Raw genomic sequence first — 114156 nt, 5'->3', positions numbered from 1 at the left:
GGTATTCGAGCGCCGACACCCGCGCGAGCGCGATGCGCACCTCGTCGTGCTCGCCCGTGTCGTCGGCACGCTGCACGATGAACTGCTTCACGCGCGCACTGTCCGGGCCGAGTGCCGCATGCAGCGAATCGAAGTTCAGCGTGCCGCTCACGACCGTCAGCGCGACCTGGCGGCGCTGCCGCACCGTGAAATAGCGCCGCTCCAGCGGCTTGATGCCGGCCAGGATGATCAGAATGATGATCGTCGCCGAAATCGACGCGACGTACAGCCCGCCGCCCACCGCAAGGCCGATCGCGGCGACCGACCACAGGCTCGCGGCAGTCGTCAGCCCGCGCACGATCTCGCCGCGCAGCAGGATCGAACCCGCGCCGAGGAAGCCGATGCCCGACACGACCTGCGCGGCGATCCGCGACGGATCGAGCATGATGTGGTCGCTGCTACCGAGCACGTCGGCGAAACCGAACGCCGACACGATCATGATCAGCGTCGAACCGACACAGACGAGCATGTGCGTGCGCAGGCCGGCGGCCCACGACAGGCGCTCGCGCTCGAAGCCGATGACGCTGCCGAGCGCCGCCGCGAGAACGAGCCGCATCACGAGTTCCAGGTTGCTCAGCATGCGATTTATCTCCTTTTTTGGTGCCGGCCGCGCGGAATGTTTTATCCTTGGCCCCGGCCGCGCCGATCCTCCGGGCCGCGCCGACACGTTTCGAACCCAGCGCTCAACCCCGTCATGTCCGTTTCCGACTCCGCTTCCGCCCAGGCCGCCCAGCTGCGCCACCATTTCGCGCACGTCGTCTTGCCGATCTGGCGGGGTTCAGGGTTCGACCAGACATTGCAGCTGCCGTTCGAAGCCGTCGATCCGGCCACCCACGCGCCGCTGCCCGTGACCCGTTATCGCGCAATGGCGTGCGCACGGCAACTGTTCGTGTTCGCGCAGGCCGGCGACACCGCGCACGCAGCCACGCTGTTCGACGCGCTGGGCCGGCGCTTTCGCGACACGCGCCACGGCGGCTGGATCTACAGCGTCGACGCGCAGGGCGCGCCGCTCGACACGACCAAGGATCTCTATACGCACGCATTCATCGTGTTCGCGTGCGCCGCCTGGTATGCGGCGTCGGGCGACGCCGCCGCGCGCACGACGGCCGAGGAGACCGCCGCGCTGATCCGCGACCGTTTCGCGCCGCACCCCGGCGACGCGCTGCTCGATGCGGCGCGCCACGCCGATTTCTCGTCATCCGGCAGCGGGGCGCTGCAGAATCCGCTGATGCACCTGACCGAAGCGTGGCTCGCGGCTGCCGATGCATTCGGCGACGCGGCGTTCGACGACGCGCTCGCGCACACCGCGCAGGCCGTCGAGCGCACGTTCGTCGACGCGGCGACCGGCTGCGTGGCCGAGCTGCCGCTCGGCGCGGCAGACAACCGTTTCGAGCCCGGTCATCAGTTCGAGTGGTTCTATCTGGTCGATGCGGCCGGCGCGCGGCTCGCGCAAACGGGGCTCCCCGCTGCGCTGTCGCGCGCGTTCGGCTTTGCGGAGCAATACGGTGTCGATCCGCAGACGGGCGGCGTCTGCGCGGCGCTCGATGCACAAGGCGCGTGCGTCGACGGCACGCAGCGGATCTGGGCGCAGACGGAGTACCTGCGCGCGCTCGCGACGCACGGCGGCACGCCGGCCTCCGCGCCGCTCGCGCGGCAGATCGAGCGCTTCGCCGCGCGCTTCCTGCATCCGCGCGGCTGGTTCGAGTGCAAGACGGCTGACGGGCAGGTGTCGCGCGCCGACATGCCGTCGACGACGCCCTACCACCTCGCGACCGCCTACGCGGCGCTGCCGGCCGGTTCGTAACCCGTCCCGGCGAACGCCGATGCCGCGCGTTCGTCGCGTGCGGCACGGCCATCGCCCAGTTCGAATACCGACACGGCCTGCATCAGGTGCGCGGTCTGGTCGTTCAGCGACGCGGCCGCCGCCGCGACTTCCTCGACCAGCGCCGCGTTCTGCTGCGTGAGCTGATCCATCTGCGTGACGGCCTGGTTCACCTGCTCGATCCCGACGCTCTGCTCGACCGACGCCGAGGTGATCTCGGACATCGTCTGCACGACGCGCGTGATCGACGTCGATACCGTCCGCATCGCTTCGCCGGCGCGCTCGACGAGCTCCGCGCCGCCGTTGATCTGCGCGACCGAATCCTCGATCAGCGCCTTGATCTCCTTCGCCGATTGCGCGCTGCGCTGCGCGAGCGAGCGCACTTCGCCCGCGACGACCGCGAAGCCGCGGCCCTGTTCGCCGGCCCGCGCGGCCTCGACGGCCGCGTTCAGCGCCAGGATGTTGGTCTGGAACGCGATGCCGTCGATCACCGAGATGATCTCCGCGATCCGCCCCGAGCTCTGCGCGATGCCGCGCATCCGGTCGATCACGCTGTCGACCACGCCGCCGCCGTGGCTCGTCGCCTCGAGCGCCGCGTCGGCCAGCGCGCTCGCCGCACGTGCGCTGTCGGTGTTCTGACGGACGGTTGCCGTCAGCTCCTCCATGCTCGCGGCCGTTTCCTCGAGCGATGCGGCCTGGGTGCCGGTGCGCGCCGACAGGTCGGCGTTGCCGCCCGCGATCTCGCCCGCGCCGAGGTGGATCGCATCGGACGCCTGGCGCACCGTGCGCACGGTGCCCGCGATGCTCGTCTGCATCGTCGTGAGGCCGCGCAGCATCCGGTCGATCTCGAACACGCCGCCTGCCCGCACGACTTCATCGAGCCGGCCCTGCGCGATCCGCTCGAAATGGCGGCCGGCTTCTTCCAGCGGCGCGACGACCGCGCGCCGCGCGGCCGCGTAGATCGCCGCGCTCGCCACGAGCATCGCCACCAGCAGCACGATGCCGACCGACTTGAACCACAGCATGCCGCCGTCGATCGTATCGAGCGCCGAGCGGCTCGATGTGCCGCCGTAGTCGGTGAAGCGGCGCAGCTCGGCGATATAGGCGTCCTGGATGCCCTGCGTCGGCTGGTCGAGGAATGCCTGGATGTTGTCGGCGTCGAGGAACTGCACGAGTTCGCCCAGCGCGCCGCGCAGCGCGCGATAGCGCTCGGTGAGCGCCGCGACGCGCGCGCGGTTGGTCTCGTCGACCGGCTGCACGGCCGTCAGCGCGGCGAACGCCTTGTCGGCTTCCGCGAGCGACGCGCCGGCATGGCGGATGATGTCGTCCGGCTTCGGGCCGCCGCGCACCATCCGCGTGCCGGCGCGCGACAGGTTGATGCGCGCGTCGAGCAGTTGCTGGGTGGCCTGGCTCGCCGCGCCGACCTGCGTGATCGCGACGTTCGACAGGTCGTCGACGCCGGTGCGCGTCGACGTGAGCGCCCAGAAGCCGAGCGCCTCGATCGCGAACAGGAAAAGGCAGAACACGGTCAACACGCCGAGCAGACCCGACGCGAGCTTGATTTTTCCGAACATGGGGGAGATTCCTGGAAAGCGGACGATGAGGCAATGCCCCGGCATTAGCGGCATTTCTTCGTCGGACTTTAGGACCGGGAGACGGCAAAGTTCACGTTGCTCCTGCATTCCCGCGGAATCGCCGGCAAACCGGGGGATCTTCGGTATTCGACGCAATAATCGCGTCGCATCGCGCCGGAATTTGCACGAAATGCGGACGAATTTCCTTGCTTATCCGCAGCCCCCTTCCTAGAGTTCAGCGCAAGCGGGCGCTCATTTCGAAGGAAGTTCGATGACCGACATCACGGATCACGCGCGCGGCGCATTGCGCGCGCAACCGTTCAGCATGCTGCTGGGCACGGAGCTGATGCATATCGGCGACAACGAAGTGTCGCTGTGCCTGCCCGTGCGCGAAGAACTGCGGCAGCAACACGGGTTCGTGCACGGCGGCGTCATCAGCTACCTGGCGGACAACGCGCTGACGTTCGCCGGCGCGCTCGTGCTGGGCCCGCGCGTGATTACGGCCGAATACAAGATCAACTATCTGCGGCCGGCCGTGAACGGCACGCTCGTCGCGCGCGCGAAGCTCGTGTACGCGGGCCGGCACCAGGCGACCTGCCAGTGTCACGTGTTCGTCATCGACGGCGATCACGAACGGCTCGTCGCGATCGCGCAAGGCACGATCAACCGCGTCGGCGACGGAAAGATGCCGGATGCGCCGGAAGAGACGGCCTGACGGGCGGCACCGGCCGGTTCGACGAGACAAGCCGCGAAACGCCGAAGCCACAGCGCGTGTCGCACGGCCTGGCCGAAGGAATGCGAGGATTTTCGAGCCGTTCGGCAAGTCTCGCCTCGAACCGATCGCGAACGGTGCGGTCGAGCTTCTTCCAGGCCTTCAACGCAGGTTCGAGCAACGCGAACTCAAAGGTCAACCAGCTTGACCTTGACGACTTTCCCGTTGGCTCGCGACTCGACGAGCGCGTTGTCTTCGATATCCTCGAGACGTTCGACCATCGCCTCCCATGTCTTCGCCGGGATGCAGTAGAACGCCGGTTCGTTGTGGCTCAGGATCGCGACCGGGAAGCCCTCGCCCGCCGCCACGGTTCCCGTCGGGTTCCGCTTCAGCTCCGAAACGCTCGCCGTCACGCTGGCCAGAATGGTGTGGGCATGTCCGCTCCTGATTCGATCGAAATTTCACCATACCTTGTTCGGTACCAACTTTAGCTCTATCCAGAATGCCCTCACGATAACGCCGGGTTTGCTCCCGAACCGCGAGCTTCGACGCGCTACTCGGCCCCATCCCCCGCCAGCGGCAAAAACCGCGGCGCCACCCGCGCCCGCACGTTGCCGTTCTCGTCCGTTCGATAGATCCCGCGTGCGACGTTATGCGGATGCGCGACCGCATCCGCCACGCTCAGCAGCGGCGCGAAGCACACGTCGGTGCCTTCGAGCAGCGCGCGCCAGTACGCGGACGGCTGCTGCGCGAACACGTCGGCGAAACGCGCCTTCAGCGCGGGCCAGCGTGCGCGGTCGTACTGCGATGCCGGATCGACGTCGGTCAGCCCGAGCCGTTCGACCAGCAGCGCGTAGAACGGGGGCTCGAGCGCGCCGATCGTCACGCACTCGCCGTCCGCGCAGCGATACACGTCGTAGAACGGCGCATCGTGGAACAGGCTCGGCTGCGCGCCGTCGAGCTGCCCGTTCGCGCGCGCCCACAGCGCGAGCGAACCGAGCATCGACACGATGTCGACGATCGCGCCGTCGACCACCCGCCCCGGCCCGCCGCCGCGCACGTCGAACAGCGCGCAGACGATCCCGAACGCGAGCCCGAGCGCGCCGCCCGCATCGCCGACGACGGTCGGCGGCAACCCCGGCCGGCCGTCGCGCGGCGCGGACAGCGACAGCAGCCCTGTCAGCGCGACGTAGTTCAGGTCGTGCCCGGCCGCGGCGGCAAGCGGGCCGTGCTGGCCCCAGCCGGTCATCCGGCCGTACACGAGCTTCGGATTGCGGCGCGCGCAATCTTCGGGCCCGAGGCCGAGCCGCTCCATCACGCCGGGCCGCAGGCCCTCGATCAGCGCATCGGCCTGCGGGATCAGGTCGAGCGCGGCCTCGCGGCCGGCCGGCGACTTCAGGTCGAGTTCGACGATCGTCTTGCCTTCGCGCAGCAGGTCGCCGTCGCGGGCCTTCAATGCGTCCGGCGCGCTCGTGCGGCCGGCCGGGCGCGCTATCAGCGTGATCCGCGCGCCCATCCCCGCGAGCATCCAGCCCGCGAGCGGGCCGGGGCCGAGACCTTCGAATTCGATGATGTGGATGCCGGAAAGCGGCGCGTTCAATGACATGAGAGCCTCGCTGAAATGCAGTCGGGACAAGAGCGGCGAAACCGCCCGATTCTATGCGAATGCCGGCGCTCGCCGGCCACGTCCGGCTAGCCCGCCGCCGCATCCGTACGCTGCGCGTCCAGCGCCTCCCGCATCGCCCGCACGATCGCGTCGCGACGCGCGTCGATCCGCTCGACGGGCCCGGCCACGCCCATGGCCAGCGGCAGGCCGTTCCAGCCGTCCGCGATCACCATCGAGATCATCGCGGCGCCCTGCGTGACCGTATGCGCCGAATAGGAATAACCGAGCCGGCGCGTCTGTTCGACCTTGTCGAGCACGACGTCCTCGTCGATCGTCCTGCCCGATTTCCCGATCCGGCGAATGCTGCGCGATACGAGCCGGCGGATCGTGCTGTCCGGCTGAAGGCTCAGCAGCGCCCAGCCGAGCCCCGACATGCAGATCTCGCGACGCGTGCCGATCGGCGCGTAGAACTGGATCGGAATCGTATGCGAGCCCTCGACCGCGTCGATGTACTGCACGTACAGGTCGCTCTGCACCGCGATCACGACCGCCTCGTGCGTGCGCAGCGCCAGCCGTTTCGCGACGGCATGCCAGTGCCGCCGGCTGCCGGCCGCCGAATCGACGAGCGCTTCGCCGAGATTGACGAGCCGTGCGGTCGGCGCATACGCGTGGGTTGCGTCGTCGTACGAAAGATAGCCGAGCGCCTTCATGCTGGTCAGCAGCGCCGCCGCGCTCGACCCCGGATACCCGCAACGCGTGGCGATCTCGCGCACGCTCAGCGGCCGCTGCAATGCGCTGAAGAGTTCCAGCACCTCGAACACGCGCGCCGCGCTCTTGACCACGTTTCCGCTCATCCCGCCCTCTCCGCTGCAACCGGGACGGGCCTTCCACATATGTGGAACGGAATTTCCCGCCGCCAACCGTCGTGACGATACTAGGCTTCGGCCCGCGGCGTGAAGCCCCGCGGCACAGAACACACGGAGACATCATGGCAGCCTTTCTGATCCGTGAACGGCAGGGCCCGATCCTGACCGTCACGATGAACCGTCCCGAAACCCGCAACGCCATTTCGGACACCGATGCGATCGACGCGCTGACCGAATGCTGCGACGACGCGAACCGCGACGAGTCGATCCGCGTGCTGGTCCTGACCGGCGCCGGCACGACGTTCTCGTCGGGCGGCAACGTGAAGGCGATGCGCGCATTCATGGAATCGGAGTCGCACGACCTTGCCGCGATCCGGTCCGGCTACCGCCACGGCATTCAGCGCCTTGCACGGGCGTTCCAGCAACTCGAGGTGCCGGCCATCGCAGCGGTCAACGGCCCGGCGATCGGCGCCGGCACCGACCTCGCGTGCATGTGCGACATCCGCATCGCCGCCGACGGCGCGCGCTTCGCCGAGAGCTTCATCGCCCTCGGCCTCGTGCCCGGCGACGGCGGCGCGTGGTTCCTGCCGCAGATCGTCGGCGCCGCCGTCGCCGCCGAAATGTCGTTCACGGGCGACGCACTGGACGCGCACGCCGCGCTGCGCTGCGGGCTCGTGTCGCGCGTCGTGCCCGACGGCGAGCTCCTCGCGCACGCCCATGAACTGGCCGGCCGCATCGCCCGCCACTCGGGCACCGCGTTGCGCCTGACCAAGCGCCTGCTGCGCGAAAGCCGCCATGCAAGCCTCGACACGGTGCTCGACCTGTCGGCGTCGTATCAGGCGTTCGCGCACGCGACCCCGGAACATCGCGCGGCGGTCGACGCACTCTTCGCCGCACGCGGCTGAACCCCGACGCATCACGGCCGTGCAGCCGGCGCGTGCCGGTCTGCCGGCGCATCGCATCCCCATCGAAGGAGACATCGTCATGACCAGCAGTAACGAAGGCGCGCTCGCGGGCGTGCGTGTGGTGGACCTGAGCCGCGTCTATGCGGGGCCGTTCTGCGCGCAGACGCTCGCCGACCACGGCGCGGACGTCATCAAGATCGAACCGCCGCAGGGCGACGAAACGCGCGACTGGGGGCCCGCGATGCCGAACGGCCTCTCCAGCTACTACTGGGGGCTCAACCGCAACAAGCTCAATCTCGCGCTCGACCTGTCGCATCCCGACGGACGCGACGTGCTGTTCCGCCTGCTCGAGAAAGCCGACGTGCTGGTCGACAACTTCAAGCAGGGCACGCTCGAACGTTGGGGCATCGGCTACGAAGACTGCCTGCGCGAGCGCTTTCCGCGCCTCGTCCACTGCTCGATCTCCGGATACGGCACCGACGGCCCGCTCGCGCGGTTTCCGGGCTACGACGCCGTCGCGCAGGGCCTCGCCGGCTTCATGTCGATCAACGGCGAGCCGGGCGGCATGCCGCTCAAGGTGCCGTTTCCGGTCGTCGACTTCGCGGCCGGCATGAGCGCCGTATCGAGCGTCCTGCTTGCGCTGGTCGAACGGACGCGCTCCGGCCTCGGCCAGCACGTCGACATCGACCTGTTCAGCACGGCGCTGTCGATGCTGCATCCGGTCAGCACGAGCTGGATGGCGACCGGCGAGGTTCCCGTCGCGACCGGCAACGTGTACGGCGCGATCGCGCCGTACGGCGTCTATCCGTGCAAGGACAAGCCGGTCGCGACCGGCGCCGGCAACAACCGCACGTTTGCGCGGCTCGTCGAAGCGCTCGGCGTGCCGGAGCTGGCGCGCGATCCACGCTTCGCGACCAACGCGCAGCGCGTCGCGCATCGCGATGCGCTCGACACGCTGCTCGGCCAGCTGACCGCCGAGCTGCGTGCCGACGAGGTCGTCGAGCGGCTGATGCACGCGGGCGTCGCGACGGGGCCGGTGAACACCGTCGCCGACGCGTTCGGCCATCCGCAAACCGCTCGCAACGCGATGTTCGTCGACACCGACACGTACATCGGCGCAGGCATCCCCGCCAAGCTTTCCCGTACGCCCGGATCGATACGCCGGCCGCCGCAGCCGTTCGCCGCCGACACCGACGCCGTGCTCGACGCGTTCGGCATCGACGCGGCGCGCCGGGACGCGTTGCGGCAGGCGGGCGTGCTCCACGACACGCGCGCGAATGCTGCCGGGAGCGCGTCATGACCACGCCGGGCGCATTTTCCTCGCTGACGGGCGACGACGCCCCGTCGATCCTGCGCAACGACGACGACGGCATCGCGTGGCTGACGATCCATCGCCCGCACGTCGCCAACGCGCTGTCCGCCGACGCGATCCGGCGCCTGTGCGACGAACTGGTCACGCTCGACGACAACCCGTCGATCCGCGTCATCGTGATCCGCGGCGCGGGCGAGCGCGCATTCAGCGCGGGCGTCGATCTCGGCGATCCCGAGATTCGCGGGATGCGGCCGATGCGCGGGCTTGCCCGCAACGTGCACGAGCTGATCCTGGAACTGCGCAAGCCGACCATCGCGGCCATCAACGGCTTCGCCGTCGGCGGCGGCTTTGAAATCGCGCTCGCGTGCGACCTGCGGATCGCCGCCGATCACGCGACCTTCGCGCTGCCCGAGGCGCGCGTCGGGATGGGCGCGAACTTCGCGAGCGTGCTGCTGCCGCGCCTGCTGCCGCGCGCGATCGCGATGGAGCTGCTGTTCACGGGCCGCCGCCTCGACGCGGACGAGGCGCAGCGCGTCGGCTTGCTGAACCGCGTCGTTCCCGCCGCCGCGCTCGACGACACCGTGCGCGAACTGGCGCGGACGATCTCCGAAAACGCGCCGCTCACGATCCGCCGCATCAAGGAAACCGCGACACGCAGCCAGGGGCTGCCGGCGGCCGCCGCGCTGCGGCTGGACGTCGGCCCCGACGTCTACGCGAGCGAGGACCGGATCGAGGGCGCCCGCGCCTTTCTCGAGAAACGCAAGCCGGTATTCAAGGGGCGCTGAACCGACGCGGACAGCAGCACCCCGCGCGCAACCGCTCCCAGAACGCGGGCGCGCCACAACAAGACATGGAACGGAGACACCTTCATGCAACGGAAAGCATTCCTGATCGGCGCGTGCGTGCTGAGCGCCACGTCGGCGCACGCATCGTCGGTCACGCTGTACGGGATCGTCGACAGCTACGTCGAATTCGACCGCATCGGCAGCCTGTCGAGCCTGCGGCAAAGCGGCGGCGGATCGTCGACGAGCCGCATCGGACTGACGGGCGTCGAGGATCTCGGCGGCGGCACGTCGACGAAGTTCGTGCTGGAAAGCGGCTTCTCGCCGGCCGACGGATCGTTCCAGGGCGGCACGCTGTTCTACCGGCAGGCCTACGTGTCGCTGCAGAACACGCGCTACGGCGACCTTCGGCTCGGCCGCCAATACACGCCCGCGTTCTACGTCGTGTACGACGGCGATCCGTTCGGGCTCAACGAACGGCTGTCGCCGCTCGCGCTGCTCGCGACGTCGACGGACACGATCACGAGCAACACGACGCCGCCGATTCCGCGCTTCAACCAGGCGGCGTCGTATCTGAGCCCCGACTGGAACGGCCTGCGCATGATGGCCACGTACGGCTTTCCGACGCCCAACGCGCTGTCCACGCAGGCCGGGCGCAACTACGGCGCCGGGCTCCAGTACCGGATCGGCGGGCTCTATCTCGGCGCCGGCTTCCAGGGCGACACGTCGGCCGGCAACCTGGCGCCCGTCGTCTCGCCGTCGACGACGCGCCACTACGTGTTTGCGGCCAATTACGCATTCGCGCGCGTCAAGCTGTACGCCGCGTTCCTGTACGGCGTCGGCACGGCGGCGCACCTGCCGGCGTTCTCGACCGCGAGCGCCGGCGCGTCGATCAACGTCGGCGCGCTCGATCGCGTGCTCGTCTCGGTCGTGCGTCGCGACGTGAAAGGCTCGGCGAACGACGCGACCGCGCTCGGCGTCGGCTACGACCATCCGCTGTCGAAGCGCACGTCGCTCTACGCCCGCTATCTGTACGTGAAGAACGGCGGCGGCGCCCGCAACACGGTCGTCGTCGGCCTGCAGCCGCAACCGGGCGGCACCGGGCAGGTGTTCGCGCTCGGCATCGCCCACCGCTTCTGACGGAGTGTCCATGACCCCGACCCTTTCCACGCATGCGACCGCCGCCGGCGATCGCGCGACGCAGGCGCTCTACCGGCGGATCTCGCGCCGGCTGCTGCCGTTCCTGATCCTCTGCTACACGCTGTCGTTCATCGACCGGATCAACATCGGTTTCGCGCACGCGCAGATGGCCGCCGAACTGCACTTCTCCGACGCCGTCTACGGGCTCGGCGCGGGCATCTTCTTCATCGGCTACATGGCGTTCGAGATTCCGAGCAACGCGCTGCTGGCGCGGATCGGCGCACGCAAGACGATTGCCCGGATCATGGTGCTGTGGGGGCTCGGCTCGGCCGCGACGATGTTCGTCACGACGCCCGCGCAGTTCTACGCGTGCCGCTTCCTGCTCGGCGTGTTCGAGGCCGGCTTCTTCCCCGGCATCCTGTTCTATCTCGGCGCGTGGTATCCGCCGCGGCAGCGCGCGAAGGCGTTCGCGCTGTTCATGACCGCGCTGTACCTCGCCGGGCTGATCGCCGGCCCCGTGTCGGGCGCCATCCTCTCGTTCTTCGACGGCGCCGCCGGCCTGAGCGGCTGGCAGTGGCTGTTCCTCGTCGAAGGGCTGCCGAGCAGCGTGCTCGGCCTCGTCGCGCTGCGCTTTCTCGACGACCGGCCGGACGACGCGCGCTGGCTGTCGGACGCCGACAAGGCCGCGCTGCGCGCCGCGCACGCGCACGCCGAAGCCGCCACGCCGGACGCGAACGCGGCACGGCCGCTGCTTGCCCACCGCGATTTCTGGCTGCTGTGCGCGGCCAATTTTGCGATCGCGGCCGCCGGCTATGCGCTCGTGTTCTGGATGCCCGTGATCCTGCATCGCGGCGGCCTGCATGGCGCGATGCGGATCGGGGTGCTGTCCGCGCTGCCCTACCTGTGCGGCATCGTCGGCATGCTCGCGATGGGCTGGCGCACCGAGCGGCGGCGCGAATGGCGCGGGCACGGCGCGGTCGCGATGCTCGCGTGCGCGGCCGCGCTCGCCGGGCTGGCGAGCACCACCGGCACATCGCACCTGATGATCGCGCTCTGCGTCGCGGTCGCCACGCACGCCGCGGCGCTGCCCGCGTTCTGGGTGCTGCCGGGGCTCGCGCTGCCGAAGCGCTCGATGGCGGTCGCGATCGCGGCGATCACGATGTCCGGCGCGATCGGCGGGTTCGCGAGCCCGTTCCTGATGGGCGTGCTCAACACGGCCACCGGGTCGATGCGCGGCGGCCTCTATTTCAACGCCGCGCTGCTCGCGGCCGGCGCCGTCGCCTTGCTCGGCACGCTGCGCACCCGCGCGGTGTCGCGCGCGAACGCCGGCTGACGGCATCGACCTCCCTTTACTCACCCTCATCGACTCCCATGAATTTCGACCTTGAACTCGAACACCGGATGATCCGCGACCTCGTCGCACGTTTCGTGCAGGACGAGCTGATCCCGCTCGAAGCGGCGGTCATGGCCCGCGAGGCCGACGGCCAGCGCTTCGGGCTGCTCGACGAAGAACGCGCCCACCTCGACGAGCGTTCCCGGCAGCTCGGCCTGTGGGGCCTCGACGCGCCGCTCGACGCCGGCGGCTCGGACCTGCCGGCCGTCGCGATGGTCGGCGTCAACGAAGCGATCGGCACGACCGTGACGCCGTACATCCTGCCGCCCGATTCGCCGAACCTGCGGATGCTGTGCGACGTGGCCGACGACGCGCAGCGCGCGCGTTATCTCGAACCGTACGCACGCGGCGTCACGCGTGCCGCGATGGCGATCTCCGAGCCGGGCGCCGGCTCTGACCCGGGCGCGCTGTCGACGACGGCCGTGCGCGACGGTGACAACTGGGTGCTGAACGGACGGAAGATCTGGATCAGCCATGCGCCCGAAGCCGACTGGACGATCGTGATGGCGCTCACCGATCGGAGCAAGGGCAAGCGCGGCGGCATGTCGGCGTTCATCGTCGACCGCGGCACGCCCGGTTTCATCATCGAACGGCGGATCCCGATGATCGGCGGGCTGTCGACCTACGAAATCGTGCTGGACGACTGCCGCATTCCGGCCGCGCAACTGCTGGGCCAGGAAGGTGCCGGCTTCGCGCCGATGCAGGCACGGCTCGCGAACCGGCGGCTGGAGATGGCCGCATGGTGCATCGGCCGCGCCGAGCGCGCGGTCGCGATGCTGTGCGACCATGCGAAACAGCGCAAGACCTTCGGCGTGCCGCTCGCGGAACGCCAGGCGGTCCAGTGGTGGGTCGCCGACGCGCTCACGCAGATCCACGCGTGCCGCCTCATGACCTACGAAGCGGCCGCGCGCGTGGATGCCGGCCAGGATGCACGCACGCAGATCTCGATGGTCAAGGTATTCGCCACCGAAATGGCGTCGAGCGTCATCGATCATGCGATGCAGGCGCTCGGCGCGATGGGCATGACGAAGGAAATGCCGTTGCAGCAGATGGCCAGCGAAGCGCGGCTGATGCGCATCTTCGAAGGCCCGACCGAGGTGCACCGCTGGGTCATCGCGCGCAGCGCGCTCTGACCGCGGTGCACCGCCCACCTTCACGATGGAGCCATGCGTTGGACACCCTGCATCTCGTCGACCCCGAAATCCGCCCGCTGCTCGAGACCTGGCCGACCGTCACGCTCGGCATCGACAACCTCGCGCAGTCGCGCGAACGCGTGCTGCCGCTGCCGCCGCCCGACCTGGCCGGCAGCACGCTCGAACACCGCACGGTGCCCGGCCCCGCCGGTGCGCCGGACGTCCCGGTCCTCGTCTACCTGCCCGACCATCACGTGCGGCCACTTCCGGCGATCGTCCACCTGCATGGCGGCGGCTTCGTGCGCGGCAAGGCGAAGGATCTCGAGGCGGTGCACCGGCCGCTCGTGACGCAGCTCGGCTGCGCGCTGATCTCGATCGACTACCGGCTCGCGCCTGAAACCGTGTTTCCCGGCGCGATCGAGGATTGCTACGCGGCGCTCGCATGGGTCTTCCGCCATGCCGATACGCTCGGCATCGATGCGTCGCGGATCGGCGTGGCGGGCGAGAGCGCGGGCGGCGGACTCGCCGCGTCGCTGGCGCTGCTGGCCCGCGACCGCGGCGAATACCGGCTCGCGTTCCAGCATCTGATCTACCCGATGCTCGACGATCGCACCTGCACGCGCACGCCGCACCCGCATGCCGGCGAGTTCGTCTGGCACGCGGCCAACAACCGGTTCGGCTGGACCTCGCTGCTCGGTCACGCGCCGGGCATCGACGGCGTGTCGCCCTACGCGGCCGCCGCGCGCGCCACGCGGCTCGACGGCCTGCCGCCCGCGTTCCTGTCGGTCGGCTCGCTCGACCTGTTCCTCGACGAAAACCTCGACTATGCGCGGCGCCTGCTCCGCGCGGGCGTGCCGACCGAACTGCACGTGCTGCCCGGCGGCGTGCACGGTTTCGACATCGTGCCCGGCGCGCGCATCGCCGAAACGGCGCGCCGCCTGAGCCACGACGCGCTGCGCCGCTTCCTGCACGGCTGACGAAAACGACGCGGGCGGCCGAAGCCGCCCGCATCCGCGCCGATACCGCCGGCAACGATCAGAACGCGTCGCCCGGCACCCGCACCCAGCCTTCCATCAGCACGCGCGCGCTGCGGCTCATGATCGCCTTGGTGACGGTCCACTCGCCGTTCTCCTGCTGCTGCGCTTCCGCGCCGACGCGCAGCGTGCCCGACGGATGCCCGAAGCGCACCGCGTTGCGTTCGCCGCCGCCCGCCGCCAGGTTGACGAGCGTGCCGGGGATCGCCGCGGCCGTGCCGATCGCGACCGCCGCCGTGCCCATCATCGCGTGGTGCAGCTTGCCCATCGACATCGCGCGCACCAGCAGGTCGACGTCGCCCGCGTTCACGCGCTTGCCGCTCGACGCGACGTAATCGGCCGGCTTCGCGACGAACGCGATCTTCGGCGTGTGCTGCCGCGTCGCGATTTCGTCGAGCGTGTCGATCAGGCCCATGCGCAGCGCGCCGTGCGCACGGATCGTCTCGAACTTCTCGAGCGCCTTCGCATCGCCGTTGATCGCGTCCTGCAGCTCGGTGCCCGTATAGCCGATCGCTTCCGCCTCGACGAAGATCGTCGGGATGCCCGCGTTGATCATCGTCGCCTTCAGCGTGCCGACGCCCGGCACCGCGAGATCGTCGACGAGGTTGCCGGTCGGGAACATCGACCCGCCCGCGCCTTCCTCCTCGGCGGCCGGGTCCATGAATTCGAGCTGCACTTCCGCGGCCGGGAACGTGACGCCGTCCAGCTCGAAGTCGCCCGTCTCCTGCACCGCGCCGTTCACGATCGGCACGTGCGCCACGATCGTCTTGCCGATGTTCGCCTGCCAGATCCGCACGGTCGCGATGCCGTCGCGCGGCACGCGCGACGGATCGACGAGCCCGCCGCCGATCGCGAACGGGCCAACGGCCGCCGACAGGTTGCCGCAGTTGCCGGTCCAGTCGACGAACGCCTTGTCGATCGCGACCTGCCCGAACAGGTAGTCGACGTCGTGGCCGGGCCGCGTGCTCTTCGACACGATCACCGTCTTGCTGGTGGACGACGTCGCGCCGCCCATCCCGTCGATCTGCTTGCCGTACGGATCGGGGCTGCCGATCACGCGCAGCAGCAGCGCGTCGCGCGCGGCGCCCGGCGCCTGCGCGGCATCCGGCAGGTCCTGCAGCCGGAAGAACACACCCTTGCTGGTGCCGCCGCGGATATAGGTCGCGGGAACCCTGATTTGAGGAATGTGAGCCATGTCCGTGTTCTCTCCGTGGGCCCGTCAGGCCGCCTGCGACGATTCGAGGAAGTCCTGCGCGAAGCGCTGCAGCACGCCGCCCGCCTCGTAGATCGACACTTCCTCGGCCGTATCGAGCCGGCACGTCATCGGCACCTCGACGCGCTCGCCGTTCTTGCGGTGAATCACGAGCGTCAGGTCGGCACGCGGCGTGCGCTCGCCGATCACGTCGAAGGTTTCGGTGCCGTCGATGCCGAGCGTCGTCCGGTTCGTGCCGGGCTTGAACTCGAGCGGCAGCACGCCCATCCCGATCAGGTTCGTGCGGTGGATCCGCTCGAAGCCTTCGGCGGCGATCGCCTCGACGCCCGCGAGCCGCACGCCCTTCGCGGCCCAGTCGCGCGACGAGCCCTGGCCGTAGTCGGCGCCGGCCACGACGATCAGCGGCTGCTTGCGATTCATGTACGTCTCGATCGCTTCCCACATCCGCATCACCTTGCCTTCCGGCTCGACGCGCGCGAGCGAGCCCTTCTTCACCGCGCCGTCGACCACCGCCATCTCGTTGATCAGCGTCGGGTTCGCGAAGGTCGCGCGCTGCGCGGTCAGGTGGTCTCCCCGGTGCGTCGCGTACGAGTTGAAGTCTTCTTCCGGCAGGCCCATCTTCGCGAGGTATTCGCCGGCCGCGCTGTCGAGCAGGATCGCGTTCGACGGCGACAGGTGGTCGGTCGTGATGTTGTCGCCGAGCACCGCGAGCGGGCGCATGCCCTGCAGCGTGCGTTCGCCGGCCAGCGCGCCTTCCCAGTACGGCGGACGGCGGATGTACGTGCTCTGCGGGCGCCAGTCGTACAGCGGCGCCGCGCGCTCGCCCGCATCGGCGCTGCGCGCGAACATCGGCTCGTAGACCTTGCGGAACTGCTCGGGCTTCACGCTCGACGCGACGATCGCATCGATCTCCTCGTCGGTCGGCCAGATGTCCTTCAGCGTGACGGGCTTGCCGTCCGGGTCGTGGCCGAGCGCGTCCTTCTCGATGTCGAAGCGGATCGTGCCGGCGATCGCATACGCGACGACGAGCGGCGGCGACGCGAGGAACGCCTGCTTCGCATACGGGTGGATGCGGCCGTCGAAGTTGCGGTTGCCGGACAGCACGGCCGTCGCGTACAGGTCGCGATCGACGATCTCCTGCTGGATCTTCGGGTCGAGCGCGCCCGACATCCCGTTGCAGGTCGTGCACGCGAACGCGACGATGCCGAAGCCGAGCTTCTCGAGTTCGGGCAGCAGGTTCGCTTCTTCCAGGTACAGCTCGACCGCCTTCGAGCCCGGCGCGAGCGAACTCTTGACCCACGGCTTGCGCGTGAGGCCGCGCGCATTCGCGTTGCGTGCAAGCAAGGCCGCTGCAATCACGTTGCGCGGGTTGCTGGTGTTCGTGCAGCTCGTGATCGCGGCGATGATCACCGCGCCGTCGGGCATCTCGCCCGCCTTCTCTTCCCACTGGCCGGCGATCCCGCGCGCGGCGAGGTCGGAGGTCGGCAGCCGCTTGTGCGGGTTCGACGGGCCGGCCATGTTGCGCACCACGCTCGACAGGTCGAACGTCAGCGTGCGCTCGTACTGCGCATGGTTCAGCGTATCGGCCCACAGGCCCGCCGCCTTCGCGTAGGTCTCGACGAGCTTCACCTGCTCGTCGCTGCGGCCGGTGAGGCGCAGGTAGTCGGTCGTCTGGCCGTCGATGAAGAACATCGCGGCCGTCGCGCCGTATTCGGGCGCCATGTTCGAGATCGTCGCGCGATCGCCGAGCGTGAGGCTCGCCGCGCCTTCGCCACGGAATTCCAGATACGCGCCGACCACCTTTTCCTTGCGCAGGAACTCGGTCAGCGCGAGCACGATGTCGGTCGCGGTGATGCCGGGCTGGCGCTTGCCGGTCAGCTCGACGCCGACGATGTCCGGCAGGCGCATCCACGACGCGCGGCCCAGCATCACGTTCTCCGCTTCGAGCCCGCCGACGCCGATCGCGATCACGCCGAGCGCGTCGACGTGCGGCGTGTGGCTGTCGGTGCCGACGCAGGTGTCCGGGTACGCGACGCCGTCCTGCGCCTGGATCACCGGCGACATCTTCTCGAGGTTGATCTGGTGCATGATGCCGTTGCCCGGCGGGATCACGTCGACGTTCTCGAACGCCTTCTTCGTCCACTCGATGAAGTGGAAGCGATCCTCGTTGCGGCGATCCTCGATCGCGCGGTTCTTCGCGAACGCGTCCGGATCGAAGCCGCCGCACTCGACGGCGAGCGAGTGGTCGACGATCAGCTGCACGGGCACGACCGGGTTCACCTTCGCCGGGTCGCCGCCGCCATCGGCGATCGCGTCGCGCAGGCCCGCGAGGTCGACGAGCGCCGTCTGCCCGAGGATGTCGTGGCACACGACCCGCGCCGGGAACCACGGGAAGTCGCGTTCGCGCTTGCGCTCGATGATCTGCTTCAGCGAATCGGCGAGGATCGCCGGATCGCAACGGCGCACGAGGTTTTCGGCGAGCACGCGCGACGTGTACGGCAGCGTGTCGTAGGCGCCGGGCGCGATCGCGTCGACCGCGGCGCGCGCGTCGAAATAGTCCAGCGACGTGCCGGGCAGGGGTTTGCGGTTGGCGGTATTCATGATGTGGGGCGGAATTCGGGGTAAGACGTTCCGCGCGCGCCGGCGGCCCGCATCACGGGCGCCGGCGCGCGCGGCGGGCGTTTCAGCGCTTCTCGATCGGCACGAACTGCAGGTCTTCCGGACCGGTGTAGTTCGCGCTCGGGCGGATGATCTTGTTGTCGATGCGCTGCTCGATGATGTGCGCGCTCCAGCCCGACGTGCGCGAGATCACGAACAGCGGCGTGAACATCGCGGTCGGCACGCCCATCATGTGATACGACACCGCGCTGAACCAGTCGAGGTTCGGGAACATCTTCTTCGCTTCCCACATCACCGATTCGAGGCGCTCGGCGATGTTGTACAGCTTCAGGTCGCCCGCTTCCTTCGACAGCTTGTGCGCGACGCCCTTGATCACCTTGTTGCGCGGATCGGAGATCGTATAGACCGGGTGGCCGAAGCCGATCACGACTTCCTTGTTCTCGACGCGGCGGCGGATATCGGCTTCGGCATCGTCCGGCGAGCTGTAGCGGCTCTGGATTTCATACGCGACTTCGTTCGCGCCGCCGTGCTTCGGCCCGCGCAGCGCGCCGATCGCGCCGGTGATCGCCGAGTAGATGTCCGAACCCGTGCCCGCGATCACGCGGCCGGTGAACGTCGATGCGTTGAATTCGTGCTCCGCGTACAGGATCAGCGACGTGTGCATCGCCTCGACCCACGACTTCGACGGCGTCTTGCCGTGCAGCAGGTGCAGGAAGTGGCCGCCGATCGAGTCGTCGTCGGTTTCCGTCTCGATGCGCTTGCCGTTGTGCGAGAAGTGATACCAGTACAGCAGCATCGAACCGAGCGAGGCCATCAGGCGGTCGGCGATGTCGCGCGCGCCCGGCAGGTTGTGGTCGTCCTTCTCCGGCAGCACGGTGCCGAGCACCGACACGCCCGTGCGCATCACGTCCATCGGGTGCGCGGATGCCGGGATCTGCTCGAGTGCGGCCTTCAGCGCGTTCGGCAGGCCGCGCAGCGCGCGCAGCTTCGCCTTGTACGCGGCCAGTTCGGTCAGGTTCGGCAGCGTGCCGTGAACGAGCAGGTGCGCGATTTCCTCGAATTCGCACGACTCGGCGACGTCGAGAATGTCGTAGCCGCGATAGTGCAGGTCGTTGCCGGTCTTGCCGACCGTGCACAGCGCCGTGTTGCCGGCCGTCACGCCCGACAGCGCCACCGATTTCTTCGGCTTGAATGCGCCTGCGGCGGCCGGTGCTGCTGCGTCTTTCGTCTCGCTCATCTTTCCGTTCTCCAATATGTATCGTGGGTGTCATGTCCGCCGGGCGCGGCACGGGTGCGCGCGGCCCGGTTTCATGCAAGGCTTGCCGGGAATCGTGCCCGGCGCGCGGGCCGCGCTACTTCTTGCCCTGCGCGAACAGCTCGTCGAGCTTGCGCTCGTATTCGTGATAGCCGAGGAAGTCGTACAGCTCGGCGCGCGTCTGCATCGTCGGCACGGCCGCCTTCTGCGTGCCGTCGCGGCGCAGCGTCTCGTAGAAGTTCAGCGCGGCCTTGTTCATCGCGCGATACGCGCCGCAGCAGTACAGCGCGATGTCGACGTTCGCCTCGCGCAGCTCGTCGAGCGTGAACAGCGGCGTCGAGCCGAACTCGGTCAGGTTCGCGAGGATCGGCACCTTCACGGCCGCCTTGAAGCGGCGGTAGTCGTCGAGCGTCTTCATCGCTTCCGGGAAGATCATGTCCGCGCCGGCCTCGACATAGGCCACCGCGCGCTCGATCGCCGAATCGATCCCTTCGGCGGCGGCGGCGTCGGTGCGCGCCATGATCACGAATTGATCGTCGGTGCGCGCATCGACCGCGGCCTTGATGCGATCGACCATTTCGTCGGCCGGCACGACTTCCTTGCCCGGACGGTGGCCGCAGCGCTTCTGGCCGACCTGGTCTTCCAGGTGCACGGCCGCGACGCCGGCCTTGATGAACGAGCGCACCGTGCGCGCGATGTTGAACGCGCCGCCCCAGCCCGTATCGATGTCGACCAGCAGCGGCAGGTCGGTCGCGTTGGTGATCCGGTTCGCGTCGATCAGCACGTCTTCCATCGTGCTGATGCCGAGGTCGGGGATTCCGAGCGAGTTCGCGGCGACGCCGCCGCCCGACAGGTACACGGCCTTGAAGCCGACGGCCTGCGCCATCTTGGCCGCGTACGCGGTGATCGCGCCGACCACCTGCAGCGGCTGCTCGGCCGCGACTGCCGCGCGGAATTTCGCGCCGGCGCTCTGAAGATGCGTGTTGCTCATGAACGGCCTCCTGATGGAATGCCCGATAACAGCAAGGACCGGGCCAGCTCGCGGAATGTCGCTAACCCTCTGATTCTTAAGCAACCGGCACGGGCGATGCCGCACCCGGCGATTTCAATTAAGCAATTTCATGTTTCAAAAATGAAATCTCGCGCGCATAATCGACCGTCATGGACCTCTCCTCGACCAAGCCCGTCGGCCCGGCGGATCGCGCGGCGCGCCCGCGCATCTGGGCGATGGGCATCAGCCGCCTGCGCGAACTCTTTCGCGAGATCGCCGGCGAATTCGACGAACGCGCCGACGTGCGCATCGTGACGCGCGCCTATGAGGATGCGCTCAGCGCGATCGCCGAGGCCGGCACCGCGCGGCCCGACGTTATCGTCGCGGCCGGCTCGAACGGCGGCTTCCTGAAGACGCGTGCGCAGGTGCCGGTGGTGGTCGTGTCGCCGACCGGCTTCGACGTGATGCAGGCGCTCGCGCGCGCCCGGCGCGACGCGTCGCGGATCGCGCTCGTCAGCGCCGGCGAAACGCCGCCCGAAGTGCGCCGCTTCGTCGCCGCATACGGCCTCGACGTGCAGTTTGCGTCATATCAGTCCGCGCAGGAAGCGGAAGCCTGCGTGCACGAGCTGCGCAACCGCGGCATCGAGACGATCGTCGGCCCCGGCCTCGTCACCGACCTCGCGGCCAGCGCCGGCATGGGCGCGGTGTTCCTGTATTCGCACGCGTCGGTGCGCAAGGCCGTCGAGACGGCGCTCGAAGTCGCGTACGCGACGCATGCCGAGGCGTTCCGCCGCCAGCGGCTCGACAACCTGCTCCAGCACCTGCGCGACGGCGTGGTCGCGCTCGACGCGCGCGGCCGCGTGGAGGCGATCAACGAGCGGCTCGCGTCGGCGCTCGGGGTCGAACCCGCGGCGGCCGTCGGCCGCGCGCTCGTCGACCTGCGGCCCGAGCTGCGCACGCTGCGCGGCGAGGACGGCGACGCGCTCGCGACCGTGCGCGGCGTGCGCTACGTCGTGCATCGCGGGCCGCTGGTCGATCGCGGCGTCACGTCGGGCAGCGTGCTGACTTTCCAGGAATCGCGCGCGGTCGAACGGCTCGACCGCGCACTGCGTTCGCAGCCCACCACGCAGCAGTTCGCGGCGCGCTACGCGCTCGACGACGTGGTCGGCGCATCGGCGCCGATGGCGCGCGTGCGCGATCTCGTGCGCCGCTACGCGAAATCCGACGCGACCGTGCTCGTGCTCGGCGAAAGCGGCACCGGCAAGGAAATGATCGCGCAGAGCCTGCACGCGCTGTCCGCGCGGCGCAGCTACCCGTTCGTCGCGGTCAATTGCGGCGCGTTTCCGGAAGCCCTGCTCGAAAGCGAGCTGTTCGGCTATGAGGAAGGCGCGTTCACCGGTGCGCGGCGCGGCGGCAAGACCGGCCTGTTCGAAGCCGCACACCGCGGCACGTTGTTTCTCGACGAGATCGGCGAGATGCCGCCGTCGCTGCAGAGCCGGCTGCTGCGCGTGCTGCAGGAGCGCGAGGTGATCCGCCTCGGCTCGACCGAGCCGATCCGCATCGACGTGCGCGTGATCGCCGCGACGCACCGTCCGCTGCTCGCCGCCGTCGAGGCCGGCACGTTCCGCGCGGATCTCTATTACCGGCTCAACATCCTGAACGTCGGCCTGCCGCCGCTGCGCGAGCGTGCAGCCGACATCCCGGCGCTCGCGGCCACGCTGCTCGTGCAGGCCGCACGACGCGAACCGCGGCTCGCCGAGCGCCTGCGCGACGCCGACGATGCCGCGCGCGTGCTCGGCGCGACGCAGGCCGGGCTCACGCGCTACCGGTGGCCCGGCAACGTGCGCGAACTGCAGAACGTGATCGAGCGGATCGCGGTGGAGCTGGCCGAGGAAGCCGACGAAAACGATCCGGCCGCCGCCTGCGGCACGCTCGATCCCGACGCGCTGCAGGCGATCGCGCCCGAGCTGTTCGCGGCGCCCCCCGACGCGGCCGACGCCGACGATGCGCAGACGCTGCACGCACGCCGCCGTCGCGCGGAAGCCGACGAGATCCGCGCGGTACTCGACGCGTGCGGCGGCGACCGCGATCGCGCATGCGCGATGCTCGGCATCAGCAAGACGACGCTGTGGCGGAAGTTGTCGGTGAAATAGGCAGGCCGGATGCGGTGCGCCGGCGCGCGCCGGCGTAACGAGAAACGTCAGTCGACCTTGTGATAGTGGCGGTACGCCTTCGCGCGATTGCCGCACGACGACATCGAACACCAGCGGCGGCTGCCGTTCTTGCTGTCGTCGATGAACAGCCACTGGCAGGCGTCGTTCGCGCAACGCTTGACCTTCGCGAGCCGCGCACCGCCAAGCAGGTCGATCGCCGACCACAGCACCGGGCTCAGCAGCGCCGCGAGCGCGCCGCCTGCGCCGCCGATCCGCCACGCATAGGCGCCGTCGATGCGCGCCAGCGCAACGCGCGGCGCCGCTTCCGCCAGAAAGCCGCCAAGCAGCGCCAGGTCGTCGGCATGCGGCTCGCGCTGCTCGGCCTGCGCATGAAACAGCCGATACAGCGCCTCGCGCAGTGCGAGCGCGCGCGCGAGCATCGCCGGCTCGTCATCCTTGTCCCTCACTCGACACGCGTCGGCCAAACCGGCCGGTACGCACGCCTGCTCGCGGCACCACGTCAACAGGTCGTCCAGCGTTCCGAAGGTCTCCGTCGGCGTGTCGGCGCCGCGCCAGTACAGCGTGTTCGCGAAATCGATGCTCAGCGTTTCCGGCGGCGCCGGAATCAGGCAGTCCGTCGTGACGGAAGGTTGCGTTTTGCTCATGACGCGATCGTATCTAACCAGCATGCCGGTTGACAAGCATCCGGACGCTTTCTAACATAACCGGCATGGTGGTTAAAAACCGGTTGGCTGCACTGCGCCCTTTCAGCTCAAGGAGACACAGATGATCGATCGCCTTTTCTTCAGCGTTATCCACAACGACCGCAGCCGGGTGTTCGACGACAGCACACTCGGCGCGCTCCGCTACAAGCGGCTGGCATGGTGCTTGTAGGCAGGTTTGCCGTACTGACGTCCCCTCTTCAGTTCAAGGAGCCCACAGATGATCGATCACCTTTCCTTCGGCGTCGCCCACATCGGCCGCAGCCGCACGTTCTACGACAGCACGCTCGGCGCGCTCGGCTACAAGCGGCTGTATAGCGACGACGGCTCGATCGGGTACGGCGAGACCGAGCCGGTGCTGTGGCTGCAGCATGCGGCTCGCCCCATCGCCGCCGATCCCGACTCCGGGCTGCACCTGTCGTTCAAGGCCGCGTCGCCCGTCGAGGTCGACGCGTTCTACCGCGCCGCACTCGAGCACGGCGGCCAGGACAACGGTGGGCCCGGCAAGCGCGAGCACTACGGCCCCGGCTATTACGCGGCGTTCGTCGTCGATCCCGACGGATATCGGCTCGAAGCCCATTGCGAGCTGGACAACGTCGTCTGATCCGGTTCGCACCGACGCGGGTGAACGACAAGGGCCCGATTCCGCATCGCGCGGAATCGGGCCCTTGTCCTTGTTTTTGCTGCATCGAGGTTCGGTCGCGACGCTCGCCGCAGGCAGGCACGCCGATGCCGGGCGGCGCGGCCGGCTCGCGGCCGATTGCCCCGCGATCCGCCCGCGCCGGGGACGTGTTTACTGCGCGTTGCGCGTGCTCTGCAACTGCTCGCCGAGCCCGTCGATCCCGAGGCGCACCGTCTGGCCGGCCTTCAGGAACACCGGCGACGGCTTGATGCCCATCCCGACGCCCGGCGGCGTGCCCGTCGTGATCACGTCGCCCGGCTGCAGCGTCATGCAGTTCGACAGATAGGCGATCAGCTGCGCGACGGTGAACACCATCGTGCGCGTGTTGCCGTTCTGATAGCGGTGGCCGTCGACCTCGAGCCACAGGTCGAGACGCTGCGGATCGGGCACCTCGTCACGCGTGACGAGCCACGGACCGATCGGGCCGAACGTGTCGAAACCCTTGCCCTTGTCCCACTGGCCGCCGCGCTCGATCTGCCATTCGCGCTCCGACACGTCGTTGACGACGCAGTAGCCCGCGACGTAATCGAGCGCGCGCGCTTCGTCGACGTCCTTGCAGGTCGCGCCGATCACGACGCCCAGCTCGACTTCCCAGTCCGTCTTGACCGAACCCTTCGGGATGTCGATGCCGTCGTTCGGGCCGCAGATCGAGCTCGTCCACTTGCCGAACACGACGGGCTCCTTCGGCACCGGCATGCCGGCTTCGGCCGCGTGATCGGCGTAGTTCAGGCCGATGCCGATGAACTTGCCGACGTGGCCGACGCACGCGCCGATGCGCGGCTCGCCCGACACGAGCGGCAGCGTGGCCGGATCGATTGCACGCAGACGCGCGAGACCCGCGTCGGACAGCACATCGCCGGACAGATCCGGCACATGCGCCGACAGGTCGCGAATCCGGCCGTCCGCGTCGAGAATACCGGGCTTTTCCTGGCCGGACGGGCCATAACGAAGCAGTTTCATCGTGCTCAACCTCTGTTGTCGAATAGGACAGGATACCGGCCGACGCCGCTCTTCGCGGCCGCGTGCCGGACTGATTGTCGATCGTCGATTGCGCGCGTCGGCGCCGCATCCGGCATGCCGTTCGACGCGCGAGGGTCGCGCGGGCGCAGCGATCGTGGCGCCACACGGAAGTATGGCGCGCATCGAACGGGCGGCCGCCGGTCTGCGCATCGGCGACGACGGCCCGGCACCCGCGACATGGCCCGGCCCGTACCGGCCGGCGTCACGCGCGGCCGCACCGTCGCTGGCCCGCCAGTCTTTGTACCATCGGCCGCGCACGATGAAATGACACGCGACGGATACCGACTATTGGTGCGCCCGCGGGCGCTGCGGCGCAGCATCGCGAATACCTTGAACCGGTGCCACCTGTCATGAATACCGGGTATTCGGAGCTTCCCTGTCATCCTGAAAACAAATTGATCCGTTCTTGTTAGGTAACGATCGGTAAAAAGACGCTGCATTGCACACTAAATGTTTGTTGTTAAGCTCGGACGGATGGCGTGCGTCGCCACACGCGAGCCCGACACAGGCGAAGTGCAGAATCGGTCAGCGTGCGTCGCCAATCGATCGACAGTAATCCCCCAACCTCACATCGACAATGCAAACAACCAACGACCTGCTTCCCGGCTGCGACGCACGGGAATCGATGGGCGCAATCGACCGTTATCGCGCACCCGCGCTCGACAAGGGTCTCGACATCCTCGAACTCCTGTCGGAGCAGAAAGAAGGCCTCACCCGCACCGAAATCACGAAGGAACTCGGCCGCAACGCGAGCGAGATCTACCGGATGCTCGAACGCCTCGTCGCGCGCCGCTACGTGATGCGCTCGACCGGCGGCGACCGCTATACGCTCAGCCTCAAGCTGTTCTCGCTCGCCCACCGGCATCCGCCGATGAGCCGGCTGATCGCCGAGGCGCTGCCGCCGATGCAGCGCTTCGCCGATTCCTCGGAACAATCGTGCCACCTGTCCGTCTACGATCGCGGCAACCTGCTCGTGATCGCGCAAGTCGACGGGCCCGGCCCGTGGGGTGTGTCGGTCCGGCTCGGCTCGCGCATCGGGCTCGCCGATACGGCATCGGGGCGGGTGATGCTGTCGTTCCAGGGCGCCGAGCAGCGCGCGCACATGCTCGCGGAGCACCGCAAGGTCAAGGGCGAAGCGCCGCTGAACGAGCAGGAACTCGCGTACGCGTGCCAGTCCATCCGGCAGGCCGGCTACCTGCGCCAGGACAGCCGCCAGGCGTACGGCGTGACCGACCTGACCGCGCCGATCCTCGGGCCGTCCGGCCATGCGATCGCGGTGCTGACCTGCCCGTACATGCGCCGGATCGATGCGCACATGGCGCCGTCGGTCGACGCGGTCGTCGATGGGTTGCGCGAAACGGCCGCCCATCTGTCGATGTGCCGCACCGAAACCTGCTGACACAGCTGAGCCTGCCGACACGCAGGCTCGTCGGAACGCACCGGGTACGGCGCGATTGCGCCGATCCCGGTCGCCCGCGATCACGCCGGTGCGAGGCGCGACGCACGGTGCCATATCGTGCGCCCACGGCGCTACGCTAAAATAGCGGCCCTCTCAAAAACTACGGCGGCCGGTTGTCGCGGCCGTCGTGTCCGATGGATGTCATGGCCAAACTTCTGAACGATCAAGAATTCCAGCGTTTCTCCGAACTTCAGCAGAAGCAGGCAAGCTTCACGATCACGCCCGAGGAGGCGGACGAACTGCGCGATATCGTCGCGCGCGCGCAGAAGAAGCGCGACGATCGTGCCGCCGCGATGCAGGCGATCGAGAACTACATCGAGCAGTTCGACATCACGCCCGACGAGCTCTTCTCGCCCGAGCAGATCGGCGACGCAGCCCGCACCTACGGGCTCATCACGGCGACCAAGAAGGAACGCACGCTGCCGCCGTCGATCACGTTCAACGGCAAGCCGTACCAGTGGACCAAGACGCTTCCGGACGACGTGCGCGGCGCGCTGTTCGAAGCATTCACGTCCGGCGAATCGGTCAAGCGCTTCATCGCGATGCCGAAGGACATCGCACGCTGCGCACTGACGATCGCCCGCCTCGAGCGCGAAACCGGCGCCGTCTATGCCGATTCGCACCTCGAGGAACTCGCGATTTCGCGCGACCAGGTGAACGACGCGGCGGCGAAACTCGCTGCCTGAATGTAAGCGCGGGCACGGTTCATGCGTGCCCGCCCCCTGCTCAACGCCGACCTTGGCCGGCGTTGCGCTTGCGCAAACCGTGCGTCCGGGCACTCCCGAAAAGTCTCACCTTGGCGTCCCGCAAGCGCTCACCCACACCTCCCGAAAAAGCTCACCAAGGCTCCCGGAAACCCTCACCGAAGCCTCCCGGATGTGCTCACCGACACGTCCCGCAGCCCCTCACCGATGCGCCCCGGAAAGGCTCACCGACGCCTCCCGCAGGTACTCACCGGCAACTCCCGGGAAGGCTCACCGAATGCTCCCGTATCGGCTCACCTCGACCATCCTGGAGAAGCTCACCGGCGGCTCCTGAAAAATCTCACCTTTTGGGCAGGCTCGAATTTTCGAGGCGGAAATACGGCGGCAAATACGTGTGAACATCGCGCGGAAAACTACGACGCGCGACGGATATCGCGGCAAACGAAACGCGTCTCGCGATGCCTGCCGTATGCGTGTCGTTGTTTCCATCGCGAACAGGCAGCGACACGTTCGCCGTTGTTTCGCTCGCGAGACCGGTTCGAATGCCCGGCATTCGTGACCGGAAACATCCGCAACGTGCCGGGAAGCCGGGGACATCGACGGCATATGGCGTCCGTACGCGCCGAGCCGCCGATGGACGCTACGGCTGCAGCTTCATCCTGAAGCCGACGACACCGGGCTCCTCCGTCGTCGACACGGCGAAACCGCACGACTTCGCAAGCGCGATCATCGCCGAGTTCTCGCGCAGCGCCTCGCCGATCATCCATGCGGTTCCGCGCGAACGCGCGTAGTCGATGATCCGGTTCATCATCAGCCGGCCAAGCCCCTTGCCCTTCTGGTCGGGTCGTACCGCGATCGCGAACTCCGCCGTCTCGTTGTCGGGATCGGCCACCGCGCGCGCCACCGCGAGCGTGTGGTCGCGCCCGGACACATCGGTGAACGACACGATGAAGGCCATCTCACGGTCGTAATCGATCTGCGTCATGCGCGCCACCTGTGAATGATCGAAGCTGCGCACCGCACCGAAGAATCGCATCCGCAGATCGTCCGGTGTCATCGCGCCAAGCAGTTCGTTGTGCGCGGCCTCGTCTTCCGGACGGATCGGGCGGATCGTCACCGTCTCGCCGCGCCACTCGAGCGTCTGTTCGAGGTGGCGCGGATACGGCATGATCGCGAGCCGGCTGCGGCCCGTGGCCAGCGTGATACGCGGCGCAATCACTTGCGCACGGTCGGACAGCACGCGCAGCGTGACCGACATCGCAACGACTTCACGCACGTCGCAGACGACCTGCGACAGCGCCGTCAATGCGTCGAGCGTCGGCTCGACGGGTGTGCGGCGTGCATACGGCGAGCGTTCCATCACCGCGCGGGCGAGCACGGTGTTCAGCGGCGGCAGGCCATAGACGACGAACGGCGCCGATACGCCGTCCGCGGGCGGCACGGCATAGCGAAACACCGGGCCGAAGTTCGCATCGTCGTACATGTCGACCGTGACATCGACGACTTTCGTGCCGGCCGGCTCGGCGGCCTGCTCGCCCTGCAGGCCGAAACGGGACAGCCAGCCCAGCGCGGCTTCGCCGGTCAGCTCATGCTCGCCGGCTTCGACCATCCGGCGCGCGTCGGCCTGCGCGGATGCAACGCACTCGGCCGGCTGCAGCGGCGTGCCCTCGGGCGTTTGCATCAGCAGTTGCCGCCCGAGGTTGTAGTCGACGAGACGCGCATACGCGCGTGCGAGCCGCTGCGGCGTGGTGTGCACGGGAATGCCGTTCGCATGCAATGCATCGCGCGTCGCCGCGTCGACTGCGCCGAAGAAACACGCGAGGATGCCGCGATGCGCGTACTGCCGCGCTTCGACCAGCGTGTGCGCGACCGCATCGGCCGGCGCGCTGTGGGAAGTCGAATGGACGACGAACAGCGTGCCCGTTTGCGGGAACGGCGCGAGCGCCTTGACCGCTGCGGCAAAATGCTCGGGCCGCGCATCGTCGCCCAGCGTCAGCGGATTGCCGGGCGACGCGAGATGCGGCAGCGCGGCCGAGACGGCCGACGTGGCGGCGGGCGGCCAGTCGGCCAGTACGTCGCGCACGTCGGACACCGCGTCGACCGCGAGTTTCGCGACCCCGGCATCGCTCGTCACGAGCGTGGCCGCGCCGCGCGCCGTGACGCGGCCGACGCCGAGCGTCTCGATCTCGTCGAGCAGGTCGTCGAGCGCATCGACCCGCACCATCCCCGCGCGCTGGAACGCCGCCGTATAGAGCGCGTCGCCGGGATCGGCGCGCCCGGTGCGCAAGGCGAGCACCGGCTTGTTGCGCGCGGCCGCGCGGGCGGCGGACATGAACTTGCGCGCCGCGCGCACGGTATCGAGTTCGAGCAGGATCGCGCGCGTGCCGGGGTCGCTCGCGAGATAGTCGAGCACGTCGCCCGCATCGACGTCGGACTCGCTGCCAAGCGCGACGACATGCGAAAAACCGAGGCCCCGTGCGTCGGCCCAGCCGAGCACCGCGTTCGTCAGCGCATTCGATTGCGACACCCACGCGACACCGCCCGATCGCGCCGTATAGGCCGGCGCGCCGAAATGGGCATGCCGTCCGGGCGACAGCACGCCGAGGCTGCCCGGCCCGACGATACGGAGCACGAACGGCTTCGCCGCCTTCAGTGTGCGATCGAGCGCGGCGCGATCGGCATCCGTGCGCGCCTCGCCGACGATCACCGCCACGCGCGTGCCGAGCTCGCCGAGCTTGCGCACGATGCCGGCCCAGGTCGCGGGCGGCGTGCAGATCACGGCAACCGACGGCGGTGCGGGCAACCGGTCGACATCGGCAACGACCGCATGCCCGTGCAGGTCGCGATACTTCGGATTGACGGGCCACACGGGCCCCTGGAACGCGCCGTCGAGCACGCGCGACCACACCATCGCGCCGATACTGCCCGCGCGCGACGACGCGCCGACGACCGCAACGGACTTGGGCTGGAACAACGCATCGAGATGGCGAACGGTCACATCGGCTCCCTGCGGTAACGAAAGACGACCCGATCGGCATGCGGCACGGACAGGCCGTACACCGATCGACGCGAACCCCAAGCATAGGCGAAGCGCATGCGGCTGCCTATATGCCGGACGGCCGACTATTCGACAGACGTCAACGCACGCACCATGGGTCTGCAACGCGAGCACGAAAGCCGTCGCCGCACGCCGGGCGTCCACATTCGCTCGACGCAGCCGGCGTTCGCATTCGGCGCGGTGCCGCGTCCGCTTCGTCAAAGGTGAGGATTTACAGGAGCTATGGTGAGTAAATTCGGGAATTGCACGGCGCGACGCGCAAACACGCGAAAGGTGATCGGAATTCGCGGCGCGCGTGCACCGCGAGAATGGCGCGAGCCAATGCGGATGTGCCGTGAAATTGCGGCGCTGTTTACCGAAAATCGCCGCGATATGCAGCCGAATCGCAGCGAATTCGCAAAACGGGATCCGTTAATTGCGCGGCATCGCAGTTCAATACGCCGTCGGAAATCGCGCCGGGAATGCACAAAAACAAAACGGTGCGACGGCGGCATGGCCGTTCGCACCGTCGGTCGGCACGCGAAAGGTGAGAATTTTCGGGAGTCAGTCCTTGATCAGGAAACGCGCGCGATTCTTGCCGAGCCACGTCGGCGACCGTCCACGGCCACTCCACGTTTCACCCGTCTTCGGGTTCAGGTACTTCGGCGGCGACGTACGCTTCGGCTTCGCGGCGGCAGCGGCCGCCCCTGCCGCACGGAACCCGAGCTCTTCCGGCGTAATGTCGTATTCCTCGATTTTCGCGCGGATATCGGCAATCGCATCGGCAATCGCCTTTTCGCGTTCCTTGTCGATCTTTTGCTGAAGCCGTTCGAGCTGCGCGGTCAGTTGCCTGTAGGTCGCCATATGGATGGGACTCCGTGAGTGTTATTCGTGAAAAATAGGTGACTCTCAGCAAACAGAAAAGCGCTTCGCCCGATCGTGATCTCCCCAGCCGGTTATCTCGAGGTCAATAACCGCTCTTCTTCTTGCACGCGAAGAGAAGATTTCGCGTGGCGTCATCGCTCGATTGCTGAAGCACTTCGAAATCCCCGTTACAGATCGCCCGGGCATTGTCCGTGCAATTGCTCCAGTCGCTGCCGGTGCATTGCACCTGGGTAGTCGGACGCCCGTCCGAAGTGAACAGCGGCGCGCTGCCGCCACACCCGCCGAGCCCGGCAACCAGACCCAGCACAACGGCCGCCCGAGGCCACCGGCAGACCGACGCAAGCATGTGTTTCATTGTTCTTCCCGTCAACCTTTTTTTGAATGTCGCGAGTATGCCATGCGCGGCCCTTTCTCCGTCAGTTCGGCGTGCGGCCGGGTTGCCCGCGCGCCTTGTACGGCAAGCGCTTGCGCGGATCGTCGGTGATGCGAACGAACACCTGCTCGACGTCCGGAATCGCCTCGAGCTCACGCTGCAATGCCTGCCGGTCGAACGCCGTATCGGCACATCCTTCGACGTAAATGAAACGCCGCTGCACCGTGATCCACAGGCTCGTGCCGTGCAGTCGATCGGAGCCGGCGAAGTGTGCCTTCACGGCGTCGGCGATCGATGCGTCATACATGTAGGAGTTCGGCTTCGTGCAGCGGTGCGCGAGCCAGCACGTGGTGCCGCGTTCGGCACGGTAATGCGCGTCGTCCGTCATCTCGGCCCGGGTCATCCACGGGCCGAGCGGCAACGGGCATTCGGCCACGTCCCGCGACAGCGCGATGAACGGATCGTTGTACCAGTTGCGCCGCGCCTCGGGGGCGTCGGCATCGCCGGACTGCGCGAGCGCGGCGCTCGCCAGCAACAGCGTCAGCCATCCTGCGATGCCGATCCGTTTCATCGTGCTCTCCTGTTCGATGCCGCACGTCCGGCCGCATCGGCGTTGCCGGTCGGCCTACCGGTCGATGCCCAGCGCCGCCAGCTTCTTGTACAGCGTCGCGCGGCCGATCCCGATGCGCGCGGCCGCTTCTACCACCTTGCCGTCGCAAGCCGCGAGCGCATCGGTCAGGAACTGGCGCTCCCACGCCGCCAATGCATCGGCATACGACGCTGCCGGTGCAGCCCGCATTTCGCCCGTGCGCCGCTCGACCGTCGACACGGCCGCCGGCTGCGCCGGTACTGCACCGTCCGTCGATACGCGCACCGGCCCAAGGAACGGCGCGAGCGCACGCGCATCGATCACCGACCGGTCCGACAGCATCAGCGCGCGCTCGAGCGTATTGCGCAACTCGCGCACGTTGCCCGGCCACGGATACGCACACAGCATCCGCAGCGCATCGTCGGTCAGTTCGCAATGGGCCGCGCGCCCGTGTTGCGCGGCCAGTTCCTCGAGGGTTGCGTAGACGAGCGCCGCAATGTCGGAGGCGCGCTCGCGCAGCGGCGGCGCGTGGATCGTCAGCACGTTCAGACGGTAATAGAGATCCGCGCGAAAACGCCCGGCTGCGACCAGCGCCGGCAGGTCGGCGCTCGTGGCCGCGATGATCCGGACGTCCGCGCGCACGATCCGGTTCGAGCCGACCGGCTCGAACTCCTTGTCCTGCAGCACGCGCAGCAGCTTGCCCTGCAGCGGCAGCGGCATGTCGCCGATCTCGTCGAGAAACAGCGTCCCGCGATCGGCCAGCTCGAACTTGCCGACGCGCCCCTTGCGGTCGGCGCCCGTATACGCACCGGGCGCCGCGCCGAAGAATTCGGTTTCGAGCAGCGTGTCGGGAATCGCGGCAACGTTGACCGTCACGAGCGGCTGGAGTGCACGCGCCGACGCCGCGTGGATCGCATGCGCGAGCAGTTCCTTGCCGGTGCCCGTCTCGCCGAGCAGCAGCACCGGCGAGTCGACCTGCGCGGCGCGGCGCGCCTGGCGCTTGGTTTCGAGACTCGCCGCACTCGTGCCGACGAAACTCGCGAACGTGTATTTCGCGCGGCGCGCCTGCGCGAGCGAACGTTGTGTCGCGATCAGTTGCTGCTGAAGCTGGGCGTAGCGGGAAAAGATCGGCGTGAGCGTCTTCAACTGGTCGAACAGCGCAAAGCCGATCGCGCCGACCGTCTCACCGGCCTCGTTCTTCAGCGGCAGGCGCGTGACGACGAGCGGCTCGCGGCCCGTCTCCATGATGTCGAGCAGGATCGGCTGCCCGGTCGACACGACCTCGCGCATCAGGCTGTTCGGGATCACGGCCTCGCAGTCGAGGCCGACAGCCTGTTGCGGATCGGCGAAACCGAAGCGCGCCGCATACCGCTCGTTCATCCACACGACGCGTGCATCGCGATCGACGACCACCGTGCCCGCGCTCGAATCCTCGAAGGTCCGGAACAGCGACTCGGCGGCGCGCCGCAGCACGTCGCCGTAGTTGACGGGCAGGCGGGCCCAGTCGTTCATCATCGTGTCTTCGTCTCCGTGTATTGTCGACCGGCTGTCTCCGGAACGAGACGGATTATCTCACTCCGGAGACACGCCGCAACACGTTGCCCGGGAACGCCCCGCCCGATTACACGGGCTGGCCGGACGGCCATTTCGTCTCCGGATGGAGACGTTTTATGTAGAATCGTCAGACAACGACCGGCGCGGGCCCGCCGGTCCCCGGCGGACCCATGTCCGGCGGCGCTATCCGGCCGATGGCACGAAACCTGCACGAACCTGAGCCGGTCCGCGGCGCATCGCGCGATCGAACAACAACCAAAGCCATTAGGAGACTCCCTTGTCTTTCGTGATCGTCCTCGCCGCGCTGGCGTTCCTGATGTTCGCCGCGTATCGCGGCTACAGCGTGATCCTGTTCGCGCCGATCGCCGCGCTCGGCGCGGTGCTCCTGACCGAACCCGCCGCCGTCGCACCGGTCTTCTCCGGCATCTTCATGGAGAAGATGGTCGGATTCGTCAAACTGTATTTCCCGGTGTTCATGCTCGGCGCGGTATTCGGCAAGGTGATCGAACTCTCCGGGTTCTCCGAGTCGATCGTCCACGCGGCGATCCGCTACATCGGCCGCTCACGCGCGAATGCGGTGATCGTCGCGGTGTGCGCGCTGCTCACCTATGGCGGTGTGTCGCTGTTCGTCGTGGTGTTCGCGGTCTATCCGTTCGCGGCCGAACTCTATCGCCAGAGCAACATCCCGAAACGGCTGATGCCCGGCGCGATCGCGCTCGGCGCGTTCTCGTTCACGATGGATTCGCTGCCGGGCACGCCGCAGATCCAGAACATCATCCCGACCACGTTCTTCAAGACGACCGCCTGGGCCGCGCCCGCGCTCGGCACGATCGGCTCGCTGTTCATCATCGTCGTCGGCCTCACGTATCTCGAATGGCGCCGCCGTTCGGCGATGGCAAAGGGTGAAGGCTACGGCACGTCGCTCGTCAACGAACCGGAGCGCGTCGAGGCGAAGTCGCTGCCGAATCCCGCGCTCGCGATCCTGCCGCTGATCCTCGTCGGCGTGTCGAACTTCGCATTCACGAAGCTGATTCCGCAGTGGTACGGCGCCGCGTCTTACACGGTCGCGCCGGAAGTGCTGCCCGGCGTGCACGCGCCGGTCACGACGTCGATCAAGACCGTCGTCGCGATCTGGTCGGTCGAGGCGGCGCTGCTGCTCGGCATCGTCCTGGTCGTGCTGACCGCGTTCAAACGCGTCAGCGGGCGCTTCGCAGCCGGCTCGAAGGCCGCCGTCGCCGGTGCGCTGCTCGCCGCGATGAACACCGCGTCGGAATACGGCTTCGGCGGCGTGATCGCGGCGCTGCCGGGCTTCCTCGTCGTCAGCGATGCCCTGAAGAGCATCCCGAACCCGCTCGTCAACGCGGCCGTGTCGGTCAGCTCGCTCGCCGGCATCACGGGCTCGGCGTCGGGCGGCATGAGCATCGCGCTCGCCGCGATGTCGGACCTGTTCATCAAGGGCGCGCAGGCCGCCAATATCCCGCTGGACGTGCTGCACCGGGTCGTCGCAATGGCGAGCGGCGGCATGGACACGCTGCCGCACAACGGCGCGGTGATCACGCTGCTCGCGGTCACGGGCCTCACGCACCGCGAGTCGTATCGCGACATCTTCGCGGTCACGATCATCAAGACGCTCGCGGTGTTCTTCGTGATCGCCGTGTACTACATGACGGGGCTCGTGTAATACCCCCGCGCGCGGCGGCCCGACTCCGGGTCGCTGCCCGCCAGCCGCCGGCCACGTCGCTGCGGCCGGCTTCTCCCCCGCTCCTCCCCTTTTTGCCGGGCACCGTCCAGGTGCGCGCGCCGGCCGTTCATTGTTGTCTTCCGGAGAACACTACGTTGGGCGCAGCGGCATTTTTCGCGCGTCAGGCGAGGCCTACACTGCTTTCGACGGTCACCGTACGTGATCGGCGCCGTCGAAAACCTGGAGGTATCCGCTCATGAACCCGCTGCTCCGTACACTCGCCCTCGCGGCCGCATTCGCCGCTCCCGTCGCCGCGCAGGCGCAAGCCACCTCGCCGCTCACGCGCGCCGAAGTTCATTCCGAGGTGGTTGCACTGAGAAAAGCCGGCTTCCAGCCGAGCGACTGGTTCTACCCTGCCAGCATCCAGGCCGCCGAAGCTAAGATCGCCCGGCAGCAAGGTGCGTCGCGGGCCGCGGGCGCCGGCTACGGCAATCGCGGCGTGTCCGCCACGGGCCAATAGTCCGGTTTCAACCCAGCGGGCTGCGCTCGCGTCAGCGCCACGTCCCCGGCGCGCGCAGCGCTCACCGCGCTGCACGGTCAGCGCGGCTCGATGACCGCTTTCGCGTAGGACTCGCGCTCCAGTTCCAGTATTTCCGCGGACAGTTGCAGGTGCATGCCGGGCGGCGCGACGACGTGCCGCTTCAGTTCCGCCAGCACCCGCTCCGAGAATTCCCGCTTGACGTCAGTCGGCCGGCCGCTCAGCACCGCGAGCTTCGCGTGGACGAACGCGCGCGGCGCCGGCGACGTGCCGACTGCAAATGTATCGAGCCGCAGCGCGCGGCTCTTGATATCGCGCTCGTCGAAATGGCCGGACGCGGCAAGCGCGGCATTGAGCGCGCGCAGTGTCGCGCCGGCGTCGAACCCGTCGAGGTTCGCAGAATATTCGAGCGTCAGGTGGGGCATGGGGTCGGTGGCCTCGTCGGTATCGGGAAATGCGCCGGCCGGCATCCCGAAAGCCCACGCAGTGCCACCGGATCTATGCCTTGACTGGCTGGATCAGGCGCTCGCAGGCGCTTGCCTGCGGATCGCCGGCGGGCAGTTTCCCACAGATGCCGTCGAACTGCTTCGCGATCGACCTGACCGATGCGTCGTGCGCGCCGCTGCCGCGCCAGCGGTTCAACTGCGTGACGACCTTGGTCAACGCGCGCAGGTTAGCGCCGTAGAACGCGTCCCGCGTCTTGTCGGCCTGCGCGAGCACACTCGAGGCGATCCCTTCGATGCGCGCCGAATCGTCCGGCGCCAGTTCGACCGCATTCGCGAAATAGGTCGCGCCCCAGCGCAGCTTCGTCGCCGGCCCGCTCGCCGCATCGTATGCCTTGCGGTACCAGTCGAGCGCCGCGGCCTTGTCGCCGCGCGCCTTCGCATTCGCGGCCAGCCCGGACATGAAGTAGTACGGCGTGGACGAGCGCGGCAACTCGGCCTTCAGCAACGCATCCGACTCGTCGTACAGCCCCGCGTCGGTCAGCGTGTCCGCGCCTTCGCTGACGAGTGCCTGCCGTTCGTATGCGTTCGCGGCGCCCTGCACCGACGCCAGAATCTGTTTGCGCGCCGTATCGGCCAGCGCCGGCACGGCGAGCGGTGCGCCCTTGCGTGCATCGCCGCGCGCGAGCAGCACGCGGCCGTGCAGCGCCATCAGCCGGTCGATCGACGACAGCGTGGTGTCGGTCGACAGGCGCGCAAGCGCCGTGTCGTACGCGCCGCGCAATTTCGCGCGCTGCGCGTCGCCGCCACCGAGATACGCGACCACACGCGCGGGCGCGGCGACCAGCACGTCCGAATCGGCCCGCGACAAGGCGGGATCCTGCAGCACCGTGCGCAGCGAATCGGCCAGCGCCGTCTTGTCCAGCGCGCCGGCCTGCGCCGGATCGTCGGACGCGGCGACCACGGCCGACTTCAGCGCGAAGCGCGCCGATTCGGCCTTCGCGCCGGCCGCCCGCGCGCGTTGCGCGAGCGACTGCAGCGTCTCGGCCACGCGATCGGCCGGCACCGGCAGCGCGCCGTCGGTATCCCATGAATAGTCGGCCAGCAGGCGCCATTCGTCCGGCGTCAGCGACGCACCGTTCTTCAGCGCGGTCGCGAGCGTCTGCCGCACCGGATGCGCGGCCGTCATCCCGAGCGACAGCGCCTGCATGTAGCGGTCGAGATCGGCTTCGCCCGGCAGCCGCGTCACTTCGGTGCCGTCGGGACGGAACAGGATCATCGTCGGGTAGCCGTGCACCTTGAAGCGCTCGCCGAGCTTCTGCGCGCTTTCGGTATCGCCGTCGAGATACACGGGCACGAAGAACGACGAGCGGGTCTTGAATGCCTGCTGGCTGAAGATCGTCGATTTCACCTGGTTGCACGACGGGCACCACACCGCGCCCCAGTAGAGCAGCAGCGGCTTGCCGGTGCGCTTCGCCAACGCGAAAGCGGCGTCGACGTCGCCGTGCTGCCACGCGATGCCGGGCGGCAGGTGCGCGCCGTCGGGCGATGCGCTCGCGACCGGGGTGCCCGTGGGCGCGGCGGCGGCAAACGCCGCACCCGCGGCGGCAGCGAGCAGGCAGGCGGCAGTCAGATTCCGGAGAGCGGTTTTCATCGAAGCGGGTCCGTTGAAAGAGAAGGTTGCGGGAAGGAGTGGCGCGCCAGGCGACGACGGGAAGCGACGACCTGAAGCGACGCCCATGCAGCGAGATTCATGAAGCGATGAAGCGCACCGGCGTGCGGCGTGGCGTAAGCCGGCGTGCGTCGACGCAAGCCGCACGCATCGATGCGGAGACCGCCAACGCCGCCCGAAGCGGCCGGCGCAAATCCTTCAACGATACGATCCGCGCAGCCGGCGGGAAACGAACGAATTCTTGAATGAATATGACGCGCGGCATCGTCGCCGCGCGTTCACTCTCGGCCCTTGATCCGCGCCATGTGATACACGGACATGTGCACGCCGTCGCGCAATGCATAACCCGGCGATTCGCCCTCGATCCGGAAGCCGTGCTTCTCGTAGAGCGCGATCGCCGCGCGGTTGTCGGTGAACACGGTCAGCTCGAGGCGCGTGAGGTTCAGCCAGCCTTCCGCGAGATCGATCGCGGCCGCGAGCAACCGGCTGCCGATGCCGCGCCCGTGCCGGGTCGCGTCGACCATCATGCCGAGCCCTGCCGCATGGCGCCGACGCGGATTCGGTTCGAACTCGAGGCCGAGATGGCCGACCACCTCGCCGTCGATTTCGGCGACGAGGCTCGCGCCGCGCTCGTGCGCGTTGGCGAGCCGTTTCTGCCATTTTTCGAACGATGGGAACGGATACTGCAGCGTATTCATGTACACCGCGGGGTGCGCGGCGATCTGCCGGATCGCGTCGACGTCGTGCGTCTCGCTGTGCCGGATCTTGATGTCGGTCATGGGTGGGCCGGTTCCGAAAAGTCGCGCCCGCGGCGCGGGCTGCGCACATGCGCAGCAACGGATCGAGCTTATCCGATTTCACGCATTTGAAACATCGGCGTCATGCGATGCCGTTGCCCCCGCAACGACCAGCGCTCAAGCCACGCCTCCACGAGCAGGGAAAATCTGACCGGCCCGGCGGCCGGAAACCGGTAATTCCTTACCCGCTTCCGGCACGCATCGCTTCCCGATGCCTCCCGATCGATCGTTGCGCACGCAACGTCACGCGCGCGACATGCGATGTCATGCCTTCATCACGTCGGCGTCACGTCGACTCCCTAGACTGGGCGCCGCCCAATCCGGCACGTACCCGGCCGGTGCGTGCCGACGTCCTGGCCCGCGCATCGCGAGCGCGCGTCGCGCAGGATCGCGGCAACGGCCCAGGCATCCGCGCGGCACCACGGATCGCGCGCGATGCGCGCACTTCCGCCACGCGCGGCCGCCGCACTCGACCGCCCATGCCGCGCGCATCGCCCCGGCGGGCGACGCACGGGCACCGCCGGACGAAGTCACGAACGCTCCCATCATCACAGGACCCGAACGCCATGACGTCACGCCGCAGATTCCTCCAGCAGACCGCCACTTCCGGCCTCGCCGCCGCACTCGCCGCGTTTCCGCCGAGCATCCGCCGCGCGCTCGCGATTCCCGCGTTTCACGAAACGGGGACCATCCAGGACGTCAAGCACGTCGTGCTGCTGATGATGGAGAACCGCGCATTCGACAGCTACTTCGGCACGTTCAAGGGCGTGCGCGGCTACGGCGACCGCTTTGCGGTGCCGTCGCCGAACGGCCGCAACGTGTTCTACCAGACGTACACGAAGCCGACGCCCGCCGCCACCGTCACGCCGTATCACCTCGACGCGAGCCAGGGCAACGCACAGCGCGCGGGCGGCACGCCGCACACGTGGGCCGATGCGCAGGCCGCCTGGGACCATGGCCGGATGAACCGCTGGCCCGACGCGAAGACGCCGCTGTCGATGGGCTACTACGACGCGGCGGAAGTCCCGTTCCAGCGCGCGCTCGCCGATGCGTTCACGCTGTGCGACCACTATCACTGCGGGATGCACACGGGCACGATCGCGAACCGCCTGTTCTACTGGAGCGGCACCAACGGCCCGAACGGCATCAGCCCGGCCGACGGCAGCCGCGTGAAGATCGCCGCGCTGAACAACCAGTTCAACGGCGGCAACGACATCGGCCCGTCGAGCCAGGGCTGGACCTGGACCACCTACGCCGACCGGCTGCAGCAGGCCGGCGTGAACTGGAAGGTCTACCAGAGCCTGATCGACAACTTCGGCTGCAACGAGATGATGAGCTTCCGCCACTGGCGCGCGGCGATCGAGCAGATGCCGCCCGCGCGCCGGCCCGCCTACGTCGCGTCGACGGACATCACGCAGCCCGTGACGGCGGCCGGCGCGTTCTACGATCCGGCGATCGACGATCCGCTGAGCCCGCTCGCGAAGGGATTCGGCAACACGATGCCGTACGGCTTCCTCGAATCGTTCCGCGACGACATCCGCAACGGCAAGCTGCCCGAGGTGTCGTGGATCATCCCGCCGTCCGTGTACAGCGAACACCCGGGGCCGTCGAGCCCCGCGCAGGGCGGCTGGTACGTGCAGGCGGTGCTCGATGCGCTGACGGCGAACCCGGAGGTGTGGAGCAAGACGGTGCTGCTGGTCAACTACGACGAGAACGACGGCTTCTTCGACCACATGCCGTCGCCGGCCGTGCCGTCGCGCAACGCCGACGGCACGCTCGCGGGCGGCCATACGCTGCGGGACGCCGACGTCGCCGTCGAGTACCACGACTTCACGCCGGCCACGTCGAGCCAGCCGGCGATCGACGGCCGCCCGTACGGCCCCGGCCCGCGCGTGCCGATGTGGGTCGTGTCGCCGTGGAGCCGCGGCGGCTGGGTCAACTCGCAGGTGTTCGACCATACGTCGACGTTGCTCTTCCTCGAAAAGCGCTTCGGCGTCGCCGAGCCGCAGGTCAGCGCGTACCGCCGCGCGGTGTGCGGCGACCTGACGAGCGCGTTCAACTTCCGCTCGCCGAACAACGAACCGCTGCCGACGCTCGCGGGCCGTACGACGAAAAGCCAGGTCGACGCGCTGAGCGCCGCGCAGCAGGCCGCACCGAAGATCGTGCCGCCGGCCGCGCCGTCGCTGCCGGCGCAGGCCACCGGCGTGCGCCCGTCGCGCGCGCTGCCTTACGAGCTGCACGCGAGCGCGCGTGCCGATGCCGGCAACGGCACGCTCACGCTGAAGTTCGCGAATACAGGCCGCGCCGCCGCCGTGTTCCACGTCTATGACAAGCTGCACCTCGACCGCCTGCCGCGGCGCTACGTCGTCGAACCGGGCAAGACGCTGCACGGCGACTGGGCGGCGCGCGCCGACGACGGCGGTAAATACGACCTGTGGGTGCTGGGCCCGAACGGCTATCACCGCCGCTTCACCGGCGACCTGAGCCGCCTGGCCGGTGCGCGCGCGCCTCATCCGGAAGTTCGCGTCGGCTATGCGGGCGCGAGCGGCAACCTCCACCTGCGGCTGCGCAACCACGGCGGCGGCACGGTGCGCTTCACCGTGAAGTCGAACCAGGTCTACGGGCCGCTCCCGGGCCGCGGCGCACACGACGGTCGCGGTCACGGCCATGACCATGGCATCGAGGACGGCAACGGCCAGGGTCGCGGTACCGGTACCACGTGGACGGTCACTGTGCGCGCCGGCGACCAGGCCGAACTGGACTGGAAGCTCGACTCGACCGGCCACTGGTACGACTTCATCGTCACCGCGGACAGCGACCCGGGTTTCTCGCGCCGGGTCGCCGGCCGCGTGGAAACCGGCCGCCACTCGGTCAGCGACCCGGCGATGGGGCTCGCCGACCGCTTCTGATGCCGCCGCGGCGACACGCGTTGCGCCACGTTGTACGCGTGTCGCCGCCCGCGCCGGCCCGGCCGGGAACGACGCTCGGGCGCCGGCCGCGGCCGGCCCCGATCCGGCGCAAACGCCCGCCCCGCGCGGCTCAAACATCAGAAGGATCGATGGTTCAGCCCTCATTTCAGCTTGCGAAAATGCTCCGACTTGCGGCCCGTTCGCGTTAAACTGCGTCGAGCTGTATTCAACAAAGACATCTTCGCCACTACGGCATCCACGATACGAGGATAGGTTCGATGCGCACTACCGGCTCATCCGGGGCAATGACCCTGCTCACCGAACACGACCCGGCCGACGGCCGCGAACTGCGCTCGCTCCGGCTCGAGGCAACCGGCGACGGCAAAAGCGTGCTGCTGATCGAGATCGACGAACGCAAGCCCGGCATCCATCGCGAAGTCCGCTACGAGATCACGCCGGCCGAACTGATCGCGGCGATCCGCTCGCACGGCGCCGAGCTGCCCGGCGAAAACCACGGCGCCGCGTCGCTCGCCCGCACCTCCTCCTGATTTCGAACGGTGAGCCGCTCGCAGCGCGCCGGCTCACCGCGCCCCTGCCGCCGTCAGGCGCTTTCCGTCATTCCCGCCGTTGTCTTGAAAAAGGCCGATAATCGGCCCATCTGCGTTTCCTGCCCACGCATGTCCTTTTCGGCCAGCCGTCATGCTCCGTGACCTCGTCGCCCAATACGGGCCGCTTCTCGTCTTCGCCAACGTGCTCGCGGCGGCCATCGGCCTGCCGGTGCCCGCGATGCCGACGCTCGTGCTGTTCGGCGCGATGTCCGCGATGCATCCCGAGATGATCGGCTCGCAACTGGTGACGGTGGTGGCGCTGTCGGTGCTCGGCGCATTGATCGGCGACACCGTGTGGTACGTCGCCGGGCGCCGTTACGGCGGCACGACGCTGAAGACGATCTGCCGGCTGTCGCTGTCGCGCGATACCTGCGTGAGGAAGACCGAACGCTTCTTCGGCCGCTACGGCGTGCGCGTGCTCGCGGTCGCGCGCTTCATTCCCGGGTTGTCGCTGGTATCGGTGCCGATGGCCGGTGCGCTCGGCACGCGCTACCGCACGTTCGCCGGCTACGATGCCCTCGGCGCCGCACTGTGGACGATCGTCGGCCTGGTGGCCGGGCTGGTGTTCTACCGGCAGATCGACTGGCTGTTCGCCGGCGCGAGCCGCCTCGGCCGCGCGGTGCTGCTGGTGATCGTCGCGCTGCTCGCCGTGTATGCGGCCATCCGCTGGATGCGCCGCCGTGCGCTGATCCGCCAGCTGGCCAATGCGCGGATCAGCGTCGACGAACTCGACCAGCTGCTGCGCGACACCACCGCGCCCGTCGTGCTCGACGTGCGCTCGCCCGAGCACCGCAAGCTCGACCCGTTCACGATTCCCGGCGCGCAATTCGCCGACGATCGCCAGATCGGCGACATCGTCGCGCGCTATCCGCTCTCGCAGAAGTTCGTCGTGTACTGCTCGTGCCCGAACGAAGTGACGGCGGCCCTGATGGCGAAGCGCCTGCTCGACGCAGGCTTCACCGATGCGCTCGCGCTGCGCGGCGGCCTCGACGCCTGGCGCGATACGGGCCGCCAGCTCACGTCGCTCGTGGAAGACATGCCGGCCGCGAACGATCCGGTCGCGGGGCTGCACAAGCCGGCCTGATCGTTTCGATCGAAAGCCGGCCGTGCGAAGCGGGGGCGCATGCCCCCTTCGATCAGAACGCGTGCAGCGGCAGGTTCACGACCAGGCGGTACTCGGTGTTCGTCGCGTCCGAGTAGTGCGCCGAACCGGCGTGCCACATCGCGATGAACGTGACCTTCGTGTCCTTCAGCTTGCCGCTCTGGAACGTGTACGACGGGATGAAGCCGAACTCGTGGTGACGGCCCTGCACCGGCGCGCCGTTGCTCCAGTAGATGCTCGACTTGCTCGGGTCGAGCGCCGCGCTCGCGCTGCCGTCCGCACCCCAGCCCGTCACGCCCCAGACCATCGCCTTGAAGCCCGGCAGGCCCGCTTCCTTGCCGTAGAACGTGTAACGCAGCTGCAGCGACTTTTCGTGCGGCGCGTTGTAGTCGACGTCCATCGAGTTGGTCAGGAAGATGCCGTTCGTTTCGTTCAGGTAGTCGAAGAACTGGTCGCCGAGCACCTGCTGGAAGCCGAGCAGCAGCTCGTGCGGGCCGTGCTGCGCGGCCAGCGACAGGCTGTACGCGTTGTTGTTGATCTTGCCTTGCAGCGCATCGCCCGTGTCGTGCGTCGAGTAGACGTTGCCGAAGCCCGTCCACTTGATCGTCTGCGGGCTGCCGATGCTGTGCTTCACCGACGCGTAGTACTGGTGCCACACGTCGTCGGCCTGGTTCGCGTACAGCGCGATTTCGCCGTTCGGCGAGTAATCCCACGTGCCGCCGACGTACGACAGGCGATTGATGCGCGTGCCGCCGTATTGCGTCGTCAGGTTGGTGAGCGTCGTGTGACCGCGCGCGTCGGTCTTCGTGAAGCTGCCGGCCTCGAGCATCACGTTCTTGAATTCATTGCTGACGAGTGTCGCGCCGAGGAACGTCGGCGGCAGCGCACGGTTGTCGTGCTGCTCCATGAACGGGTTGTCGACGGCCTGCAGACCGTACTTGACCACCGTGTTCGAGATGCGCGCCTTCACGTCGTAGATGCCGGGATAAGCCCATGCGAGCTGGTTGCCACCACCGCCGCCCTTCGCGATGTGCACCATGCTGCCGGCGCCCTGGCCGCCGTCGAGCTTCAGCGCCGCATACAGCGACGCATCGAAGCCGATACCGATCAGGCCCGTCGTATAGCCCGACTCGAAGTTCGCCATCGCGCCCTGGACCCACGCGTGGCGATGCGGCCCGCCCTTGGCGTCGAGCACGTCCGCATAGTTGCGGAACAGGAAGTTGAGGTGGCTGTCGGCAATGAAACCCTTCGACTGCGACTGGGCCGACGGCTCGTCGGGCGGCGTGACGGCCTGGGTCGCTTCGGCGTTGATAACGGCGTTCGGGGTCGTTGCCTGCGCAACGGTCGCGCCCGGTGCGGCCTGGGCGACCGTCAGCGGTGCGGGGGCCGCGTCGTCGGCGTGCGCGACGCCCGTCAGCGAGACACCGGCGAGTGCCGGCAGCCCCCATGCGAGCAGCATTTTCGATGCCGTCCCGATCGTCTTCTGTTTCTTCATCGTAATTCTCGTCTTGTGTTGATATCGTCCACGCCGGCTGCGATCCGCTCCCGGCCCCCCGGCGCGCCCGGTTAAGGACGCGCCTGTACCCGCGGCGCGAAGATCGTTCGCGCCGCACCTACCCCTGTTGACCTGCCTTGGTTATGTTTGCTGCGTCACTTCAGCTCACGCCACACCCGCGCGGATGCACGCGACACGCGCTGCCGACCCCTGCCGAACTTCCGGCAGCGGCACGTCCTGCGCGCACGCATCGATCGCGACCGGGCAGCGCGTGCGGAACGCGCAGCCGGACGGCGGGTTGAGCGGCGAGGGCATCTCGCCCGCCAGCAGCATCGGGCGGCGAGCACGCTCGCGCGCCGGCTCCGGCGTCGGCGCCGCATCGAGCAGCGCCTTCGTGTACGGGTGTTGAGGGACGCCGTACACGTCATGCCGCGTGCCGAACTCCATCACGCGGCCGAGATACATCACGAGCACACGCTGGCTGATCGCCTTCACCACGGCGAGATCGTGTGCAACGAACAGATAGGACAACGACAGTTCGCGTTGAAGATCGCGCAGCAGGTTCACGATCTGCGCCTGGATCGACACGTCGAGCGCCGATACGGGTTCGTCGCAGATCACGAGCTTCGGCTCGCTGATCAGCGCGCGCGCGATGCCGACGCGCTGGCACTGCCCGCCGGAAAATTCATGCGGATAACGCAGCAGGTGATGCGCGTTCAGGCCGACGCGTTCGAGCATCGTGACCACGCGGCGGCGCACCTCGGTGCGGCCGAGGCCGGCCTGATGCGTGACGAGCGGCTCCGCGACGACCTGTTCGATCGTCATGCGCGGATCGAGCGACGCGAGCGGATCCTGGAAGATCATCTGCACTTCGCGCCGCATCGCGGTGCCGCGCAGGTGATCGGGCGCGACGGCTTCGCCGCGCCATTTCACGGCGCCGGCCGTCATCGGCACGAGCCCGATCAGCGCACGCGCGAGCGTCGACTTCCCGCAGCCCGATTCGCCGACGAGCCCGACGGTCTCGCCGCGCTTCACGTCGAACGACACGCCGTCGACGGCGCGCAGCGTGCCCTTCGGTGACCACGGATAGCCGCCGAGCGGCACGCGGAAATGCACTTTCAGCCCATCGACGGACAGCAGCGTGTCGTCCGTCGCGCCGGTATTGCGGCGTTCATCGACGCTCATCGCAGACCTCCCGTCATATCGGCCACGGGCCGGTGGCACGCGCGCACCGCGCCCACGGCGCCATAGGTTTCGAGCGCGGGGCGCGCCGCGCCGCAACGTTCTTCCGCGTACGTGCAGCGCTTCGCGAACGCGCAGCCGGCCGGCGCCGTGCCGGGCATCGGCGGATTGCCGGGAATCGCGACGAGCGGCGCATCGTCCGCGTCGGTCAGGCGCGGCAGCGCGTTGAGCAGGCCGATCGTGTACGGATGCGACGGCGCCGCGAAAATCGATTCGGCCGGCGCGTATTCGACGGTGCGGCCCGCATACATGACCATCACGTCGTCCGCGAGGCCCGCGACCACGCCCATGTCGTGCGTGATCAGCACGATCGCCGTGCCGCGCTCGCGGTTCAGCTCGCGCAGCAGGTCGATGATCTGCGCCTGCACGGTCACGTCGAGCGCGGTGGTCGGCTCGTCGGCGATCAGGATCTCCGGCTCGGACAGCAGCGCCATCGCGATCATCACGCGCTGGCGCATCCCGCCCGAGAACTCGTGCGGATACATGCGGATGCGGCGCGCCGCGTCCGGGATACGCACCGATTCGAGCGCCTCGATCGCGCGCTTCGTGGCTTCCCTGCGCGACAGCTTGCGATGCAGCTGCAGCGTCTCGGTCATCTGCCGCTCGATCGTCAGGAACGGATTGAGCGACGTCATCGGGTCCTGGAAAATCATCGCGATCCGGTCGCCGCGCACCTTGTTCAGCGCGCGCGCATCCATCTCGAGCAGGTTGTCGCCGCGATAGCGCGCGGCGCCGGTCGTCGTGCCGTTGCCGGCCAGCAGGCCGAGCAGCGCCATCACGGTCTGGCTCTTGCCCGAGCCCGATTCGCCGACGATGCCGAGCGTCTTGCCGGCTTCGAGCGAGAACGACACGCCGCTCACGGCGTCGACCGGCGGCGCGTCCTTGCGCGTGAAGCGCACGCCGAGGTTGTCTACTTCCAGCAGTGCACCCATTTCAGCGATCCTTCGGGTCGAGCGCGTCACGCAGGCCATCGCCGACGAAGTTCACGCAGTAGAGCGTCACGCACAGCATGACGGCCGGGGCCAGCAGCAGCCACGGCATCGATTCCAGTTTCTGCGCGCCGTCCTGGATCAGCACGCCCCAGCTCGTCATCGGTTCCTGCACGCCGAGGCCGAGGAACGACAGCACCGATTCGGTCAGCACGATGCCCGGCACCGAGACCGTCGCGTACACGACGACCACGCCGAGCAGGTTCGGCACCACGTGGCGCCGCACGATCGTGGCCGGCGACACGCCGATCGCGCGCGCCGCATCGACGAACTCGCGGCTGCGCAGCGACAGCGTCTGGCCGCGCACGACACGCGCCATGTCGATCCACGAGAACGCGCTGATGGTCAGCACGACCAGCATGAACGAGCGGCCGAACAGGGTCATCATCAGGATCGCGATCAGCAGGTACGGGATCGCGTACATCATGTCGACGACGCGCATCATCACGGCATCGGTGCGGCCGCCCGCGAAGCCCGCGGTCGCGCCCCACGCGACGCCGAACAGGCCCGACACGAGCGTGCCGAGCAAGCCGACCTCGATCGACACGCGTCCGCCGATCAGCGTGCGCACGAGCAGGTCGCGGCCGAGCTCGTCAGTACCGAACCAGTGCTGGTTGGCCCAGGTCGGCGGCAGGCTGATCGCGCCCCAGTCGCTCGCGGCCGGGTCGGCGGTCAGCAGCCACGGGCCGACGAAACACGCGATCGTGATCAGCGCGAGCAGCACGAGGCTGAACACGGCCGCACGGTTGTGAAGGAAGCGCGCCATGGCAAGCGCGAGCGGCGAGCGCGAACGCGGCGGCGTGTCGGTCTGCACGGGCAGGCCGACGACGGGAGTAGTCGGAGTCATCGCGGTGCCTCGCTCAATAACGGATGCGCGGATCGAGCCACGCGTACGCGAGGTCGACCAGCAGGTTGAACAGCACGGCGCAGACGGTGGTCAGCACGACGAGGCCGAGCACGAGCGTGTAGTCGCGGTTGATCGCACCGTTCACGACGAGCTGGCCGAGGCCCGGCAGCGCGAACACCGATTCGGTGACGACGGCCGCGGTGATCGACGAGATGCAGACCGTGCCGACCAGCGACACGACCGGCATCAGCGCGGGCTTCAGCGCGTGGCGCAGCACGATCGTCGAGCCCGGCAGGCCCTTCGCGCGCGCGGTGCGGATGTAGTTGCTCGACAGCGTCTCGATCATCGAGCCGCGCATCACGCGCGCGAGCAGCGACATGTTGATGAAGGTCAGCAGCACGATCGGCAGCAGCCGGTACTGCCAGCCGCCGTCGCCCCAGCCGCCCGCCGGCAGCCAGCCGTTACCGGCCGACGTCTTCAGCAGGATCGCGAAGATCCACACGAGCACGGGGCCGAGCACGAACGGCGGCACGACGTTGCCGACGTTGCCGATCAGCATCACGATGCGGTCGATGAAGCTGTCGCGGCGCACGGCCGCGACGGTGCCGAGCAGCACGCCGAGCCCGATCGAGATCGGGATCGACAGGCCGCCCACGCCGAGGCTCACCGGCAGCGCCTTGCGCACCAGGTCGTTCACGGACCAGTCGACGTAACGGAACGACGGACCGAGATCGCCGTGCAGCAGCGCGTTCAGGTACATCAGGTACTGCTTCCACAGCGGCTGGTCGAGGTGATACTTCGCGTTCAGGTTCGCGAGCGTCGCCGCGGACAGCTGCTTTTCCGTATCGAACGGGCCACCGGGCGTCAGGTGCAGCAGCAGGTAGCAGACGGTGACGACCGCGAGGATCGTCGGCACCGCCCACAACGTACGCCTCAATGCGTAGGCCAGCATGATCGCTCCGCTCAGTGCTTGATCACGTACATGTCCTGCGACGCACGCATGTCGATCACGTTCTTCAGCGAGTAGCCACCGACGTACGGCTTCACGAGACGGTCGGCCGAATACTGGAACAGCGGCACCATCGGCGTGTCGTTCAGCGCGAGATCGTGTGCCTGCGTGAGCAGCGTGGCACGCGCCTTGTCGTCGAGCTTCTGGTTGCCTTCGTCGACGAGTGCGTCTACCTGCTTGTTGCAATAGCCGACGGTGTTCTGCGCGCTGCCGCAACGCAGCAGGTCGAAGAACGTCATCGCATCGTTGTAGTCGGCGAACCAGCCGTCGCGCGCGATCTGCACCTTGCCGTCATGGCGCTGCTTCATCAGCACCTTGAACTCGACGTTCTCGAGCTTCGTGTTGATGCCGAGCTTGGTACGCCATTCGGACGCCGCGAACAGCGCGACCTTCTTGTGCAGGTCGTTGGTGTTGTAGGTCAGCGTGAACGACAGCGGCTTCGCGTCCGAATAGCCGGCCTGCTTCAGCAGGTCCTTCGCGGTCGAGACACGCTTCGCCATCGGCCACGATGCCCAGTCCGGCGTGAACGGCTGCACGCCCTTCGTGCCGTTCGGCATCAGGCCGTACATCGGCTTCTCGCCGGCCTGCGTGAGCTTCTGGGTCAGCACGTCGCGATCGAGCACCATCGATAGCGCCTGGCGCACGCGCTTGTCCTTCAGTGCCGGATCGCTGTTGTTCAGGTAGTAGTAGTACGTCGCGAGCTGCAGGCCCTGGCGCAGTTCGCCGCCGAACTGCTTGCTGACCTGCTGGAAGATCCCCGACGGGATCGAATAGCTGTAGTCGATCTGGCCGGCCTGGTACATGCGCATCGCCGTCTCGTCGCTCTCGATCGGCAGGTACGTGACCTTGTTGATCACGACCTTCGGCGCATTCCAGTATTTCGCATCCTTCGAGATCACGATGCGGTTGTTCGGCTGCCAGTCGACGAGCTGGTAGGCGCCGTTGCTGACGATGTTGCCCGGGCGCGTCCATGCGTCGCCGAGCTTCGTCACCGTGTCCTTGTTCACCGGTGCGAGCGGCACCATCGCGGTGAGCTCGGGGAAGAACGCGACCGGCACGTCGGTCGTCACTTCCAGCGTGTACGGGTCGACGGCGCGCACGCCGAGCGTCGACGGCGCGGCCTTGCCCGCGATGATGTCCTTCGAGTTCTTCACGAACTCGACGAGGATCGTGTACTTCGAGCCCGTCTTCGGATCGACGAGGCGCTGCCATGCATAGACGAAATCGGCGGCCGTCACCGGCTGGCCGTTGCTCCACTTCGCGTCGCGGCGAAGCTTGAAGATCCACGTCGTCGGCGTCTTGCGTTCCCACGACAGCGCGACACCCGGCACGACCTGGCCGGCTGCGTCGATGCGCGCCAGCCCTTCGAACAGGTCGAGGCCGATCGTGTTGCCGGTCCACGATTCGATGTGCGCCGGGTCGAGCGACTCGACTTCGGCGGGCACCTGGCGCGTCAGGTCCTGTTGAGGAGCGAGCGCGACGTTCGACGGAACGGAAACGGCGTGGGCGACAGGCGTCAGGGCGAGCGCGGCCAGCACGGCCGACATGGCATGCAAGGATTTCATCGTGGCAGTCTTGAGAAGGGTTGTTCGGTGAGCGTCGCGCGGCGGATGCCGCGGCTTACGCGTGAGACGCTGACGGGCGCAGCGATTGAGGAGGCCCGTGATTCTCGTATTGCATTTTAGTATTCCTTACGTTTCTTTCGACAGGTATTCCGTCTTCGAAACGAAGGAATACCTGTGCGTTAGAACAGCCTCGGCGTACCGACCCAGACCACCACCGACTCGATCTTCGCGGTGTTGACCCAGCTGTGCGGGACCGTCGACTGATAGTGCGAACTGTCACCGGCCTGCAGGACGAACGTCTTGCCTTCCAGCGTCAGCGACACTTCCCCTTCAATCACATACAGGAACTCCTCTCCTGCATGTGTCGTCACCTCAGACCGCTTCTGCCCCGGCGGCATCCTCACGAGGATCGCCTCCAGCTGGCGCCCTTCGGACACGTTCGTCAGCCTCGCGAACAGGTTCGCCGAATCGGCAAACCCGAAGAAGCGCAGCTGCTCGCCTCGGCAGACCGAGCGTTCCTCGCTCGGCGTATCCACGAAGTACTGCACCGTCACACCGAGCGCGTGCGCGATACCGGCCAACGATGTCAGCGACGGCGACGCGAGCCCGCGTTCGACTTGAGACAGAAACGGCTTCGAAATCCCCGCGGCGGTAGCGGTGTCGTCGAGCGTGCGCTTGAGTCGTTGGCGCAACGCGCGAATCTTGCTGCCCAGAGCGGCGGCAGCATCTGCGGACCGCGAGTTTTCAGTGGGGGGAACCATAGCAGGCCGAAAAGTGATCGTCAAAAAATGTTTGATGGAAAATAACTAAGTTAGAACGATATAGCTTAGTCTTCGGGTTCGCACCCGTCTTCGGTGTTGAGCCCGGTGCACTAAACGGGACACGAAGCGAGCGAAACGACGCGCTATCTTGCCAGACTCGCCGGCTTCACAGGCAAGCTGCAAGCGGCTCTCCGGGAATATTCGGAGAGCCGGCATGAAAGCTTACAAGTAAATGATGAGACGAATGTTCCTGAAAGCTACTGCCACATTAGGAGTTTCCCTAAGTGGCGGATACCAGACGCACCGGACCGGCTGCCGTTACCATGCGCGCGCCGGTCGGGGCCCCTCCCCGCCACACCAGGCGGAGTCAGGCCCCGGCCCGGGCTAACCGCCCGACTGTTCCATCGCCAGCGCAAAGCTTACCCGGCCCATTGTGCATCGGCGCCAGTTCGACCCCAAGACGACGCGCGATCCGTGCCGTCCGTTTCAAACGAGATTGATGATGCAACCACCTGTTTCACAAACCCGATCGTTCACGACGGTCTTCCTCATCGAAATGTGGGAGCGTTTCGGCTACTACGGCATGGCCGCGCTCCTGGTCCTCTTCATGGTCGACCGGCTCGGTTTCACCGACAGCCATGCGAACCTGACCTGGGGTGCGTTTACCGCACTCGTCTATGCCGCGCCGTCGATCGGCGGCTGGATCGGCGACAAGGTGCTCGGCGCCCGCCGCACGATGATCATCGGCGCGTCCGTGCTCTGCGCCGGCTACCTGATGCTGTCGGTACCGAACGACCAGCTGACGTACATGTACGCGTCGCTCGGCGTGATCGTCGTCGGCAACGGCCTGTTCAAGGCCAACGCGGCGAACCTCGTGCGCCGCATCTATGAAGGCGACGACGCGCGCATCGACAGCGCGTTCACGATCTACTACATGGCGGTCAACATCGGCTCGACGGTGTCGATGCTCGCGACGCCGTGGATCAAGGATCACTGGGGCTGGCACACCGCGTTCGCGGTCTGCTGCGGCGGCATGCTGCTCGCGATCCTCAACTTCATGCTGATGCATCGCACGCTCGCACACGTCGGCTCGCTGCCCGACGACCAGCCGATCCGCTGGAAGCGCCTCGGCGCGGTCGCCCTGGGCGGTGTCGGGCTCGCGCTGGTCACGCTGTACGTGCTGCAGCACAAGCAGCTCGCCGTCGCCAGCGTGTGGACGGCCGCGTTCGCGATCCTCGCGATCTTCGCGTACATGATCGCGAAATCGGAGCGCTCGGAGCGCGCCGGCCTGATCGCGGCGCTCGTGCTGATCGGCCAGGTGATCCTGTTCTTCATCTTCTACGTGCAGATGTCGACGTCGCTGACGCTGTTCGCGCTGCGCAACGTCGATCCGCGCTTCATGCTGTTCGGCACGACGCTGTTCACGTGGAGCGCCGCGCAGTTCCAGGCGCTGAACCCGATCTGGATCATGCTGCTCAGCCCGGTGCTCGTGTGGGTCTACAACGCCGTCGCGAAGGGCGGCCGTGACCTGCCGGTCGCCGCGAAGTACGCGCTCGGCTTCGGCGCAGTGGCCGCGGGCTACCTGGTGTTCACGATCAGCGGCCGCTTTGCGGTGGACGGCCGCGTGTCGTCGTGGTTCATGGTGTGGGGCTACGGCCTCTACTCGCTCGGCGAACTGCTGGTGAGCGGCCTCGGCCTCGCGATGATCGCCCGCTACGTGCCGGCGCGCATGAGCGGCTTCATGATGGGTGCGTACTTCGTCGCGACGGGCGTGTCGCAGTATCTGGGCAGCGTCGTCGCGAACTTCGCGCAGATGCCGTCGCACGAACTGCCGGCCACCGAATCGCTGCCGCTCTACCTGTCGCTGTTCGAGAAGCTCGGCTGGCTCGCCGCGATCGGCATGCTGCTCGCGCTGCTGCTGCTGCCGCTGATGAACCGCCTGTCGCGCCAGCACCAACGTTGTGCGGAAGAGCGCCGCGAGGAATCGCTGCAGGCGCAGGGTGCCGCCACGGCCCAGTAAGGGCTATCCCTCGGCGTGCGGCCTGCACGCCACATTCTCCCGCCGGTTGCGCGATTGCGTCCTACACTGGTTGCAAAGCAGTGCATCCGCCGCGATGCGCGCTGGCGGGAGAAGACCATGAAAAGCAAGACCACGAGGCTCCTCCGGATCCTCTCGGACATCCGGTACGCGCAGCGATGCACTGCACTGCGCGCCGCCCGGGCAGCAGCCGAAGCCGACGCGGTACTCGCGGAACGCGACGATCCGGCGCCCGACGAGCGCGACGACGCCGAATCCGACGACCCCACCGCCGTTCCCCGCTCCCGTATCGGCTCACCTCACTGACGCCGCGCCGCACGTTCCGTGCCGCCCGCGCCGCTCACGCGGCCGCACCGCGCCACCGCGCGATCCACGTTCCCGAACCGGCCACGGCCATCATCAGCCCGAGCGCGCACGCGTCGGCCACGAGGCCCACGCCGACGTGCCGCAGGTCGGCACTGCCCACGACCGGATGCAGGAGCGAATCGATGACGAGCGAGATCGCCGCGCCCGCGACGAAGCAGATCAGCCCGCGCTGGCCCACCGCCACGACCGGCCGCACGCCCTGCGCGATCCGCGCGATCCAGCCGAAGCGCACGCAATCGGCCATCAGCCACGCGATGGCCGCGAAGCTCACGACGCGCGGCAGCGCGAGATCGCGCTTGAACACGCCTTCCGGCAGCGGCAGCCCCGAAAACAGCTTGTAGCTCGCGCAGCCGAGCACGACCGCGCAGGCCAGCCCGGTCGCCGCGGCACTCCAGCGGCCGAGCGCGATGCGCCGGTAGAACGGCTGGCAGCGCGCGAGCACGCCGGCGACGAACATCAGTTGCCACGCGAACGGATTGAAACTCCAGCGGAATCCGTCGGTATCCAGCAGCTCGGGGCCGAGCCAGCCCGCCGCGATCCACGACGCAATGCCGAGCGCGACGAGCAGCCATGGATGCCGGCGCGCGAACGGCACGAGCACCGGCGACGCGAGCGCGAACAGCACGTACATCGGCAGCACCGACGCGAGATAAGGCTGGCGCTGGAACGTCAGCAGTTCGGCCAGGCCCGTGAGCGGCGAGGCGAGCATCACGCTGACGTCGTCGAGCGCGAGGTTCGGCGCATCGATCCCGTAATGGTCGAGCACGGCCGACACGACGAGCATCAGCGTCGAGGTCGCGAGAAACGCGCGGTAGATCTGCATCGCACGGCGCACGAACCGCCGTTGCGCGGCGCGCGCGCCGTGCCGTTCGGCGATCGCGCCATAGGCGCTCGCGGTCGCGAAACCGCCGAGAAAGACGAAGACCTCGGCCGCGTCGCACAGCGCGAACGCGTGCAGCGTGACGCGCGACAGCACGCTCGCGCCGATGTGATCGACGACGATCATCAACAGCACGATGCCGCGGAAGAAATCGACTTCGATCAGGCGGCCGCCGCGCGGCGGCCGAGCGGTGGCGGGCGACACGCTCAACGACATGAGCGCACCCGCACGACGGCGGTGCGGCACGCACCGGGGAATGGATCGGGAAGAAGAAGGCGCGCGGGATCAGCCGCGATACGCGTATGCCCGCATCGCGCCAACCCGGCCGGCCAGGCACGGAGAGGACCGTTCATTAAAAGGCTGCATACGAAGGGAAGTCGGTGAGGCCAGTCTAGTAGCCGAGCAGGAGAGACCCTAAGTAACAAAGTGCAACCGAATCTTCTGTTCGATTACACGCGCGAGCCTTGTGACGCGAAGCAGGCAGCGTCGCCAGATTCACGCCAGCGCGACGCCAGTTTGCGGTCAGCATCGACGGGTTCGACCGCCGGGCGATGACGATGCCGATGCGATATGCGCCACGTTCCACGCCGCCGCCGCGTCGCGATCGACGCCTATCCGCGTGCCTATCCGCGCGCGGGCAGGCGCCGCATCAGCATGGCGCTGTGCCACGCGGTCAGCGCAACGGCGACCCAGATCGGCCCGTACGTCGCGAGCTTCGCGACGCTCAGCGTTTCGCCGAGCAGCAACAGCGACACCGCGACGAGCAGCACGGGCTCGACGTAGCCGAGAATCCCGAACAGGGCCATCGGCAGCATCCGGCTGGCCTTCAGGTAACTCGCGAGCGCGAGCGTGCTCAGCACGCCGAGCCCCGGCAGCAGCGCGGCCCACAGCACGGGATGGCCGGCCACGCGCGTCGCGCTCGTCGCGACCATCGCGAACGCGACCGGGCACAGCAGCGCGATCTCGACCGCGAACGCGGCGAGCGAATCGGCGTTGATCCGCCGGCGCAGCACGAAATACGGCGGATAACCGAGCGCGACGACGAGCGTCGGCCACGCGAACGCGCGCGTTGCCCACACTTCGTGCGCGACGCCGAGCGCGGCGCACGCGACCGCCGTCCATTGCAGCGGATCGAGCCGTTCGTGATAGTAGAAGCGGCCGACGAGCACCATCGTCAGCGGCAACAGGAAATAACCGAGCGACACTTCGAGCATGCGCCCGTGCAGCGGCGCCCACAGGAACAGCCACAACTGCAATCCGAGCAGCGCGGCGCTCACGGGCACCGCGATCAGCAGGCGCCAGTCGCGCACGCTGCGCCGAAGGAGGTCGACGAGCGCCGGCCAGCGGCCGCGCAGCGCGATCAGCGCGAGCGCGCCCGGTGCGGTCCACAACACGCGCCACGCGAAGATGTCGAGCCCCGTGAGCGGCGCGAGCAGTTTCGCGTAGGCGGACATCAGCGCGAACAGCGTCGATGCCGTCACCGACAGCATGAGGCCGCGCCCGGCCTCCGGATACCCCGTCATGATCGTTCCGTGCCGCTTACTGCTGCTGGAAGCGCTCGAAGCGCTTCTCGGTCCGGCGTTCCTCGAACGTCACCTCGGTCACGCGCGCGGCCGGCGGCCCGTGACGCAGCCACGCGAGCATCCGGTCGATCTGCGCGCCGGGGCCCTGGATCATCGCTTCGACGGTGCCGTCCTCGAGATTCGCGACCCAGCCGCGCAGCTTCAACGCATGCGCCTCGCGCACCGTCGCATGCCGGAAGCCGACGCCCTGCACGACGCCGCGCACCCGTACGTAGTAGGTCTCGATCCGTTCGTCCAGTTCATTGCGGCTCATCGCGTCGTCCTCCCGTTGCATTCAAGCCCGGCATTGTAGTCGCGTCGGCCGCTTCGTACATGCCCGCACCCGACGCGGCCTTGCGTCGCCGCGCGCGCCGACCACGTACAATCTCGCCGACGCTCAACCGCCGCGCCGCCCGCGCGCGGCCCTGAAGGAAACGCATGACTGATACCTCCCGCGATCTCGTTCTCGTCACCGGCGCGTCCGGTTTCGTCGGCTCGGCCGTCGCGCGCATCGCGCAGCAGAAAGGCTATGCGGTGCGCGTGCTCGTGCGCCCGACCAGCCCGCGCACGAACGTGGCGGATCTCGACGCCGAGATCGTCACCGGCGACATGCGCGACGAGGCGTCGATGCGCGCCGCGCTGCGCGGCGTGCGCTACCTGCTGCATGTCGCGGCCGACTACCGGCTGTGGGCGCCCGATCCCGACGAGATCGAGCGCGCGAACCTCGAGGGGGCGGTCGCGACGATGCGCGCGGCACGCGCGGAAGGCGTCGAGCGGATCGTCTACACGAGCAGCGTCGCGACGCTGAAGGTGACGAGTGCCGGCGATCCGTCCGACGAAAACCGGCCGCTCACGGCGGAACAGGCGATCGGCGTCTACAAGCGCAGCAAGGTGCTCGCGGAACGCGCGGTCGAACGGATGATCGCCGACGAAGGGCTGCCGGCCGTGATCGTCAATCCGTCGACGCCGATCGGCCCGCGCGACGTGAAGCCGACGCCGACCGGCCGCATCATCGTCGAGGCCGCGCTCGGCAAGATTCCCGCGTTCGTCGACACGGGGCTGAACCTCGTGCACGTCGACGACGTCGCGCACGGCCACTTCCTCGCGCTCGAGCGCGGCCGGATCGGCGAGCGCTACATCCTCGGCGGCGAGAACCTGCCGCTGCAGCAGATGCTCGCCGACATCGCGCAGATGACGGGCCGCAAGGCGCCGACGATCGCGCTGCCGCGCTGGCCGCTCTATCCGCTCGCAGTCGGCGCGGAAGCGGTCGCGAAGTTCACGAAGAAGGAGCCGTTCGTCACCGTGGACGGGCTGCGGATGTCGAAGAACAAGATGTATTTCACGTCGGCGAAGGCCGAGCGCGAGCTCGGCTACCGTGCGCGCCCGTACCGCGAAGGGCTGCGCGATGCGCTCGACTGGTTCGGCTCCGCGGGCTACCTGAAGTAGCACAAAGCGGCGTACTTCACGCCGCTTTGCGCACTTTGTTACACGTCGCGCACGGCCCGGCACCGGCGCAGCGGTTAAAATCGCGGGTCTTACGCAGAGAAGACACGCATGAACCTGAACGATCAGATCGCTTCGCTCACCGTGGGCGTCGATCAGCTCCTCCACGATCACCACGCCGCGCAGCAGGCGGCCCGCAGCGCGGAAGCCTTCGCGCGCGCCGCAGCAGCGGAAGCCCGGGCCGCGGCAGAGCGTCACGCCGCCGCGGAAACCGAAGCGCAGGCCGCCGCGCAACGCCACACGGCCGCCGCCGCCGAAGCCGAGGCCGCGCAGCAGCGCCACGCCAGCGCGACCGCCGCCGCCGAAGCCGCCGCCCAGCGTCATACCGATGCCACCGCGCAAGCCGAAGCCGCCGTGCAACGCCATGCGGAAGCCACCGCGCTGACCGAAGCACTCGCGCAGCGTCACGCGGATGCCGAAGCGGCGTCGCAGCGCCACGCGGCCGCGATCGCCGAAGCCGAGGCCGCCGCGCAGCGTCATCACGCCGCAGCCACCGAAGCCGAAGCGGCCGCCCAGCGCCATGCGGCCGCGACCGTCGAAGCCGAGGCCGCCGCGAAGCGTCACGCGGAAGCGACCGCCGAAGCCGAAGCGGCCACGCAGCGCCACGCGGCCGCCATAGCGGAAGCCGAAGCCGCCGCCCAGCGCCACACGGCCGCGATCGCCGAAGCCGAAGCGCTCGCGCAGCAGCACGCGCAGGCGATCGCGGAAGCGCAGGCCGCCGCGCAGCGTCACGCCGACGCCACCGCCGAGGCCGAAGCCGTCACGCAACGCCATACCGAAGCGATCGCGCAGGCCGAGGCGGCCGCGCAACGCCATGCCGATGCCGCCGCGCAGGCCGAGGCCGTCACGCAACGCCATACCGAAGCGATCGCACAAGCCGAAGCGGCTGCGCAGCACCACGCGAAGGCCATCGCCGACGCAGAGGCGCTGGTCGAGGCCGTCGTCAAGGAAGCCGCGACGAGCGCGGTGGCCGCCACGGCCGTTGCGGCGGAAGTCGTCGAACCCGCGCCGGCCGACACGCCGGCGGCGGAACCGGCCGTGAACGCGCCCGCGCCGGCCGTGGCCGAAGCGGTGGAGGCAACGGCCGACACCGGGACGGCCATCGTCGCGACGGCGCAAGCCGACACGCCGGTTGAAGGTGAAGTCGAAGTCGAAGCCGCCACCACGCCGGCGCCGTCCGACAAATCGACGCTGCACGTGTCGCGTCCGACGCAGAACGAACTCACGCTGACCATCAACGGCGAATCGATCACGCTGCATCCGGAGCAACTGGGCCAGTTGATCGAGGAACTCGCGCATGCGCGCGCGTCGATGCAGCCGGAGCCGCCGCCCGGCATCCCGGCCGGCTGGCGCTTCGTGACGACGAAGAACCCGATGATGGCCGTGCAGAAGCAGTCGAACGGCGACCGCCTGCTGGTCGCCCGTCACACGGGCTACGGCTGGGTGCCGTTCACGTTCTCGCCGGACGTCGTGATCCAGATGTACATGATGCTGACCCAGCGCTAGGCACCGGCAGGCAGCCCCCGCCGAAAACGAAACAGCCCGACCGTTTCCACGATCGGGCTGTTTGCTTTCCGGCTGCCGGGAGGCACGCCTCCCGGGATCCGCTCAGCGCTCCACCGGCGCCTGCACGCGCGCCTTCCACTGGCCGCCCTTGCCGCGCCAGTAGCGCCACGCGGACGCGAACGTCGCGCCGACGTAGAACAGCGCGACGAGCGGCAGCGCGGGCGCCCACAGCGGCGAGCGCCGGTAGTAGCGCAGCATCGGCGCATACGCGGCGCACATCGACGCCCACGCGAGCCACGCCGGCCACGCGCGCGCGCCGTACGCGAGCGCCGCGGCGGGCGGCACGAGATAGATGATCGTCATCCCGAGCAGCGTGCCGGCCAGCAGCAGCGGCGAATAGTGCAGCTGCGTGAACGCCGTGCGCGCGATCATGTTCCAGATGTCGCGCCAGCTGTCGTACGGACGCAGCGACACGCTGCGGTCGGCCAGGTCGAGCCGGATCGGGTGGCGGCCGCTGCCGCGGTGCTTGATCTGCGCGGCCAGGCTGCAGTCGTCGATCAGCGCGCCGCGGATCGACTCGATGCCGCCCGCTTCCTCGAGCGCCGTGCGCTTCACCAGCATGCAGCCGCCCGCGGCACCGGCCGTCCGGTTGCGCGGGTTGTTGATCCACGAGAACGGGTAGAGCTTCGCGAAGAAGAACACGAACGCCGGGATCAGCGCCTTTTCCCAGAACGAATCGCAGCGCAGCCGCACCATCAGCGACACGAGATCGCGGTTCTCGGCCTGCGCGCGCGTGACGAGCTGTGCGACGGCGTCCGGCGGATGGCCGATGTCGGCGTCCGTCAGCAGCAGGTAGTCGGCCGGCAGGCCGAGCGCCTGCACCGCGGCGATCCCCTGCGACTGCGCCCACACCTTGCCCGACCAGCCGGCCGGCAGCGGCTTCGCGGCCAGCACCGTCAGCCGGTCGGCGCGGTTGATCGCGAGCGCGGCCGCGCGGGCCGCGTCGGCGGTGCCGTCGTCGCTGTGGTCGTCGACAATGATCAGATGAAATTCGCCCGGATAATCCTGCTCGAGCAGCGAAGTCGCCGCCCGGGCGATCACGTCGGCCTCGTTGCGCGCCGGCACGACCGCGACGACGGCCGGCCAGCCGGCCTCGGCCGCGGCGCCGCGCGCCTCGGGCGGCAGCGGCCGCGCGGGCACCGCGCGCCAGAAACCGCCACGCGCGACGAGCAGCACGATCCAGATGATCAGCGACAGCCCGGACACCAGAAAAGCGAGAACCAGCATCATCGGCGCGCCTCCTGCCGGGCGCCGGGTTCGGCAAAATCAATGGGGGTCAGGAACAAAGCGCCCGAAACGGCACGGGCGGCCGGGTAATACGCGTAAGAATCGACGGTCATCGAATGGCCTTGGAATGAGCGCGGCGCCGGGCAGCCGGAGCGGCTGCCCGCGAAACCGCATAGTTTACTGGGTTCCGCACGCGCCAGCGCCGACGCGGCTCTCCCGCAAATGCAACACGGCAGACACAGCACCAAAGCAAGGACGGCCCGATAGAGTTAAAATGCGCGATTAATTCGGGGTTCCGGGGCCTGGCCGGCCGGTTCGTTCCTGCCTTCATAACATCAAGCCGGGGCGAGCGAGCGAGTGCCAGCTCCTCGAACCCCGGCGTCTGTCGTCGGAGTTCGCTCACTTATGCGAGTCATCCTTGCCCAGCCCCGCGGCTTTTGTGCGGGAGTTGTCCGTGCGATCGAGATCGTCGACCGCGCGCTGCAACAGCACGGTGCGCCGGTCTATGTGCGTCATGAGATCGTGCATAACCGGCATGTCGTCGAAAACCTGCGTAATAAAGGGGCGCGATTCGTTGAGGAGCTCGACGAGGTGCCCCACGGCGCTGTCGCGATCTTCAGCGCGCACGGTGTCGCCCAGACGGTCGAGCGCGATGCGGAAACGCGCGGGCTCGACGTGCTCGACGCCACCTGCCCGCTCGTCACGAAAGTGCACGTGCAAGGCCGCCAGTACGTCGCGGCGGGCCGCCGGCTGATCCTGATCGGCCATGCGGGCCACCCGGAAGTCGAGGGTACGATCGGCCAGATTCCGGCCGAGGTGATCCTCGTGCAAAGCGAAGCGGAAGTCGATACGCTGACGCTGCCCGTCGACACGCCGGTCGCGTACATCACGCAGACCACGCTGTCGGTCGACGATACGCGCGGCATCATCGAAGCGCTGCAGCGCCGGTTCACCGACATCGTCGGCCCGGACACGCGCGACATCTGCTACGCCACGCAGAATCGCCAGGCTGCCGTGCGCGAACTGAGCGAACAGGTCGACGTACTGCTCGTGGTCGGTGCGACGAACAGCTCGAACTCGAACCGCCTGCGCGAGATCGGCACCGAAAGCGGTGTGCCGAGCTACCTCGTCGCCGACGGTTCGGAAGTCAAGGCCGAATGGTTCGCGAATGCGACGACCGTCGGCCTGACCGCCGGGGCGTCCGCGCCCGAGGAAATGGTCGAAGATGTAATCGGCGCGTTGCGCGCGCTGGGCCCCGTTGACGTCACGACGATGGCGGGCCGTGAAGAAAAAGTCGAATTCAAGTTGCCGGCGAAGCTCACGCAAGCTGTCGCCCGCGAAGTTTAAGGAGGACATCTCTTGTCTATTCCGCTGCTCCAGCAAGTCCGCGTCGGCGCGTACATCACGCGCCAACACCTGTCCGGCAACAAACGCTATCCGCTCGCGCTGATGCTCGAGCCGCTGTTCCGCTGCAACCTCGCTTGCAACGGCTGCGGCAAGATCGATTACCCGGATCCCATCCTGAACCAGCGCCTGTCCGTCCAGGAATGCCTGGAAGCGGTCGACGAGTGCGGCGCACCCATCGTGTCGATCGCCGGCGGCGAGCCGCTGCTGCACAAGGAAATGCCGGAAATCGTCCGCGGCATCATGAAGCGCAAGAAGTTCGTCTACCTCTGCACGAACGCGCTGCTGATGGAAAAGAAGATGGACGACTACCAGCCGAGCCCGTACTTCGTCTGGTCGGTCCACCTCGACGGCGACGCGCAGATGCACGACCACTCGGTGTCGCAGGAAGGCGTGTACGACAAGGCGGTCGCGGCGATCAAGGAAGCGAAGCGCCGCGGCTTCCGCGTGAACATCAACTGCACGCTGTTCAACGATGCGATCCCCGAGCGCGTCGCGAAGTTCTTCGATACGCTCAAGCCGATCGGCGTCGACGGCATCACCGTGTCGCCGGGCTACGCGTATGAGCGCGCACCGGATCAGCAGCACTTCCTGAACCGCGACAAGACGAAGAACCTGTTCCGCGAGATCCTGAAGCGCGGCGAAGGCGGCAAACGCTGGTCGTTCAGCCAGTCGTCGCTGTTCCTCGACTTCCTGGCCGGCAACCAGACGTACAAGTGCACGCCGTGGGGCAACCCGGCGCGTACGGTGTTCGGCTGGCAGAAGCCGTGCTACCTGGTCGGCGAAGGTTACGTGAAGACCTTCAAGGAACTGATGGAAGACACGAACTGGGACAACTACGGCGTCGGCAACTACGAGAAGTGCGCGGACTGCATGGTCCACTGCGGCTTCGAGGCGACCGCCGTGATGGACACGATGGCGCATCCGCTGAAGGCGTTTGCCGTGAGCCGCAAGGGCATCAAGACCGACGGCCCGTTCGCACCGGACATTCCGATCGACAAGCAGCGTCCGGCCGAGTACGTGTTCTCGCGCCACGTCGAGATCAAGCTCGAGGAAATCCAGCGCGCCGGCAAGGGCAAGCTGCAGAAGCCGGCGAAGCCGGCAGCCGCCGCTTAAGCGCGTTTCGCCACGCGGGGGGCTTGCCCTCCGCGCCGGCGGGAAAAAAGAAGCGCCACGGAGCCTGCTCCGTGGCGCTTTTGTTTTGGGCCGATGTGTCGAGTCGCGTTCCGCCGTCACCGTATGGCCACGACAGGCCGCGACAGGCTGCGACAGCCGTGCAATCGCTGCTTCGGCGATTGACGGCGGCCGCGCCGGTGCGGCCGGCCCTGTCTCCTCCAGACTCCCGGCGAAACCGGTGCGACGCTACGCGGCCAGCGATTCGGCCGCGTGCATGCGCATCTTCTCCGCCGCGCCCGCGACGAGCGCCGGCTGGCCGCTCGACGCGAACGCGCAGACGTGCTCCCACAGCTCGGCCAGCCGACGCCGCGTGAGCGTCGTGACGCACGTGTCGTTCGCCGCGAGCACATGCTCGAGCACCGCGCATTCGTCGTCGTGCAGCGTCCATGCGCCGCCTTGCGCCGCGCGTGCCACGCCCGCGTCGAGCGCACGCTCCGCGTCGACGCACAGGTCGATGTCGGCATCCGCGCACACCGCATCGTCGAGCGCCAGGAACACCAGGTAGACGCTCGTGCGCAACCGCATCAGCAGCGCCTCGTTGCCATGCCCGCCGCGCAGCGCGACGAGCGCCATGTGGCATTTCAGCGAGATGTCGCGTGCATGCACCGGCGGCAGCGGCAACAACCACTCGCGGGTCAGCGGCACGTGGCGGCGATGCTTCCGGGAGCCCTTCATGACGGGCTCCCGCTTGCGGGCACATCGCTCGCCGCGACGGCCGGCCATGCGGTACGGCACGCAACGGCATCACGGTGCGCAAGGCGGCGGTGTTTCGCACGACGTCGCGCGCCGCGCGCATCGTCCCGCCGCTGCGACGCTCGCGCGGCCGGCAGCCGGCGCAGCGCCGGTGCGCGCACGACGCAGGCAAATCGGATCGGGCAAGCCATGCTCGTCTCCTGCATCAAAACGTGTTCTCGCCCTTCAGGTAGTACGCGGTCTTCACGAAGAACGCCTTGACCGGATGGCCGCCCTGCGCGTCGCGTGCGGCGCGCGCCTCCATCTCGGCCCGCTCTTCGCGCGACCGGTCCGGCACCGGATTGCGGACACGTTCGAGCGCACGCTGCATCGCGAGCGGATAGTTCTGGTTGCCGGCCGACGTCGCGCGATAACCTGCGCGCGTCATCTGCATCAGTTGCGCGTTGGTTTCGGCACGCGCCGCCGACCAGCTCGACAGCGAGGCATTCGATGCCCCGTCGGAAACGGCCGACTGCGCAAAGCTGACGGCGGGCAGCGCAACGAGTGCGCAGGAAAGTACGGCAACGGGAACGAGGGATCGCATAGTGGCCTCCAGATGGTTGTCCCCGCATCGATCGTGTTCGACGATGCGTTGAAAGCATCGTATGTCGCGCTGCATGCCGCTTGAATAGCCGATTCCGCAATTGATATTTTCGGCTTCGGAATTCGGTGCGCGAACCACGTCATGCGCGAATCCCTCTCAATCGGAATTTCTTTATTTCATTCAATGCCCTGATCGCATTTGTTCAGACGATCCGAAGCCGTGCACACAGCGCTTTTTCAATTTCCGAAATGACGTGTTGCCGATGCGATCGCAGCGGGCGCACCTTCCGGCAAGGCTTCCGGCGTGATATCGCGCGTGCGGATACCCGCGGATATCTCGAACCGCGGCCTTGCCGGATCGAACGGTTCTCGTGATTCAGGACAAGCATCGCATCCGGATTGCCGGATAGCGACACGACGTGCGCAGCAAGGACGCGCGATAATCACGCATCGGCCGTTTCGCACGGCACCTCATGCATTCCCATTTTTATCGAGTCCCTCCATGGCTGCCCTCGACACCACCGCCATCCACAGTTGGCATGCGCACGTCTATTTCGATGCGGCCAGCCGCGACGCCGCGTGGGCGTTTCGCCAGGTCGTCGACGAACGGTTCGGCGCGGTCATCGAACTCGGCCGCTTTCACGAACGCCTCGTCGGCCCGCACCCGGCGTGGTCGTACCAGATCGCGTTCGACACCACGCGCTTCGACGAAATCGTGCCGTGGCTCGTGCTGAACCACGGCGCGCTGGATATCTTCCTGCATCCGAATACGGGCGACGAACTGCGCGACCATCGCGATTGCGCAGTGTGGATCGGGAAGTCGTACGGGCTGAATCTCGACGCGCTGGCCGGATAACGGCCGAAAAACGGCCGAAAAGCGCCGCCTTCGCCGCGGCGGCATCCACGTTTCGGGTCGACGTGAAACGTCCCGCGACGGCGCGCTCATACAGTGGGTTCCGTTATCGACACTTCCGGAACCCGCCATGACACACCCCGATGCCGATGCCCGGCACATTTACGAAGGCTGGCACGCGGCCGTCGTCGCACGCGACGTCGATGCGCTGATGGCGCTATATACCGACGACGCGGTGCTCGAAACGCCGCTGATCGTCGTCACGCTGCCCGATCACGGCTCAGGCGTGCTGCACGGCAAGGCCGCGATCGGCGCGTTCTTCGCGGCCGGCCTGCGCAATCCGGGCAACCGGCTCGGGCGCTGGTACCGCACCGGGCTGTTCTTCTCGAACGGCCGCCAGCTCACGTGGGAATATCCGCGCGCGACGCCGGAAGGCGACCAGGTGGATCTCGTCGAAGTGATGGACCTGCGCGACGGGCTGATCGCGCATCATCGCGTGTACTGGGGATGGGTCGGCTTTCTCGCGCTGCGGGCCGCCGCGCCGGCGCCCGACCACGCATGACGGCCGCCGCGCCGAACCGGGCCGCGGCCCGCCGCGTGCTCGCCGCGACCTGCGTGAGCTACACGCTCGTGCTGCTCGACGCATCCATCGTCAACGTCGCGCTCACCGATATCGCCCACACGTTCGGCAGCCGCATAGCCGGCCTGCAGTGGATCGTGAATGCGTACACGCTCGCGTTCGCGAGCCTGCTGATGACGGGCGGCACGCTCGGCGACCGGCTGGGCGATCACACCGTCTATGTCGCGGGGCTCGCGATCTTCGTCGCCGCATCCGCGCTATGCGGCATCGCGCCGAGCCTCCCGGCGCTCGCGATCGCCCGGGCGCTGCAAGGTGTCGGCAGCGCGATGCTGGTGCCCTGCTCGCTCGCGCTGCTCAACCGCGCGTTCCCCGAGCCGGCCGCGCGCGCATCGGCAATCAGCCTGTGGATGGGCTGCGGCGGCATCGCGATGGCGTCGGGCCCGCTGATCGGCGGCCTGCTGATCCACCTGTCCGGGTGGCGCAGCCTCTTCTTCGTGAACCTGCCGCTCGGGCTTGCCGGCATCTGGCTCGCCCGCACGGTCACGCGCGCCGCCGGCGACGCGTCGCGACATTTCGACTGGGGCGGCCAGGCCGCGGCCATCGTCGCGATCGCCACGCTGATCGGCACGTTGATCGAAGGCCCGTCGCTCGGCTGGCGCTCGGCGCCGATCGTCGGCGGCGCGGCGACGAGCGCCGTCGCGTGGATCGCGTTCATCGCGATCGAAGCGCGGCGCCGCGAACCGATGCTGCCGCTCGCGTTCTTCCGCAACCGGCTGTTCGCCGGATCGACGTTCGTGTCGATGGCATCGGCGTTCGTGTTCTACGGCTTGCTGTTCGTCCTCAGCCTGTTCTATCGGCAGATCCGCGGCGCGAGCCCGCTCGACACCGGGCTCGCGTTCCTGCCGATGACGGCGATGGTCGCGCTCGGCGGACTGTGCTCGGGCAGGCTCGTGGCACGCTTCGGTGCGCGCGGTTCGATGTGCGCCGCGTTCGCGCTCTACGCGGCCGGCGCGCTCGGCATGACGGGCATCGGTGCGGCGACACCGGCATGGCTCGCCGTCGCACCGATGCTCGCGATCGGCTTTGCATCGGGATTCATCTCGCCCGCCGCGACGTCGCCGGCGCTCGGGACGGTCAACCGCCGCCGCGCGGGCGTGGCGGCGGCCGCGCTGAACGCGGCGCGGCAGAGCGGGTCGGCGCTCGGTGTGGCGATCTTCGGCGCATGCATCGCGACCGTGCAGCCGTTTCCGGTGGCGATGCGGGTGGCGTTGCTGGCGGCTGTGGCGATATCCGCGTCTGCGATGCCGATGTGGTGGATTGCGACGAGGACAGGCAAAGCGCCGAAAGTCGGCGCTCACACGGCCGGGATTCGTGTCGCGGAAGGCGAGTAGTTCACTCGCCCGACACGACAGCGTGTCACGACGAACAGCGCCGCGCGCCGGCGGATCTTCCTGGGCGCGCCCCCGGATTCATCGCGATACGTCGACTTCCGCGTTGCGAACACGACGACCTCGAGTGCCGGTGCGATCGCCGATCAGCGAGCGGTCGACTCGGCGCCGGCGGCGGCTGACGCCGCCTTCCGCTCACGCAACGTACATCGCGACACTGACGAACTGGCACAGGCTGCCGGCCAGCACGAACAGATGCCAGATGCCGTGCCCGTGGCGGATGCGTTCGTCGTTGATGAAGAAGTAGATACCCGCGCTGTAGATCAGGCCGCCGGCCACGAGCCACGCGGTGCCGACCGGCGGCAGCGCGTGAATCAGCGGACGTACCGCGACGAGCGCGAGCCAGCCCATCGCCACGTACAGGATCATCGACAGCATGCGCGTGCGCCGCCCGAGCGTCAGTTCCTGCACGATCCCGAACACGGCCAGCCCCCAGCTCACGCCGAACAGCGACCAGCCCCACGGGCCGCGCAGCGTGACCAGCGTGAACGGCGTATAGCTGCCGGCGATCAGCAGGTAGATCGCCGAGTGGTCGCACTTCTGCAGGATGGCTTTCAGGCGCGGGCTACGCACGCTGTGGTACAGCGTCGAGATCGCGTAAAGCACGCAGAGCATCGCGCCGTACACGCTGAAGCTCACCACCTTGTAGGCGTCGCCTTCGAGCGCGCCCATCGTCACCAGTGTTACCAGCCCTGCCACCGATAGCACCGCGCCGACGAGATGGGTAATGCTGTTGAAACGCTCACCGGCATGCACGACGGGCTCCTCCTGTGCGGGTTCATCGGGGTGAATGGTTCACATGATACCGGCCGGGAAACGAAGCCGGGTTGCAGGCAGATCAAACCCGGCACACGGACGGCTCCGCGGCGCAGCGCGCCCGGTGCGTCACGCTCGCCGCCGCTCGGCGAACCGGCGCGCCCCGCCGGGCGGCTCATCCACCATCCACCCTCACCAGCCGTCAACCGTCGCTGTCTGCCGGCGGCGCCCACTCGGCCACGAGCTTCAGCAGGCCGGGAAAGCGCAGATCGAGATCTTCCGTACGCACGCGGCTGCGCCGCTCGAGCCCGTATTGACGCTGGCGCAGCACGCCCGCGTCGCGCAACGCCTTGAAGTGATGGGTGAGCGACGATTTCGGGCGATCGAAGCCGAACCAGCCGCAAGGATGGTCGTAAGCCTCGGATTCCAGCATCAGTTTCCGCACGATCGTCAGTCGCAACGGATCGGCCAGCGCGCCAAGAATGGTTTCGAGCCGCAGCTCGGCGACGTCCGGCTCCGGCAGCGGATCGGGCAAATCCGCAGGCGCCGGCGCGAGGCCGGCCGCCCGTTCAGGGTGGGTTCGTTTCATGTCGGCAAGCATATCACCCTGTACGAGTTTTTTCGAACTAAGCTATAGTTCGAAAAAACTCGTACAAGGAATGCGTTCATGTCCGACACCGCCGTCCCCCAATCGCGACCCGCGGGCTCGCGTTCCGCGCCCCGCATGGCACACGCCGCCTGGATGGTCACCGCCGTGTTCATGCTGTCCAACTCGCCGACGCCGCTGTACGTGTCCTGGCAGCGCGCACTCGGTTTCTCATCCGGCACGCTGACCGTCATCTTCGCGCTCTACATCGCCGGCCTGCTGGGTACGCTGCTCGTCGCCGGCCAGCTTTCGGACCGTTACGGGCGCAAGCCGGTCCTGCTGCCCGGCCTCGCCGCGGCGCTGATCGCGTGCGCGTTGTTCGCGACCGCGTCGTCCGTCGCCATGCTCGCGGTCGCCCGCTTGCTGACGGGCATCGCGGTCGGCGTGATCGTGTCGGCGGGCATGGCGTCGGTGATCGATCTCGCGGGCACCGAGCGGCGCAAGGCCGCGCTGCTCGCGTCGGTCGCCATGGTGCTCGGCGCGGGGCTCGGGCCGTTGCTCGCCGGGATTGCCGCGCAAGCCGCCGCGCGCCCGGTCGCCCTCGTCTTCGGCGTCGAGTTCGTGATCCTGCTGAGCGCGTTGGCCGTCGCCCTGCGGCTGCCGCGCAACCGGCCCGCGCAGGCGCCAGGCGACGCGCCGCCGCTACGTCTGCCGTCCGTGCCGGTTCACAACCGGCGCCATGTCGCCAGCGGTGTCGCCGTGTTCGGGCCGGGCATCACCGCGACCTCCTTCGTGCTTGCGTTGGGTCCGTCGTTGCTGGCACGCCTGCTTCACGTGCGCAGCCCGCTGCTCGCGGGCGGAATGGCCTGCGCGATGTTCATCGCCGCTACCGGTGTCCAGTTCGTCGCACGGCGCGGATCGATCCGTACGACGTTCGTTGCCGGCACGGTCGCCACCATGCTGTCGATGGTGATGCTGTGCATCGCCGTGCATGCGTCGTCGGCCGCCGTCCTCGTCGCGGCGGCGCTCTTCGCGGGCGCGGGACAAGGCCTCGGACAGCTCGGCGGCCTGACGCTGATCGGCCTGCACGTACCGGACGCGCGGCGCGCCGAGGCGAACGCCGTCATGAACATCGGCGGCTACCTTCCGGCGGGACTGATGCCCGTGATGACCGGGTATGCGATCGACCGCGTCGGCTTCACGGCAGGCGCGACCGGTTTCGCCGTCGCCTTGACGCTGATCGCGCTCGCCGCGGGGGCCGCCGCGGTGCTTGCGCTCCGTCACGACAACGACTGACGGCCGCACGCGACGGCATGCGTTGCACGAGCCGGTCGCCTTGCGTCGGCATGAAAAAAAGGCGTCATGGCTCTCACGCCATGACGCCTTTTCGTTCTTCCCTGCCGTTTCAACCGCTCAGCAGCACTTTCCCGCCCCCGACCCGTACCGCGCATTCTGACGCTCGCGGAAGAATTCCTCGTACGTCATCGGCTCGCGGTCCGGGTGGGTCTCGCGCATGTGCGCGACGTAGGTGTCGTAGTCGGGCAGGCCGACCATCAGCCGCAACGCCTGCCCGAGGTAACGCCCCGCGCTGCGCAGGTCGCTGCCAAGATCGCTGAACATCGCGGCCTCCCCCTTAACGTCCGCTGCCGAGCGCCTGCGCGGCCGGCATCGCTTCGTACGGCGTCTCGCGCACGGTCGGCTTCGACTCGCGGCGCGCGCGCAGCACGGCGATCACGCCGTACACCGCGATCGCCACGACGACGAAGATGAACAGCCCGGCCAGCGCCGCGTCGATGTAGTCGTTGAAGATGATCCGCTTCATCTGCGCGATCGACTTCGCCGGCGCGAGCACCTTGCCTTCGTCCACCGCGGCCTGCAGCTTCGCGGCGTGCGCGAGGAAGCTGACCTTCGGGTTCGCGTCGAAAATCTTCTGCCAGCCGGCGGTCAGCGTGCAGATCAGCAGCCACGCGGTCGGCACGATCGTCACCCACGCATAACGCTCGCGCTTCATCTTGAACAGCACGACGGTGCCGAGCACCAGCGCGATCGCGGCCAGCATCTGGTTCGAGATGCCGAACAGCGGCCACAGCGTGTTGATGCCGCCGAGCGGATCGACCACGCCCTGGTACAGGAAGTAACCCCACGCGGCCACGCACAGCGCGGTGGCGACCAGGTTCGCGGGCAGCGACTCGGTGCGCTTGAGCGCCGGGTGGAACGTGCCGAGCAGGTCCTGCAGCATGAAGCGGCCCGCGCGCGTGCCGGCGTCGACGGCCGTCAGGATGAACAGCGCCTCGAACAGGATCGCGAAGTGATACCAGAACGCCATCATCGCTTCGCCGCCGATCACCTGGTGCAGGATGTGCGCCATGCCGACGGCCAGCGTCGGCGCGCCGCCCGCGCGCGCGATGATCGTCGTTTCGCCGACGGCCTTCGCGGTCTGCGTCAGCATGTCCGGCGTCAGCACGAAGCCCCACTGCGTGACCGTGTTGGCCACCGCTTCCGGCGTCGAGCCGAGCACGGCGGCCGGTGCGTTCATCGCGAAGTAGATGCCCGGCTCGATCACGCACGCGGCAACCAGCGCCATGATCGCGACGAACGATTCCATCAGCATCGCGCCGTAACCGATGAAGCGCGCGTTGGTTTCGTTGTCGATCAGCTTCGGCGTCGTACCCGACGAGATCAGCGCATGGAAGCCCGACACGGCGCCGCACGCGATCGTGATGAACAGGAACGGGAACAGGTTGCCCGACCACACCGGGCCCGTGCCGTCGACGAACTTCGTCAGCGCGGGCATCTTCAGTTCCGGCGCGACGACGAGGATGCCGATCGCGAGGCCGAGGATCGTGCCGATCTTCAGGAACGTCGACAGGTAGTCGCGCGGCGCGAGCAGCAGCCACACCGGCAGCACCGATGCGACGAAGCCGTAGCCGATCAGGATCCACGTGAGCTGCGTGCCGGTGAACGTGAACCACGCGGCGAGCGTCGGCGAATCGTGCACGTGCTGGCCGAACGCGATCGACGCCATCAACAGCACGAAGCCGATGATCGACACTTCGCCGATGCGGCCCGGACGGATGTAGCGCGTGTAGACACCCATGAACAGCGCGATCGGAATCGTCGCGGCGACGGTGAACGTGCCCCACGGCGAATTGGTCAGCGCCTTCACGACGATCAGCGCGAGCACCGCGAGGATGATCACCATGATCAGGAATGCGCCGAACAGCGCGATCACGCCGGGCACCGTGCCGAGCTCCATCTTGACGAGGTCGCCGAGCGAACGGCCGTCGCGTCGCGTCGAGATGAACAGCACGATGAAGTCCTGCACCGCGCCGGCGAACACCACGCCGGCCAGGATCCACAGCATGCCGGGCGTGTAGCCCATCTGCGCGGCGAGCACGGGCCCGACGAGCGGGCCGGCGCCGGCGATCGCGGCGAAGTGATGGCCGAACAGCACGTACTTGTTGGTCGGCACGTAGTCGAGGCCGTCGTTGTACTTGACGGCCGGCGTCATCCGCAGCCCGTCGAGCTGCATGACCTTGCTGGCGATGAAACGGCTGTAGAAGCGATACGCGATCAGATACACGCAGACTGCGGCGATCACGATCCAGAGGGCACTGACGCGCTCGCCGTGTGCGAGTGCGATCGTGCCGAACGCGAACGCGCCGAGCAGCGCGACCGCAATCCAGAGCAGGGTACTGGAAGCCCGATTCATGGCGTCTCCTGGTCTCCAATGTGTTTTTGAGTGGATGCGGCAAGGCGCCGAACCCGCGTGACGTCGATGCGTCGTGCCGCGGTCTCGCAAAGGCCGCGGCGATGGGCCGTAGTATTCCGTGTGACCGGGGAGGCTTACAAGCGGTTAACTACGTACGCGGAGCTACGTAGAATTACGTAGAACTGCGTTCCGGCCGAACCTTGCGTGGGACTGCGGCAGGTCGTGCACGACGGGGCCCTGGCGTATTCGCGGAATTGCGGCCCGCGCTGCGGCAGGCATTGATCGCTGCGCCCGGTTTGCTGCCCAGGAGCGAGGAAACCGGCACCTCGCCGTGCGCAACGGGGCCGCGAGCAGGCGCACCACCGGCCGATGCCGGAATTCCGGCCATCGCGCGCGCGGCGACCAGACGGGTGCTTCGCCGCCCGTCCGGCGCGCGCCCTCGATCATTTGACCTTGCACTGCGCATGCATGTTGGCCACCCCGAATTCGCGCCACGGGCCCCATTCGCCGCCCTGGCCGGGCACGTCGCCCAGCACCCACCAGCCGTTCATCCAGCGCTTGCCGGCGTAAGCGACCTTCTGGCAAGGGGCGGCGTAGGTCCGCTTCGGGTCCCATGACTCGACCGCCTCGCCGGCATCGGCGTGGACCGTCACACGGTGCGTGGCCACGGACTGGCGGTTCAGCCCATCGGTCACCGTCACGCGGAAGTCATATCCGCGCTCGCTCCCTGCCTTCGGCGCGACGAAGCTCGCCGTCGCCCCCTGCTGGCTGAGCTGCACGCCAGGCGGGCTCGTCCACGCGTACGACAGGCCCTTCCCGGTCGATTGCGCGCTCGACAACGTGACGCGTTCGCCGCCCACGGCCCGTGTCGGGCCGGCGATCGACGCGCCCGGCGGCGCAATCGCCTCCTGCGCCTTCACCTTGAGCACGTGCGTCGTGCCGGCCGCATAGCCGTTGCCGTTGATCACGGTCAGCCCGAACGCGTACTCGCGATCCCGGTCGGCCGGCGGGACGACCACGCTCGCACGGCTGCCGTTCTGCTCCAGCGCAACGCCGGCCGGCGCGCTCCATCGGTATCGCAGGCGATCGCCGACCGATGCGTCGCCGGACAACGTGACCGTTGTGTTCGCATCGGCTTGCGCGGGCCCCGTGATGGCGGGCTCCGGCAGCAGCACGCCGTCGTTCTTCACGGTGACCACGGCGCCGTCCGGCCCGACCGAGTTCACCGTGACGATCTTGCCGGACAGCGTGTCGTGCAGCGCGTGACCCAGCATCAGCGGAGCATCCTTCATGCCGCCGGCGCTGCCGGGCGTCGTATCCACGAGCGTATTCTTCAGCGAGCTGCCCTGATACCGGACGGTCCTCACGATCACGCCGTTGACGAACGGATCGTCCGCCTTCCAGTCGTCGAAACCGCGCAGCGGCTGCCGGAATTCGAGCCACAGCTGCGTGCCGTCGCTGCGCGCGATGCGATAGCCTTTCGCACCCGCCTGGTCGCCGAACAGCGGCATCAGCCTGTAGGTGCCGGACTCGCGAATTTCCGGCACCTGGGCTTGATCGAGCCAGCCGGAGAACAGCTGGTAGCTGCCGGGATAAAGGCGACGGCCGCCGCCGCCGACGGTGTCGGACGGATCGTCGACCTTGCCCGTGCGGCACGCGGCACCCACCTGCACCGTGCCGCCGACGGTCGGGCAGTCGATCAGAGAATCGGGGTGGGACGCGCCGAGCGAATGACCGAATTCGTGTGTCCACATCCAGTATCCGTGGCCATTGCCGTTCGACAGGATCCAGTTGCCCGGCTGCGCCGCCAGCCCCGCCCAGCCGCAGCTGCCGAGCTTCGAGAAATCGACGAGCAGGTAGTCGAATCGCGCCGGATCGGTGCCCTGCGCCAGCGCGGCCTTGCGGGCCGAGTCAAGCAACGCACCCGAGCTGCAGGTCGCCGGGCGGGCGCCCAGGTCGACGTCGCCGAGCACGGTCCCGCCCAGCGTCGCCTTGCCGTGGGACGCCACTTCGATATAGCGGCGCAGCGACGAATAGTCGTCGCCGTCGCCGAACACGGCCTTGCGGATGATCCCGGGATCGTTCGCCGCGGCGTTGCTGAAGTGCGCGGTCAATACCAGCGCCGTCCTGTTGCCCATCAGCGGGCGCTGCGGCGGCGCAAACGTCGCCGCCGACACCCACGACGCCGATGCCTCGCCGCGGGCGAACTGCATCGCGACGCCCTGGGTCCCGGCCCGGATCGCGAGCACTTCGTCCCGCCCCGTCGAGATCCGGTGCGCGTTCAGCATGCCAAGACGGCCGGCCGGCCCCGTCTCGAAGCGCCACTGGGACATCTTCGCGTCGCCGCCGGCGCACGCGTCGATCGACACGCCGCCCATGCCGGTATTGCCGGCCCGGGTGCGCAGGCACATGTCCTGGCCGCGCGCCTGCGTGGCCCCGGCATTGCGGATCTGGTAATACCCCGCGCCCGGCACGAACGCCCAGTCCTGCGCGGCGGCGCCGTCGCAGGCCGCGACGACGGGATCGACGCTGCCCGGCTGCCACGCGAGGCATTGCTCGACACCGTCCTGGTAGTGCTTGATCGGCGCGTACGCGGGAGCGGCGGATGCGCCGGACGGTACCAGGATGGCCGCGACGGCCGCGGACAGCGCGGTCAGTGCGAAGGCATGGCTGAGGTTCTTCACGATCATGGAATGGCAAGGCGCAAACGGCGCGAATGGAAAGGAATCCGCATTGTTGCGACACCCCGCTCCCCGCTCAAACATCCTCAACCCATTCTCAACGCGCCGCCCGGCGCCGCCGGTTTCGTTCCGGAGCGATTTCGCCCCGCCGCCTGCTCCCGAACGGCGCAAACAACGCTAGACTCTCCCGACGGGAAAACCCGCATGGCGCGAACCGGCAAGCATCGTTTGCCCGGGGCGCCCGGCGCTGCAGCATCCCGGTCGACATCCAACAACATCTTGTTCGAGGAAACGCCGCCCTATGCTCGACAGGCTCCGCCAGGTTCCGGGAATCGCAGCGTCGGCACGCCCGTCCACATGGCTGCTGCTGACCAGCGTCGCCGCGCTTGCGGCACTGAGCTGCACCGCCGCCGTCGAGACGCTGCTCTCGCCCGTGGATCGACTCTACTGGCACGCCGTTTCATCCGGCATCGATCGCGGGCCGCGCGACAAGGTCGCGGTGATCATGGTCGACAAGAAGACGCTCGCCGAACTGGGCGGCAGCGGGAGCTACACGCGCACGGCCTATGCGGGGGTGCTGGATCGCGTCGCCGGCGCGTCGAGCGTCGTCCTCGACATGACGATGATCTCGCCGGCTCAGGACGACGGGGTGCTGGCGGCCGCGATCGCGAGGCACGGCCGCGTGGTCTTGCCCGCCCAGATGTCGCCGGTTCACGACAGGGCCGATACCGTGATCCTGCCGGCGCGGTCGCTGCGGGAGGCGGCCGCAGCGATCGGCCAGCGCAGCATCGTGCTGGGCAGCGACCATCTGGTGCAGGGCATCGTGCCCTACGTCAAAAGCAGCAGCGGCGACGAAATCCCCCATGTCGGCCTGCAGGCGATCCGCGTCGCCAACGTGCCGCTGCCGGACAGCGACGTGCGTCGCCACGTGCAGCCGCATGTCACCCGGACGGGAAGAGTCGAAGACGGCACGATCCTGCTGGGCCTTCCGTTGCGCTTCGACCTCGCGAGCTACTCGTTCGTCGACGTGCTGAAGGGCCGCGTGCCCGCGTCGGCATGGCGCGACCGCATCGTGTTCATCGGCGACGGGATGTCCGAGATGACGGGCGTGTTCTATCTGTCGACGAGAAGCGGCGGAAGGGTGAAGCGTGTCGAGGTCGATGCGCTCGCCACCGAAGCGTTGCTCGACGGGCACCTGATGCGGCGCGTGCCGGCCGGGATCCAGCTGGTCGTCAGCATGGCGGTCGCGATCGGCATGCTGCTGATCTGCTTGCTCGTGCCGGGCCGACGCATGTACGGATTCGCGCTGGCGTGGCTGGCTGCCTACGTCGCCGGCGAAACGGCGCTGCTCGTGTACGGCGCATACTGGACACCGGTCGGGCCGTCGCTTGCCGTGTGCGTGACGATCTTCGCCGTCTGCGGCTGGCGGCGCGCAGGCAGCCTGCGCGCCGCGCTGATGAAGGAATACCGCGGGTTGCGCGGGCTGGCCGGCCGGCACACGTTCGCGGGCCTTGCGCAGACGGGCGACGCCGACGATGCGGCGCCGACGGACGACGACGTCGCGCAGGCGATGTCGCGCATCCGCGAATGGCAGTCGACCTACGTCGACGTGATCCATACGCTGCCTTATCCCATCTTCGTCGAACAGGACGGCAGCCTGCTGATGTGCAACGAACGCGGCAACGCGATGCTGAAATCGATCGACGTCGACAGCGATGCGGCCGCCCGGCAGGTGATCGGCATCGCCTACGACAACATCCTCGCCGCGAAGAAAACCGGGCGGATCCACTCGGCCGAACTCACGCTGAACGCGCGCACGCACATGATGATGGTGACGCCGTTCGGCGACGGCGATCGTCATCGCTCCACGGCCAGCATGATCTGCCTCGTCGACATCCACAACATCACGGCGGCAGTCGAAAGCGACCGCATGACACTGCGCCACATGGCGCACGATCTTCGCAATCCGCTCTCGACCGTGCTGTCGCTGCTCGAGCAGCACAGCGCCGCCGACGGTTCGACCGATCCCGATTTCCTCGCGGACCTGCACAAGCTCGTCGACTACAGCCTGCGCGTCGCGCAGGATTTCACCCAGCTCTCGCGCGCGGAGCATCTCGACCAGGGCGCCTACATACCGGTGTCCGCGAGCGACCTGGCGATGGAAGCGGTCGATCAGGTCTGGCACAGTGCGGGCGCGAAGCGGATTCGCGTCGACGGTCCGCATGAAGACGGCGACGAAGCGTTCGTGCTCGGCAATCGCGACATGCTGCTCCGCGCGCTGACCAACCTGCTCGACAACGCCATCAAGTATTCGGAAGAAGGCACGGTCGTCGACGTATGGATCACCTCCGACGAGCGCCACGTCTCCATCGCCGTGGCGGACAACGGCATCGGCATCCCGGCCGAGGCGATGCCGCGGCTGTTCGAGCCGTTCTTCCAGGTGGATGGCACGTATCGCGATGCAAGCGGCGGCGTCGGGCTCGGGCTGCCGTTCGTCAGGACGGTCGTCGAGCGCCACGGCGGATCGATCGACGTGACGTCCGCGCCACGGCAAGGCAGCCGCTTCACCGTGCACTTGCCGATGACCCGCGCGGGCACGGACGACGCCGCATAGCGGCCCGGGGGCGCCAGAAACAAAAAACCCCCGCACGCGGCGAGGGCCGGGCCGGCATCGGTCGATGCCGGTTCGAGGATACGGGTTCGACGCCGGCCCGGGCATGCAGCGCGGGCCGGCGTAACCGGGGAGCGGGCGTCAGTCCTTGTGTTCCTCCCAGGCCTGATCCCACGCGGTGCCCTTGCCAGGCTCGTAGGCCCAGGCAGCCATCGAGCACCAGTTGGTGTACGGGAACGGCTTGCATCGGTACAGCTTGCCGTTGTTCGACACGATGTCGCCGGCGCCGTACTTGGTGCCTTCCTTGTACTGCGGATGGTTGCCGCCGCTTTCGCCGCCGCCGTTGCCGCCATTGCCGCCATTGCCGCCGTTACCGCCGTTACCGCCACCTTCACCGCCGCCTTCACCGTTGCCGAAGATCGTCCACGCATCGCTCCACGCGAAGCCCTTGCCCGGTTCGTAGGCCGCCGGCGCACCCGAGCACCAGCCGCTGTACGGGAACGGCTTGCACTGGTACAGCTTGCCCAGGTTCGACACGACGTCGCCGGCCTTGTACTGCGTCCCGGCCTTGTAGGCCGGGTACTGGCCGCCTTCGCCACCGCCGCCGCCGTTGCCGCCGCCACCATTGCCGCCGCCCGTCTCCGTCGCCTTCACGAGCACCGTGTGCTGAGCGGTGGACGACAGCTTGCCGTCGCCGACCTTGACCGAGAACGTGAACGACTGGTCCTTCGCAAGCTTCGGCGCGGTGAAGCGCAGCGTCGCGCCGGAAGGCTGCACGTCGATGCCGGACGGAGCCGTCCACTGGAACGTCAGTTTGTCGCCGTCCGGATCGGTCGATTTCTCGGCCGACAGGGCCACGGCCTGACCGCCTTCCGCCTGCGCCGGGCCGCTGAGTCGCGCGACCGGCGGACGGTTTTCGGCCGGCGGCGGCTCGACCGACGCTTCGGCCTGCGCGGTCACGACGACCTGCGCGGCACTCTTCAGCCCGGCCGGGTCGGTCACCGTCACGCGGAACGTGTAGCGGGTGTCCTGCTTGACCGCCGGCACGTCGACCGTCGCCTTCGCACTGTCCGGACTGCCGATCTTCAGCGGATCGCCGCCGATCTGTTCCCACTTGAAGGTCAGCTTGTCGCCGTCGGGGTCGCGCGACTTCGACGCGTCGAGCGTCACCGTCTGCGGCCCGGTGACCGTCATGGCCGTCCCCGCGTTCGCGATCGGCGGACGATTCTCCACGCCGCTTCCGCCGTCGCCGTGGCCGAGACCTTCATGCATCGCGTTCAGGATGTCGCCGTTGTCCGCGTCGATTTCCCACGAGAACATGCCGCCGAGCTGCTGCTTGCGCACGTAGTCGCCCTTGGCGTTCACCGAGCGCGGATCGTCGAACGTGAGGAGTTCGCCGGTGCTCTTGTTGAACACGTACGGCGCCTCGGCCGACTGGTCGTAGTGGTACTCGTAGCCGTTGATGCCCGCGTTGTTCGCGCCGATCATCTCCGCCTTGAGCTTCTTGTAGTCGAGAATGCCGGCTTCCCACTGCCCCTTGTGCGGCCCCTTCGCGGTGCCGGTGAACGGATTGCCGTCGGTGTAGCCCGATACGCCGGTCCAGCCGCGGGCGTATGCCGCCGCGCCGACGACGAGCTTCTTCGGATCGACGCCCTGCGCAAGCAGCGCCTTGATCGAGTTGTCGGTCGTGTACTTGGTGTCCGGTCGCCACGCGGGCGCGTGCAGTGCCGTCTGGTGACCCAGCTCCGTCAGGCTGAACGCACCGTAGTAGTCGTACGTCATGTCGAAGATGTAGTCCATGTACTTCGTGGCTTCCTTGTAGTTCACCACGTCGATCTTGTCCTTGCCCGCGCCGATCGCCGACGTCAGCTCGTAGGTCTTGCCGGTGTCCGCCGACACGCGGTCGAGCATCTGCCGCAGTTCCTTCATCAGCGTCACATACAGCGCGCCGTCCGTCTGCGGATTGCCGATCGCGCCGTTCGCGCCCTTGCCGCCCGGGAATTCCCAGTCGATGTCGACGCCGTCGAAGAACTTCCAGGTGCGCAGCAACTGCTCGGTCGAATCGACGAACACCTTCCGCTTGGCCGGGTCGTGCAGCTGGAAGAACGGATCGGACAGCGTCCAGCCGCCGATCGACGGCAGGATCTTGAGGTCCGGATTGCGTTTCTTCGCGGCCATCATCTGGCCAAGCACGCCCTTGAGCTTCGAGTTCGCGGTCTGGCCGGGCAGCGTCATGCCCATCTCGCCCCACGTATCGTGGATCGCGACGCTGAAGTCGGGCAGCCCCGCGCACGTCTGCTGCAGTGCGCGGAACGAATTCGGCACGTCGCGCGCGAGCGACGCGTTGATGTTCGCTCCGCCGCAGATCGGCACGAAGCCATACAGCATGTGCGTGAGGTTCTCGACCGGCACGTTGTCGACGTTGAACTTGCGGTCGTAGACCGACCACGTCGCGAAGTAGGTGCCGACCACCGAGCCGGACGTGTTCTTGAAACGCTTATGCGCCTTGCTCGCGTTGTCGGGCAGCGTATCGGCCAGTTCCGGAATCGTGTCGAACACGACCACGTCGATCGGCGCGCTGTCCGTCGACGCGCCGTTCGCGTCGATCACCCGGACCTGCATCTTCTTCACGCCCGGCGTCTTGACGTTGGCGATGACGGTGCCGCTCTGGGTGCCGCCGGGCGTCAGCTTGAGTTCCGACGCAGCATCGACCGCGCCGTCGACCACCGCGACCGCCTTCACGGCCGTTCCGTTGCTCCAGATGTCGAACGGCAGCGGCACGTCGACCTTCTTGTTGAGCTTGACGAGGTCCTTGTAGGGCGCGCTGCCCGCTCTCTGCAGATCGATCTCGACGAAACCGTGCGGCTTCGACGTAATTTCGTATTGCTTGAGACTGGGCTTGCCGGGGGCGGCGAACGCGGCGTTCGCGAAACACAGCGCGCTGGCCGTGGCGATCGTCGCGAATGCAAGCGTCTGGGTGCGGCCGGATGCAACGCCGATACGCGACGGATTGAGGTTGAGTTTATTCAGGCGCAATTTGATCGTCATCCTTGAGAAATTGAAAGAGTGTCTGAATCGACCGTCGCATTGTTTTTTCCCCGCCGCCCCGCGCCAATCAATCTCAAGGATGTCTCAAGAAATGCCGGTTTTTCGGAAACCGGAAGCCGGATTCTTGATGAATCGTTCAGGAAGATTCCCGCCCCCGCCGCGCTCGCGGAAACTGCAACCCGTGTCGCATCCCACCCGATGCACGACGCGCAAACGCCGGGCACCGTGCCGGCTTCGATCAACCGCTCTTTCGAAAGCAGTACCGACAGATACGACCCATCTCCTACACACCATGAATAAACACACCGCGAGCCGAACGCTCTTCAAACTTTCGCCGCTGGTCGCATGCGCATCCATGTTCTTCGCGCAACATGCGTTCGCGCACGGCTACCTCTCCGATCCGCCGTCGCGCAACCTGATGTGCAGCTCGAAGCAGGGCCCGGCGCAAAACTTCAACTGCGGCTCGGTCACATGGGAGCCGCAAAGCGTCGAAGGCAAACAGGGCTTCCCTCAGGCCGGTGCGCCCGACGGACAGATCGCAAGCGGCGGCGTCGTGCAGTTCAGCGAACTGAACGAGCAATCCGTCGACCGCTGGAAAACCAACGACATCAAGCCGGGCGCGCAGCAGTTCAAGTGGACGTTCACCGCGCCGCACGTGACGAAGAACTTCAAGTACTACCTGACGAAGCAGGGCTGGAACCCGAACCTGCCGCTGACGCGCGACCAGTTCGACCTGACGCCGTTCTGCACGGTCGACGGCGGCATGCAGAAGGCCGACGCGATCGGGCCGCACAACTGCACGATTCCGTCGGACCGCACCGGCCATCACGTGATGCTGAGCACGTGGCACGTCGGCGACACGGCCGGCATGTTCTACAACGTGGCCGACCTCAACATCAAGGCGGACGGCGGCCCGACCGACCCGGGCAAGCCGAGCTGGTCGTCCGTCGGCACCATCGCGCCGACCGTCGACCTGAAGGCCGGCGACAAGGTCATGAACCGCGTGTTCAAGTCGGGCGGCGAAGTACCGTCGATGAAGACGACCGTCACGATCGGCACGGCCGAACAGGGCGAACGCAACATGTGGCCGATGCTGCTCGCGAAGGAAATCAACCGCGTGCAGTCGGCCAGCCTGCTGGCAGGCATCGAGCGCGACGGGCGCATCGAGCCGGGGCTGGGCGCGAACAACGTGTTCGCCAAGAGCGGCAGCGGCATCGTGCGCACGGAGACGACGGTCGAGAAGAAGCCGGAATCGGGCATCGACGAAGGTTTCAGCGTCACGAGCAACCCGGAATTCAAGATCGAGAACGGCAAGGCCACCGCGAAGTTCTTCCTGAAGTTCAATCACGCGAAGGACACCAGCGTCACGATGAAGGTGTACGACGCGGCCAATTCGCTGGTCGGCTCGAAGTCGGCAACGATGCGGATGCAGGGCGACCTGAGCGTCGACATCGCGAATGCGAAGGCCGGCGCGCACACGGCCGTGGCGACGTCGCAGATCGAAGGCGGCACGCTGAAGCAGGAAACCGTCACGTTCAAGCTGACCGGCGGCACGGGCGGCGGCGAAGGCGCGCAGTGCCAGGCCGCGTGGAAGCAGGGCACGGCCTATACGGGCGGCGCGAAGGTGCAGCACAACGGCCGCACCTACGAGGCGCGCTGGTGGACCCAGAACGACGTGCCGGGCTCGCCCGCGACGACCGGCGCCGATCACACCGGCAAGGTCTGGAAGGATCTCGGCGCATGCAGCAAGTAAGGATTCCCGCATGAATCCCGCGAGCCGCGCGCCAACGGCGTGCGGCTCGCCCGTCCTCGACGGGTGCATGCGCGGCGTGTTTCGAAGTTTGTTGAGACATCCTTCATGAAAATTGCGGCGCCTGCATCGCGTTTGCAAAATGACGTTATCAAACGGCGCTCGGGCCCGAACAAGCCCCCTTCCCCACAGCGCGCCATTCATCAGTCGTCCGCAATACGACGACACTCCGACCCGCGAATCGCGTCGGAACTTAAACCGAGGGCATACAACGTGAAATCGAACTATCCGAAATGGACGAAGAAGCGAGGCCAGCGTGGCTTCACCTTGCTCGAATTGCTGGTGGTGCTGCTGATCATCGCGCTGCTGGCAGGTTATGTCGGCCCGAAACTCTTTTCGCAGGTCGACAAGGCGAAGGTCCGCTCGACCGAATCGCAGATGAAGACGCTCGGCGACGCGGTCACGCAGTTCAGGCTCGACACGGGCCGCTATCCGAGCGCCGACGAAGGGCTCGATGCGCTGGTCAAGCAGCCGCAGAACACCGACGGGTGGAACGGCCCCTATCTCGCGAAGGCCGTGCCGAAGGACGGCTGGGGCCGGGCCTATCAGTGGAACGTGCCGGGCCGCGACGGCGAGGCGGAGATCGTGTCGCTCGGTCGGGACGGTCGTGTCGGAGGGAGCGGCAACGATGCGGACCTCGTCTACGGCATGTAAGGGCCTGCGTCGCTGGACCGTCGCGGCGGCGATCGCCGTCTGCGCGTCCGGCGCCGCAGCCAAGGATTGCTTTACCCAGGCAGGCGAGCGGCACGGCATCGATCCGCTCCTGCTCGTCGCGATCGCGAAAGTGGAATCGTCGCTGAATCCTCGCGCGATCAATTACAACCGCAACGGCACCTACGACATCGGGCTGATGCAGATCAACAGCTCGCACCTGCCGCGATTGATCAAGACAGGCGTCACGCACGGGCGCCTGATCAACGAGCCCTGTACGTCGATCGACACCGGCGCGTCGATTCTCGCCGGCTTCATCGAACGGCACGGCTACACATGGAATGCCGTCGGCGCCTACAACGCCGGATCGTCGGCGAAGCGCGAACCGGTGCGCAAATCGTATGCGACCAAGGTCTGGCGCGAGTACCAGACGCTGACCAGCAACCGCGTCGCCAGCTCGGCGTTGCTCGACGAATGGCGGAGGTAGCCATGCAATCGTTTCAGGTTCGGGTGCTTGCCGACGGCAAGGTCGCCCTGCAGACGATCGAAGCAGCGGGTGAAGCGGACGTGCGGGCCCGGATCGCGGCGCAAGGCGGTGTCGCGCTCGACATTCGCCGCGCACGCCTGGCCAGACGCAAGCGCGCACCGAAATTTGCGCTCGCGCTGTTCCTCCAGGAACTGTCGACGCTGCTCGATGCGGGCCTCGTGCTGATCGAAGCGCTCGAGGCGCTGCGCGACAAGAACGATGCCGGCAAGGCGTCGAAGCAGGTGATCGACCGGATCCTGTCGGTGATGTACCAAGGGCAGCCGTTATCCGCGGCGCTTGCGCGACAGCCCGACGTCTTTCCGGGGCTGCTCGTCGCGACGATCGCGTCGTCGGAAGACAGCGGCCAGTTGCCCGCCGTACTGAAGCGCTACCAGCAATACGAAGTGCGGATCGAGCAGATCCGCAAGCGGGTCACCGGCGCGCTGATTTATCCGGCGGTCGTGATCGGCGTCGGCGTCGCGATCCTGCTGTTCATGGCCTTTTTCGTGATTCCGCGTTTCGCGGTGGTGTTCGAGTCGCTGACCACGCTGCCGCCGACCGCGCAGGCGATGCTCTGGTGGGCGACCCTGTTGCGCGAGAACGGCGCGGCAGTCGGCATGGCGGCCGCCGCGGCGGCCGTCGGCGCGGGGCTGGCGGTGCGCTCGGCCGCCGCGAAGCGCGCGGTGCAGCGGCTGATGTGGCGGGCGCCGAAGGTGCGCGACGTTTGTGCGCTGTTCGCCCTGACCCGGTTCTATCGAACCGTCGGACTCCTGATCGCGGGCGGCACGCCCGTGATCGACGCGCTGGAATTGTCCGGCAAGGTGCTGCCCGCGCATTTCGGGGCGCGCCTCGCGACCGCGCTGACCGAGTTGCGTGCCGGACGATCGGTATCGACCGTCTTCGCGGCCCATGCACTGACGACCTCCGTCGCCGAGCGGCTGCTGCGCGTCGGCGAACAGAGCGGCGACCTGGGCGGAATGTGCGAGCACATCGCGCAGTTCCACGACGGCGCGCTCGACCGGTCGATCGAAATGATCAGCAAGGTTTTCGAACCGGTGCTGATGCTCGCGGTCGGCGCAACGGTCGGCGCGGTGGTTCTGCTGCTGTACATGCCGATCTTCGAATTGGCCGGCAGCGTCGGATAGCGGCCCCGGCCGGCCAGATGCCCGCCTTCCCGCTTCCCAACTGGAGAATTCAAGATGACTACGCAACACCTGATTCAACGCTGGCACGCGGAAAGCGAGGCGTCCGGCATCGGTTTCGCCGAGTATGTCAACGACCTGATGCGCGCCGACGCGACGCGTCTCGCCGAAGTGGCGGCCTGCCTCGGCATCGATCCGATCGACGCCGACACGCTGCGCGCCGCGCCGACGCATTTCGACCTGTTGCCGCTGCACGACGCGCTGGCGCTGCGCGCACTGCCGATCAAGCGCAACGGTGCACCGTGCATCGTCGTCGCCGATCCGGTCGCGCGCAGCGTGCGCGACGAACTGCTCTCGCGCGTCGGCGCGCGGCCGGTCAGTCTCGCGATGAGCACCCCCGGCGAAGTCGAGCGCCTGCTCGGCGATCTCGAATCGAACGAACGCGCGATGGACGACGTGACGATCGACGCATCGGGCGACACGCTCGCGCGCGTGACCGAATCGATTTCGCTCGCCAGCATCGCCCGGGACGAAAGCCCGATCATCCGGCTGGTCAACTCGACGCTGTACGACGCGCTGCAGAGCCGCGCGAGCGACATTCACCTCGAATCGGCGGCGGACGGCCTGTCGATCCGCTACCGGATCGACGGCGTCCTGCAGTCGATCCGCCACATTCCCGGCATCGAAGTCGCCACGCAGACGATGTCGCGGCTCAAGGTGCTCGCGGCCCTCGACATCGCGGAAAAACGCGTGCCGCAGGACGGCCGCTTCAAGATCGTGATGCAGGGGCGAGAAATCGATTTCCGCGTCTCCATCATCCCCGGCACCTACGGCGAGAACGCGGTGATGCGCGTGCTCGACAAGTCGCAACGCGGCGACAGCGTGAGCCTCGACGTGCTCGGCTTCGACGCGTCGACCGCCCGCCGCGTGCGTGCGCTCGCCCATCGCCCCTACGGGCTCATGCTCGTGACGGGGCCGACCGGAAGCGGCAAGTCGACGACGCTTTATGCCGTGCTGTCGGAGGTGAACACGGGCGACGACAAGATCATCACGATCGAGGATCCGGTCGAATACGAGCTGAAGGGCGTGCTGCAGATTCCGGTCAACGAGCGCAAGGGCCTCACCTTCGCGCGCGGGCTGCGTTCGATCCTGCGGCACGATCCGGACACGGTGATGGTCGGCGAGATCCGCGACGAGGAAACCGCGTCGATCGCGGTGCAGTCGGCACTCACCGGCCACCGCGTGCTGTCGACCGTGCACGCGAACGACGGCTTCAGCGTGATCGACCGCTTCATCTACATGGGCGTGGAACCGTCGACCTTTCTCGAGGCGCTCAACGGCGTCGTATCGCAGCGACTGGTGCGGCGAATCTGCGCGACCTGCGGCGCTCCGGCGACGAGCGGCGCGGATCTGGCCGACGCGCCGCCCGACGTGCTTCGGCGCGAGGTGGCAGCCGGCGCCGGCTGCGACACGTGCCGCGGCACGGGCTACCACGGCCGGATCGGGCTTGCCGAAGTGCTTGCGCTGGATGCGCCGCTGAAGGCGGCCCTGCTCGAGCGCTCGATCGAGAAGCGCGCGCGCGCACTCGCGGAGCACCCCGACTACCAGTCGATGCGCGACGCGGGGCTGGCGGCGGTGCGCGCACGAATGACGACATTCCAGGAGGTGCAGCGTGCAATCGCTCTGGAATGACGTCACCGTGCTGATCGACGCCGATACGCTGCACGTCCGGGCGCATGAAAGCCGGCGCGCACGGCGCACCGGTGCGCCGCTCGCCGTCGTCGCCCACGAGGGCCGGCCGGCCGACGCGCTCGCGCAGGTGCTCGCCGGCCTGCCGAAAGCGCGCCTGCCGATGCGCAACCGCCTCCACGTCGTCGTCGGGCATCCGTGGTCGCACGGTGTGGTGCTGCCCTGGCAGGAAGGCCTGGTGTCGGACGCCGCGTGGGATGCGTATGCCCGCATGCTGTTCGCCGCGCGCGCGCAGCGCGGCGCGTTGCGCATCCTCATCGAGGACGAACGGCGCGGCCGCGCGCGCCTTGCGGTCGCGGCCTGCGACGAACTCCTCGCGGCGCTCGTCGACGCGAGCCGCGCGGCCGGCTGGCGGCTCGCCAGCTTCCGCGACGCGCTGTCGGCGTCGCTCGCCTCGCACACCGCCCGGCTGGTCGGCGACGATTTCCGCTTCGCGCTTCGCCAGCCGCACGTCGTGACGTGCATTTTCCGGCGTTCGGGCGAATGGGCCGACATCGTCACGTTGCCGCGCGCCGGCGACCGCCCCGACGACTGGTTCGCCGCGGCGGCGCTGATCGCCGGGCAGCCGGCCGGCGGCGACGCGCATGCATGCCGGTTCGACGGTTCGATATTCGCCGATGGCGACGCGGCGTGCGCGCCGGCGGATGGCCGCACGGCCGAACCGATGGATGTCGCGGCGGAGGATCCGGCATGAAGCGCCTGTCGGAACTGAACTTCGCCGCGCCGCGCACGCGCCTGACGCCGTGGGCCGGCATCGCGCTGTGCTGCGCGCTGGCTGCCGGGCTCTTCGCCGGCAGCGAATGGAACCGCGTCGAAGCACTGCGTGACGATGTCGAGCAGGTCGAGAAGCGCATCGAGCAGCGTCAGCGCGTCATCGAGCGCGAACAGCGGCGGGAGAAGGCCAAGACGCCCGAGCAGCGGCGCATCGAGCGCGTGCTGGCCGAACAGACGATGACCGACAAGGGCTCCGGCCTGTCGGTGATCGACTGGATCGAGCACGCCTGGACCCCACAGATCGCGCTGAAGTCGCTGACGGTGGACAAGGCGGGCCGCGAGGCGCGCATCGAAGGCGGTGCCGCGGAGCTGTCGCACGTCTACCTGTTCGTCGACCGCCTGCACGACCGCCATCCGGACCGCATGATCGGCCTGCTCCAGCATCGGATGAAGACCGAGGACGGCAAGGCCATTTTTCACTTCAGCCTGAGCATCGAACATCCATGACCCACCTGAATGCAATCGACAAAACGGCGCTTGCTGCGCGGTTGCGCTGGGGGCGCTATGTCGCGACCCGCAAGCTCGGCGTGCCCGGGCTGCTGGCGGCCGGCGCGGTCGTCGCCCTGCTCGGCCTGCACGCGCTTTATATCCAACCGGGCGGCGCGCGACTCGACGCGACGCGCGGCGCGCTCGCCAAGGATCTGGCCGCGCTGCCCAAGCCCGGCCCGAAGGCCGGCGACGGCGACGGCGGCATGACACTGCACGACGTCCAGCAGCTGCGCAGCCGCGAGCAGGCGTATTCGCTGTTCGAGATCCTGTCGCAGAACGGCCTGGAACGGAAGCACGCGACCTACCGGCGCGAGGCCGAGGTGAAGGGCAAGCTGCGACGGCTCACGATCAGCATCGCGCTGAGCGGCAGCTACGCCGGATTGCGCGAAGCGATGCGGAAAATCGCCGACCAGCCGATGGTGCGTATCGAGAGCGTCACGATCGAGCGCGAAAAGATCGACAGCCCCGTCGTCAACGTCGATCTGCGGGTCAGCCTGCTGGGGCCCGACGCATGATGCGCCGCACCTTCATACGCGTCGCGGCGGCGCTGGCCGTTGCCGCCTCAGGCGGCAGCCTGGCGCACGAGTCCGTCGGCCAGCCGAGCATCGTCGACGTGTTCCCGGCCCAAAGCTGGGTGTCGCTCGGCGCGGAAGACGCGCCCCCCGCCACGCCCGACCCTGTCGAACCGCCCGCGGCGGAGCCGCCGGCGCTGAGCGATCCGATCGACGCCGCCGCCGCGCCGCCGATGCCGTTCGAGATTGCCGGCGAATGGCGCACGCAAGGGCAGCGCATCGTCGTGCTGGAAGGCGACGGCAAGACATTCCTGCTGTGCGGACGCCGCTGCGGCGTCCGCGATGCCGTATTGCCGGGCGGCGAGATCGCCGACGGCTACCGGCTGAAAACGCTGGGCGAAACAGGTCCGGTCGTCATGACCCGAAACGGCTCGGACATCGAGCTGTCGCCGCCGTCGCCGACCCATTGAATTGCGAATCGAACTTCTATCGAACACCATGATGAAACGAACCATCAGTCTATTGCTCCTGACCTCGGCGCTGGCGCTGGCGGGATGCTCGAGCCTCCCGGCCGGCAGCCCGTCCGCCGCCGGGACATCCGCCGAACGCCTCGGCACGCTCCAGCAGCAGAAGGAAGCCGCACCGGAAGACATCCGGATCGCCACTTCCCTCGAACTCACGCGGCAGGAATACGTGCGCGCCGAGCTGAAGGCCGCCGACCGGCAAAACGCGCAGGGCAACCACAGCGCGGCGATCGATCACCTGAACAACGTGCTGGCCGAGGACGCCGGCAATCTGCGCGCCCGTCAGGAACTCGAGCAGGTCAAGCGCCGCCAGCAAATGGCGGTCGAACTGTCGCGCGCACAGCGCATCCGCGGCGAGCAACCGCAGGAAGCCCTCGAGATCGCGCGGCGCATCCTTGCCGAACAGCCGAACCACGCGGAAGCCAAGCGGCTGCGCGATGCGCTGCTGCGCGCGTCGCAGGCGAGCCGTCCCGTGCGCCCGCAACTGTCCGACGCGCTGCGCAAGCCGGTTTCGCTCAATTTCAAGCAGCAGCCGATGTCGAACATCTTCGACGTGATCTCGCGCGTGTCCGGCGTGAACTTCGTGTTCGACCGCGACGTCGATACGAACCAGCCCGCCACGCTGTTCGCCGAGCGCACCACCGCCGAGGATGCGATCAACCTGCTGCTGCGCACGAACCAGCTCGAGAAGAAGGTGCTCGACAAGCACACGCTGCTCGTCTACCCGTCGCAGCCGGAGAAAAGCCGCACCTATACCGAGTTCGCGCTGCGCACCTTCTTCCTGTCGCACGCGGACGCGAAATCGGTGATGGCGGCACTGCGCCAGATGATCAAGCCGAAGGACATCTACGTGGACGAGCGCGTCAACGCGGTCGTCCTGCGCGACACGCCCGAAACGATCCAGGTGGCCGAGCGCGTCGTGATGGGGCTGGACATCCCCCAGTCCGAAGTCACGCTCGACGTGCAGGTGCTGGAGGTCAACATGAACGACAGCCTCGATCTCGGCATCCAGTACCCGGGCCGCGTGCAGTTCGGCGCGCTCGGCGGCGCGGAGGGCGCGGCGCTGACGCTCGGCGACCTGCTGCGCCTGAACCGCGACCGGATCGGCGTATCCAGCGAATCCGGCGCGCTGTCGCTCGCGATCGACATGCTGCAGAAGCAGGGCAAGACCAAGACGCTCGCGAATCCGAAGATCCGCGTACGCAACATGGAAAAGGCCAACATCAAGATCGGCGAACGCGTGCCGATCGTCACGACCACGAACGCCAACGGCGTCGTCACGGAATCCGTCAGCTACCAGGACGTCGGCCTGATGCTGAAGGTGGAGCCGCGCATCAGCCTCGACGACGAGGTCAGCGTGAAGGTCAACATGGAAGTCAGCAGCATCCTGTCGAAGGAAACGACCAAGACCGGCCTCGTCGCCTATTCGCTCGGGACGCGCAATGCGGAAACCCTGATGACCGCGCGAAACGGCGAAACGCAGATCCTCGCCGGCCTCGTCAAGCGCAACGAGATCGAGAACGTCTCGGGTCTGCCCGGCGTGTCGGGCCTGCCCGTCGTCGGCCGCCTGTTCGGCTCGAACGGCCGCAGCAACGAGCGCTCGGAAATCGTACTGCTGATTACCCCGCACATCGAGCGCAACCTCGACCTGCCGACGTCGGCCGTCACCACGTTCCTGTCGGGGACCGAGACGCGCGTGACGACCGAGGCGCTGACGCTCGAATCCGCATCGGCCGCGCCGGCCCCGAGGGCTTCGTCGGCTTCGTCGAACGGCCCGGATCTCGATGCGCCGATCGAACCGGCGGCACCCGTCGCGGACGCCGCGCCTGCCGCGCAACCGGGCCCGGACGAGGCCGTCGATACCGCGCAGGGCGCTGAAGCCTCCCCGGCCGAAGAATCGGGCGACGCCGGGGCCGTATCGGGCAGGCCCACGATGAAAGGCGGCAGCATGATGCGTGTGCGTGCGGAAGCGGCCGCGTTGCCGCTGCCTCGCGCGCATGCGATCGAGCCCGCCTCGGCCACGCGCGCCGTGCCGCCGCCGAAGGCCGAGGCCGCCGTCGTCGCGGCGGCGGACCTGCCGGCCGACGCGGCGGCGTCCGCGACCGAAAAGCGCGGGCTGCTGGCCATGGTGCGCTCGCTGATCGGCTCGCTGGTGTCGTTCATGGCGTCCGTCAACGGCGGCGCCGTGCCCGGATCGACCCTGCACGCCGACGCGTCCGGACGGCTGCCCAGCCCCTGGAGCGTCGCATGAGCGCCGCACGGCGCCGCCGCGCGCGCGGCTTCACGCTGATCGAGATGATGGTCGCGCTGACGCTGCTTGCGCTGCTCGCCACCGTCGCCTTGCCGCTGACCGATCTCGCCAGGCGCCGCGCCGACGAAACCGAGCTGCGCCGCGCGCTGGTCGTCATCCGGTCGGCGCTCGATGCCTACAAGGCGGCGGCCGGCGAAGGACGGATCGAGCACAGCGCCGACGCGAGCGGCTATCCGCCGGATCTGCGCACGCTGGTCGAGGGCGTCGAGGACAAGACGTCCCCGAACGGCGCGCGGCTGTATTTCCTGCGCAAGATTCCCGCCGATCCGATGTGCGAATGCGACGGCAAGGCGCCCGACGAGATGTGGGAAACGCGCAGTTACGCAAGCGATCCGGCATCCTTTTCGTCGGGCGAGGACGTGTTCGACATCCGTTCCACCAACCGCAAGGAGGGCATCAATGGCGTCCCTTACAACCAATGGTAGACGTGCGCGTCGCACCGCCGGCTTCACGCTCGTCGAACTGCTCGTCGTCATGGCGATCATCGCGGCGCTGACCGCGTTCGTCGCGCCCGGCTATCTGAAGCAGGGCGACCGCGCGAAGGAAACCGTGCTGCGCCACAACCTGAATACGCTGCGCCAGTCGATCGACGATTATCGCGCCGACCACGGCCGCGACCCGGCCTCGCTCGAGGCGCTCGTCGAAAATCGCTACCTGCGTGAAGTGCCGCTCGACCCGGTGACGGGCAAGCGCAATTCGTGGCGCCCTCTGGCCGGCGACAGCGGCGGCGTGGCCGACATCAAGAGCGGCGCAAAGGGAAACGCGCTCGACGGAAGCAGCTATGAGACGTGGTAACCTGCGGCAACGCCCGCGCACCCAACGCGGCATCGCGTATCTCGGCGTGCTGATGCTCGTCGCGGCGCTCGGCCTCGGGATGACCGAGGCGACGCGCATCTGGAGCACCGTTCAGCAACGCGACCGCGAAGCCGAGCTGCTGTTCGTCGGCGACCAGTATCGCGCGGCGATCGAACGCTACTACGGCGCAGCGGGGCAAAACCGCTATCCCGAGTCGCTCGACGCGTTGCTGGAGGATCGCCGGACCTTGCCGACCCAGCGCCATTTGCGACGCCTGTATGCCGACCCGCTGACCGGGTCGACCCGATGGGGGCTCGTGAAGGCGCCGGACGGCGGCATCATGGGCGTGTTCAGCGAAGCGGCCGGCCGGCCGCTGAAACGCCAGGGGTTCCCGGTCCGCTACGAGTCGTTCGGCGACCGCGACACGTATGGCGAATGGACTTTCGTTTACCTGCCGCCGGCGCCCGGCGACGGTGCTGCAAACGCGGCCGGCACGTCGGCAACCGGAGCCGCACACTGAAAGCGGAAACAACATGATCGTTGCAATCCTGGAAGACATCGTGACGCAGGCGGGTGTCGTGGCCCGCTGGCTGGAGAAGGCCGGCTACGAAACCGAGGTCCGTCACGACGGCGAGAGCTTCGTCGAACTGGTACGCTCGACGCGCGTCGACGTGCTGCTGCTCGACTGGGACGTACCCGGCATGTCGGGCATCGACGTGATGCGCTGGGCGCGCGATTCGTTCGCCGACGCGCTGCCGATCATCATGATGACGCAGCACGACGGCGAGGACGACATCGTGTTCGGCCTCAACAATGGCGCCGACGATTATCTCGTCAAGCCGCTGCGCGAACGCGAACTGATCGCGCGCGTGAGCGCCCAGGCGCGGAAGTACTATCCGGAAACGCAGCGGGCGAAGATCGTCGAGGTCGGGAAATTCGCGCTCGACACCGGTACACACGTCGCCACCGTGGACGGCGCGCCCGTCGAACTGGCCCGGCGCGAGTTCGATCTCGCGCTGATGCTGTTCGAGAGTGTCGGCCGGATCGTGTCGAAGGACATGATGATCAAGCACGTATGGGGCGTCGTCGACCGGAAATACGACGCGACGCTGGCGACCTACGTGAGCAAGCTGCGCAGGAGTCTCGGGCTGCGGCCGAAGAACGGGCTCGTCATCACGACGATCTACAACTACGGGTATCGGCTCGAGCGGACCTGAGCCGTTCGCAGCCGAACGCGGCCCGCGCGGCCGTGACGGGCAGGCGCCGCACGCGTTGAGAAATCCTTCATGAACTTTTACGTCGCGCGGCACGGTCAAGATAATTCTCATCTTTAAATCATGTCGATCCACCGATCGACACCCGATCAAGGATGTTGAATCATGTCTTCCGTTTCCCTGCCGCACGTGCGGCACCGATCACCCCAGGTCCGCCGATACGATCGGCTCTCCCGCGCGATGCACTGGATCTTCGCGGCCATCATTCTCTACACGATGGTTGCCGGCATCTCGCTTCACTTCATCACGCAACCGGCGATCTGGGGCTTCGTGTCGACGCTCAACATGTCGCTCGCGACCTGCCTGATCGCGCTGTTTCCGCTGCGGTATCTCTGGTCGTTCTTCCGCAAGGCGCCGCCGGATCTTCAGTCGATTCCGGAAAAGCAGCGTGCGGTCGCGCATCTGGTGCATTCGCTGATCTATGCGCTCATCGCCGTGGTCCTCGTAAGCGGCTACCTGATGGTGCCCGAAGGGTACTGGCTGTTCTGGACGGTATTCGTGAAGACGCCGTTCTCGGCAGGGCCGGTGACGGAGCACTGGTTCGCCCTCCACAAGATCGCCTGCTACACGCTGGCGGCCCTGGTGGCGGCGCATGCCGGTGCCGCGCTCAAGCATCATTTCGTGTCGAAGAACGATGTGTTGAAGCGCATGCTGTGATCTCGCATTGTCGACATACCCGCATCTCGCAGGGCGCGGCCGGCGAATCGAGCTGCCATCACGGAAACGTGAACGTCAACTCGGCGGCGCCGCTACGGATGTATTGCGCGCGCAGCGGAATCGTCGCCATGTTGCCCACGCGCTTCATCGGGTACTGCCCGGCACTCACCGGATCGCCACCGGCAATCCACTCGCCGGTCGACGCGTCGGTCATCACGAGGTTGAAACCCTGCGCCACCGCGCGGGCTACCGGCGCGCTCAACTACAACAGCGTCTTGTCCGCGTTCGGTTGTGCGGCCTTGTCGCGCAAGCCGGTGGTCGGCTTCGCGGAGGCCGCGCAATTGCCGAGCGAGATGCCGTTCGACAACACGTCGCCTTTGTCCGGAACGGTGACCGATCCGCCGCCGCCGATGCCGAGATTGCCTGCTCCCGTATAGCTGATCGGCAGCTTGCACGGGATTCGGCGGCGTGGCGGTGGCCAGCACGTCGTCCGGATGAAATCACCGAATCCCCTGGAATAGAGGCGGTTTTAACGAAAAAGCCATCGTGTGAATGGACGCTCGAGGTCCTGACGTCGTCCCTCGATGCGGCGATCGCCGGCCCCCTCCATGCGGCCCGACAGGAACGCAAAGGAAGGAAACCCCGCAGCCGCCCTATCGACGCAGCCGCGACAAGAACAAATTCATGCAAACCGCCAGTCCGGCATGCGATTGATCGGGAACGGCGAGTCACGTACAGTGTTCGCCTGTCTCCCTGCCGGAACCGCCATGCCGATCGGATTTCAGAAGATGAACGCAAACGGCGACGACTTCGTCATCGTCGACCTGCGCGGTCAGGATCAGGAACACGCGCCGCGTATCGACCGCGACCTCGTGCGGCGCATGGGCGACCGGCACAGAGGCATCGGCTTCAACCAGCTTGCCGTCGTGTCGGACTGCGACGACGCAGCGGCCCGCGTCGCGTTCTGGAACGCCGACGGCTCGCCGCTCGACACCTGCGGCAGCGCGACGCGCGGCGTCGCGCGGCAACTGATGCGGGAAACCGGCATGGCGTCGCTCGTGCTGCGGACCCGCCGCGGTTATCTCGTGTGTTCGCGGGAGACGAACGGCCTGATCACCGTCGAGATGGGCACGCCGCTCACCGGCTGGCGGGACGTGCCGGTCGCCGACGCACTCGACACCCTCGCGCTGCCGCTGCCCGGCGCGCCGGCCGCCTGCAACATGGGCAACCCGCATTGCACGTTCTTCGTCGACGATCTCCACACGATCGACGTCGCGGCGCTCGGCCCCGCCATCGAAACGCATCCGCTGTTTCCGCAGAAAACCAACGTGCATTTCGTTCAGGTCATCGATCGCACGCATATTCGCCTGCGCATCTGGGAGCGCGGCGGCGGCGTGCCGCTCGGTTCGGGATCGTGTTCGTGCGGTGCGGTCGTCAACGGCATCCGGCGCGGGCTGCTCGACGATACGGTGCGGGTGACCTGCGACGGCGGCGACGTCACCGTTCGATGGGACGGCGCCGGCAGCGTGCTCCTGAGCGGGCCGGTTTCGTTCGGGTTCGACGGGGTGTGGGTGGACGAAGAGAAGCCGGCGATCTGATCGCCGGCATGCGCGGCATTCACGGCGTGTGGCGGCGCACCGCGCCGATTCGCGCGCGATGCGCCGCCGCATCGGCATCGATCGTCGGGGCAATTCGCCCGGAGCCATGATGCGAGGCCGAGCCCCCGCCGACTCGCGCCGACTCGCATGGCCATCGACGAACGGCGGTCGCCGGACCCGGCGCGGTGCGCGCCGGGCTGCGATGCATCGAATCGACGATCAGTGCTTTTCGTCGACCTTCTTCGGCTTCGGCGGCGACGGCACCTTCGCGTACTGGAATGCCGGCGTCGCCTTCAGCGCTTCCTTCGTCGCGCCCGGCAGGTAGATGTTGCCCTTGCGCACGTCGAGCGACGCGATCGGCACCGCGACGTCGTGCGCGGCCACGCCGAGGAAGCCGCCGGCCGACACGATCGCCGCGGACACCGAGCCGTCCGGCGCGACGATCAGGTCGCGCACGGTGCCGACCTTCTGGTTGTCGTCGTTGTAGACGGCCTTGCCGAGCACGCTCTTCTTCACGCTCCAGCCTTCGAGCAGCGCCTGCGATTGCTCGACGGTGACGCTGATCGGCTGCGCACCCGCGATCTGCGCGTGCGCGCTGACGCTCGATGCGAGGACGGTTGCTGCGATGAGGGTTTTGTAGAACTTCATGTGTATTGCACTCCGGTTCGGTTGTTGTTGATTCCGGGGGCGAAGCGAGGCAGGCGCAACGGCCGATCGGTGAGCACCCCGCGCTTCGTCGGTGGCGTGGCGGCCGGCCGCACCGCCACTGCGTGCGTGCATGACGGACCGGCATGGCCGGGCCGCAGCGTGCAACACGACGTTCATGGTAGCCGCATTCGACGGATCATGCGTTCGGGGTGCAACGTGGCAGGTGGGGCGATCCGGACCGAGATCAACGAACGCGCGGATATTCGATGCCGCGCGTCGGCGGCCTGTCGATCAAACCGTCCGGCTTTCCTCGATCAGCTTGCGGGATGCGAAAAGTTCGGCATCACTACGAATGCCGAGCTTGCGAAACGCCGATTGCTTCTGCGCGCTGATCGTCTTGGGGCTGCGGGAGAACTTCGACGCGATGTCGGATACGGACATGCCGGCGAGAAAGCAGCGCAGCACCTCGTGCTCGCGCGGGCTGAGGCGCAGCTCGGCAGACGATGCCGATTCGGGCGGCAGCGTGCCGTCGCCCGCCGCCTTCGTGTCGGCCATGCGCGGGTCGGGCGTCGCGCTCGATTCCATCCGGGCGGCCAGTTCGGCGCTGATGTACGAACGGCCGCCCGCGACGACACGGATGGCATGCGCAAGCTCGCCGAGATCCTCGCTCTTGCCGAAGAAGCCGAGCGCCCCCGCGCGCATCGTCATGTTGACGGTCGCCGGCGTATCGCTGCTCGACGTCATCAGGATCCGGCATTTCGGGAAGCGCGTATTGACGAGCTTGACGAGATTGAGGCCGTCGATCTCGCCGGGGCCGAGCGTATAGTCGAGCAGCACGACATCCGCGTGATTCGCTTCGAGCCAGCGAATCAGGTCGCGCGACTTCGCAAAACTCGCCGCCACTTCGATGCCGGTTTTCTCCGTCAGGTAACTGGCGATCCCGTGCTGGACGACGGCGTGGTCGTCCAGGATCACGACCCGGATCGGCTGGTGCTTTGGCCTCATTGCTAACCCTTTCTTTATTTCGGTACGACCGTAGCCGGCTGTGCGTTACTGCTTGTCGTCGCAAGCGGCCATCGATGTCATCGGTTATTGGAGTTAGCTTACCGGCTTTCCGGCTAATTTTTAACCCTGTCGGCTAAACGGGGCCGAGGCTTTTCGGCCTGGTCCCCCGCCGCAGGGCGGCGTTGCGCTTCCCTGGCGCGCGACCTATGATGGCGAGCCCGTTTTTCGGCGGTTCCCGGGTTCGTCGGGGCGACCGATGCGGACCCGGCCGCCGCGCGCCGCGATGGACGGGAACCACGACGCCGGAGCGGGCCGGCGCCGCCGCGGCCACTCCGGTATCGCGGCCGGTTCGGTTGCAACCCGAACGATAACGCAAGCGAGGAAAGGACGTGAGCATGGTGAGTTTGAAGGGTTGCGCCGTCCTGATCGGCATGATGATCGGGTTGCTGCCGGCGCCCGGAGACGCGGCCGACGCGCCGCGGTTTACGGCGGAGGAAAAGGCCTGGATCGCCGCGCATCCGGTGGTGCGCACCCGCGTCGATTCGAGGTGGCGTCCGTTCGAATTTCGCGAAAACGGCAAGGTCGTCGGCGTGGTGCCGTCGTTTCTCGACGCCATCGCGCGGATCAGCGGGTTGCGCTTCGAGTATGTCGACGACGTCACTTGGCGCGACTCGATGGACGCATTGCGCTCCGGCCGGATCGACGTCGTTCCCGACGTGACCTGGCGCGGCGCGTCCGATGCACTTCAAATGCCTGGCCCCGGCACCGCCTCCGGTGCGACGGCGGGCGGCGGCGCCACATTGCTCCGCAGCGACCTCATCGTCAGCCGCCCCTATTTCGTCGGCACCGTTTTCGTCATTGCGTCCGAACGCCAGAACCTGTTCGTCGACTCCCGCAATCTCGCCGGCCGGCGTGTCGCGATCAAGGGCGGGGGCGCACTGGAAATCGCGATCCGCCATGGCGACATCCCCGTGACCCTGCTGACCTACGACGACGAACGCGACGCGCTCGAGGCCGTCTCCCATGGTGACGCGGACGTCGCCATCGGCCCCGACATGTCCATCCTGCCGCTGCTGCAGCGGCAATACCGCGACAAGCTGTTCGTAACGGGCGGCCTGCCGGACAGCCCGTATGCGCTCGCGATCGCCACGCGCCCCGACATGCCGGTGCTCGCCTCGATTCTCGACAAGTCGCTCGCGGCAATCCCGGCGCGCGACGCCGAGCACATCGCACGTCAATGGATCGAATCGGCCGACTATGGCAAGCCGTCGCTGCACTCGATCCTTTACTACCGGCGCTGGCAGGTCACCGCGGCCGGGGCCGGCCTGCTCGCGCTGGCCGCAATCGCATTCGTTTCCTGGCGCTCGCGCGTCGCGGCGGTGCGCAGCGAGCGCGACAAGGCAATGTTCTTCGCCTTCATCAGCCACGAGATCCGCACGCCGATGCATACGATCCTGTCGTCGCTGGAATTGCTGCAACGCTCGGCGCTGCCGCCGAAGCAGGCCGGTCGCGCGGACGCGGCGATGGCCGCATCGGAATCGCTGCTGACGCTGCTCGACGACATCCTCGAATACTCGCGCCTCGAATCGCACAACGTGACGCTCGCGCCCGAGCCCACGCATGTCGAGCCCTGGGTGCGGCGCAGCGCCGACATGGTGCGCTGGCGAATCGACGAGAAGAAGCTGAGCCTGGCGCTCGAACTCGCGTGCCCGCCCGGGCTGTGCGTGCTGATCGACCCGGTGCGCACGCGGCAGATCGTGCTGAATCTGCTCGTCAATGCGATCAAGTTCACGTCGGCCGGTTCGGTTGCGCTGCGCGTCGACTATCTCGACGGCAAGCCGGACCATGCCGGCTCGCTCGTGATCGAGGTCCGCGATACCGGCATCGGCATTCCGCCCGAACGCCAGCGCCGCATCTTCGAGCCCTACCAGCGTGTCGAGCATTCGGGTAACCGTCGCGTCGGCGGCAGCGGATTGGGACTGTCGATCTGTCGCGAACTGGTCGACCTGATGAAAGGCGTGATTACCGTCAGCAGCAGCCCCGACAAGGGCACCATCTTCACGGTGATCGTGCCGGCACGGCGCATCGCTCACATTCAGGCGTCCGACACGACCGGGGCACAGAAGACGACGTCCGACCCGTCGCTGCCGGCGCACGGACTGGCGCCTGTTGAAGCCGACACGCGGCAGCCGGCCGGGAGCGGCCCGATGATTCTCGTCGTCGACGATCACGAAGCGGTTCAACATGCGATCGCGCATCAACTCGACGCGCTCGCATGCCGCTCGGCGGTTGCCTGCACCGGCGAGCAGGCCCTCGCGCAGTTCGAGCGCACGGCATTCGACATGGTGCTGCTCGATTGCGACCTGCCCGACATCGACGGCTATACGGTCGTGCGACGCATGCGCGACAGCGAACGCCTGCTAGAACGGGCGCGCACGCCCATCATCGCGATCTCGGCGTCGACCGGCGACGCGCATCGCGAGCGGTGCTTCGACAGCGGCATGGACGGCGTGCTGGGCAAGCCGCTGCGGCTCGATGCGCTGCGCCAGATGATCGACCTGTGGTGTCCGGCCGGCACGGCGGACGAAATCGCGCCACCGGCGCAGGACACGCGGTCGGCACAAGCCGATTTCCGGACGATCTATCGGCAAAGCGTCGATGCGGATCTGGCGGTGCTCGGCGATGCGTTGTCGAATGACGATGCCGATCGCGCGCGTCATGCGTCGCACCGCATCAAGGGTGCCGCGGCCGTTGCCGGCCATGCGGCGACGAGCGAACTGGCAGCCGAACTCGAGCGCCGGCTGCAGTTCGCATCCGGCCCCATGCCGCCAGGCATCCGGGCGCTCGGCGACGAACTGTTGCGCCTGCATCGCGCCGACATGGCCGGATCGGACGCCCGCCGGCACGATTCGGGCAACGCCGAAACATAGATGGCCCGCGTGGCCGGAAACCCGGACCCCGGCTGCCGGCACGCGTCGCGGCCCTATGGCGCGGTCGACGCAACCGGTGCGCCATCCGTATCGGCCGGACACCAGGTCGCGATCGCCTGCCGGAGCGTTTCGAGCCGCAGCGGCTTGCCCAGCACGCCGTCCATGCCGCTTTCCAGGCAACGCGCCTTGTGCGCATCGCCGGACTCCGCCGAAATCGCAATGATCGGAACATGCGTGGCCTTTCGCGCGGTTTCCTCCTGACGAATCATTCGCGCGAGTGCATAACCGTCGATGTCGGGCAGATTGCAATCGAGCAGCACCATGTCGATCCGGCCCTGCGCGAGATGCCGCAACGCATCGTCGCCCGCGCCGGCGACGATGCCGACACAGCCGAGCGCGTCGCATTGATCCTGCAGCGCGGCCCGCACGGCTTCGTGATCGTCGACGATCAGGACACGCGGTGCACCGCGATGCACCGGCGCTGCCGCTGCGTCGGCCAGTGTCGGCGGCGCCGCGACGGCCGGTGTCGACGGCACGCCGTCCACTGCCGTCGCCGGCAATTGCACCGTGAATACCGTTTCGACGTGCGGCGTGCTTTCGACCGCGATCGAGCCGTGCATCAACTCGACGAGTTCCCGGCAGATCGCGAGCCCGAGCCCGCTGCCGCCGATGCCCTGCTGCGGCGCACGATCGGCCTGCCAGTAGGTGTCGAAGACCCGCCCGAACCGTTCGGGCGCGATACCGATGCCGGTGTCGCGCACTTCGAGGTGCAACACGCCGTTGCGCCCGTGGCGGGCCGCCAGATAGCGGACGCGCAGCGTAACGGCGCCGGCCGCCGTGAAATTGATCGCATTGACGAGCAGATTCAGCGCAATCTGGCGCACGCGAACCGGATCGATCAGGACGTGCAACGACGGCGCCCCCGAAATCTCGAGCCTCAGCGCCAGCGCCTTTCGCTCCGCACGCCAGCGCACCATGTCGACGGTTTGATGAGCCCACGCCTCGAGCTCGGTCGTTTGCGGAGCCAGCGTCACCTTGCGCGATTCGAGGCGCGAATATTCGAGGATGTCGTCGAGCAGCGTCAGCAGCGTTTCGGACGCCGATGCGGCCGCCTCCACGCGGCCGGCCTGCAGCACGGGAAGCCGCGAGCGCTGCAGGAATTCGAGCGACGACAGGACCGTCTGCATCGGCGTGCGGATTTCGTGACTGACGAAAGCCAGGAACATCGCCTTGTCGCGCTTGCTGCGGATGGCCGCCGCACGGGATTTCCACATCAGGTAGGCGAGCACCGCGAACGTCAGCAACGTCAAGGCGATGGCCAGCACCACCGGCGCACGATAATGCACGATCGAGCGGATCGTCGGCTTGCCGTAGTCGCCCAGCTCGATCGAGTCCCGCGTGATCTCGGCCGTCTCGCTGACCGGAATGGCCGCGAGCGACTTGTCGATGATCGACGCGAGCACCGGCAGGTCGGCGCGCGAGAGCATCGCGAGCGACACCGGGCGGTCGGCCAGCATGCCGGACATGTAAAGCTGCCCGGTGAATTGCCGCCGCACGATCGGCAGGATCGTGACGTCGATGCCGAGCGCGGCATCGGCTTCGCCGTTGGCGACCGCGCCAAGCGCCAGTTCCTCGGTGTCGAACGTGAGCACATGGAGCGGCACGCCACTGTGGCGGACGAAGTACTCGACCGCACCGTGCCCCTTGATCGCGATGCGCCGCCCCTTCAGCCGTTGCAGACCAAAGATCATCGCGGAATCGTTGCGCGTCACGACGGTAAGCCGGCCGACCAGGTAGGGCGCGCTGACCAGCGCACCGGCGCCGATGCGGTCCGGAACCAGCTCGCGCCAGACACCCGGCAGCAAATCGACCTTGCCTGACGCGAGCGCCTTGTACGCGTGTCCCCATTCGGTGCCCGGCACGGTCTGGAACGCGAGTCCGGTCATCTTCGAGATTGCGCTCAGATAGCCTGCGACAAGACCTGCGTGTCTGCCGTTGCGCATGTACTCGATCGGGTGCCAGTTCGCCTCGACCGCGATATGGACGACCGGGTGGTCGCCGATCCAGCGCAGCTCCTCTTCAGTAAAGATCGGCTTCCAGCAGGCGGTCGCGGCGCCCGTGCCGACCGAGAAGGTCAGCAGCATCGTCGTCAATACGTGGCGAAGCATGCGCCACACCGGGCGATGCGCGGAGAACCTTGCTTCCATGATCGATTCGTTTGGGGTAAAGGCGCTCGGCGCCGCTTCACGGGCGCCGAACGCGCTAGAGACTGGCTGACGACGGCGTAAACGTGATCGTCAGCTTGTTGGTGTACTTGCCCGGACGCTTCCAGGCCGACTGGAATTCCGGTGTCTCGAGTGTCAGTGGCGTCGGCGTGCAGACGACCGGCACCGAAATGCCCGGCAGCGATACCGAGCGACCGGCGCTGTTGTTCACGCCCTGGAGCCGCACCGTCTCGTTGTTCGGCAGCACGATGTTCTTGCCTGCGTACGTCAGGCTCACGTTGTAGTCGATACGCGATTCGTACGCGCCGCTCTTGTCCGACGCGAGCAGCACGGAATACTGGCCCTTGTCGCGACGGTCGACCGTCAAACCGTCGCTCGCCGACACGTCGAACCACGTGCTCTGCGAGTTGTAGCCGTCGTACAGGCACATATCGACGTTCGACGTGCCCGACATTCGGCTGCCGTTCGGCAGCTTGCGCAGCTTGAGGTCGACCGTGGGCGTCGCGCTCGTGAACTCCGGCAGATAAACCTGGATGTTGTTCTTGTCGGTGACGTCCAGCTTGATTGACGCCACGAAAGTGGCGATCTTCGGGTTGATTCCGCCGACGTCCCATTGCCTCAGGTTCAGCTTCAGGTTCGCCTTCCAGGTTCCGCCCGACGGGAGCTTCTTCAGCTCCGCGACGGGGATCTTGACGAAAATATTTCGCCCATCCCAGCCTATGGCTGGGCAATTTGCCACGGTAGCGGATTGCGCCATCTCGATTGGCGTTCGCCCGGCCGACAAGCCTTCCGATATGGCGTTGCCGTTGCAATCGTGGTGGCGACTGTATGCACTTTCTCCTTGAAGCTCCAGCACGGCCGTGGCGCCCGTCTTTTCCTCCTTGAACGTAAGCCGGATCGTGGTCGAACTGCCCGCCGCGATCCAGACCGGTTCTTTCGGACACGCACCTGTCGCCGTGGCGGTGTCCGATTCGCACGTCCACGAATTCCGCCCCCATCGCTTGAAATCCGTCGTGTCATAGCCGCCCGACGCGTAGTTGAATACCACGACGTCCCCCGTCGGCGCGCCACGATCCAGCGTGGCTTCCACAGTATCGTTGCGGTTGGCCGGCTGCTGGGAGGCCGCCGATGCATCGAACGCGATCGCGCTCGACGCGACCGCCAGGACGATTGCCCGACAGCGAATTCGACTGATCTGAATCATTTGAATGACTGCTTCCTTGTGTACTCGAAATCGCGGGTCGCGCCGCGCGGCATCCGTGTGTGCGCGTCATTGCGCCGCGTTGATTACATCCAATGCCTGCGCCCGCATCGACATCACGTAGCGATGCTCCAGCAGCTTGCGCACGCGAGCCTGCTTGCGCAGCGACGCCGGCAGCGCATCGGGTCCGGCCACTTCGCAGCGCACCTTGCCCACCATCATCAGCACGTCCTGCTGCTGCTTCACGTGCAGCGGGCAACGCATCAGCGTCGGACCATCCACAACGAACAGCTCGTTTTCCTTATGATCAAGCTCGGCAATAAAGCCGCCTTCGTTGTCGATCAGCGGCATCGCGCCATTGAGGATCACACTGTCCGACAGCGGCATGCCGCCCTTCGAGAATGCCTGGCCGACATAGGTGTACGTCACCTTCGCTTCGACTTTGCGCAACGCGAGCTGCCCCGGCACCATGAACAGCGTGCGCTTGCCGAGCCCCTCGGTCACGCTCGTCGCGCCCGCGGACGCCTGCGCGCCCGCGTCGTTCACTTCGGTCGTCACGGGCGTGAAGGCAGACACCGGCAGCAGCGCGCGCTGCCCGAACCCCACCTTGATCCGCGCGCTCGAATCGCTGCGCACCTCGGCCGCCATGCCGCTCGCATCGTCGCGCTTGCCGACCCGCACGGCGAACCCCGCGAGCGGATCCGACTGCGACGCGGATGCGCCGAGGAACACGCCCTGCCGCGCCACCGCGAACGACGACGAATAGCTCGCCGTCACCGATGGATTGTTGCCGCCGCTGTCGCGGCTGTAGCTGTTCGCGACCGACGCGGCGACGTCGCCGTAGCGCCCCTTCCAGCGGCCCTGGACCGTACCGGTCAGGCTCTCGGTGCCATAGCCCGACACGCCGATCGCGACTTCCCGGTAGGTGTCGCCCTGCCAGTTCCAGTTGCGGTCGAGCGTGTAGTTCGTCGTCGTGCTGTTGCGATCCGTTCGAACGTCGACGCCCGCCGACGTGTAAGCGGACGCGCGCCCGAGCTGCCTCGCGGGTTCGGCCATCGACAGCGTCACGCCGACGTAACCGCCATACTCGCTGCGGGCACCTGTGCTGCGATTCGCGTACGCGCCGACGCGCAGGTTCGTGCTGACCTTGCGCCATGTGAAGGATCGCGATAGCGATGCCTGAAGCGCACGCGACACCTGGTCGCCCTGGCGAAAGACGGGTGTCGCCCACGGACGATCCGGCGTGTCCGGCTGCCAGTCCTGCGACCGCCCGACGCTCTTGTTGTACGTGTAGCCAAGCATCGCCGACCAGTTTCCCATCGGAAACGACACGGTCGCGTTCAGCATGTCGTAGCAACCGATGTCGCGATACGACACGGCCGGGCCGTTGCACGCCGCGCCGCGCATCTGGTAGCGGTACACACTCCACGACACGCCGTCGGCGAACGAAATCTGCTGGGTGTTGCCGCGCGAGCCGTCGTTCCCGAAGAAGAACGAACCGCCGGCGGAGAGCACGCCCAGCGGAAATGCATGGCGCCACTCCAGCGCCGTCTCGTTGTACACGTGCCGGCCGACGCTCGCGACGCCGCTTGTCAGCGCCATTTCGCGCGACAGCGGAATCCGCACGCCGGCTGCCGCTGCCATGCCGTCCGGCGCGTCCCGGTCGGACGGGCGGCCGGCCTGCGCGAACCATTGTCGTGTGCGCGAATCGACACCGCCGCCCGTCTTCGTGAACGGCGTTGTCTGCGTGCGCACCTGCACGCCGTTCTCGAACACGCGCAGCGTCAGCGGATACGTGCCTTCCGGAAAGCGAGACGTATCGAGCGCATTGACGCCGGCCTTCATGTAAGACGTGCCCAGCAGCTCCTTCCCGCGGTACGCGTCGATACGCGAATCACGCGGCAACAGCAGCGTGACCGGCGTGCCCTGCTGCGCAACTTCCGGGTTCACGTAGGCCAGCGTCGTGCCGACACGCATGCCGTCGAGCGTGCCGACCGGCAGCATCGTGAACCCGAAGTTGCCGCCGAGCGCACTCGCGAGGTTGCGGTTGTCCATCCGGCCGGCCTGCGCGTAATGCTCGGTGCCGAGATCGTGGCGGTAGTAGAGATCCTGAAGCTGGACGTGGCTGTCCGATCCTCTCGAATAGCCCGTATGGGTGAAGTTCCAGTTCCCGCCGATGAAACTCTTCGGCGTGATGCCGAGCGCCCCCGTGCCCGACACGGACAGGCTCTCGTAGCCGCGCCCGCCCGACAGGTTGATCGTCTGCTGATGGATCAGCGCGTTTTCCGTCATCGGAGACGGCTCGCGAAACCGCTGGTCGCGCTCTTCGACGCTCACCCAGTCGCGCGACAGGAACAGCTCGATGTTGCCTTCGCTTTCGTCGTAGATCACGGCCGCGCTGTCGGTGTCGACATACCCGCAGCCGTTCACGCCCGCCGGCCCCGCGCAGGCGAGGTTGCCGTTGCGCGCCATCGACTTCGACAGCGCGTCGCCGATCGTCGACACGTCCGTCGCCGGGTTCAGCTGCGAGCCGAGCGCCTGCAACAGGCGGGCGGAATCCTCGAAACGCACCGCATCCGGCGTCACGAACACGCGGAACAAGCCGAGCGGCTTGCCCAGAAAGTTGACGTTGATGCGCTCGTCCTGCCCCGTCACGATGTCCTCGAACCCAGGCGGCACAACCGAAGCGGCGTGTGCGACGGACACGATGTCCATCACACAGATAGCGCCCAGGCATGCGACAACGGTCTTCTTGAGGTCGAATGGAATCATGCGGGAATAAGGAAGATTTCCAAAGGAGTGCTACAAAAAACAGGGCGCGCCGTTCAGGCGCGCCCGTCGATACCGCGCAGGAGCTTAGCTACCCGATGCCGCGCTCTGCGTGACGATCACGCTGACGAGGCCTTGATAGCTGCCGGCAGCCGTGATGGCACCGGCCGTCTTCTGTCCGATCGACAGCGGCAGCACGTTCGAGCCCTGCGCCAGTTCGCCGGTAAAGATCTCCGACGCCTTCAGCGTCGTCGCCGTGGTGCTCAGCGCGGTGGTGCCCAGCTTGACCGCCAGCGGAATCTCCTTGGCGCCCGGGCTCGTCTGGTTCTTCAGCGCCGGCTCGGCCGCGAGGCGGATCTGCAGATCCTTCGCCTTGTCGTTCGTGAAGATCTTCGTGTTCATTTCAGCCGCCTGGAGACCCGAGCCCGGCAGATACTGCATCTGCATGGTCGTCGGCAGCGCCGACCCGTCCGCCGACAGCATCTCGAGCGTCGTGTCGACGTTGGCGGTGACGGTGATGTCCTTCTGCACGGCGTGAGCCGACATCGACATCAGGGCGGCGGCAGCGATCGGAACGTATTTCAGCATGGGTTAGTCCTTCTGGTTGGTTGAAACAATGGTATGACCCGACAGGGTCTCGTTATTCGCGCTCGGCGCGTTCATCGCGTCGACGGAATGCGTGCGCACAACCTTCTGCTGTACACCTGCCATTCCCCCCACTCGATATCGGATTCGCACATAAGGTGCGGAATGCAGCCCCTCCAGCCTGAAGTGCTGGCCCGGATAGACACTGCGGTCGAATTTCGTCCATTGGCACGAAGCATCGTCCTTCTCGGACCGGCACGCGCCGGCCTCGAGCAAACCGATCCGCACGTTGCCGGTATTGGCCAGCACGCCATGCGACACGTCGAAATCGGGCACCGGCGTTTTCGGCAGCACACGAATGAGCGGCGCCCAGACCAGGCTGAAGTCGACCTTGCCGGACACATCGCCGTTCGCCGCGGAATCGTCGTCGGACGGCGCCGCCACCGGCTGCAGGTAGACGCGATACAGCACCTCCTTCTTCGGCACGCCCAGCGGAATCACCCTCAGGAGCCGCGTGCCGCCGGCCGGCAACGCGAACCTGGCCGGCGAGATCACGATCGCGTCGTCACCGGAATTCATGCTGGCCTCCTCGCGCTCGTGATCCGTCGCCGGATCGATCACGCGCTTCGCGATCGCCTTCACGTACTGCGTCGCATCGGACTTCGAATAGATGCGCAGCTCCGCGGCCGACTCCTTGCCGCCCCCGATCGATGCCGCCATGGGATAGACCAGCATGTTTGCGCTGGCGACCGATGAGGCAAGCGACATGGCAATTGCGACAAGCAACACCCGATACGGGTGGTATCTCTCGTTGAAAATAATTTGCATACCTTATCTACACGGAATCAATTTCGCGCTATTTCACGCATTAGCGAGCCATCACGCGTCGCTCGACGCAAATTCCAGGCGGCTTCCCAATGACTTGCGACATGCCTGACATGGCTCAGCCAGTCGTTTCCACCGCGGATACGGGCCGGCGTGACACCCGAGCCGCCGAGTCGTCGGCGACGAACGCGGCACGAGTCACGGAGCCCTTCGTCGACTTGGGATGGAAGCGGCAGCCCGATCTTTCCGGCGACCGCGAAATCTCCAGCGCGTTTGCGTATGAGGTGCCATGTCAAGCACCCCGGCTATCCCAACGCATTGCTTGATTAGGATTCTGACTAATCAGGGGGGAACGGAATATAGGATTCGTCCTAAATTTGATGCTTCTGCACCAATCGACAGGGCTAATTCGCCTATAAAGGCCTAACTACCCGCGATCCGCATAGTGAGATGGAACGTGATGGTCTGCAGGGCAACCTCGTTCGCGAGAAGTTTCCGAAGCGAGCCATTTCCGAGCCGCCGAGCGCGGCTATCGGACAATCGAGGCGGGAAGACGCGCGGGCAGGATGCTCGTCGCGCGACGTGATGGCGAAAACGCGGGCGAGCGCGTATCTGGCGGAATGAAGCACTTGCCCGGCACCAATCCTCGTTGACGTATCACCTCGCCTATGACGACGGCGGGCGTCAACCCGCCGCCGTTATTTCACGCATTGCGCGAATACACTCGCCGATGTCGCACGGCCTCCGCCAGCACGTCGAGCACCGGCTCCGTCTGCGTCCAGCTCAGGCATGCATCCGTGATCGATACGCCGTACTTCAGCGGCACGCCCGGCTTCAGGTCCTGCCGCCCTGCCTCGAGATGGCTCTCGACCATCACGCCGACGATCCGGTGCTCGCCCTGCGACAGTTGCCGCGCGAGATCCTGCGCGACGTCGATCTGGCGGTCGTGCGACTTGTTCGAGTTCGCGTGCGAGCAGTCGACCATCACCTGTTCGCGCAACCCGGCCTTGCGCAGCACCGCACAGCATGCGTCGACATGCGCGGCGTCGTAGTTCGGGCCGTTCTTGCCGCCGCGCAGGATCACGTGCGCGTCGTCGTTGCCGCGCGTCTCGAAAATCGCGGCCATCCCCATCTTCGTCATCCCCATGAACGCATGGCTCGCGGCCGCCGCGACGATCGCGTCGGACGCGACCTGCACGCCGCCGTCGGTGCCGTTCTTGAACCCGATCGGGCAGCTCAGGCCCGACGCGAGCTGGCGGTGGCTCTGGCTCTCGGTCGTGCGCGCACCGATCGCGCCCCATGCGATCAGGTCGGCGATGTACTGCGGGCTCAGCAGGTCGAGGAATTCGGTCGACGCCGGCAGGCCCAGTGCGTTGATGTCGAGCAGCAATTGCCGCGCGGCGCGCAGCCCTTCGTTGATGCGGAAGCTGCCGTCGAGGCGCGGATCGTTGATGTAGCCCTTCCAGCCGACCGTCGTGCGCGGCTTCTCGAAGTAGACGCGCATCGTGATCAGCAGGTCGTCCTTCAGCGTATCGGCGGCGGCCTTCAGCCGGCGTGCGTAGTCGAGCGCCTGGTCGTGATCGTGGATCGAGCACGGGCCGACGACGAGCAGCAGCCGGTCGTCGCGGCCGTGCAGGATGTCGCCGATCGCGCGGCGCGTATCCTCGACGAGCGTCTGCGTGGCAGCCGGCACCGGCAGCTCGTCCAGCAGCAGCGCGGGCGAAATCAGCGGGCGCACGGCGCCGATGCGGACGTCGTCGATGCGCGTGGTGTCCTGCGTCGCGTCGGCGCTGCCTACCTCGCGATCGTGGGAAGGATTGTCGAGGTTCTGCATGGTGATTCTCCGGGGGACGTCTGTAATGATGAGCAGGCTCGATTATGGCACCCGGGCGGGGCGGCGAAGGGTTCCGGCGGGAGGGCGAGCGCGGCAAAGGCCGCGTCGACGCGACCAGGGTCAATTCCGGAATGAAAAAAGGCGACCCGTGAAGGGTCGCCCGGCCATGCGCCGCGCCGCGCGGTGCGGTGCGGTGCGGTGCGGTGCGGCTAATGCAGCGTTTCGGGCGCCAGCGAATTGCTCGGCAGCAGCGACGTCAGCCAGCAATTGCTCGGCGCGGCTTTCCCGTTGAAACGGTCGTAGAGCCACGGCAGCATGCCGGCCACCCACGGCACGATCGCCCCGGCATGCTCGAGCGGATACTCGTTGTACGTGACCGGCGTGCCGCTGGCGCAGAACTTCTGCGCGAGGGCGCGCACGTCGTACGCGAGCATCACGCCGTCACCCACCTGGCTGCTGAAGGTGCCGTCCAGCGCGCCCGCGGTGCCCTGGCCGATGAACATCGGGATCGTCGGCGATGCGGCCAGCCCGGCATTCACCTTGTTGGCATACGTCACGTACGCGGGAATGCTGTTGATGTCGTTCGCGTATTGCGGCTTGAACAGCGTGCCCCAGTGCAGCCCCGTGTATTTCGGCAGGATGTACGCGAGCGACTGGCTCTGGATGTCGTTGAACACGGCGACGCCGGTATCGCTGAGATAGGGCGTCAGGTCGAAGCCGTAGCCGCGCGACAGCCCGACCAGCGCAGCCGCGGCCACACCGCCCCATACGATGCTGCCGTCGACATAGCGCAGGTTGTGCGCGGGGTCGACCAGCACACCGCCTTCCGCCGCGCCGACGAGCTGCCGGTTGATCTCGGGCGCATAGCTCGGCGCGAGCTGCGCGGCCCAGTTCGTCGCGATCGCGCCGCCGGAATAGCCGATCATCGCGACCTTGCTCGACGGACTCAGGCCGGTCGACGGCGTATTGAGCGCCGCGCGGATCGAATCGAGCGTCGTCATCCCGTATTCGGGGCCGGCGGCGAAGTCGGCCGTCTGGCCTTCCGTATCGGGCACGATGACGTTGTAGCCGAGCAGCAGCAGCGTCGACAGCGGAATCGATTCCGCGCTGTAGAGCAGCGTGCCGACGTTGATGATCTTCGTGACGTCGCGATCGCCGGCGATCACCTGCGACGGCTCGTCGTACGGGTTCAGCGAATCGTAAGCCGACTGGTACGAGATGGCCCGGCCGTTGCTGACCTGGCTCCGGATCACCGACGTCACGTTCACGACCGGCTGGTTCAGCGCGTTATTGGTGCGATACAGCAACTGCTGCGCGGTCAGCGCGGTCGGAATGCCGGCCACGTGATAGGTGACGTTGCGCGTCTTGAGCACCGTGCCCGGTGGAATCGATGCCAGCGGCGTGGTGCCGGTGTAGGTATAGAACGGATCGGACACGGCCGGTGCGCCGGCGCTGGCCGGCGATGCGGCGACCGCCAGCGCGGCGGATACGGCTGCCGCGGCCAGCATGAAACGTCTGGAGGACATGGTTGGGGCCCCTGGGATAACCTGCTTTCATCGAAGGAAGTTCGGCGGTGTTGCAGACCATCGTGTGCGCCGCGTCAAAACCGTTTCCGTGCCATCGACTGTCTCCTGTGAAAGAATGATCCAGCTTGTTCTGAATTCGTAGTTTTAGTAGGAGTACAAACCGGATTAATTGAAGCACATCGAGAACGCGCTCGACGGGCGTTTTCCATTGTTTGAAGGTAAACGTCTAAACCCGCCGCCGCACGATGCGGAGCGCGCCGGCCGTTCGGCCGACTGTCCGCGTTTCGCGGAAGTACCGTACGATCACGGCTGTCGGTTACCGAAGCGGCCGCGTCGCGCGATGCCGGCCGCGCGGCGCACCGCCTGCCTGTGACCGATCGTTTCCTGCCCAACCGACACGCCACGATGACCGTCTCCGAACTGCTCCGCGCCATTCGCCAACCGTATGCCGACCTGCTCGCGAAAGCGGCCGCACAACCGGCCGTGATCGCCGAACCGGCCTACCGGCGTGCCGACGGCACGCTCGCCACCGAAGGGCCGCTCGCGCTGCCGTGCCGGGCCGACATCATCGCGACCGAAGGCGAATCGGCCGGCCAGCCGGCGATGGTCGATTCCGCCACGCAGCTGGATTTCGAGCCGTTCGCGTTCGATCTCGACACGGCGGCCGTGTCGATCCGCCCGTTCGTGTGGGACTGGGCCGCTATCGAGGCCGACGGTCTCGACGAAAGCGCGGCGGCCGACGCGTTCAAGGCATGGTTCTTCGCGTGGTTCGATGCCGACGACGAGAACACGCCGGCCGAAGACGGCCTGCACGGGATCGTTCACTACCTGTCGGAGCCGGTTCGCGCGGAACAGGGGTGGCGCGTCAATGCGGATCTCGGCTCCGCGCCCGAAACGGCCGTGGAGGATCTGCTGTTCCGGCTCGTCGATGCGGGCGCTTCGCGGATCAGCATCGGTTGACTGGCCGCTCCGTTTCCTTTACGCCACCATGAAAAAAATCTTCGCAACCGTGCTGCTTTGCGTGTCGCTTCCGGCACTCGCCAAGGTGTCCACCGACGTGTTCTGCTTCAGGTCGAACGGCGACAAACCCGTGCGCTTCGAGATGCGCACCTACTATGACGATGCAGTCAAATGGTCGGGCGGCATGGTCCGGTACGCGCAATCGAAAACGGCCCTGCCGCTGGTGATCGAACATGAGGAGGATGAAGTGCTCGACGAAAGCCGTCCGCACCAGTACACGACGACCTGGGTCGAAATGGTCGGCGGCAAGGTCAACGGGCGCTACGAAATGATGACCCAGGGCGCGATGGTCTATTCGATGACCTACACCAACGCGCGCACCGGCAAGCAGACCGCGTTCGGCCGCGCGCTGGATGTCGACGCGTCCGAACAGACCGGGTGCCGCTGGTGATGCGCCCGCTGATCCGGATTGTCCTGGTGCTGGTCGCGCTGCACGCAGGCTTCGCGCATGCCGCGCCGCGCACGGTCTACGAAGGCACGCTGCAAGGTGCCGGAGCCGTCGTGATGGAACTCGACGATCGCCCGGCCGCGGACGGCTCGATCTCGGGGCGCTACTTCTATGCGCAGCACGGCGTCGATATTCCGCTGCACGGCACGCCCGCGCAACTGGTCGAACCGCTCGTGCGAACGCAGTTGCCGGACGACGCGCGCAGTCCGTTGGGATACCGCGAGCAAGCCGATTTCGATCATTCCGCGGCCACCTGGCAAGGCACGCGGGACAAAGCCGGCTATCGCGGCCGCTGGACCGATGCGCGCTCCGGCAAGACGCGTAGCTTCACGCTGCGGCGCGTCGCTGAATACGATCCCGACGCGGTTGCGCCCGGGTCGGTCGAAGCGATCACCGCGGTATCCGCGGGGGGTGTCGGCAGCGGCATCGCGCGCAGCGCGGAGATCGACATGCAGCACGCCCCCTATGCCACGCTGAAGCTTGCCGGGCACGTACGGCCGGTGGGCGCCGAGATCGGCGACGGCCTGGTTGCCTACCGGATGTGGAGCGACCCGCGCACCGTGCTCGCGTATCCGCGGCTGAGCCGCCATCCCGATCCGGCCGTGATGGCACGGGTCAACCATCTGCTGGAACAACGGCACTGGCAGATGAGTCTCGCGGCGCTCGAATGCGCGGCGACGCGCTATACGGACGACGGGCCGGCAGCCGGTACGCTCGGCAGTTACGACGACGAGCACGTAACGGTCACGTGGCTGTCGCGCGCGGTGTTGGGTATCGTGGAATCGGGCAGTCTGTTCTGCGGCGGCGCGTACCCGGACAATCACTACGATCCGGTCACGTTCGACCTGCTGCGCGGTACGTACCTCGACTGGAATCGCGTGATCGACGCGGCTAAGGCAGGCAAGGACGGCGCCCCGGCAACGAGCCCCGCGCTGGTGAGTTTCATTACGCAGTTGCGCGACAAGGCAACACACGGTCTGCAAGTGACAGACGGCAAAGACGTCTCGCTGTCGTGCGCGGATGTGCTCCCCGAGTATCTGGCGTTCGAACTCGACGCACCCGGCAAGCTCTCGTTCGTCGTATCCGGAATCGGGCACGCGATGGGCGCCTGTCTCGGGCCGCAACTCGATGTGCCGTTCGCGGCGCTCGCGCCGATCCTGAGGCCGGGCGGCGCGCGTTATCTCGTACCGGGCGTCAAGCTGAAGTAACGCAGCGGCGCGGGCGCTATCCGCGTCGCGCCCCGGCCCCACCGCGTTGCGACGGGGCCGGGCGACGCACATGCATCGCCGTCATTTACGTCAGGACGCGTCGCCTTGCGCGTCGACGTCGATGCCCAGCTCGCCGGCCATTCGCAGAACCAGCGCATTCAGTCGCGCCACTTCATCCGCGAGGCGCTTCTGTTCGGCCTTCAGCGCTTCGAATTCCGAAGGCGGCACGGAATCCGCCCCGCCGGCATCCGCACCCGCGAAGTCGGCCACGTTCACTTCGCCGCACATCAGGTGCATCCAGCGGTTCTCGCGCGCGCCCGGCGCACGCGGCAACCGGACGACGAGCGGCTGCGCGCGCGCCGCGAGTTCGTCGAGGAACGCCTCGACCGACGAGATATCCGCGAAACCGTGCAGGCGCGCGCTGTTCAGGCGCAGCTCGGCGGCCGTCTGCGGGCCGCGCAGCAGCAGGATCGTCAGCAGCGCGATCGCCTGGCTCGGGATGCCGAGCACGCGGTTCGCGTTGTGCTCGAAACGCGGCACGCGGCTGCTGCTGCCTTCCATCACGAGGCTCAGGTGCTTCAGCCCGTCGAGCGCGGTCGTGACTTCGTCCTCGCTG

Annotated in this window: 99 protein-coding genes (2 of these 99 running past the window's edge); 50 read left to right on the top strand and 49 right to left on the bottom strand. The window is 67.6% G+C overall.

Annotated features, from left to right (window positions below):
* Positions 1 to 619, bottom strand: the 5' portion of a protein-coding gene (locus ACTJLD_RS17200) for an MgtC/SapB family protein (protein WP_059693051.1). 80 nt of this gene lie to the left of the window's left edge; 619 of the gene's 699 nt are visible here — the first part of the coding sequence; its start codon is at positions 617 to 619; its stop codon lies off the left edge, out of view.
* A gap of 114 nt (positions 620 to 733) precedes the next feature.
* Between ACTJLD_RS17200 and ACTJLD_RS17195 the strand changes: the two genes are divergently transcribed.
* Positions 734 to 1843, top strand: coding sequence for an AGE family epimerase/isomerase (locus tag ACTJLD_RS17195; RefSeq protein ID WP_027790352.1), 1110 nt, complete (start codon positions 734 to 736; stop codon positions 1841 to 1843).
* Here ACTJLD_RS17195 and ACTJLD_RS17190 read toward each other — a convergent pair.
* The gene (locus ACTJLD_RS17190) at positions 1816 to 3435 is read right to left on the bottom strand and encodes a methyl-accepting chemotaxis protein (protein ID WP_440659349.1); all 1620 of its coding nucleotides are present in this window, start codon (positions 3433 to 3435) and stop codon (positions 1816 to 1818) included. The two genes, ACTJLD_RS17195 and ACTJLD_RS17190, sit on opposite strands and share 28 nt — an antisense overlap.
* A 271-nt stretch (positions 3436 to 3706) precedes the next feature.
* Between ACTJLD_RS17190 and ACTJLD_RS17185 the strand changes: the two genes are divergently transcribed.
* The gene (locus tag ACTJLD_RS17185; RefSeq protein WP_011353771.1) at positions 3707 to 4150 is read left to right on the top strand and encodes a PaaI family thioesterase; all 444 of its coding nucleotides are present in this window, start codon (positions 3707 to 3709) and stop codon (positions 4148 to 4150) included.
* 185 nt (positions 4151 to 4335) lie between these two features.
* Here the strand turns inward: ACTJLD_RS17185 and ACTJLD_RS17180 are convergent, their stop codons facing one another.
* From ACTJLD_RS17180 to ACTJLD_RS17170, 3 genes are all read right to left on the bottom strand, one after another.
* The gene (locus tag ACTJLD_RS17180) at positions 4336 to 4560 is read right to left on the bottom strand and encodes a type II toxin-antitoxin system Phd/YefM family antitoxin (RefSeq protein WP_269139822.1); all 225 of its coding nucleotides are present in this window, start codon (positions 4558 to 4560) and stop codon (positions 4336 to 4338) included.
* 140 nt (positions 4561 to 4700) lie between these two features.
* Entirely contained in the window at positions 4701 to 5753 is a 1053-nt protein-coding gene (locus ACTJLD_RS17175) for a CaiB/BaiF CoA transferase family protein (RefSeq protein WP_440659348.1), read from the bottom strand.
* 86 nt (positions 5754 to 5839) lie between these two features.
* Complete coding sequence (locus ACTJLD_RS17170; RefSeq protein ID WP_124672720.1) at positions 5840 to 6607, bottom strand: IclR family transcriptional regulator; 768 nt, start codon at positions 6605 to 6607, stop codon at positions 5840 to 5842.
* Between the two features lie 134 nt (positions 6608 to 6741).
* Here ACTJLD_RS17170 and ACTJLD_RS17165 point away from each other — a divergent pair, with 134 nt between their 5' ends.
* The 7 genes from ACTJLD_RS17165 to ACTJLD_RS17135 all read left to right on the top strand — a co-directional run bounded on the left by ACTJLD_RS17165 (position 6742) and on the right by ACTJLD_RS17135 (position 14261).
* Positions 6742 to 7524, top strand: coding sequence for a crotonase/enoyl-CoA hydratase family protein (locus ACTJLD_RS17165; protein ID WP_440659347.1), 783 nt, complete (start codon positions 6742 to 6744; stop codon positions 7522 to 7524).
* 79 nt (positions 7525 to 7603) lie between these two features.
* Positions 7604 to 8824 (top strand): CaiB/BaiF CoA transferase family protein, encoded by a 1221-nt coding sequence (locus tag ACTJLD_RS17160; protein ID WP_060174018.1) that lies wholly within the window; start codon positions 7604 to 7606, stop codon positions 8822 to 8824.
* Positions 8821 to 9621, top strand: a complete 801-nt coding sequence (locus ACTJLD_RS17155; protein WP_119337271.1) for an enoyl-CoA hydratase/isomerase family protein — start codon at positions 8821 to 8823, stop codon at positions 9619 to 9621. Before ACTJLD_RS17160 ends, ACTJLD_RS17155 begins: the two co-directional genes overlap by 4 nt.
* Positions 9622 to 9705: 84 nt before the next feature.
* Positions 9706 to 10758, top strand: a complete 1053-nt coding sequence (locus ACTJLD_RS17150) for a porin (RefSeq protein ID WP_440659346.1) — start codon at positions 9706 to 9708, stop codon at positions 10756 to 10758.
* A 10-nt stretch (positions 10759 to 10768) separates the two neighbouring features.
* A complete protein-coding gene (locus ACTJLD_RS17145; protein ID WP_440659345.1) occupies positions 10769 to 12091 on the top strand; it encodes an MFS transporter in 1323 nt (440 codons plus the stop codon).
* Between the two features lie 38 nt (positions 12092 to 12129).
* Entirely contained in the window at positions 12130 to 13284 is a 1155-nt protein-coding gene (locus ACTJLD_RS17140; RefSeq protein ID WP_334011204.1) for an acyl-CoA dehydrogenase family protein, read from the top strand.
* Between the two features lie 38 nt (positions 13285 to 13322).
* The gene (locus ACTJLD_RS17135) at positions 13323 to 14261 is read left to right on the top strand and encodes an alpha/beta hydrolase (RefSeq protein ID WP_175860416.1); all 939 of its coding nucleotides are present in this window, start codon (positions 13323 to 13325) and stop codon (positions 14259 to 14261) included.
* A 58-nt stretch (positions 14262 to 14319) separates the two neighbouring features.
* Here ACTJLD_RS17135 and prpF read toward each other — a convergent pair whose 3' ends face one another.
* The 4 genes from prpF to prpB form a co-directional block, all read right to left on the bottom strand.
* Positions 14320 to 15513, bottom strand: coding sequence for a 2-methylaconitate cis-trans isomerase PrpF (gene prpF, locus ACTJLD_RS17130; RefSeq protein ID WP_059693069.1), 1194 nt, complete (start codon positions 15511 to 15513; stop codon positions 14320 to 14322).
* 24 nt (positions 15514 to 15537) lie between these two features.
* Positions 15538 to 18132: a Fe/S-dependent 2-methylisocitrate dehydratase AcnD gene (gene acnD, locus ACTJLD_RS17125; RefSeq protein WP_334053130.1), complete on the bottom strand. Its 2595-nt coding sequence runs from the start codon at positions 18130 to 18132 to the stop codon at positions 15538 to 15540.
* An 82-nt stretch (positions 18133 to 18214) separates the two neighbouring features.
* The gene (gene prpC / locus ACTJLD_RS17120) at positions 18215 to 19387 is read right to left on the bottom strand and encodes a bifunctional 2-methylcitrate synthase/citrate synthase (RefSeq protein ID WP_027790338.1); all 1173 of its coding nucleotides are present in this window, start codon (positions 19385 to 19387) and stop codon (positions 18215 to 18217) included.
* A gap of 115 nt (positions 19388 to 19502) precedes the next feature.
* Positions 19503 to 20396, bottom strand: a complete 894-nt coding sequence (gene prpB / locus ACTJLD_RS17115) for a methylisocitrate lyase (protein WP_027790337.1) — start codon at positions 20394 to 20396, stop codon at positions 19503 to 19505.
* 170 nt (positions 20397 to 20566) lie between these two features.
* Here prpB and prpR point away from each other — a divergent pair, with 170 nt between their 5' ends.
* Positions 20567 to 22549: a propionate catabolism operon regulatory protein PrpR gene (gene prpR, locus ACTJLD_RS17110; protein WP_440659344.1), complete on the top strand. Its 1983-nt coding sequence runs from the start codon at positions 20567 to 20569 to the stop codon at positions 22547 to 22549.
* 47 nt (positions 22550 to 22596) lie between these two features.
* On the opposite strand, the gene ACTJLD_RS17105 is transcribed toward prpR, so the two are convergent.
* Positions 22597 to 23238, bottom strand: coding sequence for a CGNR zinc finger domain-containing protein (locus ACTJLD_RS17105; protein WP_175863658.1), 642 nt, complete (start codon positions 23236 to 23238; stop codon positions 22597 to 22599).
* Between the two features lie 253 nt (positions 23239 to 23491).
* Here ACTJLD_RS17105 and ACTJLD_RS17100 point away from each other — a divergent pair, with 253 nt between their 5' ends.
* Positions 23492 to 23875: a VOC family protein gene (locus ACTJLD_RS17100; protein WP_021159659.1), complete on the top strand. Its 384-nt coding sequence runs from the start codon at positions 23492 to 23494 to the stop codon at positions 23873 to 23875.
* A gap of 189 nt (positions 23876 to 24064) precedes the next feature.
* Here ACTJLD_RS17100 and ACTJLD_RS17095 read toward each other — a convergent pair whose 3' ends face one another.
* The gene (locus ACTJLD_RS17095; protein ID WP_059693076.1) at positions 24065 to 24913 is read right to left on the bottom strand and encodes an ureidoglycolate lyase; all 849 of its coding nucleotides are present in this window, start codon (positions 24911 to 24913) and stop codon (positions 24065 to 24067) included.
* Positions 24914 to 25550: 637 nt separating this feature from the next.
* Here ACTJLD_RS17095 and ACTJLD_RS17090 point away from each other — a divergent pair.
* The gene (locus tag ACTJLD_RS17090) at positions 25551 to 26372 is read left to right on the top strand and encodes an IclR family transcriptional regulator (RefSeq protein WP_059693078.1); all 822 of its coding nucleotides are present in this window, start codon (positions 25551 to 25553) and stop codon (positions 26370 to 26372) included.
* Positions 26373 to 26566: 194 nt separating this feature from the next.
* Positions 26567 to 27118 (top strand): hypothetical protein, encoded by a 552-nt coding sequence (locus ACTJLD_RS17085; protein WP_027790331.1) that lies wholly within the window; start codon positions 26567 to 26569, stop codon positions 27116 to 27118.
* A gap of 658 nt (positions 27119 to 27776) precedes the next feature.
* Here the strand turns inward: ACTJLD_RS17085 and ACTJLD_RS17080 are convergent.
* The 5 genes from ACTJLD_RS17080 to ACTJLD_RS17060 all read right to left on the bottom strand — a co-directional run bounded on the left by ACTJLD_RS17080 (position 27777) and on the right by ACTJLD_RS17060 (position 33535).
* Positions 27777 to 30134 (bottom strand): GNAT family N-acetyltransferase, encoded by a 2358-nt coding sequence (locus ACTJLD_RS17080; protein ID WP_091920697.1) that lies wholly within the window; start codon positions 30132 to 30134, stop codon positions 27777 to 27779.
* Between the two features lie 603 nt (positions 30135 to 30737).
* Positions 30738 to 31037 carry an H-NS histone family protein gene (locus ACTJLD_RS17075; RefSeq protein WP_027790329.1) on the bottom strand — a complete coding sequence of 100 codons (300 nt, stop codon included), beginning with the start codon at positions 31035 to 31037 and terminating at the stop codon, positions 30738 to 30740.
* A 103-nt stretch (positions 31038 to 31140) separates the two neighbouring features.
* Complete coding sequence (locus ACTJLD_RS17070) at positions 31141 to 31413, bottom strand: hypothetical protein (protein ID WP_048023821.1); 273 nt, start codon at positions 31411 to 31413, stop codon at positions 31141 to 31143.
* A gap of 61 nt (positions 31414 to 31474) precedes the next feature.
* A complete protein-coding gene (locus tag ACTJLD_RS17065) occupies positions 31475 to 32002 on the bottom strand; it encodes a BON domain-containing protein (protein ID WP_440659343.1) in 528 nt (175 codons plus the stop codon).
* Positions 32003 to 32056: 54 nt separating this feature from the next.
* A complete protein-coding gene (locus ACTJLD_RS17060; RefSeq protein ID WP_027790327.1) occupies positions 32057 to 33535 on the bottom strand; it encodes a sigma-54 interaction domain-containing protein in 1479 nt (492 codons plus the stop codon).
* Positions 33536 to 33851: 316 nt separating this feature from the next.
* Here ACTJLD_RS17060 and ACTJLD_RS17055 point away from each other — a divergent pair, with 316 nt between their 5' ends.
* Complete coding sequence (locus ACTJLD_RS17055) at positions 33852 to 35255, top strand: GntP family permease (protein WP_060174028.1); 1404 nt, start codon at positions 33852 to 33854, stop codon at positions 35253 to 35255.
* Between the two features lie 256 nt (positions 35256 to 35511).
* Positions 35512 to 35775 (top strand): DUF4148 domain-containing protein, encoded by a 264-nt coding sequence (locus ACTJLD_RS17050; protein WP_027790325.1) that lies wholly within the window; start codon positions 35512 to 35514, stop codon positions 35773 to 35775.
* 77 nt (positions 35776 to 35852) lie between these two features.
* On the opposite strand, the gene ACTJLD_RS17045 is transcribed toward ACTJLD_RS17050, so the two are convergent.
* The 3 genes from ACTJLD_RS17045 to ACTJLD_RS17035 form a co-directional block, all read right to left on the bottom strand.
* Complete coding sequence (locus tag ACTJLD_RS17045) at positions 35853 to 36218, bottom strand: 5-carboxymethyl-2-hydroxymuconate Delta-isomerase (protein ID WP_027790324.1); 366 nt, start codon at positions 36216 to 36218, stop codon at positions 35853 to 35855.
* Between the two features lie 73 nt (positions 36219 to 36291).
* Positions 36292 to 37890 (bottom strand): thioredoxin family protein, encoded by a 1599-nt coding sequence (locus ACTJLD_RS17040; RefSeq protein WP_060372902.1) that lies wholly within the window; start codon positions 37888 to 37890, stop codon positions 36292 to 36294.
* 296 nt (positions 37891 to 38186) lie between these two features.
* Positions 38187 to 38687, bottom strand: a complete 501-nt coding sequence (locus ACTJLD_RS17035) for a GNAT family N-acetyltransferase (protein ID WP_440659342.1) — start codon at positions 38685 to 38687, stop codon at positions 38187 to 38189.
* Positions 38688 to 39271: 584 nt separating this feature from the next.
* On the opposite strand from ACTJLD_RS17035, the gene ACTJLD_RS17030 reads away from it, so the two are divergent.
* The 3 genes from ACTJLD_RS17030 (at position 39272) to ACTJLD_RS17020 (ending at position 43306) form a co-directional block, all read left to right on the top strand.
* Positions 39272 to 41614, top strand: a complete 2343-nt coding sequence (locus ACTJLD_RS17030; RefSeq protein WP_440659341.1) for a phosphocholine-specific phospholipase C — start codon at positions 39272 to 39274, stop codon at positions 41612 to 41614.
* Positions 41615 to 41892: 278 nt separating this feature from the next.
* A complete protein-coding gene (locus tag ACTJLD_RS17025; RefSeq protein ID WP_011353737.1) occupies positions 41893 to 42162 on the top strand; it encodes a hypothetical protein in 270 nt (89 codons plus the stop codon).
* A gap of 151 nt (positions 42163 to 42313) precedes the next feature.
* Positions 42314 to 43306, top strand: a complete 993-nt coding sequence (locus tag ACTJLD_RS17020) for a DedA family protein/thiosulfate sulfurtransferase GlpE (protein WP_027790320.1) — start codon at positions 42314 to 42316, stop codon at positions 43304 to 43306.
* Between the two features lie 52 nt (positions 43307 to 43358).
* Here ACTJLD_RS17020 and ACTJLD_RS17015 read toward each other — a convergent pair whose 3' ends face one another.
* The 7 genes from ACTJLD_RS17015 to ACTJLD_RS16985 all read right to left on the bottom strand — a co-directional run bounded on the left by ACTJLD_RS17015 (position 43359) and on the right by ACTJLD_RS16985 (position 51232).
* Positions 43359 to 44819 carry an OprD family porin gene (locus tag ACTJLD_RS17015; protein WP_059688057.1) on the bottom strand — a complete coding sequence of 487 codons (1461 nt, stop codon included), beginning with the start codon at positions 44817 to 44819 and terminating at the stop codon, positions 43359 to 43361.
* A 165-nt stretch (positions 44820 to 44984) separates the two neighbouring features.
* Positions 44985 to 46004, bottom strand: a complete 1020-nt coding sequence (locus tag ACTJLD_RS17010; protein WP_021162449.1) for an ABC transporter ATP-binding protein — start codon at positions 46002 to 46004, stop codon at positions 44985 to 44987.
* Entirely contained in the window at positions 46001 to 46993 is a 993-nt protein-coding gene (locus ACTJLD_RS17005) for an ABC transporter ATP-binding protein (protein WP_021162450.1), read from the bottom strand. The genes ACTJLD_RS17010 and ACTJLD_RS17005 overlap by 4 nt, the downstream gene beginning before the upstream one ends.
* A gap of 1 nt (position 46994) precedes the next feature.
* On the bottom strand, positions 46995 to 47897 hold the full coding sequence (locus tag ACTJLD_RS17000; RefSeq protein WP_027790318.1) for an ABC transporter permease: 903 nt from the start codon (positions 47895 to 47897) through the stop codon (positions 46995 to 46997).
* 13 nt (positions 47898 to 47910) lie between these two features.
* A complete protein-coding gene (locus ACTJLD_RS16995; RefSeq protein ID WP_021162452.1) occupies positions 47911 to 48849 on the bottom strand; it encodes an ABC transporter permease subunit in 939 nt (312 codons plus the stop codon).
* An 11-nt stretch (positions 48850 to 48860) separates the two neighbouring features.
* Entirely contained in the window at positions 48861 to 50471 is a 1611-nt protein-coding gene (locus ACTJLD_RS16990) for a peptide ABC transporter substrate-binding protein (RefSeq protein WP_027790316.1), read from the bottom strand.
* A gap of 179 nt (positions 50472 to 50650) precedes the next feature.
* The gene (locus ACTJLD_RS16985; protein WP_021162455.1) at positions 50651 to 51232 is read right to left on the bottom strand and encodes a cupin domain-containing protein; all 582 of its coding nucleotides are present in this window, start codon (positions 51230 to 51232) and stop codon (positions 50651 to 50653) included.
* Between the two features lie 499 nt (positions 51233 to 51731).
* On the opposite strand from ACTJLD_RS16985, the gene ACTJLD_RS16980 reads away from it, so the two are divergent.
* Both ACTJLD_RS16980 and ACTJLD_RS16975 read left to right on the top strand, forming a co-directional pair.
* A complete protein-coding gene (locus tag ACTJLD_RS16980) occupies positions 51732 to 53252 on the top strand; it encodes a peptide MFS transporter (RefSeq protein ID WP_027790315.1) in 1521 nt (506 codons plus the stop codon).
* Between the two features lie 117 nt (positions 53253 to 53369).
* Positions 53370 to 53576 (top strand): hypothetical protein, encoded by a 207-nt coding sequence (locus ACTJLD_RS16975; RefSeq protein WP_027790314.1) that lies wholly within the window; start codon positions 53370 to 53372, stop codon positions 53574 to 53576.
* 34 nt (positions 53577 to 53610) lie between these two features.
* On the opposite strand, the gene ACTJLD_RS16970 is transcribed toward ACTJLD_RS16975, so the two are convergent.
* The 3 genes from ACTJLD_RS16970 to ACTJLD_RS16960 form a co-directional block, all read right to left on the bottom strand.
* Positions 53611 to 54732 (bottom strand): OpgC domain-containing protein, encoded by a 1122-nt coding sequence (locus ACTJLD_RS16970; RefSeq protein ID WP_440659340.1) that lies wholly within the window; start codon positions 54730 to 54732, stop codon positions 53611 to 53613.
* Between the two features lie 407 nt (positions 54733 to 55139).
* Complete coding sequence (gene rarD, locus ACTJLD_RS16965) at positions 55140 to 56039, bottom strand: EamA family transporter RarD (protein WP_060315769.1); 900 nt, start codon at positions 56037 to 56039, stop codon at positions 55140 to 55142.
* 16 nt (positions 56040 to 56055) lie between these two features.
* Positions 56056 to 56352 carry an acylphosphatase gene (locus ACTJLD_RS16960; protein ID WP_006480292.1) on the bottom strand — a complete coding sequence of 99 codons (297 nt, stop codon included), beginning with the start codon at positions 56350 to 56352 and terminating at the stop codon, positions 56056 to 56058.
* Positions 56353 to 56516: 164 nt separating this feature from the next.
* Between ACTJLD_RS16960 and hpnA the strand changes: the two genes are divergently transcribed.
* Both hpnA and ACTJLD_RS16950 read left to right on the top strand, forming a co-directional pair.
* Positions 56517 to 57524, top strand: a complete 1008-nt coding sequence (gene hpnA, locus ACTJLD_RS16955; protein ID WP_011353724.1) for a hopanoid-associated sugar epimerase — start codon at positions 56517 to 56519, stop codon at positions 57522 to 57524.
* A gap of 108 nt (positions 57525 to 57632) precedes the next feature.
* Entirely contained in the window at positions 57633 to 59087 is a 1455-nt protein-coding gene (locus tag ACTJLD_RS16950) for a phage tail protein (RefSeq protein WP_440659339.1), read from the top strand.
* 102 nt (positions 59088 to 59189) lie between these two features.
* On the opposite strand, the gene ACTJLD_RS16945 is transcribed toward ACTJLD_RS16950, so the two are convergent.
* The gene (locus tag ACTJLD_RS16945) at positions 59190 to 60377 is read right to left on the bottom strand and encodes a glycosyltransferase (RefSeq protein WP_059693094.1); all 1188 of its coding nucleotides are present in this window, start codon (positions 60375 to 60377) and stop codon (positions 59190 to 59192) included.
* Between the two features lie 402 nt (positions 60378 to 60779).
* Here ACTJLD_RS16945 and ispH point away from each other — a divergent pair, with 402 nt between their 5' ends.
* Both ispH and hpnH read left to right on the top strand, forming a co-directional pair.
* Positions 60780 to 61721, top strand: coding sequence for a 4-hydroxy-3-methylbut-2-enyl diphosphate reductase (ispH, locus tag ACTJLD_RS16940; protein WP_027790309.1), 942 nt, complete (start codon positions 60780 to 60782; stop codon positions 61719 to 61721).
* A 12-nt stretch (positions 61722 to 61733) separates the two neighbouring features.
* On the top strand, positions 61734 to 62894 hold the full coding sequence (hpnH, locus tag ACTJLD_RS16935; RefSeq protein ID WP_021158681.1) for an adenosyl-hopene transferase HpnH: 1161 nt from the start codon (positions 61734 to 61736) through the stop codon (positions 62892 to 62894).
* Positions 62895 to 63140: 246 nt separating this feature from the next.
* Here the strand turns inward: hpnH and ACTJLD_RS16930 are convergent, their stop codons facing one another.
* Together ACTJLD_RS16930 and ACTJLD_RS16925 are read right to left on the bottom strand one after the other, a co-directional pair.
* Positions 63141 to 63629: a hypothetical protein gene (locus ACTJLD_RS16930; protein ID WP_060083843.1), complete on the bottom strand. Its 489-nt coding sequence runs from the start codon at positions 63627 to 63629 to the stop codon at positions 63141 to 63143.
* Between the two features lie 223 nt (positions 63630 to 63852).
* Positions 63853 to 64230 carry a hypothetical protein gene (locus tag ACTJLD_RS16925; protein WP_027790307.1) on the bottom strand — a complete coding sequence of 126 codons (378 nt, stop codon included), beginning with the start codon at positions 64228 to 64230 and terminating at the stop codon, positions 63853 to 63855.
* Between the two features lie 501 nt (positions 64231 to 64731).
* Between ACTJLD_RS16925 and ACTJLD_RS16920 the strand changes: the two genes are divergently transcribed.
* The 3 genes from ACTJLD_RS16920 to ACTJLD_RS16910 all read left to right on the top strand — a co-directional run bounded on the left by ACTJLD_RS16920 (position 64732) and on the right by ACTJLD_RS16910 (position 67053).
* The gene (locus ACTJLD_RS16920; protein WP_059693099.1) at positions 64732 to 65085 is read left to right on the top strand and encodes a DOPA 4,5-dioxygenase family protein; all 354 of its coding nucleotides are present in this window, start codon (positions 64732 to 64734) and stop codon (positions 65083 to 65085) included.
* 127 nt (positions 65086 to 65212) lie between these two features.
* A complete protein-coding gene (locus tag ACTJLD_RS16915) occupies positions 65213 to 65644 on the top strand; it encodes a nuclear transport factor 2 family protein (RefSeq protein WP_059708785.1) in 432 nt (143 codons plus the stop codon).
* Positions 65641 to 67053 (top strand): MFS transporter, encoded by a 1413-nt coding sequence (locus tag ACTJLD_RS16910; RefSeq protein WP_440659338.1) that lies wholly within the window; start codon positions 65641 to 65643, stop codon positions 67051 to 67053. Before ACTJLD_RS16915 ends, ACTJLD_RS16910 begins: the two co-directional genes overlap by 4 nt.
* Positions 67054 to 67245: 192 nt before the next feature.
* On the opposite strand, the gene trhA is transcribed toward ACTJLD_RS16910, so the two are convergent.
* Together trhA and ACTJLD_RS16900 are read right to left on the bottom strand one after the other, a co-directional pair.
* A complete protein-coding gene (gene trhA / locus ACTJLD_RS16905; RefSeq protein WP_021158676.1) occupies positions 67246 to 67866 on the bottom strand; it encodes a PAQR family membrane homeostasis protein TrhA in 621 nt (206 codons plus the stop codon).
* 202 nt (positions 67867 to 68068) lie between these two features.
* Positions 68069 to 68455, bottom strand: a complete 387-nt coding sequence (locus tag ACTJLD_RS16900; RefSeq protein ID WP_088611426.1) for an ArsR/SmtB family transcription factor — start codon at positions 68453 to 68455, stop codon at positions 68069 to 68071.
* Between the two features lie 135 nt (positions 68456 to 68590).
* On the opposite strand from ACTJLD_RS16900, the gene ACTJLD_RS16895 reads away from it, so the two are divergent.
* Positions 68591 to 69748, top strand: a complete 1158-nt coding sequence (locus ACTJLD_RS16895) for an MFS transporter (RefSeq protein WP_440659337.1) — start codon at positions 68591 to 68593, stop codon at positions 69746 to 69748.
* Between the two features lie 117 nt (positions 69749 to 69865).
* Here the strand turns inward: ACTJLD_RS16895 and ACTJLD_RS16890 are convergent, their stop codons facing one another.
* The 3 genes from ACTJLD_RS16890 to ACTJLD_RS16880 all read right to left on the bottom strand — a co-directional run bounded on the left by ACTJLD_RS16890 (position 69866) and on the right by ACTJLD_RS16880 (position 74854).
* A complete protein-coding gene (locus tag ACTJLD_RS16890; RefSeq protein ID WP_006480280.1) occupies positions 69866 to 70072 on the bottom strand; it encodes a YbdD/YjiX family protein in 207 nt (68 codons plus the stop codon).
* A gap of 13 nt (positions 70073 to 70085) precedes the next feature.
* A complete protein-coding gene (locus ACTJLD_RS16885; protein ID WP_039349522.1) occupies positions 70086 to 72164 on the bottom strand; it encodes a carbon starvation CstA family protein in 2079 nt (692 codons plus the stop codon).
* 443 nt (positions 72165 to 72607) lie between these two features.
* Positions 72608 to 74854, bottom strand: a complete 2247-nt coding sequence (locus ACTJLD_RS16880; protein ID WP_440659336.1) for a carbohydrate-binding protein — start codon at positions 74852 to 74854, stop codon at positions 72608 to 72610.
* A gap of 292 nt (positions 74855 to 75146) precedes the next feature.
* Between ACTJLD_RS16880 and ACTJLD_RS16875 the strand changes: the two genes are divergently transcribed.
* Positions 75147 to 77459 carry an ATP-binding protein gene (locus ACTJLD_RS16875; RefSeq protein ID WP_440659335.1) on the top strand — a complete coding sequence of 771 codons (2313 nt, stop codon included), beginning with the start codon at positions 75147 to 75149 and terminating at the stop codon, positions 77457 to 77459.
* Positions 77460 to 77597: 138 nt separating this feature from the next.
* Here ACTJLD_RS16875 and ACTJLD_RS16870 read toward each other — a convergent pair whose 3' ends face one another.
* Positions 77598 to 80492: a glycosyl hydrolase family 18 protein gene (locus ACTJLD_RS16870; RefSeq protein ID WP_440659334.1), complete on the bottom strand. Its 2895-nt coding sequence runs from the start codon at positions 80490 to 80492 to the stop codon at positions 77598 to 77600.
* Positions 80493 to 80522: 30 nt separating this feature from the next.
* Between ACTJLD_RS16870 and ACTJLD_RS16865 the strand changes: the two genes are divergently transcribed.
* From ACTJLD_RS16865 to ACTJLD_RS16790, 16 genes are all read left to right on the top strand, one after another.
* A complete protein-coding gene (locus ACTJLD_RS16865; protein WP_440659333.1) occupies positions 80523 to 80804 on the top strand; it encodes a hypothetical protein in 282 nt (93 codons plus the stop codon).
* Positions 80797 to 82257: an N-acetylglucosamine-binding protein GbpA gene (gene gbpA, locus ACTJLD_RS16860; RefSeq protein ID WP_124672742.1), complete on the top strand. Its 1461-nt coding sequence runs from the start codon at positions 80797 to 80799 to the stop codon at positions 82255 to 82257. Before ACTJLD_RS16865 ends, gbpA begins: the two co-directional genes overlap by 8 nt.
* A 270-nt stretch (positions 82258 to 82527) precedes the next feature.
* A complete protein-coding gene (gene gspG / locus ACTJLD_RS16855; RefSeq protein ID WP_027790298.1) occupies positions 82528 to 82968 on the top strand; it encodes a type II secretion system major pseudopilin GspG in 441 nt (146 codons plus the stop codon).
* Positions 82943 to 83452, top strand: a complete 510-nt coding sequence (locus tag ACTJLD_RS16850; protein WP_027790297.1) for a lytic transglycosylase domain-containing protein — start codon at positions 82943 to 82945, stop codon at positions 83450 to 83452. The genes gspG and ACTJLD_RS16850 overlap by 26 nt, the downstream gene beginning before the upstream one ends.
* 2 nt (positions 83453 to 83454) lie before the next feature.
* A complete protein-coding gene (locus ACTJLD_RS16845) occupies positions 83455 to 84636 on the top strand; it encodes a type II secretion system F family protein (RefSeq protein ID WP_440659332.1) in 1182 nt (393 codons plus the stop codon).
* 54 nt (positions 84637 to 84690) lie between these two features.
* Positions 84691 to 86325, top strand: a complete 1635-nt coding sequence (locus ACTJLD_RS16840; protein WP_119339052.1) for a GspE/PulE family protein — start codon at positions 84691 to 84693, stop codon at positions 86323 to 86325.
* Complete coding sequence (locus tag ACTJLD_RS16835) at positions 86306 to 87076, top strand: hypothetical protein (RefSeq protein WP_440659331.1); 771 nt, start codon at positions 86306 to 86308, stop codon at positions 87074 to 87076. Before ACTJLD_RS16840 ends, ACTJLD_RS16835 begins: the two co-directional genes overlap by 20 nt.
* Positions 87073 to 87603 (top strand): hypothetical protein, encoded by a 531-nt coding sequence (locus ACTJLD_RS16830; protein ID WP_027790293.1) that lies wholly within the window; start codon positions 87073 to 87075, stop codon positions 87601 to 87603. The genes ACTJLD_RS16835 and ACTJLD_RS16830 overlap by 4 nt, the downstream gene beginning before the upstream one ends.
* Entirely contained in the window at positions 87600 to 88160 is a 561-nt protein-coding gene (locus ACTJLD_RS16825; RefSeq protein ID WP_440659330.1) for a hypothetical protein, read from the top strand. The genes ACTJLD_RS16830 and ACTJLD_RS16825 overlap by 4 nt, the downstream gene beginning before the upstream one ends.
* On the top strand, positions 88160 to 88627 hold the full coding sequence (locus ACTJLD_RS16820) for a hypothetical protein (protein ID WP_440659329.1): 468 nt from the start codon (positions 88160 to 88162) through the stop codon (positions 88625 to 88627). Before ACTJLD_RS16825 ends, ACTJLD_RS16820 begins: the two co-directional genes overlap by 1 nt.
* A 31-nt stretch (positions 88628 to 88658) precedes the next feature.
* Positions 88659 to 90932: a secretin N-terminal domain-containing protein gene (locus ACTJLD_RS16815; RefSeq protein ID WP_440659328.1), complete on the top strand. Its 2274-nt coding sequence runs from the start codon at positions 88659 to 88661 to the stop codon at positions 90930 to 90932.
* Entirely contained in the window at positions 90929 to 91417 is a 489-nt protein-coding gene (locus tag ACTJLD_RS16810) for a type II secretion system protein (RefSeq protein WP_060194123.1), read from the top strand. The genes ACTJLD_RS16815 and ACTJLD_RS16810 overlap by 4 nt, the downstream gene beginning before the upstream one ends.
* Positions 91392 to 91787, top strand: coding sequence for a type II secretion system protein (locus ACTJLD_RS16805; protein ID WP_440659327.1), 396 nt, complete (start codon positions 91392 to 91394; stop codon positions 91785 to 91787). The genes ACTJLD_RS16810 and ACTJLD_RS16805 overlap by 26 nt, the downstream gene beginning before the upstream one ends.
* On the top strand, positions 91774 to 92307 hold the full coding sequence (locus tag ACTJLD_RS16800; RefSeq protein ID WP_334047109.1) for a type II secretion system protein: 534 nt from the start codon (positions 91774 to 91776) through the stop codon (positions 92305 to 92307). The genes ACTJLD_RS16805 and ACTJLD_RS16800 overlap by 14 nt, the downstream gene beginning before the upstream one ends.
* 13 nt (positions 92308 to 92320) lie before the next feature.
* Positions 92321 to 93004 carry a response regulator transcription factor gene (locus ACTJLD_RS16795; RefSeq protein ID WP_027790286.1) on the top strand — a complete coding sequence of 228 codons (684 nt, stop codon included), beginning with the start codon at positions 92321 to 92323 and terminating at the stop codon, positions 93002 to 93004.
* Positions 93005 to 93166: 162 nt separating this feature from the next.
* Positions 93167 to 93718 (top strand): cytochrome b, encoded by a 552-nt coding sequence (locus ACTJLD_RS16790; RefSeq protein WP_053059963.1) that lies wholly within the window; start codon positions 93167 to 93169, stop codon positions 93716 to 93718.
* 58 nt (positions 93719 to 93776) lie between these two features.
* Here ACTJLD_RS16790 and ACTJLD_RS16785 read toward each other — a convergent pair whose 3' ends face one another.
* Positions 93777 to 93980, bottom strand: a complete 204-nt coding sequence (locus ACTJLD_RS16785) for a hypothetical protein (RefSeq protein ID WP_440659326.1) — start codon at positions 93978 to 93980, stop codon at positions 93777 to 93779.
* Between the two features lie 505 nt (positions 93981 to 94485).
* Between ACTJLD_RS16785 and dapF the strand changes: the two genes are divergently transcribed.
* Positions 94486 to 95316 carry a diaminopimelate epimerase gene (gene dapF / locus ACTJLD_RS16780; protein ID WP_059693128.1) on the top strand — a complete coding sequence of 277 codons (831 nt, stop codon included), beginning with the start codon at positions 94486 to 94488 and terminating at the stop codon, positions 95314 to 95316.
* Between the two features lie 219 nt (positions 95317 to 95535).
* Here dapF and ACTJLD_RS16775 read toward each other — a convergent pair whose 3' ends face one another.
* Complete coding sequence (locus ACTJLD_RS16775) at positions 95536 to 95964, bottom strand: PRC-barrel domain-containing protein (RefSeq protein WP_059693130.1); 429 nt, start codon at positions 95962 to 95964, stop codon at positions 95536 to 95538.
* Positions 95965 to 96255: 291 nt separating this feature from the next.
* On the bottom strand, positions 96256 to 96969 hold the full coding sequence (gene cblR, locus ACTJLD_RS16770) for a cable pilus system response regulator transcription factor CblR (RefSeq protein WP_059693132.1): 714 nt from the start codon (positions 96967 to 96969) through the stop codon (positions 96256 to 96258).
* Between the two features lie 395 nt (positions 96970 to 97364).
* On the opposite strand from cblR, the gene ACTJLD_RS16765 reads away from it, so the two are divergent.
* Positions 97365 to 99899 (top strand): ATP-binding protein, encoded by a 2535-nt coding sequence (locus ACTJLD_RS16765; RefSeq protein WP_440659325.1) that lies wholly within the window; start codon positions 97365 to 97367, stop codon positions 99897 to 99899.
* Between the two features lie 53 nt (positions 99900 to 99952).
* Here ACTJLD_RS16765 and ACTJLD_RS16760 read toward each other — a convergent pair whose 3' ends face one another.
* The 7 genes from ACTJLD_RS16760 to ACTJLD_RS16730 all read right to left on the bottom strand — a co-directional run bounded on the left by ACTJLD_RS16760 (position 99953) and on the right by ACTJLD_RS16730 (position 110864).
* Complete coding sequence (locus ACTJLD_RS16760) at positions 99953 to 102106, bottom strand: ATP-binding protein (RefSeq protein WP_334011228.1); 2154 nt, start codon at positions 102104 to 102106, stop codon at positions 99953 to 99955.
* Between the two features lie 55 nt (positions 102107 to 102161).
* Complete coding sequence (locus tag ACTJLD_RS16755) at positions 102162 to 103328, bottom strand: CfaE/CblD family pilus tip adhesin (RefSeq protein WP_060174050.1); 1167 nt, start codon at positions 103326 to 103328, stop codon at positions 102162 to 102164.
* Between the two features lie 66 nt (positions 103329 to 103394).
* Positions 103395 to 106097 carry a cable pilus usher protein CblC gene (gene cblC / locus ACTJLD_RS16750; RefSeq protein ID WP_059693139.1) on the bottom strand — a complete coding sequence of 901 codons (2703 nt, stop codon included), beginning with the start codon at positions 106095 to 106097 and terminating at the stop codon, positions 103395 to 103397.
* 84 nt (positions 106098 to 106181) lie between these two features.
* Positions 106182 to 106682, bottom strand: a complete 501-nt coding sequence (gene cblA / locus ACTJLD_RS16745) for a cable pilus major pilin CblA (protein WP_059693141.1) — start codon at positions 106680 to 106682, stop codon at positions 106182 to 106184.
* A gap of 3 nt (positions 106683 to 106685) precedes the next feature.
* Complete coding sequence (gene cblB, locus ACTJLD_RS16740) at positions 106686 to 107507, bottom strand: cable pilus chaperone CblB (protein WP_060194129.1); 822 nt, start codon at positions 107505 to 107507, stop codon at positions 106686 to 106688.
* A 700-nt stretch (positions 107508 to 108207) separates the two neighbouring features.
* Positions 108208 to 109338, bottom strand: a complete 1131-nt coding sequence (locus tag ACTJLD_RS16735) for a 3-deoxy-7-phosphoheptulonate synthase (protein WP_059693145.1) — start codon at positions 109336 to 109338, stop codon at positions 108208 to 108210.
* A 209-nt stretch (positions 109339 to 109547) separates the two neighbouring features.
* Entirely contained in the window at positions 109548 to 110864 is a 1317-nt protein-coding gene (locus ACTJLD_RS16730) for a lipase family protein (RefSeq protein WP_440659324.1), read from the bottom strand.
* 405 nt (positions 110865 to 111269) lie between these two features.
* Between ACTJLD_RS16730 and ACTJLD_RS16725 the strand changes: the two genes are divergently transcribed.
* From ACTJLD_RS16725 to ACTJLD_RS16715, 3 genes are read left to right on the top strand one after another with little or no spacing between them, the layout of a single operon-like run.
* Positions 111270 to 111824 (top strand): hypothetical protein, encoded by a 555-nt coding sequence (locus ACTJLD_RS16725; protein ID WP_059693149.1) that lies wholly within the window; start codon positions 111270 to 111272, stop codon positions 111822 to 111824.
* The gene (locus ACTJLD_RS16720; protein WP_247873451.1) at positions 111793 to 112275 is read left to right on the top strand and encodes a hypothetical protein; all 483 of its coding nucleotides are present in this window, start codon (positions 111793 to 111795) and stop codon (positions 112273 to 112275) included. The genes ACTJLD_RS16725 and ACTJLD_RS16720 overlap by 32 nt, the downstream gene beginning before the upstream one ends.
* Positions 112275 to 113540 (top strand): hypothetical protein, encoded by a 1266-nt coding sequence (locus tag ACTJLD_RS16715; RefSeq protein ID WP_136470226.1) that lies wholly within the window; start codon positions 112275 to 112277, stop codon positions 113538 to 113540. Before ACTJLD_RS16720 ends, ACTJLD_RS16715 begins: the two co-directional genes overlap by 1 nt.
* A 90-nt stretch (positions 113541 to 113630) precedes the next feature.
* Here the strand turns inward: ACTJLD_RS16715 and ACTJLD_RS16710 are convergent, their stop codons facing one another.
* Positions 113631 to 114156 carry the 3' portion of a YceH family protein gene (locus tag ACTJLD_RS16710; protein ID WP_060067964.1) on the bottom strand. 182 nt of this gene lie beyond the right edge of the window, so the window shows 526 of its 708 coding nt (coding positions 183-708); its start codon lies beyond the right edge, outside the window; it ends in the stop codon at positions 113631 to 113633.

Origin of the sequence: Burkholderia sp. 22088 (assembly GCF_052045915.1) — a bacterium.
GTDB lineage: Bacteria > Pseudomonadota > Gammaproteobacteria > Burkholderiales > Burkholderiaceae > Burkholderia > Burkholderia cepacia.
The sequence above is the reverse complement of the archived record's forward strand: the minus strand, read 5'-3'. Positions and strand labels throughout refer to the sequence as shown.

What these genes read in the sequence shown, in the direction of transcription:
- ACTJLD_RS16885 (WP_039349522.1), bottom strand. Translation starts at nt 72,164, where the DNA reads ATGAATCGGGCTTCCAGTACCCTGCTCTGGATTGCGGTCGCGCTGCTC.
- ACTJLD_RS16725 (WP_059693149.1), top strand. Translation starts at nt 111,270, where the DNA reads ATGACCGTCTCCGAACTGCTCCGCGCCATTCGCCAACCGTATGCCGAC.
- ACTJLD_RS17090 (WP_059693078.1), top strand. Translation starts at nt 25,551, where the DNA reads ATGCAAACAACCAACGACCTGCTTCCCGGCTGCGACGCACGGGAATCG.
- ACTJLD_RS17070 (WP_048023821.1), bottom strand. Translation starts at nt 31,413, where the DNA reads ATGAAACACATGCTTGCGTCGGTCTGCCGGTGGCCTCGGGCGGCCGTT.
- ACTJLD_RS16980 (WP_027790315.1), top strand. Translation starts at nt 51,732, where the DNA reads ATGATGCAACCACCTGTTTCACAAACCCGATCGTTCACGACGGTCTTC.
- ACTJLD_RS17025 (WP_011353737.1), top strand. Translation starts at nt 41,893, where the DNA reads ATGCGCACTACCGGCTCATCCGGGGCAATGACCCTGCTCACCGAACAC.
- ACTJLD_RS16975 (WP_027790314.1), top strand. Translation starts at nt 53,370, where the DNA reads ATGAAAAGCAAGACCACGAGGCTCCTCCGGATCCTCTCGGACATCCGG.
- ACTJLD_RS17140 (WP_334011204.1), top strand. Translation starts at nt 12,130, where the DNA reads ATGAATTTCGACCTTGAACTCGAACACCGGATGATCCGCGACCTCGTC.
- ACTJLD_RS16825 (WP_440659330.1), top strand. Translation starts at nt 87,600, where the DNA reads ATGACCCACCTGAATGCAATCGACAAAACGGCGCTTGCTGCGCGGTTG.
- ACTJLD_RS16810 (WP_060194123.1), top strand. Translation starts at nt 90,929, where the DNA reads ATGAGCGCCGCACGGCGCCGCCGCGCGCGCGGCTTCACGCTGATCGAG.
- ACTJLD_RS16840 (WP_119339052.1), top strand. Translation starts at nt 84,691, where the DNA reads ATGACTACGCAACACCTGATTCAACGCTGGCACGCGGAAAGCGAGGCG.
- cblR (WP_059693132.1), bottom strand. Translation starts at nt 96,969, where the DNA reads ATGAGGCCAAAGCACCAGCCGATCCGGGTCGTGATCCTGGACGACCAC.
- ACTJLD_RS17170 (WP_124672720.1), bottom strand. Translation starts at nt 6,607, where the DNA reads ATGAGCGGAAACGTGGTCAAGAGCGCGGCGCGCGTGTTCGAGGTGCTG.
- ACTJLD_RS17085 (WP_027790331.1), top strand. Translation starts at nt 26,567, where the DNA reads ATGGATGTCATGGCCAAACTTCTGAACGATCAAGAATTCCAGCGTTTC.
- ACTJLD_RS16890 (WP_006480280.1), bottom strand. Translation starts at nt 70,072, where the DNA reads ATGTTCAGCGATCTTGGCAGCGACCTGCGCAGCGCGGGGCGTTACCTC.
- ACTJLD_RS17175 (WP_440659348.1), bottom strand. Translation starts at nt 5,753, where the DNA reads ATGTCATTGAACGCGCCGCTTTCCGGCATCCACATCATCGAATTCGAA.
- ACTJLD_RS16755 (WP_060174050.1), bottom strand. Translation starts at nt 103,328, where the DNA reads ATGATTCAGATCAGTCGAATTCGCTGTCGGGCAATCGTCCTGGCGGTC.
- dapF (WP_059693128.1), top strand. Translation starts at nt 94,486, where the DNA reads ATGCCGATCGGATTTCAGAAGATGAACGCAAACGGCGACGACTTCGTC.
- ACTJLD_RS16910 (WP_440659338.1), top strand. Translation starts at nt 65,641, where the DNA reads ATGACGGCCGCCGCGCCGAACCGGGCCGCGGCCCGCCGCGTGCTCGCC.
- ispH (WP_027790309.1), top strand. Translation starts at nt 60,780, where the DNA reads ATGCGAGTCATCCTTGCCCAGCCCCGCGGCTTTTGTGCGGGAGTTGTC.
- ACTJLD_RS17150 (WP_440659346.1), top strand. Translation starts at nt 9,706, where the DNA reads ATGCAACGGAAAGCATTCCTGATCGGCGCGTGCGTGCTGAGCGCCACG.
- hpnA (WP_011353724.1), top strand. Translation starts at nt 56,517, where the DNA reads ATGACTGATACCTCCCGCGATCTCGTTCTCGTCACCGGCGCGTCCGGT.
- cblA (WP_059693141.1), bottom strand. Translation starts at nt 106,682, where the DNA reads ATGCTGAAATACGTTCCGATCGCTGCCGCCGCCCTGATGTCGATGTCG.
- ACTJLD_RS16720 (WP_247873451.1), top strand. Translation starts at nt 111,793, where the DNA reads ATGCGGGCGCTTCGCGGATCAGCATCGGTTGACTGGCCGCTCCGTTTC.
- ACTJLD_RS17050 (WP_027790325.1), top strand. Translation starts at nt 35,512, where the DNA reads ATGAACCCGCTGCTCCGTACACTCGCCCTCGCGGCCGCATTCGCCGCT.
- ACTJLD_RS17155 (WP_119337271.1), top strand. Translation starts at nt 8,821, where the DNA reads ATGACCACGCCGGGCGCATTTTCCTCGCTGACGGGCGACGACGCCCCG.
- ACTJLD_RS16800 (WP_334047109.1), top strand. Translation starts at nt 91,774, where the DNA reads ATGAGACGTGGTAACCTGCGGCAACGCCCGCGCACCCAACGCGGCATC.
- ACTJLD_RS16915 (WP_059708785.1), top strand. Translation starts at nt 65,213, where the DNA reads ATGACACACCCCGATGCCGATGCCCGGCACATTTACGAAGGCTGGCAC.
- ACTJLD_RS16845 (WP_440659332.1), top strand. Translation starts at nt 83,455, where the DNA reads ATGCAATCGTTTCAGGTTCGGGTGCTTGCCGACGGCAAGGTCGCCCTG.
- ACTJLD_RS16875 (WP_440659335.1), top strand. Translation starts at nt 75,147, where the DNA reads ATGCTCGACAGGCTCCGCCAGGTTCCGGGAATCGCAGCGTCGGCACGC.
- ACTJLD_RS16815 (WP_440659328.1), top strand. Translation starts at nt 88,659, where the DNA reads ATGAAACGAACCATCAGTCTATTGCTCCTGACCTCGGCGCTGGCGCTG.
- ACTJLD_RS17075 (WP_027790329.1), bottom strand. Translation starts at nt 31,037, where the DNA reads ATGGCGACCTACAGGCAACTGACCGCGCAGCTCGAACGGCTTCAGCAA.
- ACTJLD_RS16895 (WP_440659337.1), top strand. Translation starts at nt 68,591, where the DNA reads ATGGCACACGCCGCCTGGATGGTCACCGCCGTGTTCATGCTGTCCAAC.
- ACTJLD_RS17095 (WP_059693076.1), bottom strand. Translation starts at nt 24,913, where the DNA reads ATGAAACTGCTTCGTTATGGCCCGTCCGGCCAGGAAAAGCCCGGTATT.
- ACTJLD_RS16985 (WP_021162455.1), bottom strand. Translation starts at nt 51,232, where the DNA reads ATGGTTCCCCCCACTGAAAACTCGCGGTCCGCAGATGCTGCCGCCGCT.
- ACTJLD_RS16900 (WP_088611426.1), bottom strand. Translation starts at nt 68,455, where the DNA reads ATGAAACGAACCCACCCTGAACGGGCGGCCGGCCTCGCGCCGGCGCCT.
- ACTJLD_RS16760 (WP_334011228.1), bottom strand. Translation starts at nt 102,106, where the DNA reads ATGGAAGCAAGGTTCTCCGCGCATCGCCCGGTGTGGCGCATGCTTCGC.
- ACTJLD_RS16990 (WP_027790316.1), bottom strand. Translation starts at nt 50,471, where the DNA reads ATGAAATCCTTGCATGCCATGTCGGCCGTGCTGGCCGCGCTCGCCCTG.
- prpB (WP_027790337.1), bottom strand. Translation starts at nt 20,396, where the DNA reads ATGAGCAACACGCATCTTCAGAGCGCCGGCGCGAAATTCCGCGCGGCA.
- prpR (WP_440659344.1), top strand. Translation starts at nt 20,567, where the DNA reads ATGGACCTCTCCTCGACCAAGCCCGTCGGCCCGGCGGATCGCGCGGCG.
- ACTJLD_RS16950 (WP_440659339.1), top strand. Translation starts at nt 57,633, where the DNA reads ATGAACCTGAACGATCAGATCGCTTCGCTCACCGTGGGCGTCGATCAG.
- ACTJLD_RS16945 (WP_059693094.1), bottom strand. Translation starts at nt 60,377, where the DNA reads ATGATGCTGGTTCTCGCTTTTCTGGTGTCCGGGCTGTCGCTGATCATC.
- ACTJLD_RS17030 (WP_440659341.1), top strand. Translation starts at nt 39,272, where the DNA reads ATGACGTCACGCCGCAGATTCCTCCAGCAGACCGCCACTTCCGGCCTC.
- ACTJLD_RS17060 (WP_027790327.1), bottom strand. Translation starts at nt 33,535, where the DNA reads ATGATGAACGACTGGGCCCGCCTGCCCGTCAACTACGGCGACGTGCTG.
- gbpA (WP_124672742.1), top strand. Translation starts at nt 80,797, where the DNA reads ATGAATAAACACACCGCGAGCCGAACGCTCTTCAAACTTTCGCCGCTG.
- ACTJLD_RS17160 (WP_060174018.1), top strand. Translation starts at nt 7,604, where the DNA reads ATGACCAGCAGTAACGAAGGCGCGCTCGCGGGCGTGCGTGTGGTGGAC.
- ACTJLD_RS17100 (WP_021159659.1), top strand. Translation starts at nt 23,492, where the DNA reads ATGATCGATCACCTTTCCTTCGGCGTCGCCCACATCGGCCGCAGCCGC.
- ACTJLD_RS16765 (WP_440659325.1), top strand. Translation starts at nt 97,365, where the DNA reads ATGGTGAGTTTGAAGGGTTGCGCCGTCCTGATCGGCATGATGATCGGG.
- ACTJLD_RS17010 (WP_021162449.1), bottom strand. Translation starts at nt 46,004, where the DNA reads ATGAGCGTCGATGAACGCCGCAATACCGGCGCGACGGACGACACGCTG.
- ACTJLD_RS16880 (WP_440659336.1), bottom strand. Translation starts at nt 74,854, where the DNA reads ATGATCGTGAAGAACCTCAGCCATGCCTTCGCACTGACCGCGCTGTCC.
- ACTJLD_RS16795 (WP_027790286.1), top strand. Translation starts at nt 92,321, where the DNA reads ATGATCGTTGCAATCCTGGAAGACATCGTGACGCAGGCGGGTGTCGTG.
- ACTJLD_RS16820 (WP_440659329.1), top strand. Translation starts at nt 88,160, where the DNA reads ATGCGCCGCACCTTCATACGCGTCGCGGCGGCGCTGGCCGTTGCCGCC.
- ACTJLD_RS17185 (WP_011353771.1), top strand. Translation starts at nt 3,707, where the DNA reads ATGACCGACATCACGGATCACGCGCGCGGCGCATTGCGCGCGCAACCG.
- ACTJLD_RS16790 (WP_053059963.1), top strand. Translation starts at nt 93,167, where the DNA reads ATGTCTTCCGTTTCCCTGCCGCACGTGCGGCACCGATCACCCCAGGTC.
- ACTJLD_RS17145 (WP_440659345.1), top strand. Translation starts at nt 10,769, where the DNA reads ATGACCCCGACCCTTTCCACGCATGCGACCGCCGCCGGCGATCGCGCG.
- ACTJLD_RS16715 (WP_136470226.1), top strand. Translation starts at nt 112,275, where the DNA reads ATGCGCCCGCTGATCCGGATTGTCCTGGTGCTGGTCGCGCTGCACGCA.
- cblB (WP_060194129.1), bottom strand. Translation starts at nt 107,507, where the DNA reads ATGCAAATTATTTTCAACGAGAGATACCACCCGTATCGGGTGTTGCTT.
- ACTJLD_RS16960 (WP_006480292.1), bottom strand. Translation starts at nt 56,352, where the DNA reads ATGAGCCGCAATGAACTGGACGAACGGATCGAGACCTACTACGTACGG.
- ACTJLD_RS17005 (WP_021162450.1), bottom strand. Translation starts at nt 46,993, where the DNA reads ATGGGTGCACTGCTGGAAGTAGACAACCTCGGCGTGCGCTTCACGCGC.
- ACTJLD_RS16775 (WP_059693130.1), bottom strand. Translation starts at nt 95,964, where the DNA reads ATGAAGTTCTACAAAACCCTCATCGCAGCAACCGTCCTCGCATCGAGC.
- ACTJLD_RS17165 (WP_440659347.1), top strand. Translation starts at nt 6,742, where the DNA reads ATGGCAGCCTTTCTGATCCGTGAACGGCAGGGCCCGATCCTGACCGTC.
- ACTJLD_RS16925 (WP_027790307.1), bottom strand. Translation starts at nt 64,230, where the DNA reads ATGCGATCCCTCGTTCCCGTTGCCGTACTTTCCTGCGCACTCGTTGCG.
- ACTJLD_RS17105 (WP_175863658.1), bottom strand. Translation starts at nt 23,238, where the DNA reads ATGCTGGTTAGATACGATCGCGTCATGAGCAAAACGCAACCTTCCGTC.
- ACTJLD_RS17065 (WP_440659343.1), bottom strand. Translation starts at nt 32,002, where the DNA reads ATGAAACGGATCGGCATCGCAGGATGGCTGACGCTGTTGCTGGCGAGC.
- ACTJLD_RS17015 (WP_059688057.1), bottom strand. Translation starts at nt 44,819, where the DNA reads ATGAAGAAACAGAAGACGATCGGGACGGCATCGAAAATGCTGCTCGCA.
- ACTJLD_RS16730 (WP_440659324.1), bottom strand. Translation starts at nt 110,864, where the DNA reads ATGTCCTCCAGACGTTTCATGCTGGCCGCGGCAGCCGTATCCGCCGCG.
- ACTJLD_RS16805 (WP_440659327.1), top strand. Translation starts at nt 91,392, where the DNA reads ATGGCGTCCCTTACAACCAATGGTAGACGTGCGCGTCGCACCGCCGGC.
- prpF (WP_059693069.1), bottom strand. Translation starts at nt 15,513, where the DNA reads ATGGCTCACATTCCTCAAATCAGGGTTCCCGCGACCTATATCCGCGGC.
- ACTJLD_RS17040 (WP_060372902.1), bottom strand. Translation starts at nt 37,890, where the DNA reads ATGAAAACCGCTCTCCGGAATCTGACTGCCGCCTGCCTGCTCGCTGCC.
- ACTJLD_RS17000 (WP_027790318.1), bottom strand. Translation starts at nt 47,897, where the DNA reads ATGACTCCGACTACTCCCGTCGTCGGCCTGCCCGTGCAGACCGACACG.
- ACTJLD_RS16735 (WP_059693145.1), bottom strand. Translation starts at nt 109,338, where the DNA reads ATGCAGAACCTCGACAATCCTTCCCACGATCGCGAGGTAGGCAGCGCC.
- ACTJLD_RS17045 (WP_027790324.1), bottom strand. Translation starts at nt 36,218, where the DNA reads ATGCCCCACCTGACGCTCGAATATTCTGCGAACCTCGACGGGTTCGAC.
- ACTJLD_RS16920 (WP_059693099.1), top strand. Translation starts at nt 64,732, where the DNA reads ATGGCTGCCCTCGACACCACCGCCATCCACAGTTGGCATGCGCACGTC.
- ACTJLD_RS16970 (WP_440659340.1), bottom strand. Translation starts at nt 54,732, where the DNA reads ATGTCGTTGAGCGTGTCGCCCGCCACCGCTCGGCCGCCGCGCGGCGGC.
- ACTJLD_RS17020 (WP_027790320.1), top strand. Translation starts at nt 42,314, where the DNA reads ATGCTCCGTGACCTCGTCGCCCAATACGGGCCGCTTCTCGTCTTCGCC.
- ACTJLD_RS16930 (WP_060083843.1), bottom strand. Translation starts at nt 63,629, where the DNA reads ATGAAGGGCTCCCGGAAGCATCGCCGCCACGTGCCGCTGACCCGCGAG.
- ACTJLD_RS17190 (WP_440659349.1), bottom strand. Translation starts at nt 3,435, where the DNA reads ATGTTCGGAAAAATCAAGCTCGCGTCGGGTCTGCTCGGCGTGTTGACC.
- ACTJLD_RS17035 (WP_440659342.1), bottom strand. Translation starts at nt 38,687, where the DNA reads ATGACCGACATCAAGATCCGGCACAGCGAGACGCACGACGTCGACGCG.
- ACTJLD_RS16830 (WP_027790293.1), top strand. Translation starts at nt 87,073, where the DNA reads ATGAAGCGCCTGTCGGAACTGAACTTCGCCGCGCCGCGCACGCGCCTG.
- ACTJLD_RS16995 (WP_021162452.1), bottom strand. Translation starts at nt 48,849, where the DNA reads ATGCTGGCCTACGCATTGAGGCGTACGTTGTGGGCGGTGCCGACGATC.
- cblC (WP_059693139.1), bottom strand. Translation starts at nt 106,097, where the DNA reads ATGATTCCATTCGACCTCAAGAAGACCGTTGTCGCATGCCTGGGCGCT.
- ACTJLD_RS16850 (WP_027790297.1), top strand. Translation starts at nt 82,943, where the DNA reads ATGCGGACCTCGTCTACGGCATGTAAGGGCCTGCGTCGCTGGACCGTC.
- rarD (WP_060315769.1), bottom strand. Translation starts at nt 56,039, where the DNA reads ATGACGGGGTATCCGGAGGCCGGGCGCGGCCTCATGCTGTCGGTGACG.
- prpC (WP_027790338.1), bottom strand. Translation starts at nt 19,387, where the DNA reads ATGAGCGAGACGAAAGACGCAGCAGCACCGGCCGCCGCAGGCGCATTC.
- ACTJLD_RS17195 (WP_027790352.1), top strand. Translation starts at nt 734, where the DNA reads ATGTCCGTTTCCGACTCCGCTTCCGCCCAGGCCGCCCAGCTGCGCCAC.
- acnD (WP_334053130.1), bottom strand. Translation starts at nt 18,132, where the DNA reads ATGAATACCGCCAACCGCAAACCCCTGCCCGGCACGTCGCTGGACTAT.